73 protein-coding genes, 5 tRNA genes, 1 pseudogene and 1 CRISPR repeat array are annotated in these 115,343 nt (G+C 40.6%); of the genes and pseudogenes, 65 read left to right on the top strand and 14 right to left on the bottom strand.

Annotation, left to right across the window (positions count from 1 at the left end; all coding sequences use genetic code 11):
* The first annotated feature begins 168 nt into the window (after positions 1–168).
* Positions 169–3,616: direct repeats of the CRISPR family, unit length 28 nt; unit sequence GTTCACTGCCGCACAGGCAGCTTAGAAA.
* A gap of 168 nt (positions 3,617–3,784) precedes the next feature.
* The 4 genes from ND16A_RS14905 (at position 3,785) to glnS (ending at position 7,084) form a co-directional block, all read left to right on the top strand.
* Positions 3,785–4,243, top strand: a complete 459-nt coding sequence (locus ND16A_RS14905) for a VOC family protein (protein WP_033076454.1) — start codon at positions 3,785–3,787, stop codon at positions 4,241–4,243.
* Positions 4,244–4,278: 35 nt separating this feature from the next.
* Positions 4,279–4,701 (top strand): hypothetical protein, encoded by a 423-nt coding sequence (locus ND16A_RS14900; protein ID WP_033076455.1) that lies wholly within the window; start codon positions 4,279–4,281, stop codon positions 4,699–4,701.
* 11 nt (positions 4,702–4,712) lie between these two features.
* A complete protein-coding gene (locus ND16A_RS14895) occupies positions 4,713–5,090 on the top strand; it encodes a VOC family protein (RefSeq protein WP_033076527.1) in 378 nt (125 codons plus the stop codon).
* Between the two features lie 323 nt (positions 5,091–5,413).
* Positions 5,414–7,084: a glutamine--tRNA ligase gene (glnS, locus tag ND16A_RS14890; RefSeq protein ID WP_033076456.1), complete on the top strand. Its 1,671-nt coding sequence runs from the start codon at positions 5,414–5,416 to the stop codon at positions 7,082–7,084.
* A 166-nt stretch (positions 7,085–7,250) separates the two neighbouring features.
* On the opposite strand, the gene fur is transcribed toward glnS, so the two are convergent.
* From fur to ND16A_RS14865, 5 genes are all read right to left on the bottom strand, one after another.
* Positions 7,251–7,697, bottom strand: a complete 447-nt coding sequence (gene fur / locus ND16A_RS14885) for a ferric iron uptake transcriptional regulator (protein ID WP_033076457.1) — start codon at positions 7,695–7,697, stop codon at positions 7,251–7,253.
* Between the two features lie 212 nt (positions 7,698–7,909).
* Positions 7,910–8,437: a flavodoxin FldA gene (fldA, locus tag ND16A_RS14880; protein WP_033076458.1), complete on the bottom strand. Its 528-nt coding sequence runs from the start codon at positions 8,435–8,437 to the stop codon at positions 7,910–7,912.
* Between the two features lie 31 nt (positions 8,438–8,468).
* Entirely contained in the window at positions 8,469–8,741 is a 273-nt protein-coding gene (ybfE, locus tag ND16A_RS14875) for a LexA regulated protein (protein WP_033076459.1), read from the bottom strand.
* Between the two features lie 4 nt (positions 8,742–8,745).
* On the bottom strand, positions 8,746–8,967 hold the full coding sequence (locus tag ND16A_RS14870; RefSeq protein ID WP_033076460.1) for a DUF2788 domain-containing protein: 222 nt from the start codon (positions 8,965–8,967) through the stop codon (positions 8,746–8,748).
* A gap of 103 nt (positions 8,968–9,070) precedes the next feature.
* On the bottom strand, positions 9,071–9,859 hold the full coding sequence (locus tag ND16A_RS14865) for an alpha/beta fold hydrolase (RefSeq protein ID WP_033076461.1): 789 nt from the start codon (positions 9,857–9,859) through the stop codon (positions 9,071–9,073).
* 207 nt (positions 9,860–10,066) lie between these two features.
* Between ND16A_RS14865 and seqA the strand changes: the two genes are divergently transcribed.
* The 9 genes from seqA (at position 10,067) to ND16A_RS14830 (ending at position 19,646) form a co-directional block, all read left to right on the top strand.
* Entirely contained in the window at positions 10,067–10,699 is a 633-nt protein-coding gene (gene seqA / locus ND16A_RS14860; RefSeq protein ID WP_033076462.1) for a replication initiation negative regulator SeqA, read from the top strand.
* Between the two features lie 70 nt (positions 10,700–10,769).
* Entirely contained in the window at positions 10,770–12,416 is a 1,647-nt protein-coding gene (gene pgm, locus ND16A_RS14855) for a phosphoglucomutase (alpha-D-glucose-1,6-bisphosphate-dependent) (protein ID WP_033076463.1), read from the top strand.
* 202 nt (positions 12,417–12,618) lie between these two features.
* Positions 12,619–13,032, top strand: coding sequence for a hypothetical protein (locus ND16A_RS14850; RefSeq protein WP_033076464.1), 414 nt, complete (start codon positions 12,619–12,621; stop codon positions 13,030–13,032).
* A 196-nt stretch (positions 13,033–13,228) separates the two neighbouring features.
* Positions 13,229–15,061: a protein translocase subunit SecD gene (gene secD, locus ND16A_RS14845; protein WP_081945466.1), complete on the top strand. Its 1,833-nt coding sequence runs from the start codon at positions 13,229–13,231 to the stop codon at positions 15,059–15,061.
* Entirely contained in the window at positions 15,058–15,978 is a 921-nt protein-coding gene (gene secF, locus ND16A_RS14840) for a protein translocase subunit SecF (protein WP_052072865.1), read from the top strand. Before secD ends, secF begins: the two co-directional genes overlap by 4 nt.
* A 293-nt stretch (positions 15,979–16,271) precedes the next feature.
* The gene (locus tag ND16A_RS20940; RefSeq protein ID WP_152593793.1) at positions 16,272–17,177 is read left to right on the top strand and encodes a serine hydrolase domain-containing protein; all 906 of its coding nucleotides are present in this window, start codon (positions 16,272–16,274) and stop codon (positions 17,175–17,177) included.
* Between the two features lie 8 nt (positions 17,178–17,185).
* Positions 17,186–17,707, top strand: a complete 522-nt coding sequence (locus tag ND16A_RS20945; RefSeq protein ID WP_152593794.1) for a hypothetical protein — start codon at positions 17,186–17,188, stop codon at positions 17,705–17,707.
* A 33-nt stretch (positions 17,708–17,740) separates the two neighbouring features.
* Positions 17,741–18,166, top strand: coding sequence for a hypothetical protein (locus ND16A_RS14835; RefSeq protein WP_033076465.1), 426 nt, complete (start codon positions 17,741–17,743; stop codon positions 18,164–18,166).
* 181 nt (positions 18,167–18,347) lie between these two features.
* Entirely contained in the window at positions 18,348–19,646 is a 1,299-nt protein-coding gene (locus ND16A_RS14830) for a DEAD/DEAH box helicase (RefSeq protein WP_033076466.1), read from the top strand.
* A gap of 104 nt (positions 19,647–19,750) precedes the next feature.
* Here ND16A_RS14830 and ND16A_RS21225 read toward each other — a convergent pair whose 3' ends face one another.
* The gene (locus tag ND16A_RS21225) at positions 19,751–19,906 is read right to left on the bottom strand and encodes a hypothetical protein (protein ID WP_160173480.1); all 156 of its coding nucleotides are present in this window, start codon (positions 19,904–19,906) and stop codon (positions 19,751–19,753) included.
* Between the two features lie 531 nt (positions 19,907–20,437).
* On the opposite strand from ND16A_RS21225, the gene astE reads away from it, so the two are divergent.
* The 5 genes from astE (at position 20,438) to ND16A_RS14805 (ending at position 26,365) form a co-directional block, all read left to right on the top strand.
* On the top strand, positions 20,438–21,502 hold the full coding sequence (gene astE, locus ND16A_RS14825) for a succinylglutamate desuccinylase (RefSeq protein WP_235281974.1): 1,065 nt from the start codon (positions 20,438–20,440) through the stop codon (positions 21,500–21,502).
* Between the two features lie 249 nt (positions 21,503–21,751).
* Positions 21,752–22,936 carry a thiamine pyrophosphate-dependent dehydrogenase E1 component subunit alpha gene (locus tag ND16A_RS14820; protein WP_033076467.1) on the top strand — a complete coding sequence of 395 codons (1,185 nt, stop codon included), beginning with the start codon at positions 21,752–21,754 and terminating at the stop codon, positions 22,934–22,936.
* The gene (locus ND16A_RS14815; protein ID WP_033076468.1) at positions 22,936–23,913 is read left to right on the top strand and encodes an alpha-ketoacid dehydrogenase subunit beta; all 978 of its coding nucleotides are present in this window, start codon (positions 22,936–22,938) and stop codon (positions 23,911–23,913) included. Before ND16A_RS14820 ends, ND16A_RS14815 begins: the two co-directional genes overlap by 1 nt.
* A gap of 22 nt (positions 23,914–23,935) precedes the next feature.
* Complete coding sequence (locus tag ND16A_RS14810) at positions 23,936–25,525, top strand: dihydrolipoyllysine-residue acetyltransferase (protein ID WP_033076469.1); 1,590 nt, start codon at positions 23,936–23,938, stop codon at positions 25,523–25,525.
* 339 nt (positions 25,526–25,864) lie between these two features.
* Positions 25,865–26,365: a L,D-transpeptidase family protein gene (locus ND16A_RS14805; protein WP_033076470.1), complete on the top strand. Its 501-nt coding sequence runs from the start codon at positions 25,865–25,867 to the stop codon at positions 26,363–26,365.
* Between the two features lie 72 nt (positions 26,366–26,437).
* On the opposite strand, the gene metG is transcribed toward ND16A_RS14805, so the two are convergent.
* Positions 26,438–28,552 (bottom strand): methionine--tRNA ligase, encoded by a 2,115-nt coding sequence (gene metG, locus ND16A_RS14800; protein WP_081945467.1) that lies wholly within the window; start codon positions 28,550–28,552, stop codon positions 26,438–26,440.
* A 47-nt stretch (positions 28,553–28,599) separates the two neighbouring features.
* On the opposite strand from metG, the gene apbC reads away from it, so the two are divergent.
* Both apbC and dcd read left to right on the top strand, forming a co-directional pair.
* Positions 28,600–29,718, top strand: a complete 1,119-nt coding sequence (gene apbC, locus ND16A_RS14795; RefSeq protein ID WP_052072866.1) for an iron-sulfur cluster carrier protein ApbC — start codon at positions 28,600–28,602, stop codon at positions 29,716–29,718.
* A gap of 28 nt (positions 29,719–29,746) precedes the next feature.
* Positions 29,747–30,337, top strand: coding sequence for a dCTP deaminase (gene dcd, locus ND16A_RS14790; RefSeq protein ID WP_033076473.1), 591 nt, complete (start codon positions 29,747–29,749; stop codon positions 30,335–30,337).
* An 88-nt stretch (positions 30,338–30,425) separates the two neighbouring features.
* Here dcd and ND16A_RS14785 read toward each other — a convergent pair whose 3' ends face one another.
* Positions 30,426–31,370 (bottom strand): gluconeogenesis factor YvcK family protein, encoded by a 945-nt coding sequence (locus ND16A_RS14785; RefSeq protein WP_052072867.1) that lies wholly within the window; start codon positions 31,368–31,370, stop codon positions 30,426–30,428.
* Between the two features lie 494 nt (positions 31,371–31,864).
* Here ND16A_RS14785 and ND16A_RS14780 point away from each other — a divergent pair.
* The 10 genes from ND16A_RS14780 (at position 31,865) to ND16A_RS21455 (ending at position 37,924) form a co-directional block, all read left to right on the top strand.
* Positions 31,865–31,940 (top strand) — tRNA-Ala (locus ND16A_RS14780).
* Between the two features lie 133 nt (positions 31,941–32,073).
* A tRNA-Glu gene (locus ND16A_RS14775) sits at positions 32,074–32,149 on the top strand.
* Positions 32,150–32,377: 228 nt separating this feature from the next.
* Positions 32,378–32,453, top strand: a tRNA-Glu gene (locus ND16A_RS14770).
* Between the two features lie 277 nt (positions 32,454–32,730).
* Positions 32,731–32,806, top strand: a tRNA-Glu gene (locus ND16A_RS14765).
* Between the two features lie 260 nt (positions 32,807–33,066).
* Positions 33,067–33,142: transfer RNA gene (locus tag ND16A_RS14760), tRNA-Glu, on the top strand.
* A gap of 311 nt (positions 33,143–33,453) precedes the next feature.
* Positions 33,454–34,569, top strand: coding sequence for an MBL fold metallo-hydrolase (locus ND16A_RS20100; RefSeq protein ID WP_052072868.1), 1,116 nt, complete (start codon positions 33,454–33,456; stop codon positions 34,567–34,569).
* 91 nt (positions 34,570–34,660) lie between these two features.
* Entirely contained in the window at positions 34,661–35,446 is a 786-nt protein-coding gene (locus tag ND16A_RS14755) for an alpha/beta fold hydrolase (RefSeq protein ID WP_033076474.1), read from the top strand.
* A gap of 132 nt (positions 35,447–35,578) precedes the next feature.
* Entirely contained in the window at positions 35,579–37,246 is a 1,668-nt protein-coding gene (locus ND16A_RS14750) for a serine hydrolase domain-containing protein (RefSeq protein ID WP_052072869.1), read from the top strand.
* 125 nt (positions 37,247–37,371) lie between these two features.
* Positions 37,372–37,617 carry a hypothetical protein gene (locus ND16A_RS21450; RefSeq protein ID WP_200880802.1) on the top strand — a complete coding sequence of 82 codons (246 nt, stop codon included), beginning with the start codon at positions 37,372–37,374 and terminating at the stop codon, positions 37,615–37,617.
* Positions 37,574–37,924: a Mut7-C RNAse domain-containing protein gene (locus ND16A_RS21455; protein ID WP_200880803.1), complete on the top strand. Its 351-nt coding sequence runs from the start codon at positions 37,574–37,576 to the stop codon at positions 37,922–37,924. Before ND16A_RS21450 ends, ND16A_RS21455 begins: the two co-directional genes overlap by 44 nt.
* A 301-nt stretch (positions 37,925–38,225) precedes the next feature.
* Here the strand turns inward: ND16A_RS21455 and ND16A_RS14740 are convergent, their stop codons facing one another.
* From ND16A_RS14740 to ND16A_RS14730, 3 genes are all read right to left on the bottom strand, one after another.
* A complete protein-coding gene (locus tag ND16A_RS14740) occupies positions 38,226–40,181 on the bottom strand; it encodes an alpha-L-arabinofuranosidase C-terminal domain-containing protein (RefSeq protein ID WP_152593796.1) in 1,956 nt (651 codons plus the stop codon).
* A gap of 142 nt (positions 40,182–40,323) precedes the next feature.
* Complete coding sequence (locus ND16A_RS14735; RefSeq protein WP_033076476.1) at positions 40,324–41,952, bottom strand: sulfatase; 1,629 nt, start codon at positions 41,950–41,952, stop codon at positions 40,324–40,326.
* 96 nt (positions 41,953–42,048) lie between these two features.
* Positions 42,049–44,667, bottom strand: a complete 2,619-nt coding sequence (locus ND16A_RS14730; protein ID WP_033076477.1) for a TonB-dependent receptor — start codon at positions 44,665–44,667, stop codon at positions 42,049–42,051.
* 447 nt (positions 44,668–45,114) lie between these two features.
* Between ND16A_RS14730 and ND16A_RS14725 the strand changes: the two genes are divergently transcribed.
* From ND16A_RS14725 to ND16A_RS14705, 6 genes are all read left to right on the top strand, one after another.
* Positions 45,115–47,031 (top strand): sulfatase-like hydrolase/transferase, encoded by a 1,917-nt coding sequence (locus ND16A_RS14725; RefSeq protein ID WP_052072870.1) that lies wholly within the window; start codon positions 45,115–45,117, stop codon positions 47,029–47,031.
* A gap of 258 nt (positions 47,032–47,289) precedes the next feature.
* On the top strand, positions 47,290–49,206 hold the full coding sequence (locus ND16A_RS14720) for a sulfatase-like hydrolase/transferase (RefSeq protein WP_033076478.1): 1,917 nt from the start codon (positions 47,290–47,292) through the stop codon (positions 49,204–49,206).
* Positions 49,207–49,714: 508 nt separating this feature from the next.
* Positions 49,715–51,058: a sulfatase gene (locus tag ND16A_RS14715; RefSeq protein ID WP_052072871.1), complete on the top strand. Its 1,344-nt coding sequence runs from the start codon at positions 49,715–49,717 to the stop codon at positions 51,056–51,058.
* A gap of 186 nt (positions 51,059–51,244) precedes the next feature.
* Positions 51,245–51,850: an RNA polymerase sigma factor gene (locus ND16A_RS0118795; RefSeq protein WP_081945469.1), complete on the top strand. Its 606-nt coding sequence runs from the start codon at positions 51,245–51,247 to the stop codon at positions 51,848–51,850.
* Positions 51,847–52,944, top strand: coding sequence for a FecR family protein (locus tag ND16A_RS14710; RefSeq protein ID WP_033076479.1), 1,098 nt, complete (start codon positions 51,847–51,849; stop codon positions 52,942–52,944). The genes ND16A_RS0118795 and ND16A_RS14710 overlap by 4 nt, the downstream gene beginning before the upstream one ends.
* A 139-nt stretch (positions 52,945–53,083) precedes the next feature.
* Positions 53,084–56,539, top strand: a complete 3,456-nt coding sequence (locus ND16A_RS14705) for a TonB-dependent receptor (RefSeq protein WP_033076480.1) — start codon at positions 53,084–53,086, stop codon at positions 56,537–56,539.
* Positions 56,540–56,712: 173 nt separating this feature from the next.
* On the opposite strand, the gene ND16A_RS14700 is transcribed toward ND16A_RS14705, so the two are convergent.
* A complete protein-coding gene (locus ND16A_RS14700; protein WP_033076481.1) occupies positions 56,713–57,354 on the bottom strand; it encodes a hypothetical protein in 642 nt (213 codons plus the stop codon).
* Between the two features lie 404 nt (positions 57,355–57,758).
* Between ND16A_RS14700 and ND16A_RS14695 the strand changes: the two genes are divergently transcribed.
* The 5 genes from ND16A_RS14695 (at position 57,759) to ND16A_RS14675 (ending at position 61,456) form a co-directional block, all read left to right on the top strand.
* Positions 57,759–58,073, top strand: coding sequence for a hypothetical protein (locus ND16A_RS14695; protein WP_033076482.1), 315 nt, complete (start codon positions 57,759–57,761; stop codon positions 58,071–58,073).
* A 243-nt stretch (positions 58,074–58,316) separates the two neighbouring features.
* The gene (locus ND16A_RS14690) at positions 58,317–59,801 is read left to right on the top strand and encodes a CBM96 family carbohydrate-binding protein (protein WP_033076483.1); all 1,485 of its coding nucleotides are present in this window, start codon (positions 58,317–58,319) and stop codon (positions 59,799–59,801) included.
* 12 nt (positions 59,802–59,813) lie between these two features.
* Positions 59,814–60,761 (top strand): hypothetical protein, encoded by a 948-nt coding sequence (locus tag ND16A_RS14685; protein WP_033076484.1) that lies wholly within the window; start codon positions 59,814–59,816, stop codon positions 60,759–60,761.
* Positions 60,762–60,779: 18 nt separating this feature from the next.
* Positions 60,780–61,262 carry a hypothetical protein gene (locus ND16A_RS14680; RefSeq protein WP_033076485.1) on the top strand — a complete coding sequence of 161 codons (483 nt, stop codon included), beginning with the start codon at positions 60,780–60,782 and terminating at the stop codon, positions 61,260–61,262.
* 11 nt (positions 61,263–61,273) lie between these two features.
* Positions 61,274–61,456: a hypothetical protein gene (locus ND16A_RS14675; RefSeq protein ID WP_033076486.1), complete on the top strand. Its 183-nt coding sequence runs from the start codon at positions 61,274–61,276 to the stop codon at positions 61,454–61,456.
* Positions 61,457–62,345: 889 nt separating this feature from the next.
* Here the strand turns inward: ND16A_RS14675 and ND16A_RS21230 are convergent.
* Entirely contained in the window at positions 62,346–62,519 is a 174-nt protein-coding gene (locus ND16A_RS21230; RefSeq protein WP_160173481.1) for a hypothetical protein, read from the bottom strand.
* 74 nt (positions 62,520–62,593) lie between these two features.
* A complete protein-coding gene (locus ND16A_RS20950) occupies positions 62,594–65,605 on the bottom strand; it encodes a BACON domain-containing protein (protein WP_033076487.1) in 3,012 nt (1,003 codons plus the stop codon).
* 963 nt (positions 65,606–66,568) lie between these two features.
* On the opposite strand from ND16A_RS20950, the gene ND16A_RS14665 reads away from it, so the two are divergent.
* From ND16A_RS14665 to ND16A_RS14555, 24 genes and pseudogenes are all read left to right on the top strand, one after another.
* Entirely contained in the window at positions 66,569–67,927 is a 1,359-nt protein-coding gene (locus tag ND16A_RS14665; RefSeq protein WP_235281976.1) for a sulfatase, read from the top strand.
* A gap of 285 nt (positions 67,928–68,212) precedes the next feature.
* Positions 68,213–69,490, top strand: coding sequence for a hypothetical protein (locus ND16A_RS14660; RefSeq protein WP_033076489.1), 1,278 nt, complete (start codon positions 68,213–68,215; stop codon positions 69,488–69,490).
* 1,592 nt (positions 69,491–71,082) lie between these two features.
* Positions 71,083–71,283 (top strand): hypothetical protein, encoded by a 201-nt coding sequence (locus tag ND16A_RS14655; RefSeq protein WP_152593798.1) that lies wholly within the window; start codon positions 71,083–71,085, stop codon positions 71,281–71,283.
* Positions 71,284–71,559: 276 nt separating this feature from the next.
* A complete protein-coding gene (locus tag ND16A_RS14650) occupies positions 71,560–73,353 on the top strand; it encodes a hypothetical protein (protein WP_033076492.1) in 1,794 nt (597 codons plus the stop codon).
* 896 nt (positions 73,354–74,249) lie between these two features.
* Positions 74,250–77,420, top strand: coding sequence for a glycoside hydrolase family 2 TIM barrel-domain containing protein (locus ND16A_RS14645; protein WP_033076493.1), 3,171 nt, complete (start codon positions 74,250–74,252; stop codon positions 77,418–77,420).
* Between the two features lie 82 nt (positions 77,421–77,502).
* Positions 77,503–79,092, top strand: a complete 1,590-nt coding sequence (locus tag ND16A_RS14640) for an arylsulfatase (RefSeq protein WP_052072872.1) — start codon at positions 77,503–77,505, stop codon at positions 79,090–79,092.
* Positions 79,093–79,656: 564 nt separating this feature from the next.
* Positions 79,657–82,491 (top strand): putative Ig domain-containing protein, encoded by a 2,835-nt coding sequence (locus tag ND16A_RS14635; protein WP_033076494.1) that lies wholly within the window; start codon positions 79,657–79,659, stop codon positions 82,489–82,491.
* A 1,109-nt stretch (positions 82,492–83,600) separates the two neighbouring features.
* Positions 83,601–84,209, top strand: a complete 609-nt coding sequence (locus ND16A_RS14630; RefSeq protein WP_033076495.1) for an RNA polymerase sigma factor — start codon at positions 83,601–83,603, stop codon at positions 84,207–84,209.
* Positions 84,206–85,399: a FecR family protein gene (locus tag ND16A_RS14625; RefSeq protein WP_033076496.1), complete on the top strand. Its 1,194-nt coding sequence runs from the start codon at positions 84,206–84,208 to the stop codon at positions 85,397–85,399. Before ND16A_RS14630 ends, ND16A_RS14625 begins: the two co-directional genes overlap by 4 nt.
* A 107-nt stretch (positions 85,400–85,506) precedes the next feature.
* Positions 85,507–88,497: a TonB-dependent receptor gene (locus ND16A_RS14620; protein WP_160173482.1), complete on the top strand. Its 2,991-nt coding sequence runs from the start codon at positions 85,507–85,509 to the stop codon at positions 88,495–88,497.
* Between the two features lie 594 nt (positions 88,498–89,091).
* Positions 89,092–91,833: a TonB-dependent receptor gene (locus ND16A_RS14615; protein ID WP_033076498.1), complete on the top strand. Its 2,742-nt coding sequence runs from the start codon at positions 89,092–89,094 to the stop codon at positions 91,831–91,833.
* A 162-nt stretch (positions 91,834–91,995) separates the two neighbouring features.
* The gene (locus ND16A_RS14610) at positions 91,996–95,208 is read left to right on the top strand and encodes a glycoside hydrolase family 2 TIM barrel-domain containing protein (RefSeq protein ID WP_052072873.1); all 3,213 of its coding nucleotides are present in this window, start codon (positions 91,996–91,998) and stop codon (positions 95,206–95,208) included.
* A gap of 107 nt (positions 95,209–95,315) precedes the next feature.
* Positions 95,316–96,722 carry a sulfatase gene (locus ND16A_RS14605; RefSeq protein ID WP_033076499.1) on the top strand — a complete coding sequence of 469 codons (1,407 nt, stop codon included), beginning with the start codon at positions 95,316–95,318 and terminating at the stop codon, positions 96,720–96,722.
* Between the two features lie 59 nt (positions 96,723–96,781).
* A complete protein-coding gene (locus ND16A_RS14600) occupies positions 96,782–98,833 on the top strand; it encodes a beta-N-acetylhexosaminidase (protein ID WP_033076500.1) in 2,052 nt (683 codons plus the stop codon).
* A gap of 144 nt (positions 98,834–98,977) precedes the next feature.
* Positions 98,978–100,633 carry a sulfatase family protein gene (locus tag ND16A_RS14595; protein ID WP_052072874.1) on the top strand — a complete coding sequence of 552 codons (1,656 nt, stop codon included), beginning with the start codon at positions 98,978–98,980 and terminating at the stop codon, positions 100,631–100,633.
* Positions 100,634–100,770: 137 nt separating this feature from the next.
* On the top strand, positions 100,771–102,432 hold the full coding sequence (locus ND16A_RS14590; RefSeq protein ID WP_160173483.1) for a glycosyl hydrolase family 18 protein: 1,662 nt from the start codon (positions 100,771–100,773) through the stop codon (positions 102,430–102,432).
* A 263-nt stretch (positions 102,433–102,695) separates the two neighbouring features.
* The gene (locus tag ND16A_RS14585) at positions 102,696–103,610 is read left to right on the top strand and encodes a glycoside hydrolase family 16 protein (RefSeq protein ID WP_033076502.1); all 915 of its coding nucleotides are present in this window, start codon (positions 102,696–102,698) and stop codon (positions 103,608–103,610) included.
* Positions 103,611–104,122: 512 nt separating this feature from the next.
* A complete protein-coding gene (locus ND16A_RS14580; protein WP_033076503.1) occupies positions 104,123–106,519 on the top strand; it encodes a LamG-like jellyroll fold domain-containing protein in 2,397 nt (798 codons plus the stop codon).
* A 160-nt stretch (positions 106,520–106,679) separates the two neighbouring features.
* Positions 106,680–107,714 carry a LacI family DNA-binding transcriptional regulator gene (locus ND16A_RS14575; protein ID WP_033076504.1) on the top strand — a complete coding sequence of 345 codons (1,035 nt, stop codon included), beginning with the start codon at positions 106,680–106,682 and terminating at the stop codon, positions 107,712–107,714.
* Positions 107,715–107,843: 129 nt separating this feature from the next.
* Positions 107,844–109,517 (top strand): alpha-L-fucosidase, encoded by a 1,674-nt coding sequence (locus ND16A_RS0118810; RefSeq protein WP_052072875.1) that lies wholly within the window; start codon positions 107,844–107,846, stop codon positions 109,515–109,517.
* Between the two features lie 158 nt (positions 109,518–109,675).
* On the top strand, positions 109,676–110,857 hold the full coding sequence (locus tag ND16A_RS14570) for a glycoside hydrolase family 18 protein (RefSeq protein WP_033076505.1): 1,182 nt from the start codon (positions 109,676–109,678) through the stop codon (positions 110,855–110,857).
* Positions 110,854–112,398 carry a sulfatase family protein gene (locus tag ND16A_RS14565; RefSeq protein ID WP_081945474.1) on the top strand — a complete coding sequence of 515 codons (1,545 nt, stop codon included), beginning with the start codon at positions 110,854–110,856 and terminating at the stop codon, positions 112,396–112,398. The genes ND16A_RS14570 and ND16A_RS14565 overlap by 4 nt, the downstream gene beginning before the upstream one ends.
* Before the next feature lie 163 nt (positions 112,399–112,561).
* Positions 112,562–114,169, top strand: coding sequence for a sialidase family protein (locus tag ND16A_RS14560; protein ID WP_033076506.1), 1,608 nt, complete (start codon positions 112,562–112,564; stop codon positions 114,167–114,169).
* A 53-nt stretch (positions 114,170–114,222) separates the two neighbouring features.
* Positions 114,223–114,532, top strand: a pseudogene (locus ND16A_RS14555) (alpha-N-acetylgalactosaminidase); the annotation flags it as partial.
* Between the last annotated feature and the right edge of the window lie 811 nt (positions 114,533–115,343).

Genomic DNA, 115,343 nt, shown 5'->3' on the forward strand with positions numbered 1-115,343 from the left:
ATGAGAAAAACAATTAAAAGTTGACGCATCGTGAACACTTGCGCTAAAAATTAAAGAAGGTTACGCGTTAAAAATTCAGGTGTTCACGATAAACCGGAATCGGTGTTCACGTTCGCCGGAATATGCAGCTTAGAAATGTATTTTAACGAAAAAGACCCCCCACCGATCGTTCACTGCCGCACAGGCAGCTTAGAAATGGTCCACTGACCACGGGTAAATATCGTCCTGGTTCACTGCCGCACAGGCAGCTTAGAAATGCTTATATTGCAAACACCAGATCACCACACTGTTCACTGCCGCACAGGCAGCTTAGAAAGCCAATAGTTATTAAACCTGATACCAGTGTAAGTTCACTGCCGCACAGGCAGCTTAGAAAGTTATAAAAACGGCCGCCGATGTCCACGAAATGTTCACTGCCGCACAGGCAGCTTAGAAAATCAGTAGCACCATTACCTAAACATTGCAGTTGTTCACTGCCGCACAGGCAGCTTAGAAAGTTAAGTAGTAGGAATTCGATTGCTGTTTCTAGTTCACTGCCGCACAGGCAGCTTAGAAATCACAGCCAAATAAAATGCGGGATTAGTAAAAGTTCACTGCCGCACAGGCAGCTTAGAAAACGTTGGCGGAACAGGTGGCCGAGAGTTTAGGGTTCACTGCCGCACAGGCAGCTTAGAAATTGGCTAGTTAGCCATTTCTGGACGTCGTTTCGTTCACTGCCGCACAGGCAGCTTAGAAACCCACAAGAAAACGGACGCGCCGCCAGTTAGCGTTCACTGCCGCACAGGCAGCTTAGAAAAATAGTAATAGGTAGTATTGGCGGTTAAATGTGTTCACTGCCGCACAGGCAGCTTAGAAATTTGGTGGTTGGGATACTGCTACTCAAGGGTAGTTCACTGCCGCACAGGCAGCTTAGAAAGTCGCAACATCGAGTATGACGAGGTAACCCTTGTTCACTGCCGCACAGGCAGCTTAGAAATATTATTATTGTTCAAACCCTTATGTGACGCGGTTCACTGCCGCACAGGCAGCTTAGAAATTTTGGGTTATGTAGTTGTCGGGACAATCCCGGTTCACTGCCGCACAGGCAGCTTAGAAAACGTACACTTTGCCCGAGGCACTTTCTTTGTGGTTCACTGCCGCACAGGCAGCTTAGAAAGCATTCGTGTACGTAAACACGTTGGCGGTACCGTTCACTGCCGCACAGGCAGCTTAGAAAGGGTCAATGTAAACCGCCGCATCAATTAAGTTGTTCACTGCCGCACAGGCAGCTTAGAAAGACAAGGAAATACTACCAACGGCGGCATAGGAGTTCACTGCCGCACAGGCAGCTTAGAAATCAGACTGTTTCGACGAATGAGTCATGCTTACGTTCACTGCCGCACAGGCAGCTTAGAAAGATCAATAGTTCACCATCCAGATCGACTATTCGTTCACTGCCGCACAGGCAGCTTAGAAATTTACCACGCAACAACAAATCGATTCGTTATAGTTCACTGCCGCACAGGCAGCTTAGAAAACTACTTGTATTAGAGAACTGCAAATTATCACGTTCACTGCCGCACAGGCAGCTTAGAAAACAGTGAGAGTCATTTCAACAACCAAGGTTACGTTCACTGCCGCACAGGCAGCTTAGAAAAAGGTGCTATCGGTATCAAAATCGGCAACAACGTTCACTGCCGCACAGGCAGCTTAGAAAAGCCGCGAAGCCCCAGAACAAGCTAATCAGGCGTTCACTGCCGCACAGGCAGCTTAGAAATGTTGGGTTATGTAGTTGTCGGGACTGTCCCGGTTCACTGCCGCACAGGCAGCTTAGAAATTTTGGGTTATGTAGTTGTCGGGACAATCCCGGTTCACTGCCGCACAGGCAGCTTAGAAAACTAGTAAGGTCGAAAACCCTAGTCGAGTTATGTTCACTGCCGCACAGGCAGCTTAGAAAGTGATGAAAAAATCATTACTCGTAATTTTATTGTTCACTGCCGCACAGGCAGCTTAGAAAAGTGGGCAATTTTTGCCCGTACACATGGTTATGTTCACTGCCGCACAGGCAGCTTAGAAAATCGCCGGTGCACTTATAACAATCTACGTTTTGTTCACTGCCGCACAGGCAGCTTAGAAAAATGTGGGGTTGCATCGTGGTGAGGCTCTACGGTTCACTGCCGCACAGGCAGCTTAGAAAAAAAGCCTGGACGAAACGGTAAGAACCAAAGTGTTCACTGCCGCACAGGCAGCTTAGAAAGTTAAAGAAAAGAACAAGATATTCCTGAAAAAGTTCACTGCCGCACAGGCAGCTTAGAAAAAACACGCAAGACGGCTTGTATTTGCGTATGGGTTCACTGCCGCACAGGCAGCTTAGAAAAAACTTGCGGCCACCCGTCCAGATTTTGCCGAGTTCACTGCCGCACAGGCAGCTTAGAAAATTGCCAAGGATAGGCATTTACACACCTTGCGGTTCACTGCCGCACAGGCAGCTTAGAAAAAAAGTAAACATAACGTTGTTGTTTCGCTTTAGTTCACTGCCGCACAGGCAGCTTAGAAATCCCTTGGAACCCGCTAAGGCTCTGCGTTCACGTTCACTGCCGCACAGGCAGCTTAGAAAAGCACGTGCTGAAGTGATGTTTACAGTTATTCGTTCACTGCCGCACAGGCAGCTTAGAAATAAAGGGCTTCTTGAAAAAAAGTCTGTAAAAGGTTCACTGCCGCACAGGCAGCTTAGAAAGATTTATGCGGTATCAAGCGTAAATACTGGCAGTTCACTGCCGCACAGGCAGCTTAGAAATGGTGGAACTAGTAATTGATTGTTAGTTGTGGGTTCACTGCCGCACAGGCAGCTTAGAAACAGAAAAACCTCGTCCCGAGGACGAGGTTTGGGTTCACTGCCGCACAGGCAGCTTAGAAAACTTACCCTACATTAACTCTGGTTTTGTTCGTGTTCACTGCCGCACAGGCAGCTTAGAAATAATGGATTCATTACAGACGGCGGGCAACTCTGTTCACTGCCGCACAGGCAGCTTAGAAATGTACGTAGAATTGTTCCGAAGGGTCTTGAGCGTTCACTGCCGCACAGGCAGCTTAGAAATTTGGGTATGACATTGGCGAATTAGATGGTGAGTTCACTGCCGCACAGGCAGCTTAGAAACTGAGGGGTTCTTTACAATAACAGGCGATTTAGTTCACTGCCGCACAGGCAGCTTAGAAATAATAACTAACGTTAAAGTTGACGGTGTTACGGTTCACTGCCGCACAGGCAGCTTAGAAAATTCAGCAAATAATCGGTCCAGATTCGAGTCTGTTCACTGCCGCACAGGCAGCTTAGAAAGCCACATTTGGATAACACGATTTGATCAATAAGTTCACTGCCGCACAGGCAGCTTAGAAATGGCCGGGACCGTAACACTTAAAAACAACAAAGTTCACTGCCGCACAGGCAGCTTAGAAATGCCCGCGCTCAAGGTATTGCAGCAAAATGATGTTCACTGCCGCACAGGCAGCTTAGAAAAACAGCCAGAGATAAAGCTTTTGATCTTAATGGTTCACTGCCGCACAGGCAGCTTAGAAAAGTGATGCGATTGAAGATGATATTATGTATATGTTCACTGCCGCACAGGCAGCTCAGAAAATTTCCGTCAACTAAACTGACTTATTGAACCTGTTCACTTCCGCACATATCGCAACTCTGAGCATTTAGTGCACAATAAAGAATGTTAATTTTTAAATATCAGCAAAATTGCTAATTGACCAATTTACCCTATAAATAAGGTATCTCTGTTGGTAAAAGGTCATATATATGTCTGTAAAAGCAATTCCTGATGGTTATCACTCAATAACGCCGTATTTGATTGTCAAAGACGGCAACGCTGCGATTAAGTTTTATCAGTCAGCTTTTTCTGCAGAAATAATTTTAGTCCTAAATACGCCTGATGGTGGTGTCGCTCACGCTGAAATTAAAATCGGTGATTCACACATTATGCTCGCCGAAGAGTATATGGATATGGACTTTGTAAGTCCTGAAACACTCGGTGGTGCTGGGTTAAGTTTGATGCTTTACCTTGACGATGTTGACCTGGCATTTGCTCAAGCTATTGCTGCGGGAGGATTAGAGTTAAAAGCTGTAGCCGATCAATTTTACGGAGATAGGGCTGGCACATTAAAAGATCCCTTTGGTCATGTCTGGACATTAGGAACTCACATTGAGGATTTAACGGAAGATCAGATAAAACAGCGGATGATGGCTGAATTTTCCTAGTTAACGGGTAGAAATAACGATAAGTAGGTAAGTTAATGATAATCTTTAGAAACATACTAGCCGTTTTACTTGGTTTAGTCATCGGCAGTACGGTAAACATGGCCATTGTGGTGTTCGGTCCCGATTTGATACCACCACCAGCAGGCGTAGATGTCACCAACACTGAGTCTATCCGCGCATCCATTCATTTATTTGAACCGAAACACTTTCTAAGCCCCTTTTTAGCGCATGCATTAGGCACTCTCGTTGGTGCATTCGTAGCTTTTATTATTGCGGCAAAACGTCAGAAAATTATTTCCCTTAGCATCGGCGTTGTATTCCTGGCGGGTGGCATTACGGCATCTACTATGATCCCGGCCCCGGTTTGGTTTATCGCGACAGACTTAATTCTTGCGTATATTCCAATGGCCTGGGTTGGTGCACAATTAGCACAGCGGTTTAGCAAAGCGAAAGTGTGAATAGGACCATTATGGAAATTACGCTAAACCACACCATTGTTTATTGTCACGATAAGGCGGAGTCGGCAGCTTTCTATGAAAATATTTTTGGTTTTGAGTTTATTAAGGTATGGGAAAACTTCGCCGTAGTTAAGGTCAATGATTCATTTACCTTAGACTTTAGGGATAAAGATAAATTTACGGCACAACATTACGCGTTTAAAGTATCAGAACAGCAATTTGATCAAATCTTAGAACGGATACAACAAAAGAGTATCGCTTACGGCCCAGGACCCGATAATCTATCGGCGAATAAAATTAATCATCATTACGGAGGGCGGGGCGCGTATTTTACCGATCCTAATCAGCATGTATTGGAAATAATAACCGCGGATTATATCCTTGATTAATAAATACCAAGTTGATTAAATATCTGCTCATTTTTCATGGTTAAAACGAATAATTACGGCTTTCTAAAATTGATAAGTAGAAAAACTACTTACTAAATTTTATGCATTGTATTTATCCGTTTTCCCTCATGAAAAAATCAGATCACATACTTAATCAAATTGGTATGCTTCATTCGATAATTTTCAATTTCGCAATCGATTTCAACTAGCAAAAAAATAGTATCGGTTTATTTTTTAAATGCCCCTATAAGATAGTATTAACTATTGCTATAATCCAAGGTTCACAAATTTTATATTATCTTTTATTTTCAGAGGTTCACTAGATGTCGGAAGTTGAAAACCGTCCTAGCAATTTTATTCGTAATATCATCGATGCTGACTTAGCCAGTGGTAAGCATACTGCTGTGCAAACTCGTTTTCCACCTGAGCCAAATGGGTATCTTCATATTGGCCATGCGAAATCTATTTGTTTAAATTTTGGTATTGCTCAAGATTATCAAGGGTTATGTAACTTGCGTTTTGATGATACAAACCCTGAGAAAGAAGACATAGATTACGTAAACTCAATTCAAAAAGACGTTGAATGGCTAGGTTATCACTGGGCTGGAGATATTCGTTATTCATCAAATTACTTTGATCAACTGCATGGCTATGCGGTTGAATTAATTGAAAAAGGCCTGGCTTTTGTCTGTTTCTTAACGCCAGAGCAAACACGTGAATACCGTGGTCCATTAAATGCGCCAGGTACAAACAGCCCATATCGTGATACTTCGGTTGAAGAGAACCTGGCATTATTTGAAAAAATGCGCAATGGTGAATTTAAAGCCGGAGAGTGTTCATTGCGCGCCAAAATTGATATGGCTTCCAGCTTTATCTGCATGCGCGATCCAATAATTTATCGAGTGAAATTTGCTCATCATCACCAAACCGGTGATAAGTGGTGCATTTACCCAATGTACGATTTTACCCATTGTATTTCGGATGCGATTGAAGGCATTACCCATTCAATTTGTACGTTGGAGTTTCAGGACAACCGTCGTTTATATGACTGGGTAATTGAAAATATTTCGATTGAAACTCAGCCTCATCAATATGAGTTTTCTCGATTAAACCTTGAATACACGGTGATGAGTAAGCGTAAACTAAACTCGTTAGTGACTGAAGAGTTAGTCAATGGTTGGGACGATCCTCGTATGCCAACTATTGCCGCATACCGTCGTCGTGGTTATACGCCAGCTTCAATGCGTGAGTTTGCTAAACGGATCGGTGTGACAAAAATGGAAAACACTGTTGAGATCAGCGTATTAGAAGCATGTATTCGCGAAGATTTAAACGATAATGCGCCACGTGCTATGGCCGTTCTTGATCCGATTAAATTAGTGATAGAAAACTATGAAGACGGCAAAATTGAAACCTTAAATGTGAAAAATCACCCTAGTGATGAAACACAAGGTTCTCGTGAAGTGCCGTTTAGCAAAGAGTTATTCATTGAAGCGGAAGATTTTCGTGAAGAAGCCAACAAAAAATATAAACGCTTAGTCATTGGTAAGGCTGTGCGTTTGCGCGGTGCTTATGTGGTTACTGCACAGCGTTGCGATAAAGACGAAGACGGCAATGTGACTACTGTGTATTGCTCATATAACCCTGATACTTTAGGTAAAAACCCTGAAGATGGTACTAAACCTAAAGGCGTGATCCACTGGGTTAGTGCCAGTGAGAGTTTACCGGCGGAAATTCGTTTGTATGAGCGCTTATTTACTGTGCCAAACCCAGCTGCTGAAGAAGATTTTCATACGGTGCTAAACCCAGAGTCTTTAATGGTATTAGCGAATGCTCGGGTTGAGCCATCTCTGGCCAATGCGGTTGCCGAAAAAGCGTTTCAATTTGAGCGTCAAGGCTATTTTTGTTTAGATAACAAAGATGCTAGTGCCGATAAGTTGGTATTTAACCGCACCGTTGGTTTACGTGATACTTGGGCGAAAATAGCCAAGTGAGCAGGATAAAAAATAAGTAATAAAAAAGCCTGCAGTTGCAGGCTTTTTAATGCAAGGAGGAAAAAGGCAACTGGCCACGAGCTGTGTATTTGACTAGTTCACCTAAAGTGTAAAAAAACCAAGTCTGCCCGAAGCTCGAAGCTACTGGCTGATTGAGGTAGAAAGACTAGTGGCTGTGTGACTTGCGGAAATTTTCACATTCTACTTCATCTTCACATTCGCCATAAAGATACAAACTATGGTTGGTTAGTTTGATTTTGTTTTCTTTGGCAATATTCAATTGACGCTGTTCAATAACATCGTCTTCAAACTCTACTACCTTGCCACATTTTAAACAGACTAAATGATCGTGATGAGCTTTGTGAGATAATTCAAAAACCGACTTTCCACCTTCAAAATGATGGCGAGTGACTATGCCGGCATCGTCAAACTGGTTAAGAACACGGTATACCGTAGCCAAGCCAATTTCTTCATGCTGTTCGAGCAATACTTTGTATACATCTTCAGCGCTGATATGCTGATTTTCAGGTTTTTGCAGAATATCTAAAATTTTAACTCTTGGTAGGGTTACCTTGAGTCCAGCTCTTTTTAATTCTTCGTTTTGGTCTGGCATGGAAGGGGCTTCTTAATAATGAATATAGATAAATTATAGGGGGTAACTTATTAGGATAAAACCCCTAATTGATAATTATTTGTAATTAGATCTAATTTGTCTCAATGTTGAGCATAACCATAATTAAATCAAGGTTATCTCAGACCCATTTAATCAAAAAAAAAGCCCGACTGGTGTCGGGCTTCAATATTTTGTTTACCGGCGATAAAAGATTAATCTAACAGCTCGGCCAAACACATTTCTTCGTTTAGTTGTTCAATCCAGGCATCAACACGTGCTTCGGTTAATTCTGGTTGTCGGTCTTCATCTAGTGCCAAACCGATAAAGTTATCTTCATCAACTAATGCTTTTGATGCTTCAAATTCGTAGCCATCGGTAGACCATTGACCAACCACAATTGCGCCTTTTGCTTCACAAATATCGCGCACTGGACACATGGCATCTACGAAGTATTCGGCATAATCTTCTTGATCACCAAGACCAAAAATTGCAACAAGTTTGTCGTTAAAGTCGATTTCTTCCAATTCTGGCAGAAAATCATCCCAGTCACATTGGTTTTCACCGTAATACCAGGTTGGAATACCAAGGATTAATAAATCGAATTCTGCAATATCTTCTTTGCTACTTTTTGCGATATCTTTAACATCGACGTTCTTTTTACCCAGTTTCTTCTGGATCATTTTGGCTACAGCTTCAGTGTTGCCTGTATCACTACCAAAAAAAAGTCCGACAGTTGCCATGTATTTTAACCCTTTAAAATTGTAATTACTGCTATAAAGCTATTGCTTCAATTAATAGTGACTCAATGAGTTCACTGCGGCTTAAACCTTTGTCTTTGGCCATGTTTTCCAATTGGTCAAATAACTCCTGGTGAATTTTAAATTCCACCCGTTTTAAGCCTTTATTTTTATCTCTTTTTACCTGGTTGCGCTTGTTCATTTTTACTTGAACATCCCTTGGAAAAGGGTTTGTTCTGGGCCTGCCAGGGCGTTTTTCATCAACAAAGAGATCTATTGTTGTTAAATCTGTTGCTTCTTTCGCCATAATGTTAGCCCACCCCCTGACTTTCCCATATGATCTGGATCACACCTTTGGCGATAAACCCAGCGCAACCTAAAAATAGAACTAAATAAACAACAAGCTTGCCTTTTCTAGGGACATTATTTTTATTCATCACATCATGAATCGACATGCCGATGAAGAAAAAAATCACCAAAAAAAATAAATTTAAACCAATCGTTTCTAATAATTCTAAATGTTCGGAAAGCATAGTACACCCTAAATTTTAAGGCGGCACTATAGCAAAAGGCTAGCGATAATGCACCAAAAAAACACGGTTTTTCAGTGTGCTAATACTAAATACTCGCGGTTGATTAGGCGATTAAAAAATCTTTCACTATTTTATTAAATGCGACGGTTTTTTCGGCGTGCAGCCAATGACCAGCACCTTGAATGATTTTTGCTTTCGAGTTGGGGAATAACTGGCCAATTATTTCTTTATGCGAGGCTAAGATATAGTTTGAGTTGCCGCCTTTTATAAATAACGTAGGTCCGGTAAATTGGGCGTCACCTTGATAGGCTTTAACCACTTGTGAGTAGTCGTTGGCAATGTTTTTAATATGCGCTTTCCAAATAAAGCCAGACTCTGTTTTCGCTAAATTTTTCAGTAAAAACTGTCTAACACCAGGCTCATTTACATAAGTTGCCAGTTGCTTATCGGCATCTTGTCGGTTTTTCACCTGAGGTAAATCGATGGCTAATAACCCGGCAATGATGTCATTGTGATGTTGAGGGTATTCAATCGGGGCGATATCGGCGACAATTAATTTATTAACCAACTCTGGCTTGGTTAACGCACACTGCATCGCAATTTTTCCACCCATTGAATGCCCTAAAAAGTGGCATCTTTTCAAATTTAACTGTTCGATTAAGCGCACAATGTCATTCGCCATGGCCTCATAGTTCATTGATTGATGATGAAATGAGCTGCCATGATTGCGCACATCGACACTGATAACCTGATAATCAGTGGCCAAGTCTTTTGCCACCATATTTAAATTTTCCAATGAACCAAAAAGCCCATGGATTAATAAAATAGGGTCGCCTTCACCTCTTATCACATGATTGAGAAGGTCAGTGGTTGTTGTATTTGAATTGCTCATTAAATACCGTCATTGCTTAATTACCAATAGAGCGGCTATTTTAAATGATTTCAAATTCGAGCGAAACCTAATTGAGAATTTTTCATATTGGCTAAATTCGACGGCGTTTGAAAAAAAATGTAAAAATCAGCGCTTAACAGGGTAGAGAGTTACCGCTAAGAAACGTATAATCATGGGCTTTCGAAAAATAAGATCATTGGATAGTTAATGAATACCATCGATATAGATGACGAACTTTATCAATACATCGCCAGTAACACTAAGTTTATTGGTGAAAGTGCCTCAGACATTTTAAGACGTTTATTAAACTTTGATGAAATAAACGCACAATCATCAGCAGTAGAACTAACAGCAGCGGAACCAGATACTGCAGTAGAGCAAAAGCCGAAAAAAGAAAGTAACAAAGCCAGCAAGAGTGCAGCAGGCGCTGTCGATTTAGTGGAATTAAATGCGAAAAAGCCAGCCAAGGCTAAAGTCATTGAATCGACTCATGTGGAAGGCTCACAAAATATTTTTGATTTAATCAATAAAGAAGAACTGGCCACACAACGTGGCGCAGTGGGTCGTTTCTTATTGATTCTGGCAAACCTGCACCGCGTACACCCGCAGCAGTTTGATGCGGTATTGGATATTCGTGGTCGAGATCGTTTATATTTTGCCAGCTCTGAAAGTGCATTGCTTGAAAATGGCAGTTCTACCAAACCGAAACAAATACCCGATTCAAGCTTTTGGGTCATCACCAACTCTAATACTACCAAGAAAAAGCTGATGCTTACCGATGTTGCTCACGTGTTGGGCTACAGTAGCTGTGATGCCGAAAAAATTAGAGAGCTGCTTTAATACCAATTCTAATTGGTATAATGATTTAAACACTAACTCACCCTAACGGTAATTTTTTGAAGGACTATTTATGAGCATACATTCGCATGCTGGCAAACCGGCAAGACCGGAAGATAGAATTAACATCGCACGCTTGACCAGTGACTATTACCTATTAAAGCCGGATGTAGACAATCCTGAACAACAAGTAAGTTTCGGTACTTCAGGACATCGTGGTTCGGCGGCGAAAGTTAGCTTTAACGAAGATCATATTCTTGCCATTGCACAAGCGGTTGCCGAATATCGAAGTCAGCATCAATTTTTGGGTCCCTTATTTGTTGGTAAAGATACTCATGCACTGTCAGAGCCGGCCTTTGCCAGTACCATCAGTGTGTTGATTGCTAATGGTGTACCTGTTGTTATCCAGCAAGATCAAGGTTTTACTCCGACCCCCGTGATTTCCCGTTTGATTATTGAGCACAACGCCAATAATACCGAGCAAGCCGATGGCTTAATTATAACCCCTTCGCACAATCCGCCTGTCGATGGTGGCATCAAATATAATCCACCACACGGTGGTCCGGCAGAAGGCAATATCACCAAATTAATTGAGCAGCGTGCCAACGAAATATTGGCCAATGATTTAGCCGATGTTAAGCAATTACCGTATCCTGAGGCGCTACAATCAGAGTTGTTAAGCAAAGCTGATTTTATCCAGTTTTATGTTGATGAGCTGGCAAAAGTTATCGACATGAAAGCGATCAGCAAGGCTGGCGTTAGTATTGGTGTTGATCCCCTAGGCGGCTCTGGCATCGATTACTGGCCAGTAATTGCCAAAACCTATGATCTGAATATTGAAGTGGTAAATCCAGTTGTTGATGCCAGCTTTGCCTTTATGCCATTAGACAAAGACGGCAAAATTCGCATGGATTGCTCATCACCATATGCGATGGCCAATCTTATTGAGATGAAAGACGATTTTGATGTTAGCGTAGGCAATGACCCTGATTTTGACCGCCATGGTATCGTCACCAAAACTGGTGGTTTGATGAATCCAAACCATTATTTAGCGGTCGCCATCAATTATCTGTTAACACACCGTAACTGGCCTGAAACGGCGAAAATTGGCAAAACCTTAGTCTCCAGTTCATTAATCGATCGCTTAGCTGAAAAGCTTGAACGGCCATTGTCTGAAGTGCCAGTGGGGTTTAAGTGGTTTGTTGATGGTTTAAAAGATTCAAGTTATGCCTTTGGCGGTGAAGAAAGTGCCGGAGCGTCGTTTTTAGCGCTTGATGGTAGCTGCTGGACCACCGACAAAGATGGTTTTGTGATGTGCTTACTGGCCGCTGAAATTATCGCCGTTACCGGCAAAGATCCATACCAATGGTATCAGTTCTTGGCCGAAGAACTTGGTGAGCCTTGTTATGGTCGGGTAGAAGCGGTTGCCACTACAGCGCAGAAAAAAGTACTGACTTCCCTTTCAAAAGACGATATTACTCAAGATACCTTGGCCGGTGAAACCATTAACGCAGTGTTAAGCCATGCACCTGGTAACAATGCCGCAATCGGTGGTGTTAAAGTGGTCACTGACAATGGTTGGTTTGCCGCTCGGCCATCGGGCACCGAAGAGATATACAAAATTTATGCGGAAAGCTTTATCAGCAACGAACATCTACAAGATATTATTGCTGAAGCCCAAGAGTTGGTCAGTACTGCATTTAAAAACGCGGGTTTGTAAACTGTAGAGATTAAAACGGTGATTATCCAAAAGGCCAATCACCTAAGCCGGCTCTGAGCTGGGTAAGCCCTCCAGAAAAGCACTAAGGTATTTCGTCCTTAGTGTTTTTTTTATTGTGAAATATGAAAGATTTATCAACAACCATTGAATTTTATGAAAAAACCTATATCTTACTCTCTATCTGGGGATTATTATTATCATTATGTGGCGTAGCTTAACGATAGCGTTGGTTTTTTTTATATTAGCTCAAACGGCTAATGCGTTGTCGTGTGCTGATGTTAATATCAATTCATACTCCCAATCCGTTCAAACGTCGCCAATAGAACAACCAAGTGCTTCACTTGATGATGAGCTGGAAGATTTATTGAATCTGCCAAGGTTAAACAGAACCAGTGCATCAATTTTTTCTAATGAACTACAAACGACAGCAAACTATGTTTTAGAAATTGAATTTTTTGAAAGTAAACTGAGCGCCGGTCTTTTTAAAAATCTTGCTAACCCAGCTGTCATGGTTAATTGGTTTGAACAACTCAGTAGTAAAACCCATTCGTCACGTATTTCCGGCTGGAAAGACGGCAATTCTTTATACACCTCTGGCACCACATACCACAGTTAGTTTCATCAACTAACGGCTCAGAGCACCTCATCTGTTTAGTAAAAAACTTATGAGTCCTGCGCCATAAACTCTACCTATTTTCCTTTTTACAACACCGATGTTGAACCAGTTATTGGCGCATCGGTCACTTGTCGTATTTGCTTTACCTGCTGTTTAGGTTTTAGCCATCTGCGTCAGGTATTAATTTAGAGATTTAATGATGAATCCACATATAAAAAAGCATAATGGTTATGCGAAATGGCAAAATCTAATCATACTAGTCACACTTTTATTGATGTTTATTAGCGCCTTACCGAACCTATATTCGGATAAGGTTAATTTTCATCTCAGCCCCAACAGCACACATGGTCAACCAGTAACGCCACAATACTTAAAAGAATTGTTAGCAGGGCATAATGTAGAAGTCGCTGAAATTCATTCTTCAACAGAGTTAACTACCATCAGTTTGGCAAACAAAAGCGAGCAAGGGGTTATGCAAAAGCTGTTAAGCAAAACCTTGGGCGACGATTATGTTATTACAAGTTCCACCGATAATGATGCCCCTGCGTGGTTAAAAATGCTCGATGGAAAACCGATAAAGTTAGGTTTGGACTTAAGTGGCGGCGTGTTATTTGTGCTTGATGTCGATACTGAACGAGCGTTTTCGGAGCGACTAAAAGGTATTGCTTTAGAAGTGAAATCAATAGCAATCGAAAACCGTATCCGCGCGGTCAAAGTCACTCAGCCGAACAAGCAAGCGATTACCATTGATTTTTCAACAGCGAACCAGAATTCCAACGCATTATTGTTGGCAAAAATTCGCGAAACCTATCCTGAGTTAGCTCAACAAAACACCAGCGATTACCAAGTTACCCTCAGTTACTCGCCACAGCAGCAAGTTCAATTTCGTCAGGAAACGATGAAACATACACTGAAAACCATGCGGGGACGGATAGAAGAATTAGGCATTACTGAAGCGGTTACTCAGAAACAGGGAAAAAACCGGATTCGCATTGAATTACCTGGAGTTCACGATCCTGAAGCCGCGAAACGGATCATTGGTGCTACGGCAACACTGGATTTTTATCAACTGGCACAAAATTCGAATGCTGCTGGCGTTATCCGGATGAAAGATGACAATGGCCGTCAGCTGAGATTGAATAGCCAAGGTGTTTTTTCTGGCAGCAATATTAAGAATGCTCGTGCCGGACAAGATCAAATGGGCATGCCCTTGGTGAACCTGGCCCTGGATGGTATCGGCGGCAAAAAAATGTCCAGTTTTTCGAAACAAAATATTGGCAACCCTATGGTGACGGTATTTTCGGAATACTACCGTAATGCAGACAACAAAATGGTGAAGAAGACTAAGGTCATTAATGTCGCAACCATTCAGCAGCATTTAGGCGCACAATTTAGTATTACCAATATGTCGAGCCCACAAGCAGCGCAAGAATTGGCGTTGTTATTGCGAGCCGGTTCGCTGACGGCGCCGGTGACTATCGTAAAACAACGTAGTATAGAAGCAACATTAGGCGTTGATAATATCGATAACGGTATTAAAGCGTTAACCATCGGCATTAGCTTCACCTTAGTGTTTATGGCGTTCTGGTACCGCACTTTAGGGCTTATCGCCAATGTTGCTCTGGCGCTTAATTTAATCAGTTTACTTGGATTGATGTCATTACTGCCTGGCGCGGTACTGACTCTCCCAGGCATCGCCGGTTTAGTGTTAACCGTAGGCATGGCAGTGGACACCAATGTACTTATTTTCGAGCGGATCAAAGTGGAATTAAAGCGCGGCCGGAAAGTCCTTAGTGCCATTGACTGCGGTTATAAAAATGCTTTTGCCACCATTCTTGATGCCAATATCACCACTTTGCTCACCGGCGTGATCTTGTATTCCATAGGCTATGGTCCGGTGAAAGGGTTCGCCACCATTTTATGTTTAGGTATTTTAACCAGTATGTTTACTGGCGTATTCGTATCCAGGGCACTAACCAGCATTTCAATCAGAGCAAACAAAACACAATTACTAGGAGTTAAGCTATGAATAACCTAATAACCCAATTCGGTAACCACCTTAGCCGATTACGAATAGTAAGCTTTTATTGTGCCGCAGTATTAGTCATGATTGCGTTGACGGGGATATTCAGTAAAGGACTGAATCTCGGTTTGGACTTTACCGGTGGCTACCTAACAGAATTTTCGACTGAGCAGTCATTAACTCAAACACAAATACAAGGATTGTTAACTTCGTATTTACCCGAATCATTTCAACTATCTTCTGCTGACAATGGCACTCATTGGACGATTAGACAAGCCGATAACGACTTAAGCTTAACAGGCAAAACATGGTTAGCGGACTTTGCCCAACAAAGTGGTTTAAACATTAGCCCACAAGATGCGATTTACATTGGCAGTCAAGTTGGAGAAGAGTTAATCAATCAAGGCGGATTGGCATTACTGAGTGCGATGTTCGCCATCTTGCTCTATTTGTCTTTAAGGTTTGAGTGGCGCTTAGCGATGGGCGCGGTCATTGCACTCTTTCATGACGTGATCATAGTGCTAGGATTATTTGCCTGGTTTGGCATTTCTTTTGATTTGACCATTTTGGCCAGCATACTGGCGATTATTGGCTATTCATTGAATGATTCCATCATCGTTGGTGACAAAATCCGCGAGTTGATGAAAACCAATAATCAACACAATGTAGATACCGTCATAAACCTGGCGATAAAATCAACGCTGGTTCGCACCATGATAACCTCTGGCACAACACTGGCCACGATAATGGCGATATGGTTTTTTGCCGGCGATTCGCTAAGTGGTTTTGCTGTCGCCTTGTTTGCCGGAATTTTAGTCGGTACGTTTTCATCGATTGCAATATCGGCAACAGTGCCACAGTTGCTTGGCTTGACTGCGGATTATTACCAACAGCAAGAAGAGTCAGTTTGCCAACTGCCTTAATAGCAATCTTATGAGCTCGGCGTTAACTATATGCCTGCGCAGGTATATAATAAATACCAAGTTGACTAAATATCTGCTCATTTTTAATGGATAAAACGGATAACTACGGCTTTATAAAATTGATAAGTAGAATAACTACTTACTAAATTTTATGGATTGTATTTATCCGTTTTCCCTCATGAAAAAGTAGACCACATATTTAATCAAATTGGTATGACATCGACTATTCAGTGACAATTGTATATATTTTGTTAACTAAAACAAAAGCGAAAACAAAAACAATAGGGAATACAATGCATAAGAAACAGGCTCTGGCCGCTATTTCGGCCGTTTTACTATCTCAAAGTTCAGTGCAAGCTCATGAAAATTCAGATGTGAAGGTAGTAGAGGGGCGTTTATTACCCAAAGTTCAAGTTGCTGGCGAAACGTATCAGCCTTACACCATTTCTCAACGCATGGCACATTATAATGTTCCAGGGATCAGCATTGCTGTGGTTAAAGATGGTCAGCTCGTATGGGCAAAAGGCTACGGTATTGCCAATAGCAAGACCCAGCAAAGCGTTACCAGTAATACGCTATTTCAAGCCGGTTCAATCAGTAAACCCGTTGCCGCATTAGCCGCCCTTAAATTAGTACAAGAAAACAAGGTAGATTTAGACACAGATGTAAACCAATACCTGACATCCTGGAAAATCCCTGATTCGACTTATACTGAACAGCAAGCCGTTACCCTTCGTCATTTATTAACGCATACCGCGGGAACAACAGTGCATGGCTTTCCGGGTTATCAGCAAGGAGCAAATTTACCGAGTAACTCTGCTATTTTAAGCGGTGAAGGTAATACGCCAAAAGTCTTTGTCGACCAAGCACCTGGTAGCGATTGGAGATATTCCGGCGGTGGTTATACCGTAATGGAACAATTAGTGGAAGACGTCACCAAATTGCCATTTGATAAATACTTACAAGACGCGATCCTTTTGCCATTGAATATGCACAGCAGCACCTACGAGCAACCATTATCTCAAGCCAAATGGTCGCAGGCGAGTGCGGCGTTTGACCGGGATGGTGAGCAAATTAAAGGCAATTGGAACAACTATCCAGAGCAAGCTGCTGCGGGGTTGTGGACCACTCCTAGCGATCTCGCTAACTACATTCTAGCGATCCAAAGTGCGCGAAAGGTGTACTCAAACCAGACATAGTCAATCAAATGCTTACTGTTCATCACGATAGCTGGGGACTTGGCCCCGAATTAGAACAGCATGATAAAGGCTTAGTGTTTTCACACGGAGGCAAAAATGCAGGATTTACTAACGATCTTTTGGCCTATGCCGACAGTGCCAATGGTATCGTCATCATGTCAAATGGAGACAATGCAGGGCCATTAATCGAAGAGCTTAAAATTGCTATTTCTGTACACTACGGTTGGGATCTGGCAAGCTCTTTACTGTTAAAACCGGCAGAGCTTGCAGAGAAATTTCGCTCAAGTATCGTTGGTACCTACAGCTTTGATAGAGATCCTGAGTACACGGTTTCAATTGCTCTGCATAAAGGTAAGATTGAAGTGCATGATCACGGCAGAGATCAAAAACTGCAATTCATCGCGACTGGCGAAGATACCATTACTAACTTAACCAGTGGTTCGAAAGTAAAGTTTAATACCGATAGCAAAGGTAAACTCGTTGGCTTAACCTGGGCTGGTTCTTACAAATTTACCAAAGCAGAAGATTAATTCTTTGTTTACCATAACCGATAAGGCCACAAGATGAATACCAAAATATACAAGAGAGTGCTTTCACTCACTGATAGCTTAATGGCGGCTGTTCAAGAAAAAAATCAAACGAGATTCGATGGTTATTATCTAGAATTACAGCAACTTTGTGAAGAAAATGAAAATACCAATAAAGACCATCCGGTACAGTGGGAAACGCTTGCTGACTTTACCGATGACTTAGCATTAGCGATTACTATTTATGAACAAGCTCTAGTTAAGGCGGAAGCGATTAACTCGAAAGATTTCCGTTCTTCTATTGGTTTTTCAATCGCTGCGCTAAAAGTCGAGTTAGGTGATAAAACGGGTGCCATTGAACATTTAGAAAAAGCGAAAATCAGTTGTAATAAAATTGTTGATAAAGAATTAAAAGCTGAGATCCATGACTTATTGGAAGAGTTAAAGAATTCACAAAAATGAATTTTAATAAAGCAAAAGCACGTTTTACAAGTGCTTTTCGCTTGGAATTTAGGGTCGAATCAAACTAGGCTATACGGGGATTGAATGACATTACGGCAGGGCTTGACGATTTCACTAACTTAACGGGGCATAAATACGCTAAAATAGTCGCCATTATCTTAGCTTTGAGCCCATTGTATTAATGACCACAGTCACAACGCCAGCCAACTTTACAGAACTTGGCCTTATTCCAACTTTGTTAGCTCGATTAACTGAGCTGAAATATCAGCAGCCAACGCCCATTCAAGCGCAAGCTATGCCAAGTGTATTAGCGGGACGCGACTTAATTGCCGGGGCAAATACCGGTTCGGGGAAAACAGCCACCTTTGCACTGCCTATATTGCAGCACCTTTTTATGCAACAACAGGCTGAAAAACCGTTGCATAGCAAAAGCAGTAAAGGCAACTATGTTACCGGACTGATTTTGGTGCCTACCCGTGAACTCGCCAAACAAGTTGCTGACAGCATTAAATCTTATGCGGTACATTTTAACGGCGTGATTAAAACGGTTGCTGTTTTTGGTGGTGTATCCGCGAATACTCAAATGCTCGCATTACGCGGCGGCACAGATATTTTGGTGGCAACGCCTGGTCGATTACTTGATTTGATTTCAAGTAACGCCATTAAGCTCGATAGGGTTAAAACCTTAGTACTTGATGAAGCTGATCGGATGTTAAGCCTAGGCTTTACTGACGAGCTCTCTGCGCTGTTAGCATTATTGCCGTCGAGCAAGCAAACCTTATTATTTTCAGCGACCTTTCCTGAGCAAGTACAGGCGTTAACCCAGGAATTGCTCAACGACCCGGTTGAAATACAAGTGCAAAGTAGCGACGCCAGCACCTTAGTACAGCGCGTTTTTACTGTTAACAAAGGGGAAAAAACAGCCTTGTTAGCGCATTTGATCAAGCAACATCAATGGCGACAAGCGCTTATTTTCGTCAATGCCAAAAAAAGCTGTGAACACTTAGCTGAAAAACTCTCTAAACGTGGTATTAGCGCAGAAGTGTTTCATGGCGATAAAGGCCAGGGCGCTCGTACTCGCGTGCTTGCCGCGTTTAAATCGGGCGAGATCGAAGTGTTAATTGCAACTGACATTGCTGCCCGTGGTTTAGACATCGAAAAACTGCCCGTGGTGATTAATTTTGACTTGCCAAGAAGTCCATCAGACTACATGCACCGTATTGGTCGAAGTGGCCGTGCCGGTGAAGTGGGCTTAGCATTATCGCTTATCGACGTGGAAGATTATCATCATTTCAAAGTGATCGAAAAGAAGAACAAGGTTCGGCTTGAGCGTGAGCAAGTAGCGGGGTTTGAAGCCGATGATTCAATTTTAGCCGCAGAAAAACCGATGGCAAAGCCTGAAGGCAGCGGTAAGAAAAAACGCAAACAGAAAACGACAATAAATGCAGATATCTGGTCGGGATATTCTGAAGCGGAATAAAAGGCAAGCCTAAAAAGAATTTAAAGCGGGGCTGATAACCGTTTGCTCGGTTTCGCTTCGCGATACATTGTTGGCAAACTATTATCAGCCACTTAAATTAATACTCAAACAATACCGGATATTTTAAATATTGCTTGCTTAATCTTGTTTCCCCGAGGGAATTGTTGTTCAAATTCCGCTTTCAATTCTGGGGCTGTTAACATTTTTCGTGCCAATGGCACCATCACATAACTTTCAATGTATTCAGTTCGTTGAAACATTTGGTAGCTTAACGGTTCCCTTCGGCAGCCGGTCCCAAAACGTCGGCAAGTAATTCTAAGGCACTCTCGATAAAGACATAAGTGCCTAATACGCGTTGCTTGTAGGGTTTTAATGAATGTACGGGTTAAAATTATTTTGTAACCATAGACTGATGTTAGGCGAGTCACCGTGTTCTCGGTTATAGCCGTAGGTAATATCATCTTGAACAATGAGTTTCTCGCTTTTACCATGCCAATCGGCTATTGGCGGTAAATGGAATCATCGGCATTGCTATGTGGGCTGAACAGTAACGCGCTAATAACCAATAGGTAAGGGCAGACTTTTATCATAGAAAATTATGCTCTGTTTTTGCTAAATCAGGTTTATTATTGTAGAGCTATGTTACTGAGTTCAAAGTTAAAAAACCATAAGCAAAGCCGATAACCTGTTATTTAACCTTCATTATTTGTGGTTGAAAATGCGTATCCGGTTTTCTATTTGTTTTGATTTCATCTAAAATAAATATACCTTTGATTAATCGATGATCCTACGTGTCTGATATCCAACAACAATTATTACAAACTGGCGACTTTCTCGCCATCACTCGCCAATTTCCGGAAGCGTTACCGCAAACTTTTACTGCCCACTTAACTCATCCTGACAGCAAATTGCAAACCCTGATGAGTGTGCTAGATACGGGGGTTATTTGTTTTGAGCCGGTCGACCAAGTTACTGACAGTGACATTGTGTTGTCTTCTGCCGTGCATGGCAATGAAACTGCACCCATTGAAATATGCCAACAATTGATTGCAGAAATCATCAGTGGTGAAATTGAGCTTAAGCAACGAGTATTGTTTCTCTTTGGTAATCCTGCCTCTATCAACAAAGGTGAAAGGTTTGTTGAAGAAAACTTAAACCGATTATTCTCTGGCGCTCATAGCGATGGTGAAGGCTTGTGTAATCAAGAACGTCACCGGGCCAGGGCGTTAGAGAACTATATTCGCGACTTTTTTGATCAAGGTGGCAGCATAGATGGTGGCCGTAACCGTTTTCATTATGATTTGCACACTGCCATCCGTGGTTCTAAAAACGATAAGTTTGCGGTTTACCCATACCTGAATGGAAAAGCCAGAGATAAAGGGCAATTACAATTTTTAATGAGTTGTGGCATCAATACTATTTTACTCTCGAATAGTCCTACCACTACCTTCAGTTATTTTTCAGCCAATGAATTTAATGCCCATGCCTTTACCGTTGAATTAGGTAAGGTAAAACCTTTTGGTGAAAACGACATGGCGAATTTTGCCGGTTGTAAAAATACCTTACAGAGAATGTTAAGTAATCAAGATCTGCAATTAGCGGAATTTGACATTGCCAATTTTAATTTGTTTGAAATTTATAAAATCATCAATCGTGAGCAGGAAAATTTCATCCTGAATTTTGCTGACGATACCGAAAACTTCAGTGATTTCCCCCTCGATTATGTATTGGCAAATGATGGTGATATTGAACATAAAGTCACGGTCCCCGGTGAAGCCATCATATTCCCCAATGCAGAGGTTGCGATTGGCCAGCGCGCGCTGTTAACCGTAATTCCTTGCACTCTTGCTCCATAACGTTACGTCTTTTAGTGCAAGTGTAAAGCTAAATTGCCACTAAAAATAATCTTTTAAGGGTTATTTTTAGTGATTAATTGCAACTGAATTTTCCGGAATGTAAAGTTCTGCGCAATTGATAATAATTAAAATTTCGAAAAGCGAGTTCGCAATTCCCATGCAAAATGGGGCTATGTTGTGATAAATCGCTTCATTCGATTTCCGAGTTTTACAACAATGCAATGAATATTGCAGTACTAAGAGAAGCTTATGGACACAGAAACGTATCAAGAAGGCCGAGTGGTTCACCAACCAGAATATATCGATGGTCATTCTGTTGAAATTCCAATCCTTAAAATTTTAAAACAAGACGGCAGTGTTTATAAAAATGCCGATATGCCAACCATAGATCAAGAACATGCAACCAGGATTTATCACACTTTAGCGTTTCACCGGGTGTTGGATGAACGTATGGTTGCATCACAACGACAAGGGCGTCTTAGTTTTTATATGACTGCCTTAGGTGAAGAAGCCGCGATTGTTGGTAGTGCTGCAGGTCTTGATGATAACGATATGATCATGGCGCAATACCGTGAGCAGGGCGCATTAATTTACCGAGGCTTTAGTTTAGAAAACTTTATGAATCAAATGTTTTCTAATGAAAAAGATTTAGGTAAAGGCCGTCAAATGCCAATTCATTACGGTTCTAAAGAATTGAATTACATGACAATTTCTTCTCCGTTATGTACCCAAGTACCACAAGCGGCAGGTTATGCTTATGGTCAAAAGCTGAAAGGCAATAAGCAATGTACCATTTGCTATATTGGAGAAGGTGCATCTTCTGAAGGCGACTTCCATGCCGGTTTGAACATGGCTGCAGTGCATAAAGCACCGGTGATTTTCTTTTGTCGTAACAATGGTTATGCCATCTCAACGCCTTCTACAGAACAGTATGCTGGTAATGGTATTGCGGCTCGTGGCGTTGGCTATGGGATTAAAACTATCCGTGTTGACGGTAACGACTTATTGGCGGTATTAAAAGCGACTCAGGAAGCACGTGATTACGTGATCAATGAAAATAAACCTATGCTGATTGAAGCCATGTCTTATCGCTTAGGTGCGCACTCAACGTCTGATGATCCAAGCGGTTATCGTACCCGTGAAGAAGAAGCGAAATATGCAAAGCATGATCCTATTTTACGGATGAAAAACTGGATGTTAGCGCAAAACTGGTGGGATGAAGAGCAAGAAACCGTATTGTTTGAAGACTTACGCGAAAAAATATTAGCCGCCGTAAAAGTTGCGGAAGTTATTGATAAGCCTGCGATAGAAGAGCTCATTACTGACGTATATGACGTACCATCAGCACAACTTGAACAGCAACTTAGTTCGTTGAAAGAGCATATCAAGAAGTACCCGGATGCTTACCCGGTAACGGCAGGGAGAATAAAATAATGGCACAAATGAACCTATTACAAGCAATCAATAATGCCCTTGAAATTGCCATGACTGAAAACGATTCGGCCGTTTGTTTTGGTGAAGATGTTGGTCATTTTGGTGGCGTCTTCCGTGCAACCAGCAATCTTCAAGAAAAATTTGGTAAAGACAGGTGCTTTAATACACCATTAACCGAGCAAGGCATTATGGGCTTTGCTAATGGTTTAGCATCGCAAGGTAGTGTACCAATTGCAGAAATTCAATTTGCCGATTACATCTTCCCAGCCTTCGATCAAATCGTCAATGAATCGGCAAAATTTAGATACCGCTCAGGTAATGAGTTTAACGTGGGTAACCTCACCATTCGTACTCCCTATGGTGGTGGTATTGCCGGTGGTTTGTATCACTCACAATCACCGGAAGCGTATTTTGCCCATACCCCTGGTTTAAAAATTGTGGTTCCTCGTAACCCATACCAGGCGAAAGGCTTATTACTTGCTGCGATTCGCGATAAAAACCCGGTGATATTTTTTGAACCGAAAAAATTATACCGTGCGTCAACCGGCGAAGTGCCTGAAGAAGATTACCAATTACCCATCGGCAAAGCCGAAGTGGTTAAATCGGGTAGCGATATCACTTTGTTAGGGTGGGGCGCGCAAATGGAAACGCTTGAAAAAGCAGCCGAGATGGCTGAAAAACAAGGCGTTTCTTGTGAAGTTGTCGATTTACGTTCGATTCTGCCTTGGGACGCCGACACCGTTGCTGAGTCTGTGAAGAAAACGGGTCGTTTGCTGATTAACCACGAAGCGCCATTAACCGGCGGTTTTGCCGGTGAAATAGCTGCAACCATACAAGATATGTGTTTCTTGCATTTAGAATCGCCAATTTCACGTGTATGTGGTTTAGACACACCATTCCCGTTATCGCATGAAAAAGAATACATGCCAGATGAACTAAAAACCTTTGAAGCCATTATGGCCTCGGTAAATTACTAAATAATAATTGGGATAAATGATTATGAGTATTGATTTTATTTTACCGGACATTGGCGAAGGTATTGTGGAATGTGAACTGGTTGAATGGCTGGTTAACGAAGGCGATCATATTAAAGAAGACCAACCGGTTGCCGATGTGATGACCGACAAGGCACTGGTACAAATTCCAGCGATGCATAATGGTGTGGTAGATAAACTGTATTATGCCAAAGGTGAAATTGCGAAAGTACATTCGCCACTATTTGCCATGACTCCTGATGGCGAAACTGCTGCAGCGCCAGCGGTATCAGCAGAACCAGCAAAACAAGAAACAGCCCCTGTAGCAAGTGTAACATCAGCAAATAGTGCGACTATGATTGATGATTTTATTTTACCAGATATTGGTGAAGGCATCGTTGAATGTGAGATTGTGGACTGGTTAGTGGCGGAAGGTGACATCATTGAAGAAGATCAAGCCGTTGTTGATGTGATGACCGATAAAGCCTTAGTACAAATTCCGGCAAAATATGCCGGAAAAGTGGTTAAATTGCATTACGCCAAAGGCGAAATTGCCAAAGTTCACCAACCCTTATTTGCCATAGAAATTGCCGGTGGCGCAGCGGTTAGTACCGCCCCAGCAGTAAGTAATGCACCTGTTACCGACGTTTCTTCAGCACCAGCGCAAGCTACAACGCCTGTTGCTACTAAACCGGCCGTTGCTACTACCACAGCTGTTGCCAGCGCGCCTAAGGGCAAAGCTTTAGCAAGCCCGGCCGTACGTCGTGTTGCCAGAGAGCTGGATGTAAACATTCACCAAGTGCCAGGTACCGGTCCTAAAGGACGTGTGTACAAACAGGATGTAATTAGCTTTAATCAAGCACCAGTAGCGCAAGTTGCTGCTCATGCAACTGCTACAGCAAGTGTGGGTGGTACTCGAGTAGAGCCGATAAGAGGCATTAAAGCGGCAATGGCGAAAGCTATGGTTGCCTCGGTGTCGACCATCCCTCACTTTACTTATTGTGAAGAAATTGACATGACTAAGCTTATTGCCCTGCGCAAAGAGTTGAAAGAAGTGTATGCCAAGCAAGACATCAAATTAACGATGATGCCATTCTTTATGAAAGCGATGTCATTAGCGATAAAACAATTCCCGCTGGTAAATACCAAAGTCAATGATGATTGTACTGAGCTTACCTACTATGATGATCACAATATTGGTATGGCGGTTGACTCAAAAGTTGGCTTGCTAGTACCTAATGTGAAAAACGTGGAAAGTTTGTCAATTGTTGATGTTGCTAAAGAAGTTAGCCGTTTAACCAATGATGCGCGTGAAGGTCGTGTGACTTCAGCCGATTTAAAAGGCGGTACTATCAGTATCTCTAATATCGGTGCATTAGGTGGTACGGTTGCTACACCGATAATTAACAAACCAGAAGTTGCCATTGTCGCTTTGGGTAAATTGCAAACCTTGCCGCGTTTTAATGACCAAGGTGAAGTCGAAGCTCGCTCAATAATGCAAGTAAGCTGGTCTGGCGATCATCGCGTGATTGATGGTGGCACCATTGCTCGTTTTAGCAATTTATGGAAATCTTTCCTGGAAGAGCCAACTAACATGCTGATGCATATGGCATAAAGGATAAAACCTTAAAGTCAGTGTTGATTGCAACATCTTCTTAAAAACCCACATTTATGTGGGTTTTTTTGTATATTTTCAACATGGACGTTGTATTAGATCAATGCATGGAGCAATTGACGGGACGTACTTATACCCGGCAGGCAGGGAAAGCCTATAGAGGGTGATTGGTCATCAAATTCTTTTTTCCGATCAATTTTTGCTCCCAGACGAAAAGAAACGGGGCGAACATGGGGAACAAGGTAAAATAGTACATCGTTGAGCTCGCTAAATACTATTAAATATGCTGTTATATTGATAATTTAACTTATTTACTAAAGAGGACAACCGAAAGGGTTTATGCAAGCAATTAAATATTTTTTAGCGCTATCTGGTTTTGCCTTTGTTCAGTGTGCTTACGCCAATACGCCACATTTTAAAGTGGATCTGGTGAAGGTGGATAAATCTGCTCGAACCATGCTGTTGTACTCAGGGCAAACGCTGGTAAAGAGATATAAGATTGCTTTAGGTGAGAGCCCCAAAGGCCATAAGTTGCAAGAAGGAGATAATAAAACTCCGGAAGGCAGTTACAACCTGGATTATAAGAAAGATGACTCGGCGTTTTATCGGGCGATGCACATTAGTTATCCCAATGAACTTGATATCGAACAAGCACAACAAGATGGCCTAAATCCGGGCGGCTTTATTATGATCCACGGGCAAAAAAATGGCGATAGCAAGAACCCGACAATCACGCAACGCTTTAATTGGACCAATGGCTGTATTGCCTTAACCAATACCGAAATGGACGAGTTTTTAACCCTGGTTGATAGTGGCACCAAAATTGATATTCAATGGTGATTTTATCGCAGTTGATAAATCAACTGCGATAAAATAAAAAAACAGCACAAGTGCTGTTTTATTCAAATTTTATTACATTACTCGCATACCTGGCTCTGCACCGTTATCCGGGTTCAGGATAAAGATATCTTTTCCGCCAGGGCCGGCGGCAATGATCATGCCTTCAGACATACCAAAGCGCATTTTACGAGGCGCAAGGTTGGCAACCACCACCGTGAGTTTACCGACTAAGTCTTCTGGTTGGTAAGCCGATTTTATACCAGCAAATATTTGACGGGTTTCACCGCCTAAATCCACTTCGATACGCAATAATTTATTTGCTTTTTCAACATGCTCTGCGGTGATTATTTTGGCAATACGCAAATCCACTTTGGCGAAATCTTCAAAACCAATTTCATCGGCGATTGGCTCCTCACTCAAATGCTTCGAAAGTGGTGCTGCTGGTGCGGCATTTACGTTCACTAAGTTTTCTTTTGAATCTTCAACCATGGCGTTTACTTTATCCATTTCTACACGTTGTAATAACGCTTTAAATTTATTGACTTTGTGATCAACCAGTAAAGTTTTATGACCTTCCCATACCAGTTCATCATTTAAGAATGCGGCTGTTTTTGCTGACAGTTCAGGCAATACTGGTTTTAAGTAAATCATTAGAATACGGAATAAGTTAATGCCTAAAGAACAAATGTCTTGTACTTCTTGCTGCTTACCGTCTTCCTTAATTAATTGCCACGGTTCTTTTACCGCAATGTATTCGTTTACTTTGTCGGCAAGCGCCATGATTTCACGCATCGCTTTGCCAAATTCACGACTTTCATAAAGTGCAGCGATAGAATCACCACCTGCCATTACTTCGTCGGCTAACGCTTGATCGGCAATGTTGCTCGATAACATGCCATCGAATTTTTTCGAGATGAAACTGGCACAGCGTGAGGCAATGTTTACCACTTTACCTACCAAGTCTGAATTTACCCGTTGGGCAAAATCTTCCAGGTTCAAATCCAAATCGTCAATGCGGCTAGTCAGTTTTGCAGCAAAGTAATAACGCAAAAATTCCGGATTTAAATGGTCTAAATAGGTACGGCCTTTGATGAATGTGCCTTTCGATTTACTCATTTTGGTCCCGTTAACGGTGACAAAACCATGAGCATAAACCGAAGTAGGCTGACGGTAATCGGCGCCTTTTAACATTGCTGGCCAGAATAATGAGTGGAAATAGATGATGTCTTTACCAATAAAGTGATAAAGCTCAGCGTCTGAATCTTTTTTCCAGAACTCATCAAAGTTAATGCCTTTTTTATCACACAGATTTTTAAAGCTGCCCATGTAACCAATTGGCGCATCTAGCCAAACGTAGAAATACTTACCCGGTGCATTTGGAATTTCAAAACCAAAATACGGAGCATCACGGCTGATATCCCATTGTTGTAAACCCGACTCAAACCATTCGTTCAGTTTGTTGGCCATTTCTTCTTGTAATGAACCGCTGCGGGTCCAGTCTTTTAGCATTTGCTCAAACGCAGGTAAGTCAAAAAAGTAATGCTCTGAGTCTTTTAATACCGGGGTGGCGCCAGAGACGACTGAAATAGGGTTAATTAAATCCGTAGGCGAGTAGGTTTCACCACAATTATCACAGTTATCACCGTTTTGATCTTCGCTCTTACATTTAGGGCAGGTACCCTTTACAAAACGATCAGGTAAAAACATTTGCTTTTCCGGATCGAACAATTGCGAAATAGTACGACGTTTAATGTAACCATTTTCATCTAAACGGGTGTATATTTGCTCGGCAAAGGCGCGGTTCTCGTCGCTATGCGTAGAATGATAGTTGTCAAATTCAATGTTGAAATCGGCAAAATCGGCCATGTGCTCTTCACGCACCTGTTTGATCATATCTTCCGGAGTAATGCCTAATTGCTGAGCTTTCAGCATAATTGGCGTACCATGGGCGTCATCGGCACACACATAGTAGGTTTCGTGGCCACGCATCTTTTGGAAACGTACCCAAATATCCGTTTGGATATACTCTAATAAGTGGCCTAAATGAATGGGACCATTGGCGTATGGTAGCGCGCTGGTGACAAGAATTTTGCGATTTGTACTAGTCATTGACGATAGTTGCCTAAAATTAAAACTTTTAATGGTAATAAGAGCAGGGATAGTACAAAATTTAAGGTGTTTTTTCATCAAAATTCTTTTAAATAACCATATAAATCACGATTAAGCTGAACATTATGCTGAAAAATTTGTTTTCCTCGGGGAAAAAGCCTGAAAATTTAACTCAAACCATTGAAACTTTTTTACAAGAGTATCGCTCTCAATGTTTTCCCGATGGGGTCATGCAAGCATTAACCAAGGTTAATGTGTTGCTGAAAAAAAAGACCTATATTTTAGAGCTTACCCTGCCGTTTGCTTGTCAGGGCGAGTTAGAAGACATTGCCCGAGAATTGGTCACCGAGCTCGATATTGATATTGAATTGTCGTTAACGTTTGCCATCAACCCGGTGCGTAGCCATGCAATAAAAGGCATTAAAAATATCGTCGCCATAGCTTCGGGTAAAGGTGGGGTGGGTAAATCAACTACCGCCGTAAATATTGCTTATGCGTTAATGGCCGAAGGCGCGAAGGTGGGCATTCTAGATGCCGATATTTATGGGCCGTCTATTCCCACCATGCTTGGTATTGAAAACCAAAGACCATCTTCACTTGACGGTAAATTAATGCAACCACTAAGTGCGAATGGGCTAACGGCAATGTCGATTGGCTTTTTAGTATCCGATAGTGATGCTACGGTTTGGCGTGGGCCGATGGCCAGTTCGGCATTTTCGCAAATGCTCAACGAAACCGCCTGGGACAGTGCCGCCGGCACGGCAGAACAAGAACTCGATTATTTGATCATAGATATGCCCCCAGGTACCGGTGATATTCAACTAACGTTAGCGCAAAAAGTGCCGGTAGCAGCAACCATAGTGACCACACCACAAGACATCGCGTTAAAAGACGCGGTGAAGGGCATCAACATGTTTGACAAGGTGAAAGTGCCGGTGTTGGGGGTGATTGAAAATATGAGTTATCACATTTGCGATAACTGTGGCCATCATTCTCACCTGTTTGGCCAGGGTGGGGCGCAAACCATTACTGAGCAATATAAAGTTGATTTATTAGGGCAATTACCGCTTAATATTCAAATAAGAGAAGACAGCGATGCAGGAAATACTACCGTATTGGCAAATACTGCTGGTGAAATAACCACAATGTACCGTAAAATAGCACGCAATATGGCAGCACAACTGTATTATCAATTAGATGCCAATAGTCCGTATACCGTGGAAATTATTTCCCTAGATCAATAAATACTTAAATAGTTAAGAAGAATAAATCATGAAGCTATGTGACAAAGATATAATGACAATGTTAGAGCAAGAAAAAATTGTTATTACCCCAACTCCTGATGAGTCGATGATCTCGGGGGTGAGTGTTGATATTTGTCTTGGTAATAAGTTTCGGGTATTTCAAGATCATACCGCGCCTTTTATCGATTTAAGTGGTCCTAAAGATGACGTGCAAAAAGCAATGAATACGGTGATGAGTGATGAGATCCATATTGATGATGGTGAAGCTTTCTTTTTGCACCCTGGTGAACTTGCCTTAGCGGTGACTCTTGAATCAGTAACCTTACCGGCAGATATCGTCGGCTGGTTAGATGGCCGATCATCACTTGCGCGTTTAGGCTTGATGGTGCACGTTACCGCTCATCGAATTGATCCGGGTTGGTCGGGGCAGATTGTATTAGAGTTTTTCAACTCAGGTAAGTTACCGTTAGCCTTACGGCCAAAAATGAAAATTGCCGCACTTAACTTTGAAACCATGTCAGGTGAAGCATTGCGCCCATACAATAAACGCGCCGACGCCAAATATAAAGGCCAAACCGGAGCGGTGGCAAGTCGAATCAGTGAAGACGATAAATCATAGGCGCGAAAAGACCAATAACCACAAAGCCCGCATGTGCGGGCTTTGTGGTTTTAAATGGTCAATGCCAGAGATAGAATACCTAACAATGTTAGTTATTCACCAACTGCGGCGTATTTAACGCCTCGTTTTGCGCTAATGCCTCTTCTTTATCAAATTCAAGCAAGCATTGTTCTAACGCATCCACTAGTAACACTTTGTCGTGAAAGTAATCGACTTTGTCACTGGCAAGTGGCGTTTTAATTAAGCTGACAAATTCAGAAGTCGCTTCCATGTTTTCTGTGACCACAATATCAACAGGTTGACAGCCAATGTTATAGGTAAGCCATTCAAGCTTGTCATCAATGCTTAAATCGCCTGCGGGGCTGTTCTCTTTGGCAATGTTATCAATAAAGATACATTTTGCTTTGCTCCGGGTTATGGCTTTTGATATATCCCTAACCAATAGTGGCGGCACAATGGAGGTTAAAAAGCTGCCTGGCCCCAAAATGATAATATCGGCATTTTCAATTGCTGTTAACGATTCCGGCATGGCTTTCACCAGTGGCGCCAACATCATGTTCTTCGGCATGGTGGCCATATCATCAACCGATACTTCTCCTACCCGGCAACGGCCTTCCTCATAAAACGCCATTAAATCGGTTGGTGTTTCCGACATCGGTTGCAGTCGTGTTTTGACTCGTAAAATACGACGTATTAATTTAATTGAATCTAGCGGACGAGAATGGATGTCATTGAGCGCATAGAGAATTAAATTCCCTAAATTGTGACCGGTTAACTCATCATTGCCATCAAACCTGAAGTTAAATAATTTGCTACCTACCGAATTCTGATCAACCAACTGAGTTAAACAGTTTCGCAAGTCTCCCCAGGCAATAGTGCTTGAGCGTCTTCTTAATTTTCCGGTTGAACCACCGTTATCCGTCGTTGCTACTATGCCGGTTAAGTGATCACCTAAAAAAGAAAGGGTAGAAAGTACTCTACCCAAACCATGACCGCCACCAATAGCAACCACATTTAATTTTTTTAAACGCATATATTGTAAACCCTCGCAAGCCGTATTGTTGCATTAGCGCTGCAATGTCGGCTTGTCAATTATTATTATACCATTCCGTATAAGCATTGCTAAGTTGCTAAATCATTATCCGGATTGGCATTAGATCAATAATTTAATTTCAATCAATGGTACAGTTATAGGTTATTTTAAGACAAAAACAAGAAAATAAGCTACTGAAAAATTGTAATCAGGGTAGGGAACAGCTCTTTATACGCTGACTAAAAGTAAAATTGTGTAGCAACCGGCTAAATTAATCCATCAATTGACGGCAAAACTTTTTGTTACTTTGCCCATTTCACGAAAATAAATTGTCAAAAAACACACAAAGCGATCGATAAATGAGCGAACAAACAATAAATCACACTTTTTTGCGTTTTTCTTCAAAAAATGTGTTGACAGTTTTTCCATGACTGAATAGAATTCGCCTCGCTTTCAAGGAGTCTAGGTCGCTCCTGAAAGTAGAAGTAAGAAAAGGGGCCATAGCTCAGCTGGGAGAGCGCTTCGCTGGCAGCGAAGAGGTCTGCGGTTCGATCCCGCATGGCTCCACCACTTACTCCTTTAGGTTTTGGCAAAAACCGACATGAGATTTATCTTGTGAGAAGTAGGATTATTTAAACGGCGCAGAGCTTGTTTAAATTCTTACACAAAAATATCGAAACGTGTTTCGATAAGCAATTTTTGTGTCCCCTTCGTCTAGAGGCCTAGGACACCGCCCTTTCACGGCGGTAACAGGGGTTCGAATCCCCTAGGGGACGCCAATATTTTTAAAAAATAAGTTGTACCGTTAGGTAATATACAAGTTCTTAGTGCCGGGTGTTTACACCAGACACAGAAAAAAGTTTTAAACAACAGATTGCTTTAAGCAGTATGTTGTAAAACATGTTTAGTAAAACAAATTCTGCATTTTTAATGCATATTCAATTGGCGCAGAGCTGATTAAATGTCACGCAGAATTAACAAAACATGTTTTGTAAAACAAATTCTGCGTCCCCTTCGTCTAGAGGCCTAGGACACCGCCCTTTCACGGCGGTAACAGGGGTTCGAATCCCCTAGGGGACGCCAACTTATTTTCGATGACTTAAGTGATTAAGTTCTAGTGCCAGGTGCTTGCACCGGACACAGAAGAAAGTTTTAAAATATATTGCTTTAAGCAGTATGTTGTAAACATGTTTAGTAAAACAAATTCTGCATTTTTAATGCATATTCAATTGGCGCAGAGCTTGATTGAATGTCACGCAGGATAATTATTCTGCAATTTTTAATGCATATCCAATCGGCGCAGAGCTTGATTGAATGTCACGCAGAATTAACAAAACATGTTTTGTAAAACAAATTCTGCGTCCCCTTCGTCTAGAGGCCTAGGACACCGCCCTTTCACGGCGGTAACAGGGGTTCGAATCCCCTAGGGGACGCCACTTATTTTATCAATACAATTTATCTTAGGTTTCAACCAGCTCGCTGGTGAAGTATGCAAATTAAAAATTCTGCAGTTGAAACGTTTTTTCCTAGTGATAGGATTAATCAACATTTCAATAATGCCGCTCCGTTGAACAAGTTCAACGTTCGTCATACGCAGAAATATCGAAGTGTGAGAATTGAATATTCAAACGGCGCAGAGCTTGTTTGAATGCTTACACAAAAATATCAAAGCAGTGCTTTGATAAACGATTTTTGCGTCCCCTTCGTCTAGAGGCCTAGGACACCGCCCTTTCACGGCGGTAACAGGGGTTCGAATCCCCTAGGGGACGCCACTTATTCAAGTGATGAAAAAGCCGACGCAAGTCGGCTTTTTTGTGCCTGGTTGGCGGGGTTTTAACCTCGCGTAATTACCACAGGTAACCTAAATTGGCTTTCGCCATAACGCGAGAAGGAATTCCCGCCAACTGATTCCCTATCTACCTTTAATACCCATGTCGTCGTATTTACATCCATCCATGTATTAAAGCGTTATTCTTTTGTTAAATCCCTTCACCCTGCAAAATTGTTAAATCGTCGTAACGCGGTGTTAATTATTTGTATTTAATACTAAATTGGCCAGAGTCTAAACTCTAAAGAACCTCTGATGAAAAAAATACTAAGTACCATCATTACCGCAATGTTGTTAACTGGCTGTCAAAGCAAAGTCACTCGCTTTGATAATCCAGAATTTAGCAAAACAACTGAAAAGTATCACAACGTATACCCAAGTGATTTTGCAGGACGCGGGCCTCATCATCCATACGATCAAATTGATTTTTTAAAACCCGAGGAAAAAAAATCAGTCGAACGCGGTTTCGTTGATTTTGCTTATTCCGGCATAGATAAAACTTATGGTTTTAATTATGCCAATTTAGTGCATCCCGATATCGACATACAAGAACAAAACACCGGCCATATCACCTGGTTAGGTCACGCCAGTTTTTTAATTCAACAAACCAATGGTGACGCTCTGGTAACCGACCCAGTGTTTGATGAGTTTGATGGTTTCGGCTGGTTAGGCAGTGTGTTCATTGATTCGTTAAAACGGTTAGGCGAGGCACCGGTTAAAAGTGAACAACTACCATTTGTTAGTGGGGTGATGATCTCGCATAACCACTATGATCACCTCAATAACGACTCGTTAAACGGGTTTAGTGAAAACACTCATTTATATTTACCACTTGATAATGCCGATGATGTTGATTTTAGCCAAGGCCCGGTTACTGAAATGGCCTGGTACACCCAGACTCAGCATAAAGACACTTCGCTGCACTTTTTACCCGCCAATCACACCTCAAGCCATGGTATCTCTGATTTAGAAGAAAGCCTGTGGGGTAGCTGGCTCATGCAAGATGGTAAATATAGTGTATATTTTGCCGGGGATACTGGCTATAGCCCAATTTTTAAAGATATTCATTCTAAATTTGGCGATATTGATGTTTGCTTAATGCCCATCGTGGCCTATCCCGGCGGCGCCCGCTGGATGCATTTATCACCAGAAGATGCGATAACAGCGGCGCAAGATATGAAATGCAAAGTATTCGTCCCCTGGGGCTATGGCACCTGGTCACTTGGTTATGAGCATGTTAATGAGCCTTTGCGACGACTAGCCAAAGCGGTTGCCGACATCAAACCTGATTTTATTGTTAAGTCATTAAAAATTGGTGAAAGTTTCAACTATGCTAACTTACTTAACGCGAATCAAATCGCGCGCCGCTAAAAAACTTTCAATTGGCTTTAATACACTGCATAATAAATTTAAACAAGCGTTTTAATTTATTATGCAGTGTATATTCCAATAGAGATTTTTTATGCCAAAGCCCGTCATCAACTTCGTTCACGGCAATGGATTTCCAGCTGGAAGTTATCGAACTTTTTTAGCGGAGTTTTCCCCTAAATATACGACCATCGCGCACCAGCAGTTTGGTCATAATCATCATTATCCGATTCATAACAACTGGCAATATTTAGTCACTGAATTAATCGACTTTATTAAAAAGCAAGACTGTAAGGTTATTTGTGTCGGTCATTCATTTGGTGGCGTCATTTCGTTTATTGCCGCTTGCCAACACCCGGAGCTGTTTCGCGGCGTAGTGATGTTAGACCCGCCAGTGTATACCGGGCGCCTTTCCTGGTTATTAAATTTAGCCAAAAAGACGCCACTAATTGATAAAATATCTCCTGCCGGAAAAGCAAAGAATCGTCGAAGCCATTGGCCTCTGGAAACCAATTTAGTCAATAATTTCGCTCGAAAAAGGCTGTTTCAAAATTTTGATCCTCGTTGTTTGCAAGATTATGTTGATAGTGCGGTCACCAAGAGAAACAAGCGCTTCGAGTTAATGTTCAGCCCCGAAGTCGAAGCCGATATTTTTAGGCATTTACCGAGTAATTTATTCACCTTTAAAAATAAACTTACCGTGCCTGCCGCACTTGTATATGGTGAAAATACCGATGTATTACCGCTTCGTTATTTCCATCGTTTCGCCGCCTTGAATCCGATAGAATTAACTATGATGCCAAATGGTGGCCATATGTTTCCACTAGAGCAGCCTGAAGCAACTGCAGAGATGATAGAAAAGTTGATCAAGAATTGGTAAGGCTTTTAACTAACCAATTGACATTAATGCCTTTTACTCAAACTATTGACGAGTGAAATTAAAAACATTTAGTGAACTAAGCACACCTTTTGCCATCAAAGACATCAACTATTAATCTGAAAACGGATATTTATGAGAAAATTAAGTTTATTGATCTTGTCTACGCTACTAACATTTACCGCCTACGCAGAAATAGCAGAAACCGCAGCCATTGATAAAGTATTTTCCCAATGGGATCATCCAGGGTCACCCGGTGCTTCCGTTGGCGTTATCAAGGACGGGGAACTAATATTTTCCGGTGGCTATGGCATGGCAAATTTAGAATACGACATCCCTAACTCTTCGAAATCGGTGTTTCGGATAGGCTCAACGTCTAAGCAGTTTACTGCCGCGAGCATCATTTTATTAGTGGAAAAGGGTAAAATAAGTCTTAGCGATACCCTCAATCAGTTTTTCCCGGATTTTCCAGATTACGCCAAGACAATTACCATCAGCCACCTGCTAAATCACACCAGTGGCATTAGAGATTATTTGACTCTCGCGGATTTATCCGGAAAAAGAAGTGATGATTATTATACCGATGACGACATTATGCATTGGCTGATCAATCAGCAACAAACCAACTTTAACCCTGGCGATGAATTTCTCTACAGTAATTCCGGTTATTGGCTTCTCGGACAAATTGTAGAACATGTGTCTGGCATCAACATGGCTGAATTCGCCCAAAGAGAAATCTTTGAACCTTTAGCAATGAACCATACTCACTTTCATAATGATCATAATCAAATCGTTAAAAATAGGGCATCAGGTTATGTTCCCAGTGGTGAAAATCAATATGAAATTAGCATGACCACATTAGATATGATCGGCGATGGCGGTATATTTACCAGCGTTGAAGATATCAAAAAGTGGGATGATGCGTACTACAACAACAAAGTGTTTAGCAAAAAATTCTGGTCGATGATGACCAAACGCGGACAGCTCAACAGTGGTGAAGTGATAGATTATGCCTCGGGTTTGTTTCTGGGTGAATACAAGGGACTAAAAATGATCAGTCATGGTGGTTCATTCGTAGGATTTAGAGCGAACTTAATACGATTCCCAGAGCAAAAGTTTTCGGTGGTGGTATTTGCCAATCGCGGTGATGCCAACCCTACCAGAATGGCGTTCCAGGTTGCGGATATTTTTCTCAAAAATGACTATGAGGAGAATAACTCTGCTGATAAGGCTAAGGAAAGTGTTGCGGTCGAAATTGAGCTAAATCCAGCTGAATTAGAGAACGTATTAGTGCTCTATTGGAATGATGAACGCTCAGATTCTCGTAAAATTTATATCAAAGATAACAAACTAATATTTTCTTTAAATGAAAATAGAGAATTTAATTTAACCGCTATTGGCAATAATAAATTTGTTGCCACCGGCGTACCGTTTGAGATGAACGTTGCGTTTTATAGCGATGAGCAATCAAGAAACATAATGGCTGTTACCATTAATGGCGATACGCCAGTACTATCAGTAGGCTATAAACCCGCTTCATATAAAAGACAAGAACTTAACAAGTTTGAGGGCTCGTACTTTAACAACGAACTAAACGTGAGCTATGTCTTAAAAGTAGAACATGAAGAGTTGAAACTTTTTGTCAACAATCGATCTTATTCACCGTTAACAACCGTAATGAATGATCTATTTGTGAATAACCAAGTCGGCGCATTTAAATTTGAACGAGATAGTACTGGCCGTATCACTGGCTTTAAATTGGCGGCAGGCAGAGTGAAAAACTTAACGTTTTCTAGGTTATAATATCCATAGATGGGCTTGGGAAATGACCCTAAGCCCTTTAATCGTGGGATATTTGGCGAGAACTTGAACCGCGAGGTTGCTCAAGACTTGAGCCGGCTCCATAAAGCAATTATCTAAATAATGAGATGAACTCTGAACAACACACACGTATCACCCGAACTGCTTTTTTTCGTTTTTACGAAGAGCTAAATGACTTTCTGCCCGCAGCACAGTACAAGACAACGTTTCCTTATCAATTCATTTCAACGCCATCGATTAAAGACATTATTGAGGCCATCGGGGTACCACACACTGAAATAGATTTAATACTGGTCGATGGCGACTCCGTTGCTTTCGATACAAGAGAAACGTATTATTTTAACTCGCGATAAAGGTATCTTAAAGTACGCTGCAGTAACGCATGGCTATTGGCTACGCAATGATGAAGCCAAAGAACAAGTAAAAGAGGTAGTTCAGCGTTTCCAATTGCAACACATTTTCAGACCATTTACTCGCTGTTCATGTTGTAATGGACTATTGCAGCAAATTGAGAGTACGCTATTACAAGCTCGATTACCTATCGATACTTTGCTATTTTTTAACGTGTTTAAGGAGTGCAAAAGTTGCAGAAAACTCTATTGGCAAGGCTCGCATTATGACCACATCTGCGAATGGATCGAAGACTTAAAAGCAAACTAGGCGGATAAAGCAGGGATGGCAATGTGTATATGATCCCAAGCAAGGTAACAAAGAGATGCATCTGGACTAAGCAAGGTACGCATAGTTAGTGATGCCAGCCATTTATGTCGGCTTACCGATCAAAACGAACTGAGGTAATGTTCAAAGTTCTTCGCAAAGGCGACATAATGAGTAGCTGAAAGGAAAGGTCAATTTTTCGAACAAACAGCTGACATAAATTTCATACTTCTTTAGCTAAATGGAGCACATAGTGAGATAGAAAATAAATTGCCTACTCTTTTTAAACCGAAATTAAGATAGATTATTTTAGCAACCACTTTACTATATAAACGGATGCAGGGGCTATATTGATTTTGTAGTGAGCATTTATATTTTTAATATCTTTATATTTTTCAAGGGAAATTGCATGGGGCTCTTTTAGGGTATTCTCTGCTAAAGGATTATTACCTTTGGCTCTTAATAACCATAGCTCACCTGCCGCCTGAAACGAATCCGGTAATGAATTAAGATTGATTTGCGTACTAACCGGGTATTTATCGGAGGTATTTGTTAAAACCAGACTGACGGTTTTACCATCATTACTGATACTTGCCGTCGATAACAAGGCCGGTAGTTTTTTCTTTTTAAAATAGTGGTTACTGCCGGTAACTTCTGAACGAATAAAATTTTCTTCTAAATGCTGGCTAAATACTTGAATAGGTAAGGCCATTGCTCTAATCACTCCGTTGTTGGTGATCATAGCGCTGCGGTTATTGAGGAAAAGTGAGTGTCCCAGCAGCATACCGACATCATTGACATGCTCATTTATCACGGTGTGAAATATCGCCATCTGGTTAGGCACATTGATCATGCTGTACTCAGTGAACCATAATTTTTCCTTACCTGTAATTGAGCTATTTTCAAAGCCATTCAGCCATTGTTTGTGTTCTTCAATGGGCCGGGATATTTTCATACCAGAAACGATAGAAGCCTCATATTTATCCTCTTTTTTAGCTCTATGAATCATTCTAGGATAATAATGTTTTACCACACCGTCATAAGGGGCGTTTACTTGTGCCATGCGCTGATAAAAAGATTTTTTTTCGAAATTAGACAGGATAACAATGTCAGGATCTACCGCCTTCATCTGGCGGTAATAATCGATAAAGCCAGGCTGTTTACCGGATAAGTAATCCAGCACTATGTGGTGGTCTTGTTGTGGGATCTTGCCTTTGATGTTATCACCAAAGTTAATGCGGCCAGTTTTTTCTTCCAAAGTGAAATGCAGGTCTTCTGCTGACGACCGTGAGAAATTCTTAACCCTTTGCCATTTTATATTATTGATTTTAAGTACAAAAGGCTGCATGGCGTCGCTCAGATCTACCGGTGGAAATTTCACAAAAAATGTTTGTCCAGCTTTCCCTGTAGTCTTTATTTTGTCACCTATCCAGGTACTCTTAGCCGCAGCTTTTTGCTGGGTGAAATATTTAGTGCCGCCTTCGACGTATCGTTTGGCATCGCCAAAGGGTAAAATTCCATTGGTGCCGGCTGCGGTATCTAACTCAACATTAGCCGCCCCTCTTTTAGCATCAAAGCTGTTAGGGTAAGAGCCCCAGTTTAGCTCCCAGTTGCCGTAAACTTCGTTGCCTATCTCCCAATATTTAATATTATAAGGCTTGGCATGCCCGTTATCGGCCCTCACTTTTGCCCAGTCTTTGCCGCCATTGGGATTTTCTCCCACTTGAGCATTCATATACTCTACCCAGTCCGCCGCATCATCGGGTTTTTCATAGCCGTATGCCACCATAATAATCCCGTGCTTAAAGGCTGTGGTTTCAAGTAGTCGGCCAAATTCATCGGAGCCAAATTCATTTGTCTGGCTGCCGCGGTTATTGCCGCTAACGTTATCTATGCGCTGCTCTAGGGGGCCTATGGCACGTTTCCATTTATACAGGTTGCCCTCAGAGCCGCCGGGAAAACGATAAGTGCGCAAACCCAACTGGCTGGCAAGGTTAGCTTTTGTTGTATTAAACTCGCCGTTTTTATCCATTAAGCCCTGGGCACCTTTAGGGTAAATATTATTACCGCCATAATAATATGGGTTTTGTTTTCCAGTCTTATGGCTTAAATCAACATCCACCCTTGCAGTCATGTCCTTAGCTGCCAGGGACAATGGAACACTGGCTAATAATGCACAAGTCAACGGTACACTGCGCAATAACACACGGGCGGCCAAGGTTACAGCAGGGCTGAGCCTGAATTTTGTTTTTAATGTCATGTCTTAATACTCATTTGAGTTAGATACTTAATTGAATGGTTGTTTTCGTAGGTAGTTCAGGAAAGCCTGCCGCTTATTAGCAGGCTTATTTACTTACCATTTAAGCCCATAAAGCCGAGCATTTACGTTAGCTGGCTTGAGCTTAGTTTGACGGAATAGAAAAAGACTTCATATCTGTAGCAGGGTAGGTTACAACATCACCATTTACACGCCAATGACCCGTCGGTGCTTTGTAATTGCTTAACCATTGAATTAATTCAGTATTCATACTGGCAGCAATTTTTTTAGTTTCAGTAGTTGGTGCTGCTAACAAATTATTCATCTCACTAATATCTTGCGTAATGTTATAAAGCTCGTACTCACCATTAGTGTAATCAAAAAATAATTTATATGTCGCTTGATTTTTACCTAAACCAATACGCTTTTGTATTAGGCTTGATGGTTTATTACGTGAGTCCATATAGCCAGGGAAATGCCAAAATAAAGCATTGCGATCTAAACTATTTTTTTTGCCATTTAACACACTAAAAATGGAAGCGCCATCTAATTCTTGAGGGATTTTTGCTGCATCCAAATCAACGCCTGCAGCATCCGCTAACGTTGGGTAAGTATCTATAATATGAATGGGTTGTGCAGATACGCTATTTGGCGCGATTACACCAGGTAGGCGTGCTATAAACGGAACTCTTAAGCCGCCTTCATAAAAAGTCCCTTTAAAATTTCTTAACGGTTTATTACTGGTTATTTTGCTTACACCACCGTTATCTGAGGTGAAAATCACTAAAGTATTCTTTGCTAACCCTAGACTATCAACATTGGCTAGAATTCTGCCAACGGTTTGGTCAAGTTGTTCAACAAATCCAGCATACTTGGCTTTTTTATGGCGAGGATCTTTAGATTTTTTGCTCTTGTACTTGGTATGTAAATCGTCACGGGTAACAATGCCGCTATGGACTGCATGAAAGGGGACATAGGCGATAAAAGGTTGTTCTGGTCTAGCTTTACGTTCTATTAAATAATCAATTAGGGCGTCTGCTAGCGCATCACTATAATGCTTCGTCTTGCCTACCACTTCCATCGGGTTATTGCCGTTGGCATAAGGCATCAAATTTTTGCGTATATAATCTTCTGTGTAGGGTTGAGCATATTTAGCCATAGGGCCATCTAGAATCCAACCCTGTTTATCATCTTTTAATGCTAAATAATTTGAGACACGTTTTTTCCCATTTCGTTTACCTTTAACTTTTTTCTTCGTTGCGTAATTATAGTCAATGCCGTGGTTGGAAGTTACGTCACTGTCAGAACCCGTACCATGATTTTTTCCAAACCAAGCCGTGTGATAACCAGCATTTTGTAACATTTCAAAAATTGAGGTTGAACTTGTATCAATTCCTTTTTCTTGCTGTTGGTAGGGAGTAATGTTTGCTAGCACATCTTCTGGGAGTTTCCCGTCTGCTCGGTCAAGTGAGTGTACATTGTAGGTGTTATTATATGCTCCCGGTGCGTATTGACCACTAATTAGAGCTGTACGAGTTGGTTGGCAGTTCTGTTGAGTATACGCATGAGTAAAACTCATCCCTTGTTGGGCCAATTTATCAATATTAGGCGTTTCATGGTAATTAGAACCATGACCCGCAGTTGCATTTGGTGAATGAATATCTACCCAACCTAAGTCATCTGCCATGAGAAAAATAATGTTAGGTTCACTGGCCGCTTTAGCGTGCCCTTGAACGATAAAACTCAATAGTAAAAAAAGCTTAATTAATTTCATTTAAAATATTTCCGTTATTAAGGTATTAAAGCCACGTAAACGTGGCTTTAATTTTACAAGGTTGAGTAGTTATGTGACTCAACCCGTAAGTCTTCTTTAAAATTTATAAGATAAAGATAGCGCGACTCTTCTGTCATTTTGAGTTAAATCTTCAGGCCTTTCTATACGTTGTAAATAGCTCCGAAAATCTGAACCTGTTAAGTTACTACCTTTAAGTGATACTTTTAACTTGTTAGTAATTTTATAGTTTATAGCGGCTGATAATTGACCTATGTCTTTACGATTTCGAGCTCGACCATTTAATTCTCCATAGTAATAATCATCTCTCCAAGACCAGGCGACACGCGCTGAAAATTTATTTTGCTCATAAAGACCAACGATGTTGTAGGAAAATTCTGATAAGCCTTCTAATGGAAGGTCTACGTCATCACGAGGAGAAGCTACATTGGCATCTACCAGAGTAACATTGGCCTGTATACCAAAGTTTTTAAAGTAGCCAGGCAAGAAATCAAAAAATTGCTGGTAGGATATTTCAATACCTTTTAAGTCGCCTTCTTCGGCATTGATATTTGTTTTAATTTCATAATCAATACCATCAATATTCTGCAACTCTGTTGTACTTTGTAGCCAATTATGTAGCTCCTTATAAAATACAGCTGTTGCAAAGTAGCTATTGTCATTAAAGTACCACTCTAAACTGGCATCTATTTGATCGGCCGTGTAAGCCTTAAGTTGAGGATTACCTTGTGTACCCGTTTCGTTGATTGAATTCAAGTTTATTGTAGGACTTAGCTTGTCATAATCTGGGCGACGCATTGCTCTAGAAGCCGAAAGTCGCAATGCTAATTCGTCTGTTAAACCAAAATTTAAATTCAATGAAGGTAGGTAATGTGTTTCATCTAAACCGTCAGTAGTAGGTGTTACTTGGCCATCTACAATTTTGTTGCCGGAAGATGTAGTATCTGTATTGACTGCACGAAGACCTAGGTTCCCAGAAACCGGAATATCACCTATGTCCCAAGCTAAATTGACTTGCACGTATGCTGCCAGAGTTTTTTCATCAAAAATAAACGTATCTTGAGGTTTTGGTGATGTGCTGTTATCTGGAATTCCGTAAGTCTCAAGGAAAAGTTCTTTATTATCGTTTAAAAAATGTGTATCGGCGCTTAAGATGCCAAAAGGAAAGATGATTTTTTCGTCATCAAAATTTTGACTGTCAGTGAAGAAAAGTTCAGGCATTAATGATAATTCACCAGGTTTTTTGGTTTTTAAATCATCGACAAAACGACTAGCGTCACGCTGAGTATACCTAACTCCAGCTTCTAGCGATTCGACAATACCGTTATCTAAATCATAGATAACATCTACTCGAGCTGCAGACTCACTACTTTCTGTTTCTTGAAGCTTGTCTTTAAAAAAATCGAAAGTATAGTTGTTAGGATCAGTGATGTTAAAATCTGTGCTAAGTGCTACATAACCATCACGGGCATCGGTATAGTCAACATTAAATATATCTGCACTGCCCGTTTTGGCCAATAATTGAAGCTGCTCAGTGATTCTATCGCTATTACTTTTCACATGGCTGATTTCTGCGCTAAACTGAGCTCTGCCGACAATATAGTCACCACCAATGGCAATATCAAAATTTTCAGTATCACGTTTTTCTATTTGATTTAGCGAATTTAGCTTTGATTTAGCATATGTCACGGTAGTTGCATCAAGGCCTGGGTCACTAAAGTCTATGGCAGCTACTTTATTGCCGAAGACAACTGATTGTGCAACTTTATGTTTTTCACTTTCATAAGTGCTATAGCCTGAATCCATATAGAAACTTAAATCTTCATTCACTACCCAATCAAAATCAGCAATAATATTAGTGCGATCGGTTTCTTCGGTACCAAATACGATTTTCTGACTTTTTGATAATAAAGAGGCAGCTGGTGCGTCAGTTATAGGGGTGCCATCAGTTAGTTTGGTTGGTACTTTATTTATATATTCTCCTGCGCGTGAGCGCTCAAATCGTGATTTACGATTTTGGTGGCTAACCGCTAAAACGGCCCCTATATCACCTAGAGATGTTTGCCAACTGTTTCCGAGCATAAAATCAAATTTAGGAGAAACCTCTTCAGCAAGATCAGAATAAGATGCTTCTACCTTGGCTTTGGCTTTAAAGTCTTTAAAAGTTGTTGCTTGCAAGCGACGCATATCAATGGTGCCGCCTATGCCTCCTTCTATTTGGCTAGCTGTTGGCGTTTTATAGACATCTATTTGAGATAAACTCTCAGAAGGGACATCAGAAAAGCTAACATCTCGAGACGAGTCGGTGAAAGATGTTCTACCATTAATTAACGTTAACGTTTCCTTTAATCCTCGAAGAGAAATTTTTTGACCTTCATTACTATCGTTACGAGTAATTTGAATACCTGAAATTCGCTCTAATGCTTCAGCAACGTTAGCATCTGAAAATTGACCTAGATCTTCAGCAACTAATGCTTCCTTGATTTGGTTGGCCATTCGTTTATCAACCATTGCAGCAGATAACGAGCCAATATAACCTTTGACTTCAATAACCTCCATGGCTTTTTCTTTGTTTTTATTCGTTTTTGCTATTTCGGCCGCCTCTGCTATTGGTAATAGCAAAGCAGCAGAAATACATGCCGCTAATGTTGTTTTGAGATAGCGTTTGTCTATTGATTTATTAACGTGTTTAGTCATCGGTTACACCTTTCAGTTTTTGAGCTAGCTTTAATGCACTTCTCTTTTTATATTTATAGTTTTCATAGCAATAAGTATTAATGTTACTCACTAGAGCAATTAATAACGGCTATCTACTAAACAAGACGAATAAATGTTAAATACCCGTAAATTTATTTATGAAAGTTGCTTTTTATAATGATGTTCAAGAAATTTTTGACGTGTTTAAATCAATTTTATCGTAGACAATTTAGGGCTAGCTAAATGTAAACTAGGGTATGTTAGTTATTATAAGTTTTTCTGATATATAGGTATTGATATGTGAATAAAACGATGACATTACAATTTAGTTTTTGCATCTATGCTAAGAACGATGGTTTTATACGATATATTTTTGGCATAGAAATTTACGGTTTTAGAGTGTGTCTTTGTCATTAAAGTAACTAATAACACAACATGTAAGTTTTTATGTATAAGATTAAATCTATCCTGCTAAGCCTTTCTCTAGCTGCTAGCGTTAGCAGTGTCTACGCTGAAGAGTTACTTACCCCTAATATTCTCTGGTTAACCTTTGAAGACACCAGTGCTTATGAACTGAGTGTTTATGGCAATGATGCTATAGAGCTTCCCACCATTGAATCTATTGCAAAAAAGGGTTTAGTATTTAACAATGTTTCTTCTGCTGCACCTTACTGTTCACCAGCTCGGTCGTCTTTAATCTCAGGCGCATATGCAACAACCTACGGCTCAGATCATCACCGTGCAGTAGTAGAAACGCCTGCGCAACGTTTATATTTTCCTGCGTTATTAAAACAAGCGGGTTATTACACTACCAATAATACTAAGCGTGACTATAATGTTACACTCGATAAAAAAGAGTTAGGTCAAATTTGGCACGAATTTGATAAAAAGGCCTCTTATAACAGCGCTAAACGTGAGGATGGGCAACCATTTTTTGCCGTTTTTAATTCGCATTTAACTCACATGAGCCGGCTGACATCCTATACGTTAGACGGACGACGTAATTTTTCAGATTCTGGTGTTGATAAAAACAGTGCCCCGCGTTATTTACCTGACTTGAACGCGGTGAAGTCAGATTACCAATTTCATCTTGAAGGGGTGAAAGATATTGATAGCTGGGTTAAGATCTTTGTTGACGATTTAAAAGCTAGAAATCTTTACGACAATACCATTATTTTTATCTTTTCAGATCACGGTGGAAGTTCCCCCCGTGGAAAAGGATATTTATACGTATCTACTTCACTTCAGGTGCCGCTAATAGTTCATGTGCCTGAAAAGTATAAAACCCTATTACCACAAGCAAATAAAGAACTTGAATCTAAAATGTTGAGCTTTATTGATTTTGGTCCAACGATCCTTAGTTTAGCTGGAATAGATACGCCGGCTGAAATGCAAGGGCAAGCCTTTTTAGGTGAGAAAGCCACACATAATAGAGTACTAAATTTTGGCTTTAGAACCAACCAAGAACGTCACTTTGATCCTATGCGTTCGGTAACTGATGGCAATTATAGTTACATAAAAAACTATTTAAGGCGAAAACCTATGATGTTAAGAAATGATTTCCAATGGGGAATGCCGTCAAATATCGCTTTAGATGAATTTGCAAAAACAGCGGATGGGCAAACTTATTCAAGCAAATTTTATCAAACAAAACCTACTGAGAATCTTTATTACCGACCTACTGATAGATTTGAGCAAAAAGATTTAATGCCGACACTCTCAGCAGTAAGTGAAAAACGATTACAAAAATTTAGAAAAGAAGTAAGCCAGCATATTCGAACCACGAAAGATATAGGCTTTGTACCTTTGGCTTTTAAAAAAGGGAAGGCGTACAAAGATTGGTTTGCTAATGATTTTGATTTGGCAGCTTTACATGACCTCGCTGAACTAGTTTCAGAAGTAACAGTAGATGATATTCCCGAATTGACCTTGCATCTTAAGAGTAAGCACAACGTTTTGCGATTTTGGGCCGCGCAAGGCTTTGCAGAATTAGCAGCTTTTGAAAAGATAAAACAAGTGCCATCGGCATTAGTAACCGCAGTTTCTGATAATGAAGTTGCTGTGGCCACCGTTGCTATTGAAGCGCTTGTCTATTTGAAAGCACCTAACGCGGTTCAGCAATTATTGAAGGCTAAGTCTAAAGAACATCAGCGTTCGGCACTAGAGACAATTGCTCATATCAATCCTGAGTTATTGTTAGATTATGTCGACGAGATTAAAAAAATTCCGCAGCAAGAAACAGCAGCTGTAATATTATCTGCATTAGGCTTAAAGTCAGCTCAAGATATTGCCAGCAATAAACAACTCAAAAAAGGTAGAAAAGTTAATGAAATAAGACGAAAAATTAAAATTAAACCAATTTAAATCTTGTCTGTAGTTAAAGTCTAAGGGGGGGCAGTTTTTATTGACTCTTATAAACAACCCTACATAGCTACAACCTGGATGACCCGTAACACTTTAATTATAGAGATTGGCATTATTGGTCAGGAATAAGCACTTTAAACCGAACTAAAAGATCTTTTACGGTTTTATTAATAACATTTGTCTTAATGCTTATACTCAAAACGCATTATCTAACGGAATGTCTATCAATAGTTAATGCCATCTAGCGAAGAGAAATTTATGTTTATAAATACTTTCAATCATAGACGATTCATTATCTGTCTACCATGGCTACTTGGTAGTATTGCTTTTTCTGCTTTTTCTAAAGAAGATCTAGCCGAAAACGTTAAAGGTGATTCAAGTGATAAGCCCAACTTTGTTTGGATTGTGTCTGAAGATAATTCTATCCATTATCAAAACTTATTCTTTGATGGTGGCGCGACAACCCCGCACATAGCGGAATTAGCCAAAAAAGGTCTTAAGTTTACTCATGCTTTTTCAAACGCTGCTGTATGTTCAAGTGCCAGAAGCACTCTAGCAACAGGTGTTTATGGGCCCCGTATAGCCACTCATTATCATCGAGGTTTGAAAAAAACAAAGCTACCTAAGGACTGGCCACTATTTCAAGTCTTGCTTAATGAGGCCGGATATTATAGCAGCAACAATTATAAGAAAGATTATAATTTCAAAGCGCCTCAGAGCATATGGCATGACTCAAGTAAAAAAGCCAGTTGGCGTAACCGCCCCGATAAAAGTTCCCCCTTCTTTCATATGGAGTCTCATAGTGCATCACATGAATCAAGAATGCACTTTAGTGAACAGAGTATTGATTCAAAAAAATTAAAACATCAAGCTAACAGCGTAAAATTATTTCCATATTTTCCTGACACAGCAGTATTTCGCTATAGCCATGCCTACTATTTAGATAAACAGCTAGAGATTGATAGAATAGTTGGTGAAACTATTAATAAACTCAAACAAGATAACTTGATGGATGACACCTTTATTTTTTATTTTGGGGACCATGGTGGGGTATTACCACGAAGTAAGGGGTATCTTTACGAAAGTGGTTTGCATGTGCCTTTAGTTGTTTATGTACCAAAAAATTTCAGACATCTTGTTGATTTTGAACTAGGTAAAGAAGTAAAAGGCTTCGTCAGTTTTGTAGATTTTGCGCCAACCTTATTAAAATTGGCTGGTCTTGACCACCCTGAATATATCGACGGCAAAGCATTTTTAGGAATAGGGGTGAATGGCAAAGAAGTAAATAACCGTGACATCACCTTTGGCTATGCTGACAGATTTGATGAAAAATTCGATATGGTGCGTAGTGTTCGCAAGGGACAATACAAATATATCCGTAACTACCAAGGATATTACCCGGATGGATTACATAATAATTATAGATATGGTCAACTAGCTTATAAACAATGGCGAAAACTTAATAATGAAGGAAAGCTTAACGATATTCAAAGTCAATTTTTCCAACCTCGGCCAGCTGAACAACTTTTTGATATTGAAGCCGATCCCCATGAAGTGAATAACTTGGCGGATCAGCCCAAATACCAACAAAAAATGACACAGCTTAGAAGATACCTGAACCAGCAGGCTAAAACTATGCCTGACCTGTCTTTCTATCCTGAAAGTGAATTGATTAAAAAGGCTAATAGCGATCTAATCGGTTTTGCAAAAAATCACCAAGATGATATCGCTGCTTTAGTTGATATTGCTGATTTAGCCGTAAAGCCATACAAGCTAGTTGCAGATGAACTCAAACAACACTTGAGCTCAAATAATGAATGGCATCGATACTGGGCACTTATCAATGCCAATATGTTTGGCGAGCAAGCTAAGGGCTTAACCGAGGTTATTACACCGCTATTGCAAGATAAAAGTGTCATGGTACGCATTCGTGCGGCTGAATTTTTAGGGCAAATTACTCAAATAAACCCAATGCCTACCTTAGCTAAAATAATTGCAACAGAGCAATCGCCTGGCGTTGTATTAGCCGCTTTGAATACGGTAACTTATTTAACCAGTAGGGGACTTGAACTTAACTCTGAATTACAGGTATCTGCTGTGGCTAGAAAAAACAGCTTAGTTAGACAGAGAATTAAGTATTTAAAATCATCAATTGTAAGCCATAAAAACAATTAACATCAGGTTAAATAATTATGGAATATATGGGCTAGTTTTGACATTAACCCATTTTCACAGCCCTTAATAACTTATCAGGTTATCAACTAATATCTAGTCAATGGCGTCCACAAGTTATTATTTGCGGTTAATTTCACAGATATTGTTATGTCATATCTTTGGTATTTAAGCCCAGAGAAATATGAAGAATCAAATGTCGCTTAAGAAAGTGTTAATCTGGATGGAACGGAGCATTAATCGGTGGTTTAAAGTACTCGGACTCTATTCCATTGAAAATGTTAATTACTGAGTGGCTTACACATTCGGTTCATAGAAAAACAAGTTGATGGGAGGTGGAGAATGCATGAGCCTCTTCCTTCTATTTGAAATTTTCGATACTAAGTATATTTTTACGGTTTTGCTATTAGAAATTGTCCAATATAAATCACAATAGTAAAAATAAATAGTAAAAACTGTGAACACTTGGTTTCGAATAAAACGTTTCTTTTCTATAAGGTATTAAAATTAAATGTTAAAAAAATTGATAATTGTCTTCGTTGGTTTATTAGCTCACATGGCTAATGCTACAACTAATGCTGTACCTCCAAACATTCTATTGATCTTAATAGATGATATGGGATGGAAAGATGTTGGTGTATATGGCAGTAAAGTATATCAAACACCACACATCGACCAGTTAGCGACTGAAGGACTACGCTTTACTCAGGCATACGCTGCATCAAACGTCTGCTCCCCTTCTCGGGCGAGTATCTTGACCGGGCAATATCCTGCACGCACTCACATAACTGACTGGATCCCTGGTCACAAAGCAAAAGGGGAAAAACTCCTAGTTCCCAATTGGACTAAAAACATAGACACGCATGATGTGACCATTGGAGAAATGCTTCAGGAAGCGGGCTACAAAACAGCTTGGTTTGGTAAATGGCATTTACGTGGTGCGCCAAAAAATCAGGCAAGCATTGGTCATAAAATAAATAATGCGCAGAAATTTCACGGCTTTGACGCTGGCATACAAGACTGGAACCTCAATAGGGAGAAAAGACCTGAAGACCCTAAAGGGGTTTTTAAATTGACAAATGAAGCTATGGAGTTTATCGGTAAAACCGGTCAAAAACCATGGTTTGTAGCCTTATCACATTTTTCAGTCCATACACCAATACGGTTCAATCCTGAAGTTAAGGAGTACTATGATGATGCATTCAAAGGTACAAATGATGCGCCTTATGCTGGCTATGCCTCTATGATTGAGCCCCTAGATCAAAGTATTGGAAAAATAATGAGTTTTTTGAAGAAAAAAAACCTTGATGAAAATACTTTGGTAATCTTTTTTTCTGACAACGGTGGATTAGAAAATAAAACCAACAATTCACCACTACGCGAAGGTAAAGGTACACTTTATGAAGGAGGGATCCGGGTTCCCATGATCGTGCGCTGGCCGGGTAAAGTTCCTCAAGGTAAAGTATCTGACGCAATTACCTCTTCGGTGGATTTTTACCCTACATTTGCACAGTTAGCGCAGTCTGAAAACATACCTGAAATCGTAGACGGGGTGAGTCTATTACCTCACCTTACCAACAATGAAGCAATCGTTCGTTCTGCAGTATATTGGCATTATCCTCATTATCACAAAGGCAAGCCTGGTAGTGTTATACGCAAAGGAGACTATAAACTTATTCAATTTTTTGAAAATGATGCTATTGAGCTCTACGATCTAAAAAATGATATTGGTGAAACTAAAAATCTGGCATTGTTAAAGCCTGAATTAACGCAAGAAATGTTAAATATGTTGAAAAACTGGCGAAACAGTGTAGGCGCACAAATGATGACAATAAACCCTTCATATTCACAGTAATAAAATTTGTCTGAAAGGTTTAAAAGTAATGGATGCAAGTTACGGTCAGCATAGTCACCTTTTTTATTTTAATTAAAAATACGGTTTTTTAATTTTCATTTGTCTATATATATAAGAGCATTTTTAACATTTTGAATCGCTCGGAGTTGAGCTTATAATATGGTCTGATTAGGAAATGAAATAGTTATGACTGATAGTAATAAAAAGGAACATGGCAAAGCCAGTATGTTGCTTGCTTTTATTGAAAATAACCTTTTTCTTAAAAGATTATTAAAAAAGTATTTGTATTGTGAGCATGATATCGAAGATGTAGTACAAGAGGTTTATATAAAAGCCGTTAATGCAGATAAACTCGATGAAATACGTCAACCAAGAGCATTTTTAATCACCATAGCCAAAAATCTAGCGATTAATGAGATTAGACGAAAATCTCGGAAAACTACGGAATATATTGAAGATGCTGCGATGTCAATTGCACAACAAGAGTTAAGCGCGAGCGCGGAGTTAGAGTTAGAAGCAGAACAATCGATGCAAATCCATTGTGAGGCTATCGAAACACTGCCTGAAATCTGTAAAAAGGTATATCTTCTTCGTAAGGTACATGGTATGAAACATAAAGAAATTTCCAACCATTTGGGTATTTCATTGAGTAGTGTTGAGAAACATCTTCGCTCTAGTATTTTGAATTGCGAAGCTTATATTTCCCGAAAAAATAATATCTCAGAAAGTAAGAATGAAGATTCCAATAGTTTTAATGGCACTCACCATAAGATATATGGAGATAGCAAATGATAAATAAAAAAACAGAACTTCCTGGTAATCAAAAGATTAAAGAAGAAAGTGTCGAATGGATCGTAAAATTAGATGGCGATACACCACCTTCAAAACAAGTATTGAATGACTTGGAGGAATGGATGTCTCGAAGCCATGCACACCGGGATGCTATCATTTCAATGAATGCTTTTTACAATGATAGCTCTCTTGCTGATGTTTTCATGTCTCCAGCTAAGGAGACACCACGTTTTTCAATGGTAAGTGCGTTCAGAGCGTTTTTCGCTATGCTTTCAAAGCCAGTGTTAATCGGTGCTGTGGCAAGTGTAATTATGGTTTTATTATTGAATAGTGCTTACTTTATTGAAAATAAAAATGTTAGCCCCTCTTATGCCAAAGGCAATGGCCTGTTTACCACCAATATTGGTCAGCAAGCTAGAAATGTGCTATCCGATGGCACCGTAGTTTTACTCAATACCAATAGTGAATTGAAAGTTGAATTTCTGAAAAATGAACGAAGAGTTGTGCTGTTACGAGGAGAAGCTCACTTCGATGTTGCTCATGATCCACAAAAACCATTTAGTGTCTATAGTGAACAGGGTAAAGTGCAGGCTGTTGGTACCGCATTTACGGTAAATTTAGTGAAAAACACCTTGGATGTGTTGGTAACCGAAGGAACCGTTGCGTTAGCATTACCCATGCTAAAAGCTGGAACAGAAAAGTTTGGCGATGCTCTGGATAGTTCCTTGAGTGTAGTTGGATTATTAGATGCGGGTAAACATGTAGTATTAAGTAAGGACAATAATTTACTCGACAATAAAGCAAAAATTAGTCAAGCGAGTACTCTGACAAGTGAAGGTATCAATAAGTTGACATCTTGGCGAAAAGGTTTTTTACTGTTTTCAGGTGAGCCACTCGAACATGTTATTGCTGAAATATCGAGATTTAGTTCGATAGAAATAAAACTGATGGACGATGAAGTCAAGGCGATTGAAATTGGCGGTAGATTCTCGATTGTTGAAATAGACAATATATTAAAAACTTTTGAAGATAGTTTTCCTATAAAAGTAACTCGAGTTGGCTACCATACATATGAAATATCTATGGAAAAATAAGTATAGAAAAGTGTACATAAGTAGAAATGTGTTGTTTCGGTAACTTTATAGGGGCTTGTTTGGTTTTTTGTTAGTATACTAATTAAGTATGGATACAAAACGAGCCTCTAGATGTAAACTTTTCGAGTTGTAGTTGTATATGAAAGCAGTTTTTTTGATCTTTTTACTATTATTATCCGCACCAACAAATAGTGCCAATGCAAATTACTCAAAGTATCAACTAGATATTCCCGCAAGTAGCCTAACCGATGCATTAAACTTACTGTCAGAGCAGACAAATACCCCAATTATTTTTCCTTTTCGATTAACCAAAAATCTTCAATCCCCCGCAATTATTGGTTTTTATAATATGCCGGATGCATTGACAATTTTATTAAAAAACACTCAACTTAAAGGCCATTACTCTAGCCAAGGCGTTATGCAGATTCAAGCAAACAGAGTGTTTGATAAAAAATTAGTAACGCAAGCTGTTGCTAAAGAAAGTGACAATCTTGCTAAAGATAATGATGAGGAAATAGAGGTCATTTCCATTCATTCTGGCTTACGGAGCAGTGTAAACAAGTCTATTCATAGTAAAAAAAATGCTAATTATATTGTCGATCAAATTAATGCTCTTGATGTGGGTAAGTTTCCTGATGCTAACGTATTAGATTCACTACAGCGCATTGCCGGCGTACAGATAGAAAGAGACGAATTAGGCCAGGCAGATAAGTTTCAAGTACGAGGCATGTCACAAAATAGGGTTGAAATAAATGGCCGCACTGCAGTAACAGGTGAAAATGAAGAGCGTAGTTTTAATCTCAGTGATTTACCGAGTCAACTCATTTCTGAACTGGAAGTGATCAAATCACCAACAGCGGATATGGTTGAAGGTTCGTTGGGGGCGACGGTTAACCTAAATACGGCGCGCCCTTTTGATTACATTAAGCCACTTAACGTTGTCAATGTTACTGGGAAGTATGGAGATAATATTGAACAAACGTATGGCAATGCAAATATTAATTTGGCACGTAGCTGGAATTTAGCAACACTTGGTAAGTTTGGCATACTCGTTCAGGGAACGCTTAACGATAATATATTATCAGGAGATATTCTCAGACTGAAAGATTGGTCAAATTACTGTACTTCTTATGCTTTGACCCAGCCTGATGGTAAACCCTACCGTATTAAAAACGGCGAAGCTGTTGTTGAGAAAAATTGTGCTAAGTTTGATAAAAATGAGCATACAGTTCCTGCACAAAAAATTTATGCACCAAATAAGCTGACAGCCTTACAATTTATCGAACAAAGAAAACAAAAATCAATTTGGACAACATTACAATGGGCACCCAATGATACCAGCGAATACCTTCTAGACATTGGCTATTTTAAGAAAGAAAACCAACAGCAACGTGAAACACTCAACATTAAGCTACAACAATCTAGAAATTTTATGGATGTTAAATTATTCGATAATAAAGAAAATGGTTATTTGTTTAATGCCTATGAAAACCTCAGCCTTGCCAATTCGGTTGATATAACAGATGAAAATAATAAAATAGTTCAGACGGTACAACCGCTTCAATATGCTGATATTAATAGTGCTGCTTACGTTAGTGGGCAAGGGAGCCAAGGGGAAAGCCTAATCACAGAATTATTTAATATCGCTTTGCAAGGGCGTTGGTCTTTTGATAATGCCTCGATATTAGCAGAAATATCTTACTCTAACTCTAAAAATGAAAAACATTACATGGTTAGCAGTATGCAGAGTTGGGCAGGAGACCCTTATACACAAAAAAATGAAACATTACGGATTGCCGATCCCTCCCATGCTATTTTATCTTCTGGTGAGAACGCTAGCTTAGATTTGAGAGGGTCAGATTTAGTAAGTATTGATTGGCAAGGACATGATCTTACAGACCCTAGGTATTTACGCCTAAGTAATGTTCAGGACGAAGGTTGGAAACAACGTCCTTCAAATACCTCATTTAAAATCGATATTGAATATGATGTCGAATTTGGTGATATATTTTCGTTAGAGTTTGGTTTTCGAGGCAACCAAAATTTAATGAAACGGACTGAGCGATTTCGTTTTAGGTGTGTCAGAAATAATAAGTGGGGTAAAGATGGCCCAAACCATGATTCTTATATTGAAAATGAGCATCGTGCATGTACAAATCCAGCCATTTCTGCCGTAGATCTTATCACTGCTTACCCTGAAGCATTTAATATATCACAAGGATTCTTTAATAGAGCAAATGCCAACTCACCGGGTGATTTTTTGACCACGAATATGGATTTATATTTTACTGATCGAGAAAAGTGGCGTGAAATTTTTGGCTTTAATGATGAAGGCTCTGATGTTGCTAATGCCGGTTACCTTAAATCGCCGGTTGAAAATTACACCATAGAAGAGTTAACCAATGCTATTTACCTTAAGACTAATTTCGAAGGAGTGGTATTTGGCTCTTTTGAATATAGAGGAAATGTTGGTTTGCGTGCTGTTTCGACCAACATAACCGCGAAAACTCATCTAAGTGGGCAGCCATTAAAGACCAGACACAGTTATTTTAATTTGTTACCCAGTTTAAATATTGTACTCATGTTAGATGATTCTATGTTGCTTCGCTTTGCAAGTGCAAAAGTGATGGTGCGGCCCACGTTTGAACAATTAAAACCAACAGGCCCGTTCAATCCATTTGCTGACTGTAAAGTATATAACCCTAAAGATCCCTTCGGTTTATTAGGTTTACCATTTCCTGATCCAAATGGGAGTGATGATGTACAAGCACAACAGCAAGCATTAATTGACGCTATTGCTAACGATTATTCTCCGGGAGCCATATGTCCTGGCGTTAAGGAGGGAAGTGGCACGACAATAGGAAATATTAAATTAGATCCATATACGGCTATTAATTACGATTTAAGTTTGGAAAAGTATTGGGGAGAAGGGAACCTCATTTCTGCCACCTTATTTTTTCGAGATGTGAAAGTGGACTTAACGCAAGAGCGGCAAATTTTTGCCTTACCAGCACTCGGCGAAGAATTGCCTGAAGCTGTGGACCCTGGTACTGAACTTTGGCGTGTAACACAGTTTAAAAATGGCGGTAAGAGTACCCGTCAAGGTATAGAGTTAGCATACACACATTTTTTCGATTTTTTACCTAAACCATTTGATGGTTTAGGTGTTCAGGTTAACTATACCTACTCCGAAGGGGACCGTCCTGAAGCGGTATATATGAATGAATTGCAAGAAGTTGTTGAGCCAGGAACCCAAGGAGCTAAAATTCAAGATGTTGAAACGTTTAAACCGATAATAAATTTATCGAAAAATACAGTAAACACATCAATTATTTATGATCAAAAGCAATTAAATTTACGTTTATCATACAATTACCGGGATGAGTTTTACAAAGGAAATAATGAGTATCATGATGCTGAGGAAAGGCTCGATTTTGCAATGGGTTATAAGGTTCACGAAAACTTTACTGTAAGGTTTAATGTTCAGAATATTTTAAGAAGTACTTCTCAAAGCTATATTTACCATCCATCTATTACTACAGAAAGTGGTTATAGCGATATTATTTATTCGTTGGGACTGGCTATGCAATTCTAAATCAGAATCCAACGTCTCAATTTTGCTTAATGAAGTGTTTGTATTTTTTAAATATTCTCCACCTTATAGTTGTAAGGCTTAATACCAGCATTAACCTGCTAATTGAACCACCATTTCCAGTTGGTCTATTGACGTCATCATTGATATCGGTATTATTGCCAATACCATCACTGTCAGAATGAGCCTATGTGCTTTATCATACCAGAACACGGATTTAGCAATTGTTCGCTCCAGTGCATTTGGAACAGTTGGATCGCCAACCAAATTATCGCCACCGTCACCCTGATACATAAATGTTCCTCTGATATGCTGACCACCGTATCCTGCGATGCTTTTAATTTCATGGTTTTAATCACAAAGGCAGATTCGCCAACCAACTCACTCATCTCACTGTGGATGGCATCACTCTCTTCAATACCGGAAAAATGAAAACCATTGTCTAAGCCCGGTAGTAAAAACATTCGCGGCTTCAACCAATTGGGATAGGCAGTTGCAAATTTAGTAGGAATACTTTGTGCTCGTGTTTTAAAGTCGACAATATCAGATAAGTGGATTTCTGTTAATGCAATACCACCAATACAATTGCGTTCGGTGATATCAAGGGTACTTAAATAGGTATCAAGCAACGAAATGACGTAATCATCAGTTTTATTCGACAACCAAATCCTAGCAAACAGTATAACCTTGATGCCTTTGGCTTCCAGCTTTTCTGTTATTAAAGTCAGTTCACTGTGATAATTCGCCATATCATCAGCGGTACTGCCATCGTCGTATAGCGATCCTGCTTGTGCGTATGCGCTGGCAATTTTAAGCATCTGCGGAAAATACTTCGTCTGATGTTGTTTTTTTTGTCGTAGATGATTTGATTGGGTTGTATTGGGGAAGAAGGTGAGGCACAGAAAATTAGCCAGCGGCTAACAAAATTTTTCAATTGTAATGAGCTAAAGTTAAATCCATTTTCCATCGTCCATTAATGAGTGCCAATATCACGTCAATAAACCTTACTCAACAGACATTACCCCAAGTTAATTCCTAGTTTAGCACTCTAAAGTATCTTAAATTTCTTGAATAAAGATAAAAAATTACGGTTTTTTGATCTCAAACTGTCTATATAGGAGCGATACGGTTAATTAGAAAAATTACATGAGCCAGATAAACCAATAATTAATAAAGCATCAAAAATTGAAGCCAAGCAGAACTTTATAAGTGAGCAGTTACTATGAAAAAAACAACATTAATTAGTCACCCCCTTCTATTAATGGCCAGCTTTGCCAGTCAGGCTGGTAAAGCTGAATATTTCAACAAGCTCGATGTGGATCAGGACCATTACTTAAATTTGATTGAGTTTAAAGTGCATTTGAACAAGCATTTTGTGAGAAAGAATATTACCGATAATAAAAAGCAAAACAAAATGCTCAATAATAGCTTTAAGCGCAGGGATAGAAACGCTGACGGTAAAATAAGTTTGCAAGAGTTTTTTGAGTCACGAAAAAAAACAAACACTAAAGCTAAGACAAAAAACAGTAATGACTAAGCATCTCTATATTTGAACGTTTCCCAACCGTGTTGATTCTTGGCAGTGTGTAGAAGGCTGCCTTGAGTCAACCACCCAGGCTAATTCAAGTTAAAGCCATCCATCATGGGGAATTTAAAAATAGTAAAGTTTTTTTACTCAAATACTTTTTAAAAGTATTGATGATCTGGAATAAAAACCAAAAAGCGACAATCGATTAAAAAGCAATAAATAATAAACCTAAGACTTAAGAGGAATGATTCAATGATGGGATTTAAGTTAAAAAAACAATTATATTATCGTATGCAATCTAGTGCCGCTATGTGTGCGCTGTTATTGGCAGTATTTTTTTCTGGAGTTGCTGATGCGGCCACCATTACTGTTAACGCAAGCATTGGCTTTGACAAAGATGCCTATAGCGATGCTGGTAACCCAGATACTGATTTTTCTTCCAGTGAATACTTATTCATCAAAAATGTAAGCAGTTCTACGGCTAAAGTTACTTACGTGCAGTTTAAGGTTCCTACCGGCTTTAGTCCCAGTGACGATACGAAAGTTGAGCTGGTACTTTCAGCTCGAAAAATTGCAGGTGACACCACTGTCGAAATCAGAGATACAACCAATGCCACCTGGAATGAAACCTTGGTTAACGATAGTACTTCCCCTAGCGTTAGCCATACAGGAGGGGTGCTTAAATCATTCGATGTTACTACCCTGGCGCAAGTTTCAGATAGTAATCAAGGTGTGTTGTACACCTTAGATATTACCGAACTAATAACCTCCGCGGGGGATTACAGCTTTGCTTTAACCATTACCGCCAACGGCAATAGGGTAGATTTTTTCAGCCGTGATGCTCAACTAGCCGGTAATCAGCCAAAAATTAACATTACCAATGCTGGTACTAAAGGCTTTAGCGTTAGTCCAAGTTATTTTATCGTGAACGGTGATGAAAATGGTAGTAAAGCAAGCAGAAGACAAATCATCACCATTACTAATGAAGGGTCATACGATTTTACCTATAAAGGTAATGACAATTATGGCGACCCTTCTGAGAAGCTATATGAAGAATATAATAAAAGCACTAGCACCTGTAGTAACAACACTGTGTTAACAACTGGCGCATCCTGTTCCTTTACTTTGACCCAGCAACTTACTGCTGTGACTAGACCAACCCATGATGTTTATAGAATAAAGTATAAATACCCAGACCTTGATAACGTTGTTCGTAAACTCCCGATTTTTATCAAGGATATTAGTGCAGAGCTATTAGACGAACAAGGCGAGCGTAGAATTGCACCAGTATTGAAGAATTTTAGAATCACAGATACTGGGACCGACACTACAATTACGGCTTTGCCTATACCCGGCACCGATTACGATGCCAAATTTGACGTTGATGGCTATCATGATGCCTATCGAGCTGTGATCGCATTCTTCGATTGTGCTGACACTGCCGTTGAGAGTTGTGCTGCTGGCTTTGGCAGCAACATTGGTTGGGTTGAAGCAACATCGGGTACGGTAAGTACCGGCGAAACCAGTTATTTCACCGAAGATAGTTCTGCGACTGAGTTTATTGGCACTATTACTATGCCAGTTTACAGCAACAATCTCGTGGCTCGAGTGTATTACCGCTCTGATGTTGATGAAGATATGAAACACAGCTTTATCTCAATCATTGCCGCTGGCGGACAAGACCTATCGCTTGCCGATGGCTTAGGTCGAAAAATTATCATTGAAGCAGCACAATAAAGGAAAATCTCGATGAAGTTAATGAATAAAATTGCTACGTTTATGGCACTCAGCTACACAACCTTATTAACCCCAGCATTGGCAACATTAGACGTCAGTCAAGAGCAAGTCTATTTTGCTCTGCAAGACGAGAATAATATCACTGTAAAAAATGCCACTGTGACAATCGTTAATAATTATGCGACACCCGTAGACTTAACTGGTCAGGTTGCGGTAGTCAGAGACGATAATACTACAGATAACATTACTTATGTTGATAGTACTTGTCAGACAAGTGTCGCAGCTGGCGGCGAATGCTATGTAACCTTTACCTACAATCAGTTAGAACCTGACTTTCAGGGTATATTGCTGGAGGTAAATGATGCAAGTGCTGGCACAAAATCACCTATTTTCGTAAGTAATTACTTTGAACAATCAACGGCCGATGAAGCTGCTCGCCGGATTAGCCCGTTAGTCGAAAGTGTGCAAGTATTTGCCAGTACTGATACAGGCTTCACGGAACCACTAACAGGTGCCTTAGCAGCAGGTGACTATAAAATACGTTGGACAGTTCTGGCCTATGAAGACCTAAAAAGCACTGTAGTAATAGACAATTGTGGTTTATTGACCGCTCCCAATTCGGCCTGTGCAATAGCGGAAGATAACAACCTAGATGAAGTTGCCAATTCGACGGAGTTAGCCAGCACCTTGCTGACGACTCACAGCTTTACCGATTATCAATATCAAGGTGAAACGACCTCTCATTTGCAATTTACTAGTGCTGATTTAACTATCCCTTCTTATGGTGACGGAGCACATTTATTAGCATTACGTTTTTATAGTACCAGCTTAGTAGATACCAATGATGGTTTATCTAAAAGGATTAGTACTATCCTTGCTGGCTCCTTGAACTTCATGGGCCAGGGGGATGCCGGATATTATTTCACTGATGGTCGCCGTTTGACCGTTGAAACTCCATAGCAATAACAGGACATGATTATGAAAAATACAAAATTACCTTTGATATTCACCGTGATGTTATTGACAGCATGTGATGGTGAGAGTCAAATAGAACCAAACGAAGAAATACCGCAGGAGACGGTCAGTCCTGTGGAAGGAGTTACCCCGGCAATCACTAGCGATACTACTGAAGCGAGCGAGCGAGGTGAGTATGCGGTTATTGATCCCGGAATGACTGTTCCTGGGAGTTTAAAAATAACCAAAAAAGGTAGCGATATCAAGTTGAATTGGGGCTATATCCCACAAGCTACCGCATATAATGTTTATTACAACGAGGGTGAGGACGTCAATCAAAGTGGGGTGTTATTTACTACCAGCCAGACCCGTTTTACTCATCAGGGATTAAGTGAGTCATTGCACAGCTATAAAGTACAAGCTGTGTATCAAAACGGCCAGGTATTAAGTAATTTATCCGCCAAATTACAAGCCGATTTAGCCAAACAAGTTAAATTAGAAGATTAAGGGGTGAAAAAATGAAGATCAAACATTTGAGCAGTGCGAACGAAACAGGACAACTAAAGCAGGAAACTCGTCGAAATTTTATCAAGAAATACGGTAAACTGGCTATAGTAACGCCAGTCGCCGTGACTACTTTAATGGCCCCGAAAACCTCTAAAGCAATGAACTCGGATACTGGCCCCGGCGACATTATTTAGACAAACTAAAGTCCTTGTTTCTAGGTGACACAGTATAATTTTAAGGGATAGTTAGCGCCATCCCTTTTTTATTGCATTGAGTTTTTGACTTTAAAGTGTGGGGGAAAGTTGATTTATTAATAAGTACATATAAATAATTAAACTTAATTACAGTTCAATGGCCCTATGGCATTCGTGGTGTATATCGCTTCTCGAAGATCTTCAGACTACGTCAAGATCGTACTCAAATCCCCCCAGTTTCTTCGTTAAGAAACAGAGATATTTTCTAGCGTCTTTATCGTTTGTTCTTCGTTTATCGCTTGGTAAATATTCATTAAGTCCGCGGTCACTGCTTTGTAGTTTGTCAAGGCACAAACTTAAGTGAGTTAGGTGCCATGTGAACTATATACAGCTGAATATTAATATTTTCGATGGCATTATGAAAGCCCTTCAAGTCTCAGCACAAGCAATGAAATATCTTTGACACCACGATTATGGAGTTCGGCCAGAACCTAGTGTCTTCGTTCTCAGGCAGCCACTTACCAAGAGTTCTCACCAAGTTTCAGGTAGATGGCTTTATTGATGATCTGGTTGTTTTCATGAATTTTAAGGCGAATGTAATATAAAATATACGATATGATAAGCTGACACGATTGGCCTAGATGCCATTAAGTTACTTCATCCATAGCTGAATTGGTTACAGGAGAAATAAGGAGACATGTCATCTAAGGTTTTGACAATATTCCAGGTGGTCATGCTTTTGGGATACTACTAGAGAATTTTATTGTCCATGCAGGTTAATCTAGTTTGTTTTTTTGCTATTTGAGGCTCGAAATTTCTGTTTTGTTAAAGAGATGTATATGGTTCAACCTGATCATCGTCAGTATGAACTTGCTTGCTGGTATAGCCGTTACGGTTGTTCCTTTATCGGCTTTTTCATGTTTAGATAACCAAGGTGGTCGTCAAGTTCAGCGTTTAACGCGGCTTCAACAGTCACCTTGGTTTTGAAATCATTTAGGTCAGATTCAGGTTTTATGTTTCTTTCGGCTTTCTTTGTAAAAGCTTCGAGTTGTTTTGTATTCATACTTACTTTCCATTAACTCATTAAAGAGTTGCGGTGTAAGGCAGTTATACAAAACTATTTACAACCTCTTCAGCTTATTTAAATGACCGCCACCTTGCAGTTGTAAGAGTCAATAACAGTAATAAACACCCCATTGAACCACCATTTTCGGCTGGTTCATTGAACGCGTCATCTTCATCAATAATACCATCACCGTCATCATCGACATCTTCGTTGTTGCCAATACCGTCACCATCAGTATCTAATGACTCTGTCGAATCAAAAGGGAAGGCGTCATTAGCATCAAGCACGTCATCATTGTCATCATCTTCATCAAAGAAGTTAGCGATACCGTCGTTATCAAAGTCCGGTAATGCCGAATCTTGTGGTAAAGGTATGTGGACACATTCAGTGCTTGGTTGCCCTTGTGTTGCTTGCACCGGCACATTTAATTGCAAATAAGAATTCGCCGGTACCGTCATTGTCCAACAAGATACATCGTCAAAGGAAATACCGGTTAACTCGCCTTCTACAGATTCTGTCCAGAGGGCTTGCTCACCACTACCAAGCGAAGAATAATCACCCTGCAAATTAATTGTGGTCACTTTTGCCGACGTATCACCATTGGTGATGTTAATCTTTAAATGGTCATTATCGATAAAGCTGACAGTTTTAATCGCTAAATCATCCGAGCTGGAGTCAACAACATTGCCTGTAGCGTTGCTGGTAAATTGCTTAGTGGCACTAAAACGATAGGCACGTTTGCCACCGTTATACCAGACTAGGCGATTAGCGGCTTGATAAATCACTACGCGCTCAGCACCACTGCGAATTGCTGGAATAAAGTGTTCAATCCCTGTACGGGCGTTTATCATTTCATTTTCAGATACATTAAAGCGGGTCGACTCGGTAAACCATACCGGCTTACCGTTCGCCGCAGAGGTTAACTCCCCCCATTTATTATCGTAATCGTTCGGTTCAATGCGAATGTCATCATAAAAATGTGAGCCAATAACATCTAGTTGATCTCGTAAGCTTGGCGTATCGCTGATGGAGCGCTCTAAGCCCCAAAATTCGGCGCCAACACGAGAAAAGCTACTATGCTCCATTTTATCCCAAAGTTGTTGATAGTCGCTTGTTAAAGCTCTGTCTTCATTAAATGGCCCAACAAAATCGACTCTGGCATCGTTTAGCGCCATATTTTCGATATAGCTATGCAAATAACCAGAATAAGCCTCATAACTTAAGTCGTAAATATTGTCTGAACAATTACACTTAAGCGATGTATGAAACTTATCTTCACCATGCAATACCGGACTGCCATCACCACCATCGCGGTTGGCAACACTAGCAAATATTTTTAACCCCTTATCTTCTGCCTGGTCTGCCACTCGATAAACGCGCTCATAAAAAGAATCGTCAAGTGAACGGCTGGCATAGATAGGTACTCGCACCATATCCATGCCAATTTCGATAAATCGATCGAAAATTTTTCCGGTGTTGCCCTCATCTACTCCTTTTAAAGTTAACTTTATATCGGCGCCAAACTTAACTTGTTGCTTAACCAGGCTGGGGAAAATGCTAATACTGGCGCTTTCGATATCTATTGACTCTGTAGGGTTTAAAGGCAAATCGTCACTGATATCAACAACATAATTACCAGCAGTTTGACTAACGGTAAACAACTGATCATTTACAGATATCGTGGCCGTTCGGGCCTCATCGCTGGTATTTTCCGCAAACGTTAGGTTAATATTAGCGTCGGCATACCCTTGTTCGAAGTCTGCAGAAATCCAGCTTGGCAAGCCTGTTACTTGCCAATAAATGTTAGAAAAGATATCAAGTGAATAACTTTGGCCATTATCATCGAAGGTTTCTTCATCGCCAAGATTAACATATGCATTTTCGACGTTCATGTAATTGTCTGAAAACCAGTAGTTCCATTGGTCATAAGAACCAATAACATTCTCCCATTGTCCGTACTTAAGATCATGCTTGCTGTGTGTGTCGGTTACTTTATCATACCAGATCACGGATTTAGCAATGGTTCGCTCCAGTGCATTTGGAGCTGTTGGATCGTCGACCAAATTATCGCCACCGACACCCTGATACATAAATGTACCTCTGTTATGCTCACCACCGTTTTCAGTCAATATATTGTGCAATGCTTGCACTGCTTTAGGGTGTAAGTTGGTCATGGCGTCACCTGAGTCGCCCCAATGGACGATATTGGCCATGTTAGGGAAAGTGTCGATAGCCGAAGCTTGATAGGCGACTAAATCGTCGATTGCCATATCGTTGCGCATAAATTTTTCACGCTGTTCAATAGTGCGACTGTCCTGCGAAATGTTTTTCGAGAAATTTTTGTAAATATCTGTCGTATCCTGCGATGCTTTTAATTTCATGGTTTTAACCACAAAGGCAAATTCGCCAACAAGCTCATTCATCTCACTGTGGAAGGTATCACTCTCTTTAATACCGGAAAAATGAAAACCATTGCCTAAACCCGGTAGTAAAAACATCCGCTGTTTCAACCAATTGGGATAGGCAGTTGCAAATTTAGCAGGAATACCTTGTGCCCGTGTTTTAAGGTCGGCAATATTGGATAAGTGGATTTCCGTTAATGCAATACCACCAATACGATTGCGTTCGGTGACATCAAGGGTACTTAAATAGCTGTCAAGCAACGAAAAGACGTAATCATCAGTTTTATTCGACAACCAAACCCTAGCAAACAGTAAAACCTTGATGCCTCTGGCTTCTAGCTTTTCTGTTATCAAAGTCAGTTCACTGTGATAATTCCCCATTTCATCAGTGGTACTGCCATCGTCGTTCTCATCAACAAAACGGTCTTCTCTGTCAATACGAAAAGCAACAGCCTCTACGCCTTTCTTCTTCAGCTGGGTTGCTAAACGATCCCATGACAGGTAATTACCATTGCTATCGACAGGGCGGGTCAATCGGCTATAAACCTGGCCGTGATGTTCACCACCTCTAGGAGGTAATTGTTGTAGCCATTTTATGCCTTTTAAGCTGCCAAGTTCGCTACTCTTTGCCATTCCTGTCAGCGAAAATGAAAGTAACATTAAAAATATTTTTTTGTTCATGTAGACCCTAAACATATAATTTATTGAATTTGCCTTGTTATTTATTTAATTTGGCATTTGATACTCTGTTGTGTAGCGTAACTGAAAGAGCACGATACGGTTAATAGACACCTTAAATGTAAGGAAACCGTAAAATAATTGACAATTGAAATGCGTTGGTGATCTAATACCAATTCATTAATGGAACGGGTGATAACAGTATGCTAGTTGAGCGATTATTATTGTTGTTGTTCTATTTCGGTTAAAAAGTTATCCCTTCAAACCAGATAATCTTGGTTTTATGTATCAACAGTTAGACTTCGTTTTTCTATTTCGTCTTTGAAATGGTTTTCAAAAAAACAACCCAAGAATTGAGCTATTCGATACTTTATTGCTTTAAGCACACATCCCCTGTTCTTACTTGCCACTGAATTAGTTCATTTCGCATCAGCATTAACGTACCGGAAAACTCTGGCTGTATTGATAAATTATTGACTTCTTCTGGGTCGAGCAAGGTATCGTAAAGCTCTTTTGTAGGGGGGTGCGAAGATTTTACTTGCGCTGGTATTAGCTTACCTTGGCTATGTAAATGCTGAATTAAGGTTCGAACCCGGTATTGCAATCTTTTAAAGAGATAACCGTTTGCTTCTAGATGTTCTGTTCATTTTATTTATTACAGACTTAATGAGTTTTGTCATAAAGCCATGTTATTTCAACGGGGATTAATCTTCATAGGGAAAGGACAGTTGGGAATAAGAAAGTCGTAACGAATAGTTAAATTTGTTTTTACTTGGTAAGTTATGGACAATATTTGTGGCAATAAAATTAGAATTTACGGGTTCAAGCATCAAATGTGTCTTAATTGTAGTATTTTAATATCAAGGATCCTCAATAGTGAACCACATCAAATTTTTAACCAGTACCTTTTTGCTCTTTAGTTTCAATTTTCAGCTTCAAGCCGCTGCGGAATATACCCCGCCTAATGTGGTATTAATCGTCGTAGACGATCTTGGCTGGGCAGATAATGGCATTAAAAATGGTGATGTTTTTAACACGCCTAATATCGATAGGCTAGCAGCCAGAAGTTTGTCATTCTCTAATGCATACGCGGGTGCGGCTAATTGTGCTCCTAGTAGAGCGGTGCTAATGAGCGGACAATATCCGCCTCGACATGGTATCTACACGGTTTCACCTTCTGACCGAGGACATATAAAAACCAGAAAATTGGTACCGACTAAAAATACCAAGGTTTTAAAAGATGAAATTATGACCATGGCTGAAATGTTTAAAGCCAATGGCTATACGACAGGACATTTTGGTAAGTGGCATTTAGGTGAAGACCCTAAAACGCAAGGGTTTGATCATAATGTTGGCGGTGGTCATAATGGTCATCCAAAAACGTATTTCAGTCCTTATGATTTACCTTCATTAAGCAATGGTCCCAAAGGTGAATACTTAACCAATAGGCTGACCACTGAAGTTACCTCTTGGATAACAAGAGTTAAAGATAAACCTTTTTTCACTTATCTTCCTTATTACACCGTACATACACCAATTCAGGCTATCAAAGAAGTTAAACAAAGATATATTGGTAAAAAAGGTATTAGAAATGCAACCCATGCTACCTATGCGGCCATGGTTGAAATTATGGATACTAACGTTGGCCGTATAATGCAGTCATTAAAAGATAATGGCATATATGAAAATACCCTAGTGGTATTTACCTCAGATAATGGCGGTATTCGTTCTATTTCTTATCAAGATCCACTAAGAGCAGGTAAAGGAAGCTATTATGAAGGCGGCATTAGAGTACCGTTATTAGTGTCATGGCCGAATAAAATTAAGCCAAGTGTCTCAGATGAAGCCGTTATTAATTTGGATTTCTTTCCAACATTTGAAAATATTATCAAGGCTGATAAAAAATCATCACTGTTAGATGGTATTGATTTATCAGCGCACCTTTTTAATGAATTGCCATTGCCTCAAAGGTCGTTATTTTGGCACTTTCCGGTGTATTTACAAGCATATGATATGAAAGCGGATCAAAGCCGAGACCCATTATTTAGAACACGACCAGGCTCTGCAATGAGAAAAGGTAAGTGGAAGTTACACCATTATTTTGAAGATAATAGTTATGAACTTTATGACTTAAGCAATGACTTAGGTGAACATGTTAATTTTGCTTCGGCCTACCCTGAAGTATTGCAGCAGATGAGTGCTGAATTAAATGAGTGGCGAAAGTCAGTTAATGCGCCAATACCGCAACAACTCAATAGTGAATATGATTTAGCCGTTGCAACAAAACTTTTACAGAGAAAAATAAAGAAAGTTAAAAAGCGCTAAGCAGGGATGAATTATTGGCATGAGTGATACGCTATTTACGTCGCCGTTAACTTAACCATTTTTTAATTAGTTAAAACCGTAAAAATATTTTTTTACGTTTTTTTTGTATTTGATGTGTCTGTTAATTGTACCGTGTTCGAATAACCTTTGAACAAATTTGGGGTGGTTCTGCTACACAACTCGGTATGTAAACAATTAATGTTTATGGAAAGGACTTCAATTCTATAAATAACAAGAAAATACAAAAGTTAAATAAATTCAATAAATTATATGAGAAGGGTTAACATGAACAAAAAAGCGAATAAAAAAACAATTATAATGTTACTTCCTCTGCTGCTAAGCGGCATGGCAGGTATGGCAAATAGCAACGAGATCAGCATTTTCCCCGGGCAGGTTGAACAAGAAGTTAAGTTTGGCGCCGATATAAAGTTAACTTTAAAAGGCGTGGATGAGGGCAATACCGAAAAAATTATGGATCGATTTGTCGAATTGGGCATGGATACGGTGCGGGTACCAATTTACGCTACGCGCGATATTACAGACCCTTTTTACGACCGTGTATATCGAGTTTCCGATATTGCAGAAGATAAAGGGTTAAAATTGTTTGCCAGTGTCGCTAATGGCGACGGGGATCTAAATGGTAACTTGCATGGTGAGGTTAAATTTTCGGATGATCTGAAATGTATTAGCGGTTGTAATAATAATATTTATAGACTCAATTTTGGACTTTACTCAACTTACCTTGATACCTATTTGCAAAACATGGAGCTGAATGACGCATCAGTAAGTTATTTAGGACCGTACAACGAAGACCAAGCGGATAACGATGACTATCGAAAATTATGGGATAAAATGAATAATAGTAATTATTCGCGTGTTGGCGCGGAGTTCTGGGGCTTAGAACGTTCGGTAGAGGCAACCCCCGATTTGCTTGATCAATTAGACGTTGTTGGATCTCATTTTTACGATGATATTCGTATTGCACCAGAAGACTATGATAGCACCTGGGCTGATTTAACTGATGCCGCTAGTGGAGCGCCTGTTTGGTTCACTGAATCAACTCGTTATCAAGTCGACAGCAGCGAAATGACGAATACTCGCTCGGGTATTGAACATATGATACCCGCGATCCGTGGTGGTGCTGAACGAGTATTTATTTATCAAACAGTAAACCGTCTGTTTTGGTATAACGGTGGCAAGCGTGCTTATCGTTTTAGTGCCACTAAACAATTTACCAGCAACGCTACAGGCAATGTTGTTGACTCCAGCTCGGATGATTTAGCGATTAAAACTGTCAGCTTTATCGATAATAACCAATTAAAGATTAACATCACTAATGGTGATACGTCGGCAAAAGTGACCACGATATATTTGGAAGGTGATTATTCTGCGTCTGGTAGTGGTGAGCAAGCTCTTTGGACAGAGTCAGTTGAAGGCGAGTTAACCAATATCACCTTTAATGGTGGTTCTTGTTGGACAATGACGATACCGGCCAATTCTTATTTGCAATTAAATGTTCCGGTTCAATCAGGACAAACAAGTCAGACATGTGAACAAATATAATGGAATAGATACTCCTGCAAATAGATATAGTTGCCACGGAGTTTGATGAAGACTATCTGATTACGACTAAACACGAATCTAGTTTGACATTAGTTTCGTATTCATCAACTAAGTTAGTGTGGTTTACCAAGTTGGTTAGTTATGGCAGTGTCAGTAAACTCATATATTCATATTGGTTTGCTCATTGCCAGACAATCAATCACAGTTCAACTCAATCATTAAAAGCAGTAAGCCTTCGCTTGCTGCTTTTTTGTTTGCCCAGCAAAGCTGGCAAACCCGACAGACTGAAAGAAGTCTATATCACCCTGACTGAGGGGAAGATAATCCGAATGGCAAGGGCGTCACTGGCCAACGGTGGGGTCTGAAGGAAGCCATAGGAAGATAGATGTACACAACTAACCGTAACCTGTTTCGGCGACATAGGTGGGTAAGCGTCCGAAATAGCGCGAAGCCCAATACTTAGTCAGACCTATGCTGTGCTTGAGGGTGGCATATCTATCAGGGAGTCAGTGCAATAACTGGGGAAGCCTGGCATCGTATCCAAGCTAAATAGTTGGACATATTATTCAAGAGGTGACTCAAGAATAATATGGGTGTGAGGTGGCAGATGAACCCGTAGTAGTGAGTAAGGCTAGGCCGATGAAAGCCAGTAATGGTGCGGAGGGGAAAACCAAGCCGACCATCAGCAATAAGTTTGATGGAGGTGATATGTGTCAAAAGCCATATTATCTGCGAAGGGGGGAAGCATGCTTTAAGATTGTAATGAGTAATAGATTTTTTTTTTCATGGATACACAAGCTGTCTGATCAACAGGAGACGTTGAGCTGATGCGTTAGGAATAACGTAATTTGATGAAACTGCTCGTATATGGGAAGTAATTGTAGATAAATTTGGTAGATTGCCCTAGTGCTAGAACGCCATTTCCTGCAATGAATGTTACCACCATGATGGAATGAAATTACGCCCATACAACGCACAATAGCTCAATCATTGTGCCACGAACTTGTGATATGAAGTATGCATGAGCCGTATACGAGGTCCGTACGTACGGTTCTGTGAGAGGGATGAGGCATGAGCCTCACCCTACTCGATGTTTGTCCTGCAAAGCTGGCAAACTCGGCAGGTTGAAAGAAATTTGTATCAACCTGACTAAGGGGGAGAAAATCTTAATGGCAAGGGGGGGACTGGCTAACTGTGATGTCTGAAAGAAGCCTTAGGAGGTACAAATCCGGATTGGTGATTAACCCGAGGTAGTGACTAGGGCCAAGCCTGAAAAAGTCAGTTCATGCGCCAATCCCTCAACAAATAAATGCTGAATATGATGTAGACGTTGAAACAAAGATATTACAGATAGAGGCATGAGTAATACGTTATTTACATCGCCGTTAACTTAACCATTTTTTAATTAGTTTAAACCGTGAAAATATTTTTTTACGGTTTTTTTGCATTTGATGTGTCTATTAATTGTGCTGAATTTGATTGTTTTTTGTGTGGCGTTGGTACGTGACTAGGTACGTAAACAATCAAGTTTTTTGAAAGGACTTCAAATACATAATAGTGAAAACTAAATAAATTATATGATGAGGTTGAAGATGAACAAAAAAAAATTTTTAATGTTACTTCCATTGGCGCTAAGCGGCGTGGTAGGCATGGCAAATAGTAGTGAGATTAGTATTTTCCCAGGTCAGGCTGAACAAGAAGTTAAGTTTGGCGCTGATATAAAGTTAACTTTAAAGAGGGTGGATGAGGGCAATACCGGAAGAATTATGGACCCCTCAACAAATAAATGCTGAATATGATGTAGACGTTGAAACAAAGATATTACAGATAGAGGCATGAGTAATACGTTATTTACATCGCCGTTAACTTAACCATTTTTTAATTAGTTTAAACCGTGAAAATATTTTTTTACGGTTTTTTTGCATTTGATGTGTCTATTAATTGTGCTGAATTTGATTGTTTTTTGTGTGGCGTTGGTACGTGACTAGGTACGTAAACAATCAAGTTTTTTGAAAGGACTTCAAATACATAATAGTGAAAACTAAATAAATTATATGATGAGGTTGAAGATGAACAAAAAAAATTTTTTAATGTTACTTCCATTGGCGCTAAGCGGCGTGGTAGGCATGGCAAATAGTAGTGAGATTAGTATTTTCCCAGGTCAGGCTGAACAAGAAGTTAAGTTTGGCGCTGATATAAAGTTAACTTTAAAGAGGGTGGATGAGGGCAATACCGGAAGAATTATGGACCGATTCATCGAAATGGGTATAGATATGGTGCGGGTGCCAATTTACGCTACGCGCGATATTACAGACCCTTTTTACGACCGCGTATATCGAGTTGCCGATATTGCAGAAGATAAAGGGTTAACATTGTTTGCCAGTGTCGCTAATGGCGACGGGGATCTAAACGGTAACTTACATGGTGAGGTTAAATTTTCGGATGATCTGAAATGTAATAGTGGTTGTAATAATAATATTTATAGACTCAATTTTGTACTTTACTCAACTTACCTCGATACCTATTTGCAAAACATGGAGCTGAATGACGCAGCGGTAAGTTATTTAGGACCGTACAACGAAGACCAAGCGGATAATGATGACTATCGAAAATTATGGGATAAAATGGATCATAGTAATTATTCGCGTGTTGGCGCGGAGTTTTGGGGCTTAGAGCGTTCGGTAGAGGCAACACCCGATTTGCTTGACCAAATAGACGTTGTTGGATCTCATTTTTACGACGATATTCGTATTGCACCTGAAGACTATGATAGCACCTGGGCTGATTTAACTGATGCCGCAAGTGGAGCGCCGGTTTGGTTTACCGAATCAACTCGTTATCAAGTCGACAGCAGCGAAATGACGAATACTCGCTCGGGTATTGAACATATGATTCCCGCGATCCGTGGTGGTGCCGAACGGGTATTTATTTATCAAACGGCCAACCGTCTGGTTTGGTATAACGGTGGCAAACGTGCCTATCGTTTTAGTGCCACTAAGCAATTTACCAGCAACGCTACAGGCAATGTTGTTGACTCCAGCTCGGATGATTTAGCGATTAAAACTGTCAGCTTTATCGATAATGACCATTTAAAGATTAACATCACCAATGGTGATACGTCGGCAAAAGTGACCACAATTAATTTGCAGGGTGATTATTCTTCGCTTGGTAGTGGTGAGCAAGCCCTCTGGACAGAATCTGTAGAAGGCGAGTTAACCGGTATTTCCTTTGACGATGTATCTTGTTGGACAATGACGGTACCGGCGAATTCTTATTTGCAATTAAATGTGCCGGTGCAAGCAACACAAGGGCAACCAAGCACTGAATGTGTCCACATACCTTTACCACAAGATTCGGCATTACCGGACTTTGATAACGACGGTATCGCTAACTTCTTTGATGAAGATGATGACAATGATGACGTGCTTGATGCTAATGACGCCTTCCCTTTTGATTCGACTGAGTCATTAGATACCGATGGTGATGGTATTGGCAACAACGCAGATGTTGATGATGATGGCGACTCGGTTCTTGATACTGATGACGCTTTTCCTTTAGACTCAACAGAATCAATTGATACTGATGGCGATGGTATTGGCAATAGCGCCGATACAGATGATGACAATGATGGCGTTGACGATGCTGTTGACTATTTACCACTAGATGCAGAGGTTGGCGTATTGGGTGACTTAGATGGTGATCACGACATAGATGCTATGGACATTCAAGCCTTCTTGCGTGCCAGTCTCAATGGCGCTTTACACTCTGTCTATGATTTAAATAATGATGGTCAAGCTGATCACCTAGATATTCCCTCTTTAGTAAGGTTATGTACTAATGAAAATTGTGGAGTTAACGAATGAAAATAATATTGAACTATGTATTCTATTATCATCAACGTTGTAAATAGCTTGGAGTGCCAATGTAGAACTCATTAATACTGAAAATGACCAGCTGAGATACCTATTGGGTGATACGGTTTTAACCTAAGTTATAGTTAACAATGCAAACCCGGATATAACTTGGTTAGATTTAGAATTTGATTTATCAAGCTTTTCGTTTATCTGTTCAACTTTAAGATTCAGTAAATGACAATAGCGGGATTACAGAGGCTTTTGACGACTTTGGTCCACTAACCATTATGACTGAGTTCGATGATTTCTGGTTTGACAATTTTGTAGCTCGTTTCGATATGTTTATAACACAACAGCGGCAAGAAATCTTGATTATTTGGATGTACAGGTCATCTTCTTTGATTAAATTTCACCGCAAGTTGTAGCTGAGCTGGTACCAATCGTATTATTGTTAACTTGTATATATTGGATAACTCATTGCTACGCAATAAGTCATATTCACTCTAATTGATTAAAAGCAGTAAGCCTTCGCTTGCTGCTTTTTTTAAATTCGCTTACACCAACGCTTTGTTTGGTAAATAGGTAAATCTTTTAGGCTTTGTTTACGCCAATTGTTAATAGCTAAAGTTATTGTTTTTGTATTAAGTTTTTATTAAACAATGCAGGAGCACATTATCCTGATGCTTGTAAAGCCCTATGGATGGGGAACTCGTCTTGTTTGCACAACAATACTTAGAGCCAACAGAGCCCTTTATTTGATCATCAATACCAACGTTTATTTATTCCTCCACTTTTATCGAAACCTTTTAATTTACGGTTTTTGCAGCATAAGTTGTCTTTAATAATATCATTGTTTTTTTTCGTTGAGAGGCGATTAATTCCATTTTACATAGGTATATTAATTCATGTTTAATTTGTACAGACACTTAACATTTACGGCTTATTTGGCCGTATTTGCTTCATTATTTTCAATATCAACCAACGCAGAGGAGTGGAGTGATCCCGAAGTATTCCGGATCAATAAAGAACCCGCGAGAAGTTTTTTCTATTCGTATACCAACCCAGAACAAATATACTCACTTGAGCCTTGGTCAAGCGAAAACCATCAATTACTTAATGGCAAGTGGAAGTTCAAATGGGTAGAAACACCTTTAAAAAAGCCTAAAAATTTCTTTGCGTTAGGTTTTGATGACTCTCGCTGGGACGAAATTTCAGTGCCTGGAAACTGGGAAATTAATGGTTACGGCACACCTTTTTATCACGCTCACCATTGCTTCAAACCCAAAGCAAAACCACCAGAAATGCCTATTTATTACAATCCAGTCGGTTCTTATCGACAAAAAGTCACAATACCTGAAGAGTGGGATGGTAGACAGATTTATATTCATTTTGGTGCGGTAAAGTCTGCTTTTTATATTTGGGTAAATGGTAAAAAAGTAGGTTACTCTCAGGACTCTAAAACGGCAGCAGAATTTGATATTACTCAATACGTTACTGCGGGAGAAAATGAAGTTGCGCTGGAGGTTTATCGATATTCAGATGGATCTTATTTTGAGTGTCAGGATATGTGGCGACTAAGTGGTATCGAACGCGATGTCTACTTATATACTACGCCTAAAGTGCATGTGCGTGATTACCATGCCTATACAACACTGACCGATAACTACACCAATGGTTTATTAGAGTTTAAAGCGATTATTGAAAATAAGGGCAATAAACCATCCAATTCGTACAGACTAAACGTCATTTTGTCAGATCAGAACAATAATCAGCTTTTTGAAAAACTTTTTGATGTTGCTAGGGTAGACAGTAACAAAAACACGCAAGTGTCATTTAGCCAAAAAATAGATGCACCTAGGTTATGGAGTGCTGAATCACCAAGTTTATATAATCTGCAATTAACCTTAATTGATAGTAACGACCAGGCGATTGAACATATCGGTCGTAAGATTGGTTTTAGATCGACCGAACTAAAAAATGGAAATATTTTAGTTAATGGTAAAGCCATATATTTCAAAGGGGTGAATCGCCACGAACATGATCCAGTTTCAGGGCATGTTATCTCACGTGAGTCTATGCTTAAAGATGTACAAATGATGAAAGAATTTAACATCAATGCTATTCGTATGTCTCATTATCCAAGCGATCCTTATATATACCACTTAGCCGATAAATATGGTTTGTATGTGATGGATGAAGCAAACATTGAATCTCACGGTATTGGTGCAGCAAACCAAGGCGGCAGTTATAATCCAGCTAATCATTTAGTTAATAAGAAAAGTTGGCAAGCAGCTTATATTGATCGTATTTCAAACATGTACGAACGAAGTAAAAATAACCCATCAGTTGTTATTCGTTCTTTGGGCAATGAGTCTGGCGATGGTATCAATTTAGAAGTAAGTTACGACTGGTTAAAGAATAAAGAGCCAAACACTCCAGTAATGTCAGAACAAGCGCAATTACGTAGACATACTGATGCTTATGGGCAAATGTACGGCACAATTCCCGCTATTCAACGTTATGCAACCGCTGAACATGATCCAACACGTCCTGTAATTTTAATTGAATATGAACATGCCATGGGGAATTCACTTGGTAACTTTAAAGAGTATTGGCAAACGTTTGAAAAGTACGATGCACTGCAAGGTGGCTTTATCTGGGACTGGGTGGATCAAACTTTCGCGATGAAAACTCTAGAGGGTACTCCATATTGGGCCTATGGCGGCGACCTTGAACCTGCTGCTACCGATACCTCGATGAGTTTTAGTGCCAATGGCCTGGTTTATGCCGACCGCACACCTTATCCCTATTTATGGGAAGTGAAAAAAGTCCATCAAAATGTCGGCTTTGAAGCACAAGATATCAAAAATGGCGTAGTAAACATCACCAACAAAAACTTTTTTATTAGTTTAGAGGGTAAAAGCTTATCTTGGAATATCACGGCAAACGGCGTGATAATAAAACAAGGTCTGCCGATTAAGTTAACTGCTAATCCGCAAGGTTCTGAGCTGGTACAGCTTGATTATCAAGTAGATTTTAAATCAGGGGTTGAGTACTTTCTTAACTTGGAAGTTAAAAATAAGCATGCCAATGGTGTATTACCTTCTGAGCACGTGGTCGCATGGTCACAACTGACATTTCCTTATCAGAAAGCTAGTTCGAAAAAAGCATCAAAGAAAACATTGTCGACTTTCGATAAATCTACAGAGATTAAATTTTCAGGCAGCAACTTCAGCGCGAAAATTGATAAAAAGACAGGTTTATTTAGTTCTTTGATTTTCAATAAAAAAGAATTGCTTAAAGCGTCGCCACGTCCTAGCTTTTGGCGTGCGCCAACGGATAATGATTTACCGATTAAAGACTTTAACTCAGGATTTTCAGCATGGCAAAAAGCCGGTAAAAATATGGCTCTAACGAGTTTGTCTATTACCAAAGTGTCTAAGTATCAAACCCAGGTCGAAATTGAACATGCCTTAAAGTCAATCGGCAGTCGATATTTCACTACCTATAACATCTTTGGCAACGGTGAAATTAAAGTGGATGTATATTTTTATGCAGCACCGCATAAACGACAATCAAGTTTGCCGAGAATTGGCACGTTATTTCAACTCGACAAGCAGTTTAGTAATGTCACTTGGTTTGGTCGTGGTCCACACGAGAACTATTGGGATAGAAAAGATTCTGCCCATGTTGGTTTATATAACAATGTAGTAGAAGGCTTGTATGTTCCTTATGTTCGTCCACAAGAGAATGGCTTTCGAACTGATGTGCGTTATGTGGCTTTTCATAACGAAGACGGTAACGGTATTGTGTTTGAAGGTGAACCCTTGCTTGGTTTTGGTGCACAATACTACTCAACCGATGACTATGATTCAAATAAAAATGACGTCACCAGTCGGGAAATGCACCCTCATAACTTGACTAAGAAAGATAAAATTTTTGTCAATATTGATTACCGCCAACGTGGTGTTGGTGGCACCAATAGTTGGGGGGCAAAACCATTGTTCGACTATACGTTACCATGGCTTGACTACAAGTATTCGTACACGATTAAGCCATTTGCAGCCAGTAAATAGCACAACAGGGCGAACTGCTATTTATTGGTTCGCTCTTCTTCATCTTAGACAATCATAATTTTTACAAGTAGAGAAATTACCAATGAAAAAAACTACTTTTACCGAAAGCATAAGTGAAAATCGACTATTGCGTAGCTTTCGACTGTCATCCGCACTAGCTTTAGTGATGATGGCAAGTAATGCTAACGCCACGCAGTCTCAGCACATTCACCAGTATGAGCCCAAGCAAAAGCCAAATGTGATATACATCTTAGTCGATGACCTGGGTTATGGTGATATTGAACCCTTTGGTCAGCGTAAAACTAAAACCCCAAACTTACAGAAAATGGCCAACGAAGGATTAATGTTAACGCAACATTATGCAGGTAACCCCGTTTGCGCTCCTTCAAGGGCGGCACTGATTACCGGAAAGCATTCAGGCCATGGCCAAATACGTGGCAATTACGAATTAGGTGGATATTCTGATGCTACAGAATTCGGTCAAATGCCGCTAACCCCTGGTACGGCTACAATTGGTAAAGTCATGCAAGGCGCAGGTTATAAAACAGCATTAATTGGCAAATGGGGTCTGGGCGGACCTGGCTCTTACGGCGTACCAACCAAGCAAGGTTTTGATTACTTTTTCGGTTATCTTGACCAAAAACAGGCCCATAATCACTATCCGACTCACTTATGGAAAAATGAAGAAAAATTTCCATTAAATAATACTTGGGTCAATCCTCATGCCAAATTTCCCAAGCATGCCGATCCGTTGGATGAAAGCGCCTATGAGCAGTTTAAAAGACCTGATTTTGCTCAAGAACGACTGACTAACGAAGCCCTGAACTACATAGAAATCAATAAAAACGAACGTTTTTTCCTTTATTTATCCTATGCTGCACCGCATGCTGCCCTTCAAGCACCTGATGAAGAAATAGCGAAATATAAACACTTCAAAGATACGCCTTATGATGGAAAAACTGAAGGTGGCTACTTGCCACAATTTCGTCCTAGGGCGGCACGAGCTGCGATGATCTCTCATATTGATCAAGGAATAGGTCAGGTATTTACTAAATTAAGTAAGCTTGGTTTAGATGAAAATACTGTAGTCATTTTCTCTAGTGATAATGGCCCTAGCCCAGAAGGCGGAGCTGATATGGAATTTTTTGATAGCAATGGTAATAATCGTGGCTATAAGCGAGACTTGTATGAAGGCGGCATTCGTATGCCGACCATAGTTAGATGGCCAAATAAAGTAAAAGCTGGCAGTACCTCTGAGCATGTATCAGCTTTTTGGGATTTAATGCCAACATTAGCTGACATTGCAGGAACGAAAGCACCTAAAAATATAGATGGTATTTCTTTCTTACCTACGTTACTTGATCAGGGTAAGCAAGAAAAACACGACAATCTTTATTGGGAATTCCATCACTGGAACGGTAGTCATTTACAAGCAGTTCGTATCGTCGATGAGCAAAATGGTGACTGGAAAGTGGTTAAGATTTTTGCTGCCAAGCAAAAAAGCGCAGCAAAAATAGAAGTCTATAATTTAAAATCGGATCCGCTTGAAATGAATAATGTTGCTAAACAAAACCCGAAAATTGTAGCGCAAGCGAAAAAATTATTTAAAACGTCACGAAAACGTTCTTTTATGGATTCATGGAATTTTGATTTTTATCAAGGTAAAAAATAACCTATAACAATTAACAATTAACAATTAACAATTAACAATTAACAATTAACAATTAACAATTAACGATGTAACTATTTATCAGGATATCAATCACGGTATCCTGATAAGCTACTGAGTATGGAATTTACTAATAAAAATTCTAGCATCGTAAATTATCTTCGACCCAGTGAACTTTCTAGCTAATTTCTGGTTCAGAAAAATTCCCCTATAAACCTTAGTTCATGATTTTAGGCCTCCGAATGAAGTAAGTTTTTTGTACGAATTCACCTGCCTATTCTCTTCTAATGTTAACGGAGTAAAACATAATAATATCAGCGCGTTAAATTAAAATCATTCAAAGTTTGTAATTATCTTTACGGTTTCTTTACATTGAAGGTGTCTGTTAATTATAGCGTGCTTATTTACTCCTAGAGAAGATAAGGGAGCTGTAAATCGAATAAAAATAAAACTTGAAGTGCTAATTCCTCATTTGCTTAGGTAATGCGTAACTAATAAATAGGATTAGTTTTTAGAACGACTGCTAGTCGTAAGTAAATTTGGGATTTAATTAAGGCAGAAAAAATCATGAAGAGAAGTGGAATAAAAAAATATTACAAATCATTAGTGGCGAGTGCTATTTTAGTAAGCTGCAGCCAGATGGTACTAGCGGATGACCTTGCGCCGATTGAACCTAGCCAAGATGGTTTTCTAAATACTGCCCAACCAACTAATAATTTCGGTGGTGCTGATAATTTTCGTGTCGATGGTGGGAGGCATGCCTTTGTAGAGTTTGTTGTGGCGGATATTCCAGCTGGACATGTTGTCGATACCGCGATGTTGACATTAACAGTGAAAAAGGCCGGTGCTGCTGGCGCAGAAAATCTATCTATTAGACTTATCCAAAATGTTGCTTGGGACGAAAATGCGGTTACCTTTGATGATAACCCCTTAGACGCCCTATGGGATTCTGGAACTGTGATTGCTACCCTTGTTGGTGGGCCAATCGCGGTAAACGCCAGTCACGACTTTGATGTTAAAAATGCTATCACGGCTAATGGTACTTTTCTCTTCGGTTTGGCTACAGCCGACTCCGCACAGACTAAGTATTTCTCAAAGGAAGCGACAACTGCAGCGTATCATCCGATGCTAACAATAACAACAAAACTAGATGACGGCCCTAGCGATACTACCGCGCCAGTATTTGACGCTAACATTGCCGATATTAACATTAACGCCACCGGTGCATTAACCGATATTCGTGCAGCTGTCAGTGCAGCGAATATCACCGCTATTGATGAAACGGATGTCGCTCCCATTATTGCCAAGATTAAAGGTGATAGCAACTTATCCTCAGGTATTCAAACGGTTACCTTAAAAGCAAGCGATGCCGCCGGTAACGTTGCAGAAACAGATGTTACTGTAAATATTACCCCACTATTAACCTTATCTGGTGATGAATCGATCGCTGTAGGTACTACTGCCGCTGTATCCGTGGGTTTAACTGGTCCTGCTGTTACTTACCCGGTAACACTTGATTATACCATTGCTGGCGATGCCGTAATTGACAGCGGCGGCTCCTTAACCTTCGATGATGCAATAGCGCAAAATGTTGATGTTAGTATTCTTGGTGAAGCATTAACCGGCGATACTGGAGTATTAACTTTATCTGGAGCGATAAACGCACAATTACCACTTGTCAAGAGCACCACCATTAGCGCAGTTTCCGGTAATGTGGCACCAACCATTAGATTGGAACTTAAGCAAAGCAGTACCGTGTTGGCAATGATAACCGCTGATAATGCTGACGTTATTCACTATATTGATGCTACCGCAGGGGATGTAACCGTTAATGCAACTATTAATGATGTTAACCCAGCTGATACTCACAGTACAGTCTGGACAAACAGCAGCGTAGAGTTAGACGTGCCGTCAGAGGCAACTAACAGTTTTGTTTTCTCTCCCGATTTGTTATCCGGCAATTTTGATTTACGCATAACTGCTGAGGAAGACAATACCACTGACTTGCTGTCAACAACATTAGTGACAACAATCAAGGTAATTAGTGAGCTTCCAGACTTGCCGACAGATGATACTGATACCGATAAGGATGGTATTTTCGATAAAGATGAAGGCTATAAAGATTCTGATGGTGATGGCATTGTCGATTATTTAGACAGTAATAGCGATACCACTTTTTTGCCAATATCATCAGGCGAGCTACATACAACTACAGGCCTTAGTTTATCGCTAGGTAGTGTTAGTACTACTGCCCAGGGCATTAGCGCAGATTCTGCGACAATCACCCAAGCCGACCTTGACATTACCGCAGCAGGTGGTGATGCAAATACATTAGATACCGGCTATTTACCAGTAGCAGGAGCCGATTTGATTAACTTTAAAATAAGTGGTTTATCGGCAGGAGGGGTGGCTCGTATTGTTTATCCATTGGCTGATAATGTAGTCATCACTAATAAAACAGAATATCGTAAATACACTCCTTGGGCAGGTTGGACAAAGTTTGTTAGTGACGGAGATAATGAAATTGCATCGGCAGCGAAAGATGAATTTGGCGATTGTCCAGCACCAAACTCTGTCAGCTACGTTGACGGCTTAGCGCCAGGCTCAAACTGTTTACAGTTAACCATTTTGGATGGCGGTATTTACGATGCTGATAATGCTGAGGATGGTTCAATTGAAGATCCAGGTGTCTTAGCCGAAGCGAATGCAGCGCCACAATGGGATACAGATATTATTGATCTAGGAACCATTGAGGTTAATGAAAATAGCAGTGTCATAGTCACTGAAGATTTAGCCACTTTGGCAAGTGACTCGGATGGTGATGAGCTAACCTTCGCCAAAGCAAGTGGTCCAGATTGGCTAACGGTTGATGCATCCGGAGCGTTATCGGCAGATTTAATTGACGTTGTTGCTGATGATTATGTGGCAAATGTTAGTGTTACTGATAGTAAAGCGCAAACAGCACAAGCAACCGTAAATTTATCCGTTATGATAAACATGGCACCAGTGCTTGCCAAGATCATTATCATGAATGAAGAGGACAAGGAGGAAGAAAAAGTTGAAGGCTTAGCAGAGGCGTTCGAAGGTAAAGCCTATTCAGCCGAGCTTGCAGATTTCATTACTGATGCTGAACGTGACAGCTACACGGTTACCAAAATAACCGGCCCTAATTGGTTAACAATCAGCGCAGCCGGTGAACTTACGGGAAAACCTCATGCTGTTGATGTTGGTTATAATAGTTTCACAGTTGAAATAGTGGATGCCAAAGGCGCTAAAATGACGACTACATTGCCAGTAACCGTTAAGGAAACAGGTAGTAGTGCAACTGAAGGGGCGGCATTCTCCGCGGTATTATTTGCCATGTTAGGCTTAGTGTCACTGCGAAGAAGAAAACAAAAATAATAGCAGCAATACGGAATAAATAGTTAGCTGCAAAGTGAAACAAGGGGAACGTCAAGTTCCCCTGTTTAAGAAACCTGATTTTGTCCAAAATGGCTCACTCAGCAATATTTATGGTTTTAGTATTTATCTTTGTCATTAGAGTAACGAATAAAACAAAGTGTAAGTACTTTTATGTTTAAAATTAAATCTATCCTACTAAGCCTTTTTCTAGTTATGGGCGTCGTCAGTTTGGCCATCTGATTCATGACGTTACTACAGTAATGTCAGTTGAGGGATCTTCAAGCAGACAAGTTTGTTAACTGATTTTATAGATTCTTCACGTCAGGAAAGTCGCATCAACAGTCATGTCAGAAAACTTCGCTTAGCGGAAGCCTAGCCATCATCACAATGATTGTCAGTTGTATGATATAAAGCTGACCTCAGAGTGTAGAAAGTTATGATCACAATCCGCTCATACAGCTGACATAAGTTTCATACTCCTATGGCGCTAAGGGAACCAAAGCGCCATAGAGTTGTTAGCCCATTTTGTGGCGCTCAGTGCGCAATAGTACGGATTATCAGGCACTGGAACACAACCTAACTTACAAAGTTTAACTAATTGAATATTTATTTAACTTGGTATTGTGCTTTTCTTGAGTAAATTTTCTTTTCAATTGAACTTCATTGCCATTCTATAACCTGAACCAGCTATGGCCGTGCTCCATATGTTTTTTGCCTCGTCCTGTAAATGCGGCACTAACTCTTATAGTTGTAGTTGCTAGGCATTTAATGGCTAGTTTCTTCACATTTGAACCTCATTTTTTAGGTGCTACAGTTAACTGATTATTGCCGTTTAAAAAAGAAAAAGTTTTAACTTACAACAACAAATTTTATAGATAAGAACCGAGCTCCATCAATGAACTATGAAGTTACTGCGTTGCTTCGGTAGCGAAAATTTATGAATACAAAATAATTTTAAATAACTATAGTAGTTTTTAAGGGGGTAAACGTCTTAATATTGAGAGCCAGAATTTCTGGTGTTTGAAGGTGGGTTTGAAGAAGAGCGAAGATATAAAATATTCTTCTTAAAAATGTTCACAGGCCTTTGAAAAAATAGGATTAACTATATTGTGAATTCAAAAAACAATGAACGAGATGAAGACGCAAGAGAAACATCTAGCGGCAGCGTTACAGATATTTTTAAACGCTATCAATCATCATTAAAATATTTTATTGCAGGGTATCTCGTTAATCCGCAAGACGTTGATGACGTGTGCCAAGAAACCTTTCTTCGCACTTATAAGTCCTCACTTGAAAAAGAAGTTAAAACGCCAAAGTCGTTTATGTTTAGAGTGGCAAAAAATCTCATTATTTCAGATTTTAGAAAATCAGCCACTAAATTAAACGAATATGTAGAAGACATCGATGTGATTGACTCATGCATGGAAATAGATGATCTTGAGCACAATGCTTTGGCACAGGAAAAGTTAGGTATTATGTGCGAAGCGATCGCCGGCTTGCCAAATAAATGTCGACAAGCGGTAGTTATGCGAAAGGTTTATGGCCTTTCGACCAAAGATATTGCTAAGCGTATGAATATAACCACCACCACAGTGAGTAACTATATTACCAAAGGGATGTGTACCTACAATGAAGCTGTTATCAAATATAATGAAGAACATAATTACCCAACTAAGCATGATTTATCGACCCCAACTGAGAATGGGAGAACGTTATGAACGATAATGTTTCAGGTTTTACTAATACCAGTAAAATTAACCAAGAAGCAGCAGAATGGATCTTGCTCGTTGAAGATACACCCAGACTATCTCAAAAACAGATAGACGAGCTTAATGTTTGGGTTGCCACTAGTGACGTTCATAAACAATGTTTAACTAATATGGCAAACTCTTGGGGGGAAATGGACTTGCTTTCATCAGTGATGTTACCACTAGGCATGAAAAAACAATCGAAAATCGCACTATTTTTCGCGAATTTATTTATGCCATTGATTGCTTTATTTTCTTTTATTATGGCGATCACTAAACGATCTTTTGTGCTGTTTCGCCCTGCATATGCCTTCTCATTGACAATTGTGTGTGCATTAACTTGGTTTTCCATCGACTCGCTGCAATCAAGTAATCCCCCTTTGGTATTTGCGACAACCGTGGGGCAACAATCAAGCCATACCATGGCTGATGGCTCTTTGTTATGGCTTAACAGCAGTACAAAAGTTAAAGTTGATTACAGTGAAGGTCACCGAAGAATTCATCTGATCACTGGTGAAGCGCATTTTGAAGTTGCTAAAGATGCCACCAGACCATTTGAAGTGTATACAGACAATCGTTTAGTGACAGCAATTGGTACTGCATTTACCGTACATAAACTCAAGGACAGTATTGAAATAATCGTTACCGAAGGCACAGTAGAATTAGCGGTTATTAATAAGGATTTACTGATTGTTCCTGAAGATGATGGCGCAATTACACTTGCCAACAGTGTTAATAATCCTCAGCTGTTAAATGAATTAAGAAACTTGGATGAAGCAGATGGTAATACCTCAGGCATTAAGAGAGCCTTAGGTAAACTAACAGCAGGTCAGCGCATTAGCATTCCCACGTTAACTGACAATCTAGGTGATGTTGTGGAGTTAGACGCTAATGAAGTCACTCGTCACCTTTCTTGGAAAGAAGGGAAATTGGTTTTTGCCGGCGAATCACTTGAAGAAGTGATCAAAGAAATTACTCGCCATACCGAAGTAAAGATTGATATTGTTGACGCGCAACTTAAATCACTGCGTATTGGTGGTCAATTTCAGGTCGGTGAAACAGATACATTGTTCTATGTGCTTGAATCAGGTTTTGGTATTAAGGTGAACAAACTAAATAACAACCATATTCAACTTAAGGTTAAAGAAGTTACAAATTAGTCATTACTACGAGTATAGTAGGCTCTATGACGAGTAACATTCTATTATACACCCGCCTTATTAAAAGGCGGGTCAAACATAAAAAATTTTCAGAGCATAAGTTTTGTTTGAATAAGACGTTTATTGTCCTCTGTTTGTTGAGCTTTTGCTTGGTCATTAATCGTGTTGAAGCCATTGACGACAAAACGGCAGAGGTACTATATGAATTTAATATTCCCGCTCAGCCTTTAAGTCAATCTCTCAATCAACTTTCTGATCTGAGTGAAATATCCTTGTTATTTCCTTACGACCTCGTTGAAAACAAAATGGGCAGCCCGGTAAAAGGCCTGTATACGGCTCAACAGGCCCTTACCATAATTTTGAGAAAGAGTGGTCTTGAAGGTGAGCTATCCGATAAAAAAGTTTTCTTAATAACGCCTAAACGACAAAAAGAAAAATCACTTTTAGAGTCCATAATTGCGCTGATATTTTCTCCTGCACAAGACTCTGAAGATAAAACCGAAAATATTGTCGTAGCAGCAAAGCAAACTAAAGAGATTGAAAGTATTGAGAAAATAGAGATTTATGGCATTAAAGATGGCTTGTCCAAAGCGCTATTAACAAAAAGAGCAGCAGACAGTGTCTTAGATAGTATCAGTGCTGAAGGTATTGGCAGTTTCCCTGATAATAATATTGCTGAGTCAATACAGCGCGTTCCTGGTGTGTCTATTACCAGAGCTTTTGGCGAAGGTGAGTTTGTCAGTATTCGAGGTTTTTCACCGGGCCTGAATTTAACCATGGTTAACGGGCAGCAATTAGCAAGTAGCGCCTTTGAACTAGAGACGAGCATGACCCGAGGTTTCAACTTTAGTTTGTTACCGGCCGAGCTTGTTCAACGTATCGACGTATTCAAATCTCCTGAAGCACGATTGGCGGAAGGTGGTATCGGCGGCACAGTGAATGTACATACCAGAAAACCGTTAGCACAGAAAAAAGCCATGGTTGCCGGCTCAATTTCATCAAGCTACAACGATTTGACTTCCAGTAAAGACCCTAAAGTGTTTCTAATGGGCAGTTGGAAGAACGACGAAGAGACTTTCGGGGTATTATTTTCAGGTGATTATCAACAGCGAAAGCTTCGTCGCGATGCCGTAGAAGTTTTGGGTTATATTCAAAACGATTTTTATATCGATGGCGAGCTTGTCGGGGAAGATATTCTTTATCCTCGTAATATTGGTTCAGCGCTTTTCCAACAAGAACGAATACGTAACACCATCATGGTTACCTTACAGTGGCGTCCAAATAACCATTGGGATGTTACCTTAAACGCTATCGATAGTCGGATGGACGGTGATAATACCAATAACAATTTATTGTCACTTCAACATTCGCTAAAGACCTTTAACCATCCGCAAAATGCCGTCTCGGCGGTAACCATTGATGAGGCAATAAATACCGCAACAGTCATTAACTGGCTTGATACCGACCCCGCGTTTAGAAGAGAGCTTAGTATCGGTACGATAAGTCGACAGAGTAAATTAACCACAAAAGCTACCGACTTAGCCATTGCTTGGCATAAAGGCGCTTGGGATATAAAGGCTCAAATCGGGCATACTAAAGCAACGGGTGGCTCTGGTTTTGCAACATTTACAGCGTTTGCAACCAATGGAGATTTTACCACCAATATTACCGATGGCATTGGCTATACCGACTATGGTGACATTGATACCGTTAATCCGGACAATTTCACCCTGAATAATTTCGTACAAAATGATATTAGTAATGTTCAAAAGCAGCAGTTTGCTCAGCTTGATTTTGAGTATCAAACTCACGGTGATTTTATCACTTCAGTGATGTTTGGTGCTAAGTATCAAGACATGTCTCAGCAACGAAATCGGCTCCGTACTCAAGGATTTTTAACAGCAGAGCAAAGAGCACTGACCATGTCTGATATTGTTGGAGATAATGTGAGTCTAACGCCCGATGACTATCTTAATGATATCTCGAATAATGCCATTAATAACTATGTTATTCCTAATAATGATACCGTCATCAATTATGTGCAAAATAATGATTTTGATTTAAGGGACGATATCTTCGTTAGTTGGCCATATAAAATTAAAGAAAAATTGACTGCCTTGTATGTTCAGGCAAATTACTATCGTGAAATCAATGATATTGTCATTCGAGGTAACGTTGGCTTAAGAGCGGCTCACGCTAAAACGGATACCTTAAACTTCTCTAATTTGGTCTCTCAAATCGATGCGGCAGCAGGTTTATATGACTATCATGGCGAAGGTGAATCGACTAATTTTCTGCCGAGTGCCAATGTTGCTTTTGATTTCGACAATGACATAATTCTTCGCTTAGCCGCTGCAAGGGTACTGAGCCGACCAACTTATACCGACCTTGCTAGTCAATTAGTCTTATCAGAGGAACCTATCTTTCAAGGTCAATCAGGCAATGCTGATTTAGAGCCATTTTTGGCAGATAAACTCGATATCTCGACAGAGTTATACTACAGTGATGCCTCATCGGTAAGTTTAGCTGTTTTTTATTATGATATTCATTCTTTTGTTGCTAAAAGAGTAGCGGCAGTTGATGTCTATGATGATGGGCAATTATGGGATATTACGAGGCCATACAATGCTGATGGTGGTCATATAAAAGGCGCTGAATTTGCATTGCTTCACAACTTTGCTAGTTTACCCGCTCCGTTTGATGGTTTAGGTGTTAAATTAAATTACACCTATGTTGAGAGCGAAAGTACCGAGGTTGACCCTAGTACAGGTGATTTCTTGCCATTAGCAGGCCTGTCTAAAAATACCCTTAATGCGGTACTTTTTTATAGTAAAGATGCCTGGAACGCTCGACTAGCGTATAATCACCGTAGTGACTACTTTGAGCAGATAGAAAGAGAATTTCCACGTTTTACCGATAGCGCTGGCTATTTGAGTGCCAAACTCAGTTATCGTCTCAATAACAATGTGACAGTGTTTATTCAAGGTCAAAATTTATCAGATACGGTAAAATACCGCTACATAGGTGTGCAAGCGAGACCTTTTCAAACATCAAATACAGGACGTATTGTTTCCGCGGGTGTGGATTTTCAGTTTTAACGATAAACCAGCGCTTGTTTATTACCTCGCTGAGATTAGATAGCTGACAAATTGCCCTTTCGGTAGTGACTGCCAAAATCCCCCTGATGTTAGCGATGAATTTGCTAATAAATGAAAATTAATCATGCCTTGTACCAGTCCTCAACAATGGCATTAACTGTTAATGATCACTTTCAATGCCCCCCGCTTTAATTTTTCTGACTTAGCATTTAGTTGACATGCATATTTTTTTTAAAATATTGTCAATAGCGTTATTAACGTCAATGTCACCTGTAAGTGTTTGTTTTTAATGTCTAAAATAACTACGCAATGATTGAGGTGACAAGCATATTCAAGCTGAAGTTAAATTAAATTAAAATTAATCAGTTCTCTGACTAGTAGATTTGTATCACACACCCGTCCTATTAAAGGACCGCAAAAAATTTCTTTTAATCAAACCCAAACCAAGGATGAAACAAAACAATGACAGTTTTGGATGGTGTGATGGTTTTGTTTATAAAGACAGCGCTGTCATGTGAGTGATTAAATATAACTAATACTCAATTCTGTTGAATGGATTGAGAGATTTAATGAGAAACAGTTAGGGGAATATAAATGATTCTAAATACAAAAATTTCAAAACTGGTACTGGCTATCAGTGCTGTTTTAGCTACACCCGCTCTTATGGCGGCTGAAGTTAACAATGATGCAAAAAAAGAAATTAAAAAAGTTAACAAGCAAGATGAAGAGATTGAACGCATCACTGTTACTGGTATTAAGGGCAGCTTGTCGGATGCTCTACTTACCAAACGAGGTGCTAATAATATCTTAGATGCTATTAGTGCAGAAGATATTGGCAGCTTCCCTGATAACAATGTTGCTGAATCATTGCAGCGAGTTCCTGGCGTTTCAATTACCCGTGGTTTTGGTGAAGGCCAAGGTGTTAGCGTGCGTGGTTTTGCACCAGGTATGAACCTTACTTTGGTTAATGGTCAAACAATGGCAAGTAGTTCTTTTCAGTTAGAAAATACTTTAAACCGTGGCTTTAACTACAGCTTATTACCTTCTGTCATAGTTAAACGTCTTGAAGTGTACAAATCTCCAGAAGCAAAGCTGCCCGATGGCGGCGTGGGTGGTACCATCAATGTTCAGACCAGAAAGCCATTAGAGGAAAAGAACAACCTAATTGCTGGCTCTATTTCAGGTGTTTATAATGACTTATCAGACAAAACCAACCCTAAAGGATCAATACTTGGCAACTGGAAAAATAAAGATGAAACCTTCGGTATGTTGGTTACACTTGACCATCAAACAACCGACCTACGTCGTGATGCGGTTGAGGTACTAGGTTATATTAAAAATGATATATTTGTTAATGGTGAACAGGTAGGCGAAGATACTCTTTATCCTCGTAATATTGGCTCGGCTCTGTTTCAGCAAGAACGTGAGCGTAACACCGGTATGGTAACATTCCAGTGGCGCCCAACCGATGAATTGGATATTACGTTAAACTCTATCCTTAGTAAAACGGATGGTGACAATACCAACTATAACTTATTATCTTATCAACATTCTCTTTTCGTAACCGATCATCCGAGAAATGCTTTATCGGGAGTCGTTATAGATGACTCGATCAATACGGCAACTCGTCTTGATTTCTTCGATAATCCAAAAGACCCATGGAAAAGAGAAGCACACCTAGGTGGCATCAGCCGTGAAGCAGAATTAGAAACCAAAGGAACCGATTTATCAATTAGTTATACTTCTGATAATTTTGAAATAACGGCAACGGTTGGAACGACGAAAGCAACTCATGAAAGGAATGAAAATGCACTTAGTGCACATAACCATACTGACTTAACGGTAGGTATTGACGATGGTGTAGGTTATGCACAATATCATGATTTAGATTTAACAAGCTCTGACAGCTTACTCTACAATGCTATTACGAATCGATATATTGCTGATGAACAAGAGCAAGACTATGTTGCTGTTGACATGGAGTTCTTTATCGGTGGTGACTTTATTGAATCGGTAGAATTTGGCGCTAAATATCAAGAAATGAGCCAAGAAAAAGTACAAACCGGTAAAGTAACTAAAACGCGTGGAGACCAAAGACTACCACTTTCACAGATATTATCTGAAGATCAAATTGGATTAACGCCAAGTGATTATTTAAGTAGCTTTACAAACCAAACAACGAACAGCTACATTTTACCCGATATCAATGCTATTGCCGACTGGGCCACTTCACCTGAGCAAAATACTGAATTCGTTGTTAGACCTTGGCACCGCGGTAAAGGGTTTGATATTGAAGAAGAATTAACAGCGGCTTATGCTCAAGCTAATTATGCCACTGAATATAATGGTGTTGGTATCCGTGGTAACTTTGGTGTACGTGTCGTTGATAGTAAAACTGTTACTAAACAGTTCTCAAAATCAACTTCTCTTGAAGATGAATTAGCCGGTAACTATGATTATCGTTCAACCGGTAGTTCTACAGAGGTATTACCAAGCGCAAATGTTAATTTTGATTTTCAGAATGATACCGTTTTGCGTGTCGCACTTTCTCGTGTAATGAGTCGTCCAGGCTATACTGACCTTGCAAGAACATTAAATGCACCTATCCCAGTAATTCCTGAAGATCAGCGTGCTGAAATGACCGATGCTCAAGTTGCGGAGTTCTTTGCAAACTATGACTATAAAGGTCAGTCAGGGAATGCCGATTTAGACCCATTCAAAGCAGACAAATTAGATCTGTCTTATGAAGTGTATTACGGTGATGCATCCTCTGTAAGTTTAGCTGCATTCTATTTTGATGTTCAATCATTTATTTTCAATGAAGAGCGACCTGTTGATGTTTACAATGATGGTCGAATTTATACTATCACTCAACCAGTAAATGGTGAGGGTGGTACTATTAAAGGCCTTGAATTCGCATTTTTACATAACTTTGATAATGGCTTAGGCGTGCAATTCAACTATACCTATGCAGATAGTAGCTCAAGTGTTAAAGATCCGGTTACAGAAGATGAGTTACCACTAGCTGGTTTGTCAGAAGATACATTCAATGCGGTAGTGTTTTATAGTAAAGACAAGTGGAATGCACGTCTTGCCTACAACTACCGTAGTGACTTCTTTGAACAAATTGACCGAGGAGTGCCCCGCTTTAGAGAAGGCAGTGGATTCTTAACGTCTAAAGTAAGCTATCGTATAACCGACCACTTAACTGCATTTATTTCTGGAAATAACCTATTAGATACTGAAAGGTATCGTTACATTGGTACCGAAGCTAGACCTTTCCAAACGTCTACTACAGGTCGAGTTATTTCTGCCGGTATTGACTTTAAGTTCTAAACTTTAGTCCATCGAGCACATCAAGGGGCCTGAGCTAGCTCAGGCCCTTTTCAATGTTTAAAATGAAGCTCTATGGTTATACCTATCAGGGTTTTATATAAACAAGGTGCACAATACGGGCTCAATAGAGCCAAATAATTAAGATCAGTTGTAGGTTGAAAAATGAAATTGTTACTACGAAATATCACTATGGTATGTGCTGGCATGGTTGGCATGGCTGGCTTAACTGCTTGTAGTGATGTTGCTCAGGATGTTGAGCAACAAAATGCAGGGGCTAAAAATTTACCCCGCTGGCAAGATCCGCAAATAATCAGACTCAATAATGAGCCACCCCGAAGTGATTTTTTCCCTTACCCAACACAAACATTAGCGGTTAACGGCGATAAAAACAATGCGCCTAACTTTATTTCCCTTAATGGTGACTGGAAATTCAAATGGTTAGCCGATACCCCTGCTGTTGAAGATAAATTTTACCAAAAAACAGCCGACGTATCACAATGGGACAACATCAAGGTGCCATCAAATTGGGAACTTGAAGGTTATGGCTTCCCAATTTATCTAAATGAAGAGTATATTTTTGCTAAAGAGCCGCCGTTTATACCAACCAAAGATAACGCCGTAGGTCATTACCGCAAATCATTTACCTTACCTGACGACTGGCAAAATAATCGCGTTGTTGTTCATTTTGGCGCAGTGGCCGGCGCAATGACTGTTTGGGTTAATGGTGAAGAAGTTGGCTATAGCGAAGGCAGTAAGACCCCGTCAGAATTTGATCTTAGCAAGTATTTAGTTACTGGCGAAAACTCATTAAGTGTTCGTGTGCGTCGCTGGAGTGATGCCCATTACCTGGAGGCACAGGACTTTTGGCGTTTAAGTGGCATTCAGCGCGATGTGTACTTATACATGACACCACAGAATTACATCGAAGATATTCATGTTAATGCTGACTTGGACGCCGACTATGTTAACGGTGTTTTAAACCTCAGTGTCGACTTGGATACAGCGCCCAAGACTGATGCTAACCTAGCGATATCCTATCAGTTATTTGATGGCGAAACCTTAGTAGTACAAGATACAAAAACGATTGCCGCTAACTCAACCAACAAGGTTGCATTCAAACAATTGGTTGATAGCCCAAAGCAGTGGTCGGCAGAATTTCCCCATTTATATCAACTTAACACTGTCTTGAGCACTGCCGGTGGGCAAGTGCTGCAAGCCACCAGTCAGAATATCGGTTTTAGAAAGGTAGAAATCGTCAATGGCCGCATGTTAGTTAACGGTAAAATAATCACCTTAAAAGGTGTTAACTTACATGAACATCATCAAGAAAATGGCCATGTTGTAGATGAAGAGACCATCAAGCAAGATCTTATCTTGATGAAGCAAAATAATATGAATGCGGTGAGATTATCTCACTACCCGCATCAAGAAAAATTATACCAGTTGACTGACCGTTATGGCCTGTACGTCATCGATGAAGCAAACTTGGAATCACACGGCATAGGCTATAACCCTGATGTAACCCTAGCGGATAAACCTGAATGGGAAGCGCATCATGTCGATAGGGTTTCTCGTATGGTGGCAAGGGATCGTAATCATCCCTCTGTCATTATCTGGTCTATGGGTAACGAAGCCGGTGACGGTCATAACTTTTTAAGTGCCTATAAACACATCAAAAATGATGATCCAACAAGGCCGGTATTATATGAACGCGAAGGTAAGCTAACCAATGCCAAAGAACGTCATGCTGATATCAAAAGTGGCATGTATGACCGCATGTGGGATTTAGAAAAGTATGCGCAAACCCATAATGACCGACCTTACATTCTGGTGGAATACGCCCATGCTATGGGTAATAGCGTAGGTAACCTCAAAGAGTACTGGGATATTATTAATAAGTATGAAATTTTACAAGGAGCCTTTATTTGGGATTGGGTAGATCAAGGCTTAGTGAAACAATCACCGAGCGGTGAAAAATATTGGAGCTACGGCGGCGACTATGGTCCTGAGGGCACGCCATCGGCGGGTATTTTTTGCATCAACGGCCTAGTGTATCCTGATCGCACGCCGCATACCGCGCTCAATGAAGTAAAGAAAGTTTATCAACACGTTGAATTTACTCCGATTGATTTATTAGCGGGTCGCCTGTCGGTTAAAAACCAATTTTCTTTTACCGATTTAAGCCAGTTTGCTCTCAAGTGGAAAATTGAAGCCAACGGTAAAGTGGTAAGCAGTGGCCGTACTAATATGCCGCTTGCACCAGAGTTAAGTGGTGAATTGCAACTTAATTATCCTCGTCCTAAAGCGGCAGCAGGGGTTGAATACTTCTTAACCGTGGAGCTTGTCACTAAAACCGCAGATCAGGTACTTGCAGCGGGTCATATTATTGCCGCCGAACAGTTTAAATTACCTGTGATGGATGTTGCTGCTAACAGCAAAAAATCATCATCACTGCCTAAGCTTTCATTAACGCAAACAAATGAAGAAGTTAAATTAGCTAATGCGCAAGGTTTTAACGTTACGTTTGATAAAACCAGTGGTTTATTAAGTTCATTGCAACTTAAAGATAAAGAGTTTGTTAGTGCGCCGTTAAAACCCAATTTATGGCGCGCGCTCACCGATAATGATTACGGCGCTAAATATCATAAGTGGGGTAAAGTATGGCGTCAGGCAAATAAAAATAGACGCTTGGCAGACTTTGTTGTTGAACGCCAAGATGCTCAACATGTACTTATCTCAGCCAAATTTGAGCATTTAGATGATAAAAACCAGGTTGTGGCGACTTATCTTGCCAAGTATAGCGTCGCCGGCGATGGTGCTATTGAGGTGGCTAGTCACTTCGAGAGACAACATGATTTACCGGTAGTACCGCGTGTTGGTCTTAATATTGAACTTGCAGGTGATCTGGAAAATGTCGACTGGTTTGGTCGCGGACCCTTTGAGAATTATGCCGATAGAAAAAGTGCCGCTTTTGTCGGGGCTTATCAAAGCACGGTAACTGAGTTATACGAACCCTATATTCGTCCGCAGGAAAACGGCTATCGAACTGATGTTCGTCAGTTAGTGTTAAAAGATCAACAGGGCTATGGCCTAGAAATCAACGGGGCATCGACCTTTAGTTTTTCAGCGCTGCATAACCGCATGGAAGACTTTGAATCACCAGGCAACTTATCGGGTTACCGTAAAGATGCATTAACGGCCAATACCCATACCACTGATATCAAACCTAGAAATATGGTGTCACTAAATATTGATTATGGCCAAATGGGCTTAGGGGGAGATACCTCATGGAGAACGACGGCGTTTTATAGTTATATGCTTAAAGAGCAGTCTTACGACTATAGCTTTACCATCAAGCCATTTTTTAAACCTTAGCCTTGCGTTGAAGTTTACATGATGTGTAGTCCTTGAATGTCACGGATGATGATTCAAGGACTCAAGCTGTTTTACTATTAAATAATATTGTTTTCAGGTGATTAAAAATGAAGTTAAAATCCCTTTTTATCCTATGGTGTTTGCAACTCCCTTATGTGGTTTTTGCAACAGAGCAACAACCGAATGTTGTCGTCTTTTTTATTGACGATCTCGGCTGGGCCGATGTTGGGGTTAATGGTTCAACCTTTTATGAAACCCCCAATATTGATGCCCTTGCTAACCAAGGCGCAAATTTCACCCGCGCTTATTCTGCTCATCCTGTTTGTTCACCGTCACGCGCTGCTATGATGAGTGGTAAAGCGCCGCAACGTGTTGGTATTACCGATTGGATCCATCAACCCTCAGAACTACATTTACCGCTTGCAGAAGTCACCATAGGTGAAGCGTTTCAACAAGCAGGTTATAAAACCGGTTATATTGGCAAGTGGCACATTGGTGAGAAAGACCAGCAAATGCCAAAAAGCCAGGGTTTTGATTGGATGAAAGCCGTAAACCGTGGTGGCCAGCCTGGCTCCTATTTTTATCCTTATAAAAAGCCTAAAGGCGGTTTTGGCAAGGCGGAATTTTTAAACATTCCGGATCTTGAAGACGGTAAAGTAGGTGATTATCTGACTGATGCTGTTACCGATAACGCGCTAGGTTTTATTGAAAAAAACCAAAAGCAGCCGTTCCTGTTGTATGTTTCTCATTATGCCGTTCATACCCCGATTCAGGCACCCGCAGATTTAATTAAGAAATACCAGAAAAAAAGAAAAGACCTTTACCAAGACTCAAGAACCCCTTACAACCAAGGCCGTAATAACACTTATTATCGTGCCCGTCAGGATCTTCCGGCTTATGCGGCCATGATGGAAAACCTAGATACAAATATTGGCCGAGTCATTAAGCGTCTTGATGAGCTTAATCTTACCGATAATACCATAGTGGTTTTTACTTCTGACAATGGTGGACATGGGAAAAAAACCAGTAATCAACCGCTTAATAATGGTAAAGGCTTTAATTATGAAGGTGGAATTCGCATTCCAACCATCATCTCATGGCCAGGTCAAATCAAAAAGCTAAGCTCCGATTTGCCAATTATTACTATGGATATGTACCCAACCTTGCTAGATCTTGCCGGTATTGAGCTGAAACCAAAACAGCATCTTGACGGTATGTCGATTAAAACTTTGCTCACAGGTAAAAAAGCAGCGGCAAAGCTTAAACAGCGTTTCTTGGCCTGGACCTATCCACATGAACACGGCTCTGGCCACAAACCGTCATCTGCCATTAGTAAAGATGGCTGGAAGCTTATTAAATTCAAAGTTGGAAATCCGTTTGAACTTTATAATCTCACTAATGATGTAGGGGAACAAAAAGATCTTGCCGAGCAAAATCCGAAAAAAGTTAAACAGCTGGCAAGTTTATTAGCTAAGTGGCTTGAGCAAACAACGCCAAAAACGCCTAAAACGTAAGAAAAGTAAACCAGCCCTGATGGATGGGGCGCTAATTTTTAATGGGACACACAATATTTATGAAATATTTATTTATCATTTTGGCCTGTTTTTGTCAGGTCAGCATAGCGGCGCAGCTACCCGTAGTGCCAGCGCCACAACAATGGCTTTCAGCCGACAGCAAGCTGTTATTAACCAATCAGAAAATTGACGCCGTTGGTGAATTTCAGTCATTGGCTGAGCTGTTTGCCATGGAGCTGCAACAACGGACCAATAAAAATTTTACCGCGCAAAGTTCATCAGCGCTGTTGAATTTATTTTCATCGGCTGACGCAAGTTTCAACTTTGTTATCAAAGCAAGTTTAGCCAAAGAGGCTTACGAAATTGACATCAGCGATAGTGTCACCATCAGAGCCTCACACTATCAGGGCGCTTTCTACGCAACCAGAACCTTGTTGCAAATGCTTGAAGGGCCTGAGTCAATGACCTTGCCACAAGGAAAAATTATAGATGCGCCTAAGTATCAAGTGCGTTCAATACTCCTTGACGTCGGCCGTAAATTTATCCCTTTTGAGCAATTGAAAGACTGGGTTCGCATGCTCGCCTGGAACAAAATGAACGAATTGCATTTACACCTCAATGACAATAGCTGGGGCAACTATTCCGGTTACCGTTTAGAAAGTGCAATACCTGGATTGAGTTCAAAAGACGGCTTTTACACCTGGAAAGAAATTCGTCAATTGCAAGACTTTGCTAAGACTCAGGGGGTAGAAATAGTCCCTGAAATTGATTCTCCCGGTCACGCCCTTGCATTTACCACTATTCGTCCCGATTTAGCGCAAAAAGAAATGAACCGAAATGGGTTTGGTTTGGCTTACCTTGATTTGGCCAAGCCAGAAGCGGTTGAGTTTATGAAACGTATTTTTGATGAAGTTATTCCTCATTTTGATAATCAATATTTCCACATTGGCACCGATGAATATCGTTATAAGTTGATCAAAGACAAAAAGCGTAAAGCAGAGTATGGTGAGTTGTTCCGTCGTTACATCAATGAAATGAATGACTATATAACGACGACTCATCAAAAAACTGTGCGTATTTGGTCCGGTTATGAGCACTTGCCTGGTACCACAGAGCCGGACAAATCTATTATCATTGATATGTGGGAAACCACTGATGCACAGAATAAATCAAATGCAGGCTATCGCTTTGTCAACTCAACTGGCCAACACACTTATATCGTGCCCGGCATGGTATATTATGGTGTTGATGATGACTTTCTTTACGAGACTTGGAATCCTCGGGTTTTCCACTGGATACCTGAAGATGCTAAAAAACACTCAGTGTTGTCCCAAGCAAGTCCAGGTTTGTTAGGTGCCAAGCTGCATGTCTGGAATGACGCAGGTCCAACCGGCTATACCTGGAATGAAATTGCCCGTTTAACTTGGCCAAGTTTGCAGGTAATGGCCGAAAACGTTTGGGGCAATAAAGCCTCAAAAAATCACGCTGATTTTAGCCTTCGCGCTTTGAAACAGTCAAAAACTGCCGATATTACCCTATTGAGTCGACAAACCAATAGCATGGATGACCACGTTGTATGGGCGCACCAAGGTGTTGATAAACACTTTATTGCTAATAGTCATCAACCGTTAGACACAACATCTGCAAATCCTGATCTTGAATATCCATGGACTGCAGAATTTACCCTAACTCGTCAGTCAGAAACCGCTGGCAACGATACCTTATTGTCTTCAGATCTAGCCACTTTGTATATCGATCTTGAGCATACATTTGCCGCAACTAACTATAGCGCATTTTTAAAGACTGAAAAAATGCCGGAAATCACCAAGCGAGGTTTGGCTTTAGTCAGAGCTCACCAAGCCCCTGGTTATGAACCATTGCAATCTTATCGTCCAGAAGTTTTAGTTTTTGATTACCTGGTACCTATGAATCAAAAGGTGACCATCAAGCTCGTTGGTGAACAAGAAAAAACCTCACTTTACGTTGATGGTCAGTTTGTTCAGGCGATAGCGAAACAAATGGTCTTGCCATTAAGAACCTTAGGCTCTCTTCGCCCAGAAAGCTTCCAGGGTGTGCTTCATAAAGCCGTTATTTATGATTCGATAAAGTAGTAAAACGGTGATCAACAGCAATAACTATTTTCAATCTTTAGCTATTGCTGGTTTGGTTAACAGTTATTGTTAATCAGCTTTGAGCCACTAAGTTGTACATTACTAATAGCTAATGAGTTAGCTTGTTAATAAGAGAATAATATCATGCTTAAATTAAACCAATGCAAAATGGTAGCGCTGGCATTACCATTGACTATATTAACTGCTTGTATGTCAGACAGTGAAAATAAAACGATTGAACAGACGTCGGTCAAAACAGCTAAGCCCAACATAATATTTATTATGTCCGATGATCACTCAGAACGAGCAATCAGTGCTTACGGTAGTAAAATCATCGACACGCCAAGCATCGACCGCATCGCCAACGAGGGCGTTATTTTTAACAACTCTTTTGTCGCAAACTCTATTTGTGGGCCATCAAGAGCCATAATGTTAACCGGCAAACACAGTCACATTAACGGCTTTACCGACAATTCGAGTTATTTTGACGGTAGCCAAGCGACTTATCCTAAATACCTGCAACAGGCGGGCTATCAAACGGCGATCGTCGGTAAGTGGCACTTGGCATCTGATCCCGAGGGCTTTGATTATTGGGAGGTTCTACGCGGCCAGGGGCATTATTATTCTCCAGAATTTATTACCAATACGCCATCAGAATTAACCGTAAAAAAAGAGGTGATTGACTCACATACCAAACAGCCTAAAACGGTCTTGGAAAATACTTACCATGGCGCTTATGCGACGAGAAAAACTGGTGATTTGGCGCTAAATTTCCTTGAAAAAAGAGATACATCAAAACCCTTTGTGATGATCTATAACCATAAGGCTCCTCACCGTAACTGGATGCCAGACGTTGATGATTTAGGGTTGGTCGATACCTCAAATTTGAAGGTGCCCGCTAATTTTTACGATGATTACACCAACCGCCCAGCCGCGGCATTGCAAGAATTAGAAATCAACGACATGTACCTGTCATACGATTTAAAACTTCGAGAACAAGACTATCAAGATGAATTACCTGATGTAAGAAATGGTTTGTATGCCCATTGGCAACGCTTGTATAACCGCATGACAGCGGAGCAAAAAGTAAAGTGGGACGCATATTACAATGAGTCAAATAAGGAATACCAAGCAGTTAAAGGTGATGCAAAAGCATTACTCGAGTGGAAATACCGTCGCTACATGCATGATTATCTGAGCTCAATTAAGTCTATGGATAATGATATTGGTCGTATCCTTGACTACCTTGACGAAAATGGTTTAGCCGAAAATACCATAGTGGTATACACCTCAGATCAAGGCTTCTTTATCGGCGAGCATGGCTGGTTTGATAAACGCTTCATGTATGAAGAAACCATGAGAACACCGTTAGTTATCCGCTACCCGAACGGTATTAAAGCAGGACAAGCTGTAACGGATTTAGTACAGAATATCGATTACGCACCAACTTTTTTAGATTTTGCCGGCATTGATATTCCAGCCGATATACAAGGTGTTTCTTTAAAAGATCGCCTAGTGGGTGATGCAACGGAACTTGAACGCGATAGCCTTTATTACCACTACTATGAAGGTATTGAAAGAGAGCATAAAGTGGCAAAACACCAAGGTGTTCGCACTAAAACCCACAAACTTATTCACTTTAAAGATGTCGGTGTCGACCATTATGAAATGTATGACATCGTCAACGATCCGAGTGAAATGAATAACTTGTACGGCAAGGCTCAATATCGTGCTATTCAGCAAGACTTACACCAGCAATTAAGGCAGTTACGTATTAACTACAATGTCATCAAGGGTTAACAAACCCAGCACTGACAAATAGCATCGAGTAAACCTAAACAAGTCAACGTCCTTATCGACTAGCGGCAGGGACGAGACGTGTTTCGGTTTCATAAATGATGCCGGTAGATAAAGTAAATAAATTTAGGGTAGACAATATGAAGCTTAAAACAACAATTTTAATCATAGCAAGCTCATTACTCATGCTAGCTCAGGTAATTAAAGCGGAGCCGATATTAAGTGGCTATTTACGCGGGGCATTTCTGCAAGCGGGGAAGATTGATAACCTTCACCTGCAAAATGTTAATGACCTAATCTATTTTAAGGCGGAGCCGTTTGCCAATGGCGACTTATATTTTGAATACCCTGACAATACCGCCGTAGCAAGCAATGTTAAATTACTAAAAAGATTCAGAAAACATAAAGACGGTATTTTACAATTCAACGGTGATGGTGCCAAATTAACCGCGGGTAAAGATTTATTATTAAATGGGCCAGGTAAAGGGGTAAAGCAATTTAGCTTTGAAACATGGATTTATATCAGTGATTGGCAAGAAAATGCCTTTATTTTTAACAAAAGCAACGATGATTCCCATAAAGTATCCCTGCAACTTGGCTCCAAAGATAAGCAAAACTTATTATTTCAAGTAGTTAACGGTAATAAGTCACTGACGCTATCAACATCTTCATTTAAAACGAGGAAATGGCAACATCTCGCGCTCAGCTACGACGCAAATAAACCTATAGCTGAGCAAGTCAAAATTTACGTTAATAGTAAATATATTTCAAAACAAACCATTATTGATGACACCCTTCAGCCGCCAACTTCGGTTCCTGCTATGAGCAATCTTTTTGTCATAGGTGAAAATTTTGACGGGAAATTAGACGAGATAAGACTGTGGCACAGCGTCAGATCACCTTGGCAAATAGCTAAAAACATGAAGCAGGAAATTTTTGTTGATACCTGGGATGAAACTAAATTAAAGGCGTATTGGAAAATAAAACCATCTTCTCGCTTTGTACTTGATTATCAAAGCTGGAAGGCTGATATCGCAACCATTAAATATTTTATTAAAGGCCATGGTCAAAAAGCCGTGCGTTTAGGTGTAGGTAAAGGTCAGTGGCGAGAAATGATCAGTAATCAAGCTGCCAGAGTAAATTTTGCCAACAACCTAAAGCGTGTCTTGCTTGAAAATAACATTGATGGTGTTGAATTTGATTTTGAGTGGTGCGAAAACAATGATGTTGCCTGTTGGGACGATTATAGCAAAACCATTAAAACAGTGACTGATATATTACCCGAGCAGCTCATCGTGAGCGCATCACTTCACCCTATTTTTTACAAAATTGATAAGAGTGCGATCAAGGCACTGGACTTTGTTTCTATTCAGGCTTACGGACCAAGACCTGTTCGGTTTCCTTATAAAGAGTTTACCGACAATGTCTCAAGCATGCTTGAATATGGATTTCCGGCTGAAAAATTAGTCATGGGGGTGCCCTTTTATGCGGTAAAAACTGATGGTGAAAAGCTTAACAATAAGTTCGTCACCCTTGGTTATCAAGAGCTGTTCAAACAACATCGGGAAATCGATCCCCTTGTTGACCAGATCAGTATGGTTCACCCAAAGCTAGGCAAAACCAACTTCACCTACAACGGACAAACTACGCTGATCAAAAAATCTCAATACGTTTTAGATAACAAGCTCAGAGGCGTGATGATTTGGTCACTTGGCACTGATACTGACTATAAAAACCCGACCAGCCTACTCAAAGCCATAAATGAAGTGATCCCGGGAAACACTCCATTTAATACCAATTGAAAACAAGAATTATCACCGTCTTTCAACCCCCGGTTCTTTTGATGAAATTATTGAAAAGGCTGCTCATGTCGTGCCGACAAAACAGCAGCTTGACTATCACCGCCGCGAATTTTCAGCTTTATTCATTGGGGGCCAAACACCTTTACTCGCAGTGAATGGGGTAATGGCAAGGGAGAACTCACGCAATGAACATGATAAAAAAACAGCCTTTACCAATAATATTCCCTGTGCAAATTGCACAGGGAGACTCTAGGAGATATTGAATGAAGAAAATAATTACCCGCTTGCTGTTACTATCATGCTTGTTGTCATGTTCAGCTATTGCGAGCGATAATAATGCGACCCATAATAATGTCAATATTTCAGCCGATAAGGATGGTTGGCAGTTGGTTTGGTCTGATGAATTTAATTATCAGGGGCTTCCCGATCCAAACAAGTGGGGTTATGAGCAAGGTTTTATCCGTAACAAAGAAGCTCAGTACTATACCGTTAATCGAACAGAGAATGCCCGTGTTGAAAATGGCACGCTGGTGATTGAAGCACGTAAAGAAACATTCCCTAACGTGCGTTATCAAGCTGATAGTGAAGACTGGAGAGCTAACCGCAAACAGGCACAGTACACAGCAGCTAGCATCACCACCCTAGGCAAAGCCAGTTGGACTTATGGCAAAGTTGAAGTACGTGCCAAATTACCTGAGGGTAGTGGTATGTGGCCGGCGATTTGGACCTTAGGCGAAAATCGAAAACCGCCATTTGGTGAAAGCAAGACAGGCACAGTCCCCTGGCCCCTCTGTGGTGAGATCGACATCATGGAGTTTGTTGGCAACAGCCCGAATAAAATCCATAGCAATATCCACTATGCAAACTGGGAAACCAGTAAGCATGATAAACAAGCGGGCAATATTTCTTTCGATAAGCCACCAGTGAATGATTTTCATACTTACACCGCCGAATGGTATGAAGACAAAATTAAATTCTTCTTTGATGGTGAACACTTTCACACAGTAGATACCACACAAACCGTCAACGATGCTTTTAATAAACCCCATTACCTACTAATCAACCTGGCCATAGGCGGGGGGTGGGGCGGTAAGATAAATGATGCCATGCTGCCGCAGGAATACCTGGTAGATTATGTCCGGGTTTATCAGCAGCTTGCCCCTGAAAAAGGTCATTAATGAGATCTATTCAAGTGAATCGCTATCAAGAATCGTTTGCTTCCCCTTGTGACTAACACTCGCTACTGGCTCACACCTGAAATGGTTTTGAATTGATCTCTCCTAAAAGCGAACAACATGCAAAGCACTGTTTTAAATTTTGAAATCTTGGGCTGAGGTAGCCAAGGAATAATGACAGGCTACGTTTCTAATTTCTGAAAATCAGCAGAGAATGATTAAACTGATAAACATTATCAGTCTAAATAAAATTAAAATTAAAATTAATAACTCCTCCGACTAGTAGATTTATATCTCACATCCGTCTTATTAAAAGGCAGGTTAAAAGTAAAACTTATCTAGAATAAAATTCTGATTAGTTTTTTTCTGGCCTGCTATAAAAATAGTGAGTTTCGCAAGAGAGCTATATCGTGTTCTACATGCACTTACGTGTATTGAGCAATAGTAGTCTTCAAGGGGAGCTCTAAACTATAAAAACTTTAAAATAGTTCAGCCAAAATTTGGGGATCCGCAATATGAATCAGAAAGAAAGCCCATCAATTATAAAAAATAGCTTAAAACACTGGATGAAATATGCAACTGCAGCCATGGTATTACCTGTCTGTGTCAATGCTCAGGGATTACTTAAAAACTATGCCGTAGATTTCCCAGGAAACAACGCTACCATTAACTTCAATACGGTCAGCGCGCTTGAAAATAAAACTGAGTTCACTATCGATTTTTGGCTGAAAATGGACAGCTGGGCGGAAAATAGCCTAGTGATTTCTAATGCCTTAGATACACATAACCGGGTAGATATTCAGCTCGGTACCGAAAGCAACAAACGGGTATATTTTCACATTGCTAACGGCACTAATGAATATGCAGCGCTGAACAATGCCCCGTTAACTGTTGGCCAATGGCATCATGTCACTATGGCTTATAATGGCGCTTTATCTGCAAATAACCAAATTACCATTACTATCGATGGTGCTACAATGAACCCTTGGTACCGCAATGGCCAGGGAACGGTAGCCACAAGTAGCCCTGCCACCGCTTCTCCTTTTAAAATAGGTAAGAATTTTGACGGACAAATTGATGAGTTAAAAATCTGGGAAAAAAAACTCAGCGACGCTGATATTACCTCAGATAATACCATAAACCCTCAGCACCCTTTATATGCTTCGTTAACCAACTACTGGCGCATGGATCAACATAGTAACAGCACTACAGTTCAAGATTATAAAGGCACTAATCACGGTACCATAGCAACAGGGGTGACCCGCAATATAGTGACTGACAATAATAAGTTCAGCTACAAGGTTGTTAGTGCTTATATCAGACCTCACCTCTATAAAACCGGCGTGATTGAAGATGATTATTTAAGAAATAATAATGACATCATTAATATGATTACTAGTGTAAAAGCAAATGGCGATTTGTTTTTCGACACCCCTATCAGTGACGGCACGCTAGTAGATACGACTCACTTAAGTAGTTTTGCTGGTCGCACCGGCATAGCGGACTTTAACGGTAGCGGTGCCAAAATGAATGCCGGCAAGGATTTAATGGTAAATGGTGCGGGTGGTGATAATAACTTTGCTTTTGTTAGCTGGGTTTATCTTGACTCATGGCAAGAAAACAGCTTTATCTTCCAAAAAACTCAGGATTGGCAAAATAGAATCGACCTTCAGCTAGGTTCAGCCGCCTCAAAAACACTGTATTTCCATGTTGCAAACGGTGCAAACAATTACGTTGCTGTTAATGCTGCTGATTTAACCGTAGGCCAATGGCACCATATAGCCGTGTCATATAATGGTAATGAATGTGCTGAAAACCAAGCCCAGATTTATATCGATGGTGTCGCGCAAGATTTGTGGTATCACAATGCCGAAAAACTGTTACCAACAAAAGCACCTTATATTCAGGATGACTTAGAATTGGGGGTGAACTTTGATGGCAAAATGGATGAAGCGCTAGTTTATCGAGTTAACATTAGCCCTGGCAATGTCATCAACCATATGAACAATGGCGTTAACAGCTTAGGCTGGCCTAATAATCAATTATCGGCGCGTTGGGAGTTTGAAGATAGCCAGCAGCCCGGTAAAGATTCAGAAACCTGGGTAAATGTGTTCGATGCAATTAACCAAGTATTTGCCGGTTATGAAGGGGTAGAGCACCGTGTGGGTGTTATGGGTTTCCTCGGTACTGAATGGAAAACCATGATTGCCAGTGACACCGCTCGTCAAAATTTTGCTAGCAACGTAAAACAGCTTGTCGATCAAGTCGGCTTTGATGGTGTTGATTTAGACTTTGAGTGGTGCTATAGCAACACTACCTGTAATACTAATTATGCGAGTACCGTTGCCGAGTTAGACAGTGTATTGGCTGCCGATGAAACCTTAAGCATTACCTTACACCCTATTTCGTATCAATTACCTTTAACTGTGGTTGATAACGTGGACTTTATCTCAATTCAATCTTATGGACCAGATCCATTAATCTTCACCTATGAAAAATATGTTGATGATATCCAGCAATTCATAAACTACGGCTACCCGAAAGAAAAAATTATCGCCGGAGTACCTTTTTATGCGGTCAGCGACCCTAGAGGAATTGCTATTGATGGTTACAGTAAAATAGTGGCTGAATACCCGAATTTGTCCCCTTCTAGTGATGAAGAAATTTTGTATAAAAACATAAGAACCGGTCCTGTTTGTGGTGGCACATGGCAATACGATGTACCGACAACAATGGTATTCAATGGTAAGGATACCATCTCTGCAAAAGCCGCTTATGCTAATGAGCAGGGTTTAGGGGGTATTATGTACTGGGATACCGCATTAGATGTCGACTACGACCACCCACTTTGTCTACTCAAAGCGGTTAACGCAGAAATAAATGCCAATATTCAAATTCCGTTTACCAATTAACTACTCAACTTAAACGCACTTAACCATGCCGCCTTCCTGAAGGGGGCATGGTTTATCCTATTTCACTCCATTAGTCAGCTATCGTGGCTATGGTTTTTGAGTTCGATAAGCTCAAATAAGAGCTTATAAAGTGCGGTGACCGGCATTTTGCGGAGAATATATGAACGTTACCATTAAAGAAGTTGCCCACCATGCTCAAGTATGCATTAAAACCGTGTCCAGGGTATTGAATAATGAAAGCTATGTTAAGGAAGAAACTCGTGAAAGGGTCTTAGCTGCGATTGAACAACTTAACTATCAACCGAGTGTCGCAGCACGCAATCTAGCAGGGGCAAAATCACATACTATTGGCTTTTTGTATGATAACCCCAACGCGTATTATATATGTGACATGCAAGATGGCATTTTGTCCGCTTGTCGGAGTCGTGGTTACGAGTTGTTAATCTCACCTTGTGATGCTAATTCCCCCACTATTTGTGAAGATATTGTCACCATGGTAGGTCAATCCCGAGTGGACGGATTGATCCTGACGCCGCCTTTGTCAGAGATGCCAACAATACTCGATACGCTGAATGAACTCGATGTACATTATGTGCGGATCATTTCCGGCTCAGCGACAAATAACGTCGTGCCTGGTTGTGTGCTGGTGGATGATCATCAGGCCGCTTATCAAATTACTAAGCTGTTGCTATCGTTAGGCCATCAAAGTATAGGGTTTTTAGAGGGAGATATTAAGCATGGTTCCAGCACAGAGCGGTTAAAGGGCTTTCAAGCGGCGCTTGCACACCATGGCATCAACAGCGACGAGTCATTGATCTTGTCCGGCAGCTACACCTTTGAGTCTGGGGCAGAAGGGGCTAAAAAATTAATGGCACTGCCATCAAAACCCACGGCTATTTTTGCTTGTAACGATGAAATCGCCGCGGGTGCATTGTTTGCAGCTAGGCAGATGAATATCGATATACCTAAGCAACTGTCGATCGTTGGTTTTGAAGACAGTCCTTTCTCTCGGCAAAGTTGGCCACAATTGACCACAGCACACCAGCCCAACAAGCAGATTTCGCAATATGCTGCAGCAATGCTCTTTGACCTACTGCGTCAGCGCAGTATTAGCACGGCGTCATCTGTGGCCAATTTATTCAGTCCTCATTTGGTGATCCGTGATTCAACGGGTGCTGCTGAGTCAGTTGCCTAACTGAGTAGGCATGATTATACAGGTTATTTTTTCCTCATCTGCTCCAGGATGGTTAGGTGTTGCAAGCGAATTTGAGGTTAAACCAGCAGTAGCTGCTTAACATGAAGAATAAAATGAAAAGAGAGACAAATGAAAAATAGACAAAAATCACCCTGTTCAGTCTTACACCGGCTAGCGTTGGCAACAACACTAGGTATTGCATTACAGGGGTACTTGCCTAACATTCAAGGCGATAAAATCTTCAACAAAACAACAACCGTTGTAGAAAATGCCAAAGACTTAAGCTGGGATGAAGTAAGCGCCAAGTATCAGCGGCCCGCCTGGTTTGGCGAGGCGAAATTTGGAATCTGGGTTCACTGGGGTGGCCAAACTCAGCCTGAACAAGGTGGCGGTTGGTATGCTCGACATCTTTACCAGCAAGATGTTGGTCGCGAAAAGTGGGGTGAAAATGCCTACCGTTATCATAATGAAACCTACGGGCACCCCTCTGAAAAAGGCTACAAAGATGTCCTGAACGAATGGAAAGCGGACAAACTCGATACTGATGCTTTGCTCACATATTTCAAGGGCGTCGGTGCCAAATACTTTGTTGCCCTCGCTAACCACCATGATCACTTCGACAACTGGGATTCATCGCATCATCCGTGGAACTCGGTCAATGTCGGCCCTAAGCGCGATATCATCGGCGAATTTTCTAAATCCTCCAAGAAGGTTCAACTGCCATTCGGCGTCAGCTCCCACGACGATCGTTTTCTTCATTGGCTCAAACCGGCCTTTGGCGCTGATAAAAGCGGCCCGAAAAAGGGCATTCCGTACGATGGTTACATGACCAAGGAAGACGGCAAGGGCAAGTGGTGGCAAGGGCTAGACCCTGCCGACCTCTACGGTTTGCCACCAGCGGAGAGAACGGACGAATATCTTGAGAAAATTAAGACAAATTGGCTGCATCGCCACACAGAGCTGGTTACTAAGTACGACATTGACATGCTTTGGTTTGATGGTCATGGCTTTCCCTATTCCGGCTATGGTAAACAAGTCGGGGCGGCACTGTATAACAATGACCTGAAAAAAAACGGTAAATTCACTAGCGTTATTATCGGCAAATACAACAATGAACGCGCTACCATCAGTGATATCGAACGTGGTGTAGCTCATGAAATTCAAGCCAATCCGTGGCAGAGTATCACCACGCCAAAAACCTGGTTCTACAAGGAAGAGGGGAGCTACAGACACAATGTTAGAACACTGGTGGAAGTGCTCTCAGATGTGATCAGCAAGAATGGTAACCTGCTGCTCAATGTTGAACTCCTCCCCGATGGTACCATTCCACCAGAACAAAAGGCGATGTTCGACGAATTCGGTCAATGGCTCAAACTTAATGCAGCGGCAATTTATACCAGCGAACCATGGGAAGTGTATGGTGACAACCTAAGTTCCAGAAAAAAAGCTAATACCATAAATGCCGACGAAACCGATCTCGCCGCACAGCAGAAGAAACACAAAAGTAATAACTTCAATGAAAGAACGGTGAAAAGCCCAGCTTACGGCATAGATGAAGTTCGTTTCACTCAAAAAGGGGATCGTTTATTTATGTTTGTGCTTAATCCAGCTAAAGCCACGATTAATATTCCGGCACTGGGACTGGCTAACAGCGATAAAACTAAATTAATTAATTCTGTCAGGCTCATTGGTAGCAATGAGAAAATCAGTTTCAACCAAACTAACCATAGTCTGGAACTTACCGTTCCTCAAAAGCGCCCGAATCAATATACGGCCGTATTTGAAATTAGTGGCGCGTTATAAGATCAGCAATAACAGCATGCATAAAGTAATTTTTTTAACCATTAAGCGTCAGCTACTTCCGGGAAAGCGGAGGACTAAAAATCTGCGTAAATAAAAAGACACTAATCGATGACTTACCAATTTAAAACCGTAATACCTAACTATATGAGGTCCTTATCATGAAAATCAAACTGTTTCTTGCTGTGTTATTAACGGCCGGCTTCGTTTCCTCCTACTCAATGTTCAAGCAGTCGTCAGAACAGCTTACGCGACAACTGAGCGATGACAACCGAGATACTTTTGTGCATGCGACCTACATTAGGGGCAACTGGCTCAAGAGCAGAGCCCAGTTGAAGCAAACGCGCTTTGAGCAGTTCAACTTCATGTATGTGATGGCGGCTCCGTCTTGGCAGGCAAAAGATTTCGAACTAACAGAAGAACAAATCCACAACAAACTGGTGCGAGACTATGCGTACCCTACAGGGGATTCTGGCCTTAGCCTTGTGCCTGAACTTATTGCCAGGGCACAGCAAAAGAACGTCAAGGTATTGCTTTCGATTCCTGGCAAAGATGAATTCAATCCGGTGGCCGCAGACAGTACAAAAAGAGCTTTGTTTGCCAAAGTGATGGCTGCCTTTGTCAAAAAATATAACTACGATGGCATTGAAATCGACTGGGAGCATACCTACAATCGCGATCAGCACACGGCACTGATGGCAGAACTGCGCAAAGCGCTGGATGCCTTGGAAAAAAGCTCTGCTGAGCCAAAACGCGAGTACTATCTAACCACGGCGCTACACAGCTTTAGAACGTTCTCTCCGGCGCAAGCGCAGCAATTGAGCGCATCGGTCGACTGGCTCAATATCATGACCTACGACATGGGCGGCGGCATTTGGGATAATGTCGCTAGCCATAATACGCCGCTGGATGAGATGAAGAAAAGGTTGCATAACAATTGGTCAGTATTCTCACCCGACAAGCTTTCCATCGGCCTGGCTAACTATGGCTTTTACTACCAGGGCATAGCGCCTGGCGAGAACAGTGAAGTCAGTCTAAAAGAAAAAGGACGTTACTTCAGCTATACCGAGCTACCTGCGCTACTTAACCAGGGATGGCAAGAATCCTACGACCACTCGGCACAAGCGCCGTATTATTTCAGCCCTGACAAAGCTGAGTTTGTCACCATGGATAACAAACAAAGCCTGAGCCACAAAATGGCGTGGGCATTTGAACAGCAGTTTCGTGGCGTTTTCTGGTGGGAGTTTAGCCTTGACTATTTTCCCGCTGTGGCAGGTAAAAAATACGCTAGCCATCCACTGATTGATCATGTCAGCCAAACCATTTTGGAGAAAAACAAATGAACGATAAGCAGACCTTACGACTCAAGACAAAAAAATCATTCATTAATGTTTTAATGTTTGCCGGCGCTGCACTAATGAGTCAGGCATCATTCGCCACACAGGCTCCTACAGCCAAACCGAACATCGTCATTATTTACACCGATGATCTGGGTATCGGTGATGTCAGCGCCTATGGCGTTGGCAAGCTATCAACACCGAATATCGACACGATTGCCGATCAAGGTATTAAATTTACCAATGGTTATGCCACGGCGGCGACCTGTACCCCGAGCCGTTTCTCAATTCTCACCGGCCAATACCCTTGGCGCAAAGGGGTTCAAATCTTACCCGGCGATGCACCGTTACTGATCAGCCCCGAACAGCAAACCTTACCCAAAATGCTGAAACAAGCTGGTTATACCACGGCTGTTATCGGCAAATGGCATTTAGGTTTGGGCAATGGTCAAATGGACTGGAACGAACACATCCCGTTGGGACCCAATGAAGTTGGCTTTGACTACTCCTATATCATGGCTGCCACCAATGACCGGGTACCTAACGTCTTTGTAAAAAATGGCGACGTGGTGGGTTTAGAACAAGATGATCCGCTCTATGTCAGCTATAAAAGTAATTTCCCGGGCGAGGTAACAGGTCAGGAGAACCCTGAGTTATTGACCAAAATGACCTATCATCATGGTCATGATCAAAGCATTAACAATGGCGTGTCCCGTATTGGCTACCAAAAAGGCGGTAAGGCGGCACAGTGGATTGACGAAGACATGTCAGATTTGTTTTTGAGCGAAGCCCAACGTTTTGTCAAAAGAAACCAAGCTAAGCCGTTCTTCCTGTTTTATACCCTACACCAACCCCATGTACCGCGTGTTCCTAACCGACACTTTGTCGGCAAGTCGGGTTTGGGTCCTCGTGGTGATGCCATCCTTGAAGCCGATTGGGCGATTGGCCAATTCCTCGAGACGCTTGACCAGCTGGGTTTGAGTGACAATACCCTAATTGTCTTTTCCTCTGACAATGGTCCGGTACTCAATGATGGCTACAATGACCAAGCCGATACTAAAAATGGTCAACATACCCCCTGGGGGCAGTTCAGAGGAGGTAAGTACAGCTTATTTGAAGCCGGTACACATATTCCCTTAATGGTGCGCTGGCAAGGTAAAATTAAACCCGGTGTATCCGATGCGCTGATTTCACAACACGACCTACTCGCCTCGTTTGCCAGTATGACAGGGCAGAAGATCAAAGCTAGCGACAGCCAGAATATGCTAAGTGCGTTAACCGGACAATCAAAAACCGGTCGTAAATCTCTGCTGCTTGAAGGCATGCATGGTCGTACCGCGTACCGTGAAGGTGACTGGATTGTCATCCCTGCTTATAAGGGCAACAGCCTTATGAAAAAACAAAATATCGAAACCGGTATTTACCCCTTCGACCAACTGTATAATATATCCACAGATCCTGGTCAGCAGCACAACCTGGCCAGTCAATACCCAGAGAAAATAAGCACTATGCTAAAGCATTATCAGGCCGTGATGCAGCCTAATTAAATGTGATGATACCCAATTGCAAACGCAGGAGATCAATTTGATATCCTGCGACTTTATTATCAACTCAGCGGGGAAACGCGCCATGAAAAGGTTGATCTATACACTTGTTCTCACATTAATGCCGGTAGTTTCAAACTACTGAGTTGTAAAAGAAACCTCAAACATGAATAAAATTAAGCTACTGCTGTTGCAAGTGTTGGTCATAACTATATTGACGGCTTGCTCAATGATGACACCACAGTCCTCGAACGTACAAGTGATGAGCTACTCGCCCGTATACCCGATATTGATCGGTAAAGAACATAATCCGGCGTTACGTGTCAATATAGTGTCAAAACAACGACATTCAGACTCACTGCGCAATATCACGCTAGACTTCAGCGGCAGCGATGATGTCTCTGCTATCAAAACAGCCAAGCTGTTTTATTCAGGTGGTGGTGAAAGTTTTACAGCAACTAACCTGGTTGGCAGTACTGACAAGATTTCGGCATTGACGACGATTAAGCTCAGCAAGCCAGTCGTGCCATCACAAGGGAATAATTATTTCTGGCTGACGGTTAGTGTTCGTAACGATGCCAATACACTTCACGATGTCACGGTCAATGCAAGTCAGATCAAGCTCGGTAATGAAACTCTTGCTGTTACTGCCCTCAATGAAACTGCGCATAACCGCATTGGCCATGCTTTAAGACAAGCCAAAGACGATGGTGTCAATACCTACCGGATCCCCGGTCTGGAGACCACTAATAAAGGCACCTTACTCGCCATTTATGATGTTCGCCACGACAGTTCGGTTGATTTGCAAGGTGATATCGATGTCGGCATGAGCCGCAGTACCGATGGCGGTCAAACTTGGCAGCCGATGAAAATCATTATGGATATGGGCGAGTGGGGGGGCTTGCCACAAGATCAGAATGGTGTCGGTGATCCGTCAATTTTAGTGGATCGGCTGACAAACACGATTTGGGTTGCCGCGTTATGGGCCCATGGTCACCCAGGAAAACGGTCTTGGTACGGCTCTAAACAAGGAATGACGCCAGTTGAAACGGGACAGCTAATATTAACAAAAAGCGAAGATGATGGTCTCACCTGGTCTGCCCCGATCAATATCACCAAACAAGTCAAAGATCCCCAGTGGCGCTTGTTACTTGACGGCCCCGGCAAGGGCATCAGTTTAAACGATGGTACCTTGGTATTTCCTGTTCAATATAAAGACGAAAACAAGCTGGCTCATTCGACGCTTATTTCTAGCAAAGATCACGGCAAAACCTGGACGATAGGCACCAGCGCCAAAACCGATACTACAGAAGCGCAAGTCGTCCAGTTGAGCGATGGCTCATTGATGCTCAACATGCGCGACAATCGCGGTCAACGTCATTGGCAGAAAAATGGCACGGGCGCTCGCGCCTTGGCAACAACTTCGGATCTAGGCCAGACCTGGCAAATACACCCAACGTCGAACAAGGCGTTACCAGAGCCTGTATGTAGTGCCAGTTTGATCAGTCATCAAATGCATAGTCAACCATCATTGTTGCTGTTCTCCAACCCTGCGAGTCAATATTCACGCCGCAATATGACCATCAAAGTTAGTCAGGATGACGGTATGTCATGGCCTGTGGAACACTTTACTTTAATTGATGAAGGTCTTGGCTATGGCTATTCCAGTCTGACCAGCATTAATGAGCAAATTATCGGTATCTTGTATGAGAGTAGCCAGTCACATATGACCTTTCAGCGGTTCAAACTCAGCGAACTAATGAAGCACAAATAGGTCGCTATCATCAACATTCATTAACTCTAGCCAATGGTCGCGGGAAACTACGGGTTGATACCGCCGAACGTACGCAAAAAATTGTATGATGATGAAAATGTAAATTACGGCCGAGATGAATTAATGGTATTGATCATGGTTCGTCAAGGTTTATTTGGTGATTTATTGCATGGTGAAGCGGCATACATTCATGAATTACGTTGGCAAATGAAAGAAATTGAACACAAAACAGGTTCATGGCGTACAAATGAACATACCGAACACAATGAAAACCTTTACCCCACACATGGGACTACCGTGCCTTATGTAGAAAGGATTAAGTTGGGTATAGCATTTGATACAAGTTTGATGAGCAGAAAACTATAGATTCTTGATCTTGTGTAATTCCTTATAAATAATAGTGTTGCTCTTGTGTACTGAGTCAACTTACCGGTCGGGCCGCATTTGGTCTAAATATCCATAATTATTAAAGGGAAATGCTTACTTTTTGTTTATTTGTTGCGTGATTTTTACTTTTCTATCTCGTTTTTGGGGCGTTAACGCCTTAGACAAAAAGTGCTTATGTCAGCTATATCTGGAAAATAGTGACCATTATTTTGGTTGTTTTTAGTAGCAATTTCAGACTGCTTTGTCGCAATTGTTAGCATTAAAACCCCAAAGCCTTATCTCAGCTAAAACATAAAGCTGAGATGTTCGCCAAAAAAATCATAAGACTATGAGCCTGCAGGTGGCTGTCAGGTTACTTTACAGTGACACCACCATTAATTTATTAAAGCGCAACATTCATCATAAAAACAATGCCTTATAAATTCGGTATATTTCTTGCGATTGATTGTTTTCTATGGAAAATACTCATCTTCATTCGGTGACTATCCTGATAATAACAAGTTAACTAAGCTATGAATTGCAATCAACAGTTAAGTGAATAAAGACATTCTCATGATTTACCAGAAGGCGATTAAATATTCGACGTAAGGAGGTACATAATGTTTAAATTCTTCGCAGCGTTTTTGTTATTTGTTAGTGCCCTAAGTAGTGCTATGAATAAGGCCGAACTTATCGATGCCATGGCCAGTGACACCCAGCTTTCAAAAGAAAAACTGGTCAAACCCTTCGTTAATTCTCTGATAGACGTTGCCAGAGAACAACTTAACCATGCGGGACCTGGAGCTGC

It is taken from the genome of Thalassotalea sp. ND16A, assembly GCF_000764205.1.
In the GTDB taxonomy this organism is placed as follows: Bacteria; Pseudomonadota; Gammaproteobacteria; order Enterobacterales; family Alteromonadaceae; genus Thalassotalea_A.

Bases quoted from the DNA above. Each gene is read 5' to 3' on its own strand.
- ybfE (WP_033076459.1), bottom strand. From the start codon at position 8,741: ATGGCGAAAGAAGCAACAGATTTAACAACAATAGATCTCTTTGTTGAT.
- ND16A_RS14750 (WP_052072869.1), top strand. From the start codon at position 35,579: ATGAGAAAATTAAGTTTATTGATCTTGTCTACGCTACTAACATTTACC.
- ND16A_RS14675 (WP_033076486.1), top strand. From the start codon at position 61,274: ATGAAGATCAAACATTTGAGCAGTGCGAACGAAACAGGACAACTAAAG.
- ND16A_RS14590 (WP_160173483.1), top strand. From the start codon at position 100,771: ATGAAGCTTAAAACAACAATTTTAATCATAGCAAGCTCATTACTCATG.
- fldA (WP_033076458.1), bottom strand. From the start codon at position 8,437: ATGGCAACTGTCGGACTTTTTTTTGGTAGTGATACAGGCAACACTGAA.
- ND16A_RS14585 (WP_033076502.1), top strand. From the start codon at position 102,696: ATGAAGAAAATAATTACCCGCTTGCTGTTACTATCATGCTTGTTGTCA.
- ND16A_RS14705 (WP_033076480.1), top strand. From the start codon at position 53,084: ATGAAAGCAGTTTTTTTGATCTTTTTACTATTATTATCCGCACCAACA.
- ND16A_RS21230 (WP_160173481.1), bottom strand. From the start codon at position 62,519: ATGAATACAAAACAACTCGAAGCTTTTACAAAGAAAGCCGAAAGAAAC.
- ND16A_RS14650 (WP_033076492.1), top strand. From the start codon at position 71,560: ATGAACAAAAAAAATTTTTTAATGTTACTTCCATTGGCGCTAAGCGGC.
- ND16A_RS14815 (WP_033076468.1), top strand. From the start codon at position 22,936: ATGGCACAAATGAACCTATTACAAGCAATCAATAATGCCCTTGAAATT.
- ND16A_RS14820 (WP_033076467.1), top strand. From the start codon at position 21,752: ATGGACACAGAAACGTATCAAGAAGGCCGAGTGGTTCACCAACCAGAA.
- ND16A_RS14565 (WP_081945474.1), top strand. From the start codon at position 110,854: ATGAACGATAAGCAGACCTTACGACTCAAGACAAAAAAATCATTCATT.
- ND16A_RS14560 (WP_033076506.1), top strand. From the start codon at position 112,562: ATGAATAAAATTAAGCTACTGCTGTTGCAAGTGTTGGTCATAACTATA.
- ND16A_RS14755 (WP_033076474.1), top strand. From the start codon at position 34,661: ATGCCAAAGCCCGTCATCAACTTCGTTCACGGCAATGGATTTCCAGCT.
- metG (WP_081945467.1), bottom strand. From the start codon at position 28,552: ATGAAAAAACACCTTAAATTTTGTACTATCCCTGCTCTTATTACCATT.
- ND16A_RS14600 (WP_033076500.1), top strand. From the start codon at position 96,782: ATGAAATATTTATTTATCATTTTGGCCTGTTTTTGTCAGGTCAGCATA.
- secF (WP_052072865.1), top strand. From the start codon at position 15,058: ATGAATAACCTAATAACCCAATTCGGTAACCACCTTAGCCGATTACGA.
- ND16A_RS14605 (WP_033076499.1), top strand. From the start codon at position 95,316: ATGAAGTTAAAATCCCTTTTTATCCTATGGTGTTTGCAACTCCCTTAT.
- secD (WP_081945466.1), top strand. From the start codon at position 13,229: ATGATGAATCCACATATAAAAAAGCATAATGGTTATGCGAAATGGCAA.
- ND16A_RS14865 (WP_033076461.1), bottom strand. From the start codon at position 9,859: ATGAGCAATTCAAATACAACAACCACTGACCTTCTCAATCATGTGATA.
- ND16A_RS14835 (WP_033076465.1), top strand. From the start codon at position 17,741: ATGAATACCAAAATATACAAGAGAGTGCTTTCACTCACTGATAGCTTA.
- ND16A_RS0118795 (WP_081945469.1), top strand. From the start codon at position 51,245: ATGACTGATAGTAATAAAAAGGAACATGGCAAAGCCAGTATGTTGCTT.
- ND16A_RS14810 (WP_033076469.1), top strand. From the start codon at position 23,936: ATGAGTATTGATTTTATTTTACCGGACATTGGCGAAGGTATTGTGGAA.
- glnS (WP_033076456.1), top strand. From the start codon at position 5,414: ATGTCGGAAGTTGAAAACCGTCCTAGCAATTTTATTCGTAATATCATC.
- ND16A_RS14725 (WP_052072870.1), top strand. From the start codon at position 45,115: ATGTATAAGATTAAATCTATCCTGCTAAGCCTTTCTCTAGCTGCTAGC.
- ND16A_RS20100 (WP_052072868.1), top strand. From the start codon at position 33,454: ATGAAAAAAATACTAAGTACCATCATTACCGCAATGTTGTTAACTGGC.
- ND16A_RS14700 (WP_033076481.1), bottom strand. From the start codon at position 57,354: ATGCTTAAAATTGCCAGCGCATACGCACAAGCAGGATCGCTATACGAC.
- seqA (WP_033076462.1), top strand. From the start codon at position 10,067: ATGAATACCATCGATATAGATGACGAACTTTATCAATACATCGCCAGT.
- ND16A_RS14570 (WP_033076505.1), top strand. From the start codon at position 109,676: ATGAAAATCAAACTGTTTCTTGCTGTGTTATTAACGGCCGGCTTCGTT.
- ND16A_RS14645 (WP_033076493.1), top strand. From the start codon at position 74,250: ATGTTTAATTTGTACAGACACTTAACATTTACGGCTTATTTGGCCGTA.
- ND16A_RS14740 (WP_152593796.1), bottom strand. From the start codon at position 40,181: ATGACATTAAAAACAAAATTCAGGCTCAGCCCTGCTGTAACCTTGGCC.
- ND16A_RS14905 (WP_033076454.1), top strand. From the start codon at position 3,785: ATGTCTGTAAAAGCAATTCCTGATGGTTATCACTCAATAACGCCGTAT.
- ND16A_RS14610 (WP_052072873.1), top strand. From the start codon at position 91,996: ATGAAATTGTTACTACGAAATATCACTATGGTATGTGCTGGCATGGTT.
- ND16A_RS20945 (WP_152593794.1), top strand. From the start codon at position 17,186: ATGCTTACTGTTCATCACGATAGCTGGGGACTTGGCCCCGAATTAGAA.
- ND16A_RS0118810 (WP_052072875.1), top strand. From the start codon at position 107,844: ATGAAAAATAGACAAAAATCACCCTGTTCAGTCTTACACCGGCTAGCG.
- ND16A_RS14625 (WP_033076496.1), top strand. From the start codon at position 84,206: ATGAACGATAATGTTTCAGGTTTTACTAATACCAGTAAAATTAACCAA.
- ND16A_RS14640 (WP_052072872.1), top strand. From the start codon at position 77,503: ATGAAAAAAACTACTTTTACCGAAAGCATAAGTGAAAATCGACTATTG.
- ND16A_RS14695 (WP_033076482.1), top strand. From the start codon at position 57,759: ATGAAAAAAACAACATTAATTAGTCACCCCCTTCTATTAATGGCCAGC.
- ND16A_RS14690 (WP_033076483.1), top strand. From the start codon at position 58,317: ATGATGGGATTTAAGTTAAAAAAACAATTATATTATCGTATGCAATCT.
- ND16A_RS21225 (WP_160173480.1), bottom strand. From the start codon at position 19,906: ATGTTTCAACGAACTGAATACATTGAAAGTTATGTGATGGTGCCATTG.
- apbC (WP_052072866.1), top strand. From the start codon at position 28,600: ATGCTGAAAAATTTGTTTTCCTCGGGGAAAAAGCCTGAAAATTTAACT.
- ND16A_RS14595 (WP_052072874.1), top strand. From the start codon at position 98,978: ATGCTTAAATTAAACCAATGCAAAATGGTAGCGCTGGCATTACCATTG.
- ND16A_RS20950 (WP_033076487.1), bottom strand. From the start codon at position 65,605: ATGAACAAAAAAATATTTTTAATGTTACTTTCATTTTCGCTGACAGGA.
- ND16A_RS14895 (WP_033076527.1), top strand. From the start codon at position 4,713: ATGGAAATTACGCTAAACCACACCATTGTTTATTGTCACGATAAGGCG.
- ND16A_RS14720 (WP_033076478.1), top strand. From the start codon at position 47,290: ATGTTTATAAATACTTTCAATCATAGACGATTCATTATCTGTCTACCA.
- dcd (WP_033076473.1), top strand. From the start codon at position 29,747: ATGAAGCTATGTGACAAAGATATAATGACAATGTTAGAGCAAGAAAAA.
- ND16A_RS14660 (WP_033076489.1), top strand. From the start codon at position 68,213: ATGAACAAAAAAGCGAATAAAAAAACAATTATAATGTTACTTCCTCTG.
- ND16A_RS14685 (WP_033076484.1), top strand. From the start codon at position 59,814: ATGAAGTTAATGAATAAAATTGCTACGTTTATGGCACTCAGCTACACA.
- ND16A_RS14900 (WP_033076455.1), top strand. From the start codon at position 4,279: ATGATAATCTTTAGAAACATACTAGCCGTTTTACTTGGTTTAGTCATC.
- ND16A_RS14830 (WP_033076466.1), top strand. From the start codon at position 18,348: ATGACCACAGTCACAACGCCAGCCAACTTTACAGAACTTGGCCTTATT.
- ND16A_RS14615 (WP_033076498.1), top strand. From the start codon at position 89,092: ATGATTCTAAATACAAAAATTTCAAAACTGGTACTGGCTATCAGTGCT.
- ND16A_RS14870 (WP_033076460.1), bottom strand. From the start codon at position 8,967: ATGCTTTCCGAACATTTAGAATTATTAGAAACGATTGGTTTAAATTTA.
- ND16A_RS14715 (WP_052072871.1), top strand. From the start codon at position 49,715: ATGTTAAAAAAATTGATAATTGTCTTCGTTGGTTTATTAGCTCACATG.
- pgm (WP_033076463.1), top strand. From the start codon at position 10,770: ATGAGCATACATTCGCATGCTGGCAAACCGGCAAGACCGGAAGATAGA.
- ND16A_RS14850 (WP_033076464.1), top strand. From the start codon at position 12,619: ATGTGGCGTAGCTTAACGATAGCGTTGGTTTTTTTTATATTAGCTCAA.
- ND16A_RS20940 (WP_152593793.1), top strand. From the start codon at position 16,272: ATGCATAAGAAACAGGCTCTGGCCGCTATTTCGGCCGTTTTACTATCT.
- ND16A_RS21450 (WP_200880802.1), top strand. From the start codon at position 37,372: ATGAACTCTGAACAACACACACGTATCACCCGAACTGCTTTTTTTCGT.
- fur (WP_033076457.1), bottom strand. From the start codon at position 7,697: ATGCCAGACCAAAACGAAGAATTAAAAAGAGCTGGACTCAAGGTAACC.
- ND16A_RS14710 (WP_033076479.1), top strand. From the start codon at position 51,847: ATGATAAATAAAAAAACAGAACTTCCTGGTAATCAAAAGATTAAAGAA.
- ND16A_RS14635 (WP_033076494.1), top strand. From the start codon at position 79,657: ATGAAGAGAAGTGGAATAAAAAAATATTACAAATCATTAGTGGCGAGT.
- ND16A_RS14805 (WP_033076470.1), top strand. From the start codon at position 25,865: ATGCAAGCAATTAAATATTTTTTAGCGCTATCTGGTTTTGCCTTTGTT.
- ND16A_RS14730 (WP_033076477.1), bottom strand. From the start codon at position 44,667: ATGACTAAACACGTTAATAAATCAATAGACAAACGCTATCTCAAAACA.
- ND16A_RS14785 (WP_052072867.1), bottom strand. From the start codon at position 31,370: ATGCGTTTAAAAAAATTAAATGTGGTTGCTATTGGTGGCGGTCATGGT.
- ND16A_RS14580 (WP_033076503.1), top strand. From the start codon at position 104,123: ATGAATCAGAAAGAAAGCCCATCAATTATAAAAAATAGCTTAAAACAC.
- ND16A_RS14655 (WP_152593798.1), top strand. From the start codon at position 71,083: ATGAACAAAAAAAAATTTTTAATGTTACTTCCATTGGCGCTAAGCGGC.
- ND16A_RS14575 (WP_033076504.1), top strand. From the start codon at position 106,680: ATGAACGTTACCATTAAAGAAGTTGCCCACCATGCTCAAGTATGCATT.
- ND16A_RS14735 (WP_033076476.1), bottom strand. From the start codon at position 41,952: ATGAAATTAATTAAGCTTTTTTTACTATTGAGTTTTATCGTTCAAGGG.
- ND16A_RS14680 (WP_033076485.1), top strand. From the start codon at position 60,780: ATGAAAAATACAAAATTACCTTTGATATTCACCGTGATGTTATTGACA.